Annotated in this window: 95 protein-coding genes, 1 tRNA gene, 4 pseudogenes and 2 CRISPR repeat arrays (2 of these 102 only partly in view); of the genes and pseudogenes, 45 read left to right on the top strand and 55 right to left on the bottom strand. The window is 72.3% G+C overall.

From position 1 onward, the window contains the following. The 4 genes from ACZ6A9_RS20380 to ACZ6A9_RS20395 all read right to left on the bottom strand — a co-directional run. Positions 1–372 carry the beginning of a Cys-Gln thioester bond-forming surface protein gene (locus ACZ6A9_RS20380; protein ID WP_468987420.1) on the bottom strand. 1,044 nt of this gene lie to the left of the window's left edge, so the window shows 372 of its 1,416 coding nt (coding positions 1–372); it begins with the start codon at positions 370–372; its stop codon lies beyond the left edge, outside the window. Positions 373–627: 255 nt separating this feature from the next. Continuing rightward, on the bottom strand, positions 628–1,107 hold the full coding sequence (locus ACZ6A9_RS20385) for a single-stranded DNA-binding protein (RefSeq protein ID WP_468987421.1): 480 nt from the start codon (positions 1,105–1,107) through the stop codon (positions 628–630). 301 nt (positions 1,108–1,408) lie between these two features. After that, positions 1,409–3,262, bottom strand: coding sequence for a YfjP family GTPase (locus ACZ6A9_RS20390; protein ID WP_468987422.1), 1,854 nt, complete (start codon positions 3,260–3,262; stop codon positions 1,409–1,411). A gap of 3 nt (positions 3,263–3,265) precedes the next feature. Beyond that, the gene (locus ACZ6A9_RS20395) at positions 3,266–4,876 is read right to left on the bottom strand and encodes a dynamin family protein (protein WP_468987423.1); all 1,611 of its coding nucleotides are present in this window, start codon (positions 4,874–4,876) and stop codon (positions 3,266–3,268) included. A gap of 321 nt (positions 4,877–5,197) precedes the next feature. Between ACZ6A9_RS20395 and ACZ6A9_RS20400 the strand changes: the two genes are divergently transcribed. Beyond that, positions 5,198–5,273, top strand: a tRNA-Arg gene (locus ACZ6A9_RS20400). A 171-nt stretch (positions 5,274–5,444) separates the two neighbouring features. Here the strand turns inward: ACZ6A9_RS20400 and ACZ6A9_RS20405 are convergent. Further along, positions 5,445–6,053: a hypothetical protein gene (locus tag ACZ6A9_RS20405; RefSeq protein WP_468987425.1), complete on the bottom strand. Its 609-nt coding sequence runs from the start codon at positions 6,051–6,053 to the stop codon at positions 5,445–5,447. Positions 6,054–6,125: 72 nt separating this feature from the next. Between ACZ6A9_RS20405 and ACZ6A9_RS20410 the strand changes: the two genes are divergently transcribed. Continuing rightward, positions 6,126–6,518, top strand: coding sequence for a helix-turn-helix domain-containing protein (locus tag ACZ6A9_RS20410; protein ID WP_468987427.1), 393 nt, complete (start codon positions 6,126–6,128; stop codon positions 6,516–6,518). 75 nt (positions 6,519–6,593) lie between these two features. Continuing rightward, positions 6,594–7,004 (top strand): VOC family protein, encoded by a 411-nt coding sequence (locus ACZ6A9_RS20415; RefSeq protein ID WP_468987429.1) that lies wholly within the window; start codon positions 6,594–6,596, stop codon positions 7,002–7,004. A gap of 141 nt (positions 7,005–7,145) precedes the next feature. Here the strand turns inward: ACZ6A9_RS20415 and ACZ6A9_RS20420 are convergent, their stop codons facing one another. Then, a complete protein-coding gene (locus ACZ6A9_RS20420; RefSeq protein ID WP_468987803.1) occupies positions 7,146–7,913 on the bottom strand; it encodes a hypothetical protein in 768 nt (255 codons plus the stop codon). 445 nt (positions 7,914–8,358) lie between these two features. Here ACZ6A9_RS20420 and ACZ6A9_RS20425 point away from each other — a divergent pair, with 445 nt between their 5' ends. Beyond that, positions 8,359–9,336 (top strand): alpha/beta fold hydrolase, encoded by a 978-nt coding sequence (locus ACZ6A9_RS20425; protein ID WP_468987431.1) that lies wholly within the window; start codon positions 8,359–8,361, stop codon positions 9,334–9,336. An 81-nt stretch (positions 9,337–9,417) separates the two neighbouring features. Here the strand turns inward: ACZ6A9_RS20425 and ACZ6A9_RS20430 are convergent, their stop codons facing one another. From ACZ6A9_RS20430 to ACZ6A9_RS20445, 4 genes are all read right to left on the bottom strand, one after another. Beyond that, entirely contained in the window at positions 9,418–9,693 is a 276-nt protein-coding gene (locus tag ACZ6A9_RS20430) for a hypothetical protein (protein WP_468987432.1), read from the bottom strand. A 149-nt stretch (positions 9,694–9,842) separates the two neighbouring features. Then, positions 9,843–10,112: a hypothetical protein gene (locus tag ACZ6A9_RS20435; protein ID WP_468987434.1), complete on the bottom strand. Its 270-nt coding sequence runs from the start codon at positions 10,110–10,112 to the stop codon at positions 9,843–9,845. A 159-nt stretch (positions 10,113–10,271) separates the two neighbouring features. Then, positions 10,272–10,535: a hypothetical protein gene (locus tag ACZ6A9_RS20440; RefSeq protein ID WP_468987436.1), complete on the bottom strand. Its 264-nt coding sequence runs from the start codon at positions 10,533–10,535 to the stop codon at positions 10,272–10,274. A 152-nt stretch (positions 10,536–10,687) separates the two neighbouring features. Beyond that, positions 10,688–10,963 (bottom strand): hypothetical protein, encoded by a 276-nt coding sequence (locus tag ACZ6A9_RS20445; RefSeq protein ID WP_468987437.1) that lies wholly within the window; start codon positions 10,961–10,963, stop codon positions 10,688–10,690. A gap of 318 nt (positions 10,964–11,281) precedes the next feature. On the opposite strand from ACZ6A9_RS20445, the gene ACZ6A9_RS20450 reads away from it, so the two are divergent. Continuing rightward, positions 11,282–11,521: a chaplin gene (locus ACZ6A9_RS20450; RefSeq protein WP_468987438.1), complete on the top strand. Its 240-nt coding sequence runs from the start codon at positions 11,282–11,284 to the stop codon at positions 11,519–11,521. A 171-nt stretch (positions 11,522–11,692) separates the two neighbouring features. Here ACZ6A9_RS20450 and ACZ6A9_RS20455 read toward each other — a convergent pair whose 3' ends face one another. Together ACZ6A9_RS20455 and ACZ6A9_RS20460 are read right to left on the bottom strand one after the other, a co-directional pair. After that, a complete protein-coding gene (locus ACZ6A9_RS20455; RefSeq protein WP_468987439.1) occupies positions 11,693–11,965 on the bottom strand; it encodes a hypothetical protein in 273 nt (90 codons plus the stop codon). Between the two features lie 158 nt (positions 11,966–12,123). Then, entirely contained in the window at positions 12,124–12,927 is an 804-nt protein-coding gene (locus ACZ6A9_RS20460; RefSeq protein ID WP_468987440.1) for a hypothetical protein, read from the bottom strand. Positions 12,928–13,248: 321 nt separating this feature from the next. Here ACZ6A9_RS20460 and ACZ6A9_RS20465 point away from each other — a divergent pair, with 321 nt between their 5' ends. The 8 genes from ACZ6A9_RS20465 to ACZ6A9_RS20500 all read left to right on the top strand — a co-directional run bounded on the left by ACZ6A9_RS20465 (position 13,249) and on the right by ACZ6A9_RS20500 (position 22,713). Then, the gene (locus tag ACZ6A9_RS20465) at positions 13,249–14,334 is read left to right on the top strand and encodes a DUF3344 domain-containing protein (RefSeq protein ID WP_468987441.1); all 1,086 of its coding nucleotides are present in this window, start codon (positions 13,249–13,251) and stop codon (positions 14,332–14,334) included. A 62-nt stretch (positions 14,335–14,396) separates the two neighbouring features. After that, positions 14,397–15,623 carry a glycosyltransferase gene (locus ACZ6A9_RS20470; protein WP_468987442.1) on the top strand — a complete coding sequence of 409 codons (1,227 nt, stop codon included), beginning with the start codon at positions 14,397–14,399 and terminating at the stop codon, positions 15,621–15,623. After that, entirely contained in the window at positions 15,620–17,047 is a 1,428-nt protein-coding gene (locus ACZ6A9_RS20475) for an exopolysaccharide biosynthesis polyprenyl glycosylphosphotransferase (RefSeq protein WP_468987444.1), read from the top strand. The genes ACZ6A9_RS20470 and ACZ6A9_RS20475 overlap by 4 nt, the downstream gene beginning before the upstream one ends. Positions 17,048–17,053: 6 nt before the next feature. Then, positions 17,054–18,397 carry an O-antigen ligase family protein gene (locus ACZ6A9_RS20480; protein ID WP_468987445.1) on the top strand — a complete coding sequence of 448 codons (1,344 nt, stop codon included), beginning with the start codon at positions 17,054–17,056 and terminating at the stop codon, positions 18,395–18,397. Beyond that, positions 18,394–20,163, top strand: coding sequence for a murein biosynthesis integral membrane protein MurJ (murJ, locus tag ACZ6A9_RS20485; RefSeq protein WP_468987446.1), 1,770 nt, complete (start codon positions 18,394–18,396; stop codon positions 20,161–20,163). Before ACZ6A9_RS20480 ends, murJ begins: the two co-directional genes overlap by 4 nt. Further along, on the top strand, positions 20,147–20,911 hold the full coding sequence (locus ACZ6A9_RS20490) for a polysaccharide deacetylase family protein (protein WP_468987447.1): 765 nt from the start codon (positions 20,147–20,149) through the stop codon (positions 20,909–20,911). The genes murJ and ACZ6A9_RS20490 overlap by 17 nt, the downstream gene beginning before the upstream one ends. Next, on the top strand, positions 20,911–22,047 hold the full coding sequence (locus tag ACZ6A9_RS20495) for a glycosyltransferase (RefSeq protein ID WP_468987449.1): 1,137 nt from the start codon (positions 20,911–20,913) through the stop codon (positions 22,045–22,047). Before ACZ6A9_RS20490 ends, ACZ6A9_RS20495 begins: the two co-directional genes overlap by 1 nt. A 15-nt stretch (positions 22,048–22,062) precedes the next feature. Further along, positions 22,063–22,713 (top strand): YveK family protein, encoded by a 651-nt coding sequence (locus ACZ6A9_RS20500; RefSeq protein ID WP_468987450.1) that lies wholly within the window; start codon positions 22,063–22,065, stop codon positions 22,711–22,713. Positions 22,714–22,769: 56 nt separating this feature from the next. Here the strand turns inward: ACZ6A9_RS20500 and ACZ6A9_RS20505 are convergent, their stop codons facing one another. After that, complete coding sequence (locus ACZ6A9_RS20505; RefSeq protein WP_468987452.1) at positions 22,770–24,092, bottom strand: glycoside hydrolase family 26 protein; 1,323 nt, start codon at positions 24,090–24,092, stop codon at positions 22,770–22,772. 169 nt (positions 24,093–24,261) lie between these two features. On the opposite strand from ACZ6A9_RS20505, the gene ACZ6A9_RS20510 reads away from it, so the two are divergent. Continuing rightward, a complete protein-coding gene (locus ACZ6A9_RS20510) occupies positions 24,262–25,530 on the top strand; it encodes a carboxylate--amine ligase (protein ID WP_468987453.1) in 1,269 nt (422 codons plus the stop codon). Positions 25,531–25,532: 2 nt separating this feature from the next. Next, a complete protein-coding gene (locus ACZ6A9_RS20515; RefSeq protein ID WP_468987805.1) occupies positions 25,533–26,798 on the top strand; it encodes an NAD(P)-binding domain-containing protein in 1,266 nt (421 codons plus the stop codon). A 103-nt stretch (positions 26,799–26,901) separates the two neighbouring features. On the opposite strand, the gene ACZ6A9_RS20520 is transcribed toward ACZ6A9_RS20515, so the two are convergent. From ACZ6A9_RS20520 to ACZ6A9_RS20530, 3 genes are all read right to left on the bottom strand, one after another. Next, the gene (locus tag ACZ6A9_RS20520) at positions 26,902–27,843 is read right to left on the bottom strand and encodes a chaplin (RefSeq protein ID WP_468987455.1); all 942 of its coding nucleotides are present in this window, start codon (positions 27,841–27,843) and stop codon (positions 26,902–26,904) included. A 173-nt stretch (positions 27,844–28,016) separates the two neighbouring features. Next, entirely contained in the window at positions 28,017–28,919 is a 903-nt protein-coding gene (locus ACZ6A9_RS20525; RefSeq protein WP_468987457.1) for an ABC transporter permease, read from the bottom strand. Next, entirely contained in the window at positions 28,916–31,573 is a 2,658-nt protein-coding gene (locus ACZ6A9_RS20530; RefSeq protein ID WP_468987458.1) for an alpha/beta fold hydrolase, read from the bottom strand. Before ACZ6A9_RS20530 ends, ACZ6A9_RS20525 begins: the two co-directional genes overlap by 4 nt. Before the next feature lie 342 nt (positions 31,574–31,915). Between ACZ6A9_RS20530 and ACZ6A9_RS20535 the strand changes: the two genes are divergently transcribed. From ACZ6A9_RS20535 to ACZ6A9_RS20545, 3 genes are all read left to right on the top strand, one after another. Then, positions 31,916–34,189, top strand: a complete 2,274-nt coding sequence (locus tag ACZ6A9_RS20535) for an MMPL family transporter (protein ID WP_468987459.1) — start codon at positions 31,916–31,918, stop codon at positions 34,187–34,189. After that, the gene (locus tag ACZ6A9_RS20540; protein WP_468987461.1) at positions 34,182–35,501 is read left to right on the top strand and encodes a sensor histidine kinase; all 1,320 of its coding nucleotides are present in this window, start codon (positions 34,182–34,184) and stop codon (positions 35,499–35,501) included. The genes ACZ6A9_RS20535 and ACZ6A9_RS20540 overlap by 8 nt, the downstream gene beginning before the upstream one ends. A 151-nt stretch (positions 35,502–35,652) precedes the next feature. Further along, positions 35,653–36,345 (top strand): response regulator transcription factor, encoded by a 693-nt coding sequence (locus tag ACZ6A9_RS20545; RefSeq protein WP_468987462.1) that lies wholly within the window; start codon positions 35,653–35,655, stop codon positions 36,343–36,345. 183 nt (positions 36,346–36,528) lie between these two features. Here ACZ6A9_RS20545 and ACZ6A9_RS20550 read toward each other — a convergent pair whose 3' ends face one another. Together ACZ6A9_RS20550 and ACZ6A9_RS20555 are read right to left on the bottom strand one after the other, a co-directional pair. Further along, on the bottom strand, positions 36,529–37,740 hold the full coding sequence (locus ACZ6A9_RS20550; RefSeq protein ID WP_468987463.1) for an FAD-dependent monooxygenase: 1,212 nt from the start codon (positions 37,738–37,740) through the stop codon (positions 36,529–36,531). Next, positions 37,737–39,179 carry an MFS transporter gene (locus ACZ6A9_RS20555; protein ID WP_468987464.1) on the bottom strand — a complete coding sequence of 481 codons (1,443 nt, stop codon included), beginning with the start codon at positions 39,177–39,179 and terminating at the stop codon, positions 37,737–37,739. Before ACZ6A9_RS20555 ends, ACZ6A9_RS20550 begins: the two co-directional genes overlap by 4 nt. 516 nt (positions 39,180–39,695) lie before the next feature. Here ACZ6A9_RS20555 and ACZ6A9_RS20560 point away from each other — a divergent pair. Next, a complete protein-coding gene (locus ACZ6A9_RS20560) occupies positions 39,696–39,995 on the top strand; it encodes an NIPSNAP family protein (RefSeq protein WP_468987465.1) in 300 nt (99 codons plus the stop codon). On the opposite strand, the gene ACZ6A9_RS20565 is transcribed toward ACZ6A9_RS20560, so the two are convergent. The 11 genes from ACZ6A9_RS20565 to ACZ6A9_RS20615 all read right to left on the bottom strand — a co-directional run bounded on the left by ACZ6A9_RS20565 (position 39,996) and on the right by ACZ6A9_RS20615 (position 58,531). After that, positions 39,996–43,535, bottom strand: a complete 3,540-nt coding sequence (locus ACZ6A9_RS20565; RefSeq protein WP_468987466.1) for an nSTAND1 domain-containing NTPase — start codon at positions 43,533–43,535, stop codon at positions 39,996–39,998. 247 nt (positions 43,536–43,782) lie between these two features. Next, a CRISPR array of direct repeats spans positions 43,783–45,459; the repeat unit is 29 nt; unit sequence CGGAACACCCCCGCGTCGGCGGGGAGGAC. Positions 45,460–45,476: 17 nt separating this feature from the next. Continuing rightward, positions 45,477–45,794, bottom strand: a complete 318-nt coding sequence (cas2e, locus tag ACZ6A9_RS20570) for a type I-E CRISPR-associated endoribonuclease Cas2e (RefSeq protein ID WP_468987467.1) — start codon at positions 45,792–45,794, stop codon at positions 45,477–45,479. Then, positions 45,794–46,741 (bottom strand): type I-E CRISPR-associated endonuclease Cas1e, encoded by a 948-nt coding sequence (cas1e, locus tag ACZ6A9_RS20575; protein WP_468987807.1) that lies wholly within the window; start codon positions 46,739–46,741, stop codon positions 45,794–45,796. The genes cas2e and cas1e overlap by 1 nt, the downstream gene beginning before the upstream one ends. A gap of 56 nt (positions 46,742–46,797) precedes the next feature. Next, the gene (cas6e, locus tag ACZ6A9_RS20580; RefSeq protein ID WP_468987469.1) at positions 46,798–47,448 is read right to left on the bottom strand and encodes a type I-E CRISPR-associated protein Cas6/Cse3/CasE; all 651 of its coding nucleotides are present in this window, start codon (positions 47,446–47,448) and stop codon (positions 46,798–46,800) included. Next, entirely contained in the window at positions 47,445–48,245 is an 801-nt protein-coding gene (gene cas5e / locus ACZ6A9_RS20585) for a type I-E CRISPR-associated protein Cas5/CasD (RefSeq protein WP_468987470.1), read from the bottom strand. The genes cas6e and cas5e overlap by 4 nt, the downstream gene beginning before the upstream one ends. Beyond that, positions 48,242–49,369: a type I-E CRISPR-associated protein Cas7/Cse4/CasC gene (cas7e, locus tag ACZ6A9_RS20590; RefSeq protein WP_468987471.1), complete on the bottom strand. Its 1,128-nt coding sequence runs from the start codon at positions 49,367–49,369 to the stop codon at positions 48,242–48,244. Before cas7e ends, cas5e begins: the two co-directional genes overlap by 4 nt. Continuing rightward, the gene (gene casB / locus ACZ6A9_RS20595) at positions 49,366–49,920 is read right to left on the bottom strand and encodes a type I-E CRISPR-associated protein Cse2/CasB (protein ID WP_468987472.1); all 555 of its coding nucleotides are present in this window, start codon (positions 49,918–49,920) and stop codon (positions 49,366–49,368) included. Before casB ends, cas7e begins: the two co-directional genes overlap by 4 nt. Positions 49,921–50,099: 179 nt before the next feature. Further along, on the bottom strand, positions 50,100–51,695 hold the full coding sequence (casA, locus tag ACZ6A9_RS20600) for a type I-E CRISPR-associated protein Cse1/CasA (protein WP_468987474.1): 1,596 nt from the start codon (positions 51,693–51,695) through the stop codon (positions 50,100–50,102). A 602-nt stretch (positions 51,696–52,297) separates the two neighbouring features. Then, positions 52,298–55,144 carry a CRISPR-associated helicase Cas3' gene (cas3, locus tag ACZ6A9_RS20605; protein ID WP_468987476.1) on the bottom strand — a complete coding sequence of 949 codons (2,847 nt, stop codon included), beginning with the start codon at positions 55,142–55,144 and terminating at the stop codon, positions 52,298–52,300. Between the two features lie 170 nt (positions 55,145–55,314). Further along, a CRISPR array of direct repeats spans positions 55,315–57,417; the repeat unit is 29 nt; unit sequence GTCCTCCCCGCCGACGCGGGGGTGTTCCG. 71 nt (positions 57,418–57,488) lie between these two features. Then, positions 57,489–57,704, bottom strand: a complete 216-nt coding sequence (locus tag ACZ6A9_RS20610; RefSeq protein WP_468987478.1) for a DUF397 domain-containing protein — start codon at positions 57,702–57,704, stop codon at positions 57,489–57,491. Then, complete coding sequence (locus ACZ6A9_RS20615; protein ID WP_468987479.1) at positions 57,701–58,531, bottom strand: helix-turn-helix domain-containing protein; 831 nt, start codon at positions 58,529–58,531, stop codon at positions 57,701–57,703. The genes ACZ6A9_RS20610 and ACZ6A9_RS20615 overlap by 4 nt, the downstream gene beginning before the upstream one ends. 107 nt (positions 58,532–58,638) lie before the next feature. Here ACZ6A9_RS20615 and ACZ6A9_RS20620 point away from each other — a divergent pair, with 107 nt between their 5' ends. Further along, the gene (locus ACZ6A9_RS20620; RefSeq protein ID WP_468987481.1) at positions 58,639–58,896 is read left to right on the top strand and encodes a hypothetical protein; all 258 of its coding nucleotides are present in this window, start codon (positions 58,639–58,641) and stop codon (positions 58,894–58,896) included. A 486-nt stretch (positions 58,897–59,382) separates the two neighbouring features. Here ACZ6A9_RS20620 and mmsA read toward each other — a convergent pair whose 3' ends face one another. Both mmsA and ACZ6A9_RS20630 read right to left on the bottom strand, forming a co-directional pair. Continuing rightward, positions 59,383–60,885 (bottom strand): CoA-acylating methylmalonate-semialdehyde dehydrogenase, encoded by a 1,503-nt coding sequence (gene mmsA, locus ACZ6A9_RS20625; protein ID WP_468987482.1) that lies wholly within the window; start codon positions 60,883–60,885, stop codon positions 59,383–59,385. A 206-nt stretch (positions 60,886–61,091) separates the two neighbouring features. Then, a pseudogene (locus ACZ6A9_RS20630) lies at positions 61,092–61,187 on the bottom strand (5-deoxy-glucuronate isomerase); the annotation flags it as partial. 650 nt (positions 61,188–61,837) lie between these two features. On the opposite strand from ACZ6A9_RS20630, the gene ACZ6A9_RS20635 reads away from it, so the two are divergent. Next, positions 61,838–62,038 carry a helix-turn-helix transcriptional regulator gene (locus ACZ6A9_RS20635; RefSeq protein WP_468987483.1) on the top strand — a complete coding sequence of 67 codons (201 nt, stop codon included), beginning with the start codon at positions 61,838–61,840 and terminating at the stop codon, positions 62,036–62,038. A gap of 107 nt (positions 62,039–62,145) precedes the next feature. Here ACZ6A9_RS20635 and ACZ6A9_RS20640 read toward each other — a convergent pair whose 3' ends face one another. Then, complete coding sequence (locus tag ACZ6A9_RS20640) at positions 62,146–63,189, bottom strand: zinc-dependent alcohol dehydrogenase family protein (protein WP_468987484.1); 1,044 nt, start codon at positions 63,187–63,189, stop codon at positions 62,146–62,148. Positions 63,190–63,399: 210 nt separating this feature from the next. Here ACZ6A9_RS20640 and ACZ6A9_RS20645 point away from each other — a divergent pair, with 210 nt between their 5' ends. Further along, entirely contained in the window at positions 63,400–63,639 is a 240-nt protein-coding gene (locus ACZ6A9_RS20645; RefSeq protein ID WP_184760528.1) for a heavy-metal-associated domain-containing protein, read from the top strand. A gap of 117 nt (positions 63,640–63,756) precedes the next feature. Then, positions 63,757–66,054 carry a heavy metal translocating P-type ATPase gene (locus ACZ6A9_RS20650; RefSeq protein WP_468987485.1) on the top strand — a complete coding sequence of 766 codons (2,298 nt, stop codon included), beginning with the start codon at positions 63,757–63,759 and terminating at the stop codon, positions 66,052–66,054. Positions 66,055–66,669: 615 nt separating this feature from the next. Here ACZ6A9_RS20650 and ACZ6A9_RS20655 read toward each other — a convergent pair. The 4 genes from ACZ6A9_RS20655 to ACZ6A9_RS20670 all read right to left on the bottom strand — a co-directional run bounded on the left by ACZ6A9_RS20655 (position 66,670) and on the right by ACZ6A9_RS20670 (position 71,841). Continuing rightward, positions 66,670–67,959 carry a citrate synthase gene (locus tag ACZ6A9_RS20655; protein ID WP_468987486.1) on the bottom strand — a complete coding sequence of 430 codons (1,290 nt, stop codon included), beginning with the start codon at positions 67,957–67,959 and terminating at the stop codon, positions 66,670–66,672. A 178-nt stretch (positions 67,960–68,137) separates the two neighbouring features. Continuing rightward, the gene (gene recD2, locus ACZ6A9_RS20660; RefSeq protein ID WP_468987487.1) at positions 68,138–70,465 is read right to left on the bottom strand and encodes an SF1B family DNA helicase RecD2; all 2,328 of its coding nucleotides are present in this window, start codon (positions 70,463–70,465) and stop codon (positions 68,138–68,140) included. Positions 70,466–70,510: 45 nt separating this feature from the next. Further along, positions 70,511–71,497, bottom strand: coding sequence for a DUF1648 domain-containing protein (locus ACZ6A9_RS20665; RefSeq protein ID WP_468987489.1), 987 nt, complete (start codon positions 71,495–71,497; stop codon positions 70,511–70,513). Continuing rightward, positions 71,494–71,841 (bottom strand): GntR family transcriptional regulator, encoded by a 348-nt coding sequence (locus ACZ6A9_RS20670; RefSeq protein WP_468987490.1) that lies wholly within the window; start codon positions 71,839–71,841, stop codon positions 71,494–71,496. The genes ACZ6A9_RS20665 and ACZ6A9_RS20670 overlap by 4 nt, the downstream gene beginning before the upstream one ends. Positions 71,842–72,014: 173 nt before the next feature. Here ACZ6A9_RS20670 and ACZ6A9_RS20675 point away from each other — a divergent pair, with 173 nt between their 5' ends. After that, positions 72,015–72,656 carry a hypothetical protein gene (locus tag ACZ6A9_RS20675; protein WP_468987491.1) on the top strand — a complete coding sequence of 214 codons (642 nt, stop codon included), beginning with the start codon at positions 72,015–72,017 and terminating at the stop codon, positions 72,654–72,656. Here the strand turns inward: ACZ6A9_RS20675 and ACZ6A9_RS20680 are convergent. The 3 genes from ACZ6A9_RS20680 to ACZ6A9_RS20690 are packed head-to-tail and all read right to left on the bottom strand — an operon-like array spanning position 72,610 to position 73,765. Then, positions 72,610–72,798 (bottom strand): DUF397 domain-containing protein, encoded by a 189-nt coding sequence (locus tag ACZ6A9_RS20680; protein WP_468987808.1) that lies wholly within the window; start codon positions 72,796–72,798, stop codon positions 72,610–72,612. The two genes, ACZ6A9_RS20675 and ACZ6A9_RS20680, sit on opposite strands and share 47 nt — an antisense overlap. An 8-nt stretch (positions 72,799–72,806) precedes the next feature. After that, positions 72,807–73,004, bottom strand: coding sequence for a DUF397 domain-containing protein (locus ACZ6A9_RS20685; protein ID WP_468987492.1), 198 nt, complete (start codon positions 73,002–73,004; stop codon positions 72,807–72,809). Between the two features lie 8 nt (positions 73,005–73,012). Further along, positions 73,013–73,765 (bottom strand): DUF5753 domain-containing protein, encoded by a 753-nt coding sequence (locus ACZ6A9_RS20690; protein ID WP_468987493.1) that lies wholly within the window; start codon positions 73,763–73,765, stop codon positions 73,013–73,015. Between ACZ6A9_RS20690 and ACZ6A9_RS20695 the strand changes: the two are divergent. Together ACZ6A9_RS20695 and ACZ6A9_RS20700 are read left to right on the top strand one after the other, a co-directional pair. Next, positions 73,764–74,173: pseudogene (locus tag ACZ6A9_RS20695) on the top strand (ATP-binding protein). The gene ACZ6A9_RS20690 and the pseudogene ACZ6A9_RS20695 overlap by 2 nt on opposite strands. Before the next feature lie 58 nt (positions 74,174–74,231). Continuing rightward, a complete protein-coding gene (locus ACZ6A9_RS20700; protein WP_468987494.1) occupies positions 74,232–75,587 on the top strand; it encodes an ankyrin repeat domain-containing protein in 1,356 nt (451 codons plus the stop codon). A gap of 433 nt (positions 75,588–76,020) precedes the next feature. Here the strand turns inward: ACZ6A9_RS20700 and ACZ6A9_RS20705 are convergent, their stop codons facing one another. Next, positions 76,021–76,935, bottom strand: a complete 915-nt coding sequence (locus ACZ6A9_RS20705) for an RNA polymerase sigma-70 factor (protein ID WP_468987495.1) — start codon at positions 76,933–76,935, stop codon at positions 76,021–76,023. Between the two features lie 192 nt (positions 76,936–77,127). On the opposite strand from ACZ6A9_RS20705, the gene ACZ6A9_RS20710 reads away from it, so the two are divergent. Beyond that, complete coding sequence (locus tag ACZ6A9_RS20710) at positions 77,128–77,613, top strand: carboxymuconolactone decarboxylase family protein (RefSeq protein ID WP_468987496.1); 486 nt, start codon at positions 77,128–77,130, stop codon at positions 77,611–77,613. Positions 77,614–78,077: 464 nt separating this feature from the next. Here the strand turns inward: ACZ6A9_RS20710 and ACZ6A9_RS20715 are convergent, their stop codons facing one another. Together ACZ6A9_RS20715 and ACZ6A9_RS20720 are read right to left on the bottom strand one after the other, a co-directional pair. Then, the gene (locus tag ACZ6A9_RS20715) at positions 78,078–78,416 is read right to left on the bottom strand and encodes an XRE family transcriptional regulator (RefSeq protein WP_030818657.1); all 339 of its coding nucleotides are present in this window, start codon (positions 78,414–78,416) and stop codon (positions 78,078–78,080) included. After that, on the bottom strand, positions 78,413–78,799 hold the full coding sequence (locus ACZ6A9_RS20720; protein ID WP_468987810.1) for a type II toxin-antitoxin system RelE/ParE family toxin: 387 nt from the start codon (positions 78,797–78,799) through the stop codon (positions 78,413–78,415). Before ACZ6A9_RS20720 ends, ACZ6A9_RS20715 begins: the two co-directional genes overlap by 4 nt. A 350-nt stretch (positions 78,800–79,149) precedes the next feature. Here ACZ6A9_RS20720 and ACZ6A9_RS20725 point away from each other — a divergent pair, with 350 nt between their 5' ends. The 5 genes from ACZ6A9_RS20725 to rbsD all read left to right on the top strand — a co-directional run bounded on the left by ACZ6A9_RS20725 (position 79,150) and on the right by rbsD (position 85,093). Next, on the top strand, positions 79,150–80,193 hold the full coding sequence (locus ACZ6A9_RS20725; protein WP_468987497.1) for a LacI family DNA-binding transcriptional regulator: 1,044 nt from the start codon (positions 79,150–79,152) through the stop codon (positions 80,191–80,193). Then, a complete protein-coding gene (locus tag ACZ6A9_RS20730) occupies positions 80,190–81,731 on the top strand; it encodes a sugar ABC transporter ATP-binding protein (protein ID WP_468987498.1) in 1,542 nt (513 codons plus the stop codon). The genes ACZ6A9_RS20725 and ACZ6A9_RS20730 overlap by 4 nt, the downstream gene beginning before the upstream one ends. Further along, positions 81,721–83,679: an ABC transporter permease/substrate-binding protein gene (locus ACZ6A9_RS20735; protein ID WP_468987499.1), complete on the top strand. Its 1,959-nt coding sequence runs from the start codon at positions 81,721–81,723 to the stop codon at positions 83,677–83,679. Before ACZ6A9_RS20730 ends, ACZ6A9_RS20735 begins: the two co-directional genes overlap by 11 nt. A gap of 122 nt (positions 83,680–83,801) precedes the next feature. Further along, on the top strand, positions 83,802–84,707 hold the full coding sequence (locus ACZ6A9_RS20740) for a ribokinase (RefSeq protein WP_468987500.1): 906 nt from the start codon (positions 83,802–83,804) through the stop codon (positions 84,705–84,707). Further along, entirely contained in the window at positions 84,704–85,093 is a 390-nt protein-coding gene (gene rbsD / locus ACZ6A9_RS20745; protein ID WP_468987502.1) for a D-ribose pyranase, read from the top strand. Before ACZ6A9_RS20740 ends, rbsD begins: the two co-directional genes overlap by 4 nt. 210 nt (positions 85,094–85,303) lie before the next feature. Here the strand turns inward: rbsD and ACZ6A9_RS20750 are convergent, their stop codons facing one another. From ACZ6A9_RS20750 to ACZ6A9_RS20760, 3 genes are read right to left on the bottom strand one after another with little or no spacing between them, the layout of a single operon-like run. Beyond that, positions 85,304–86,101, bottom strand: a complete 798-nt coding sequence (locus ACZ6A9_RS20750; RefSeq protein ID WP_468987812.1) for a sugar phosphate isomerase/epimerase family protein — start codon at positions 86,099–86,101, stop codon at positions 85,304–85,306. A 35-nt stretch (positions 86,102–86,136) separates the two neighbouring features. Continuing rightward, positions 86,137–87,291 carry a dihydrodipicolinate synthase family protein gene (locus ACZ6A9_RS20755; RefSeq protein ID WP_468987504.1) on the bottom strand — a complete coding sequence of 385 codons (1,155 nt, stop codon included), beginning with the start codon at positions 87,289–87,291 and terminating at the stop codon, positions 86,137–86,139. Further along, entirely contained in the window at positions 87,288–88,445 is a 1,158-nt protein-coding gene (locus ACZ6A9_RS20760; protein ID WP_468987506.1) for a Gfo/Idh/MocA family protein, read from the bottom strand. Before ACZ6A9_RS20760 ends, ACZ6A9_RS20755 begins: the two co-directional genes overlap by 4 nt. Before the next feature lie 249 nt (positions 88,446–88,694). Here ACZ6A9_RS20760 and ACZ6A9_RS20765 point away from each other — a divergent pair, with 249 nt between their 5' ends. Both ACZ6A9_RS20765 and ACZ6A9_RS20770 read left to right on the top strand, forming a co-directional pair. Next, positions 88,695–89,741, top strand: coding sequence for a LacI family DNA-binding transcriptional regulator (locus tag ACZ6A9_RS20765; RefSeq protein ID WP_468987508.1), 1,047 nt, complete (start codon positions 88,695–88,697; stop codon positions 89,739–89,741). Between the two features lie 389 nt (positions 89,742–90,130). Continuing rightward, positions 90,131–90,928, top strand: coding sequence for a sugar phosphate isomerase/epimerase family protein (locus tag ACZ6A9_RS20770; protein ID WP_468987509.1), 798 nt, complete (start codon positions 90,131–90,133; stop codon positions 90,926–90,928). Between the two features lie 60 nt (positions 90,929–90,988). Here the strand turns inward: ACZ6A9_RS20770 and ACZ6A9_RS20775 are convergent, their stop codons facing one another. Beyond that, positions 90,989–91,753 (bottom strand): LysR family substrate-binding domain-containing protein, encoded by a 765-nt coding sequence (locus ACZ6A9_RS20775; RefSeq protein WP_468987510.1) that lies wholly within the window; start codon positions 91,751–91,753, stop codon positions 90,989–90,991. Between the two features lie 5 nt (positions 91,754–91,758). Between ACZ6A9_RS20775 and ACZ6A9_RS20780 the strand changes: the two are divergent. Next, positions 91,759–92,007 (top strand): annotated as a pseudogene (locus ACZ6A9_RS20780) (cupin domain-containing protein); the annotation flags it as partial. Positions 92,008–92,067: 60 nt separating this feature from the next. On the opposite strand, the gene ACZ6A9_RS20785 reads toward ACZ6A9_RS20780, so the two are convergent. After that, complete coding sequence (locus ACZ6A9_RS20785; RefSeq protein WP_468987512.1) at positions 92,068–92,997, bottom strand: EamA family transporter; 930 nt, start codon at positions 92,995–92,997, stop codon at positions 92,068–92,070. A 145-nt stretch (positions 92,998–93,142) separates the two neighbouring features. Here ACZ6A9_RS20785 and ACZ6A9_RS20790 point away from each other — a divergent pair, with 145 nt between their 5' ends. The 4 genes from ACZ6A9_RS20790 to ACZ6A9_RS20805 all read left to right on the top strand — a co-directional run bounded on the left by ACZ6A9_RS20790 (position 93,143) and on the right by ACZ6A9_RS20805 (position 97,202). Then, complete coding sequence (locus ACZ6A9_RS20790; protein WP_468987513.1) at positions 93,143–94,060, top strand: LysR family transcriptional regulator; 918 nt, start codon at positions 93,143–93,145, stop codon at positions 94,058–94,060. 319 nt (positions 94,061–94,379) lie between these two features. Beyond that, on the top strand, positions 94,380–96,215 hold the full coding sequence (locus ACZ6A9_RS20795; protein WP_468987514.1) for a glycoside hydrolase family 3 protein: 1,836 nt from the start codon (positions 94,380–94,382) through the stop codon (positions 96,213–96,215). A gap of 52 nt (positions 96,216–96,267) precedes the next feature. Continuing rightward, entirely contained in the window at positions 96,268–96,414 is a 147-nt protein-coding gene (locus tag ACZ6A9_RS20800) for a hypothetical protein (RefSeq protein ID WP_468987515.1), read from the top strand. A 167-nt stretch (positions 96,415–96,581) separates the two neighbouring features. Then, a complete protein-coding gene (locus ACZ6A9_RS20805; protein ID WP_468987516.1) occupies positions 96,582–97,202 on the top strand; it encodes a hypothetical protein in 621 nt (206 codons plus the stop codon). 13 nt (positions 97,203–97,215) lie between these two features. Here ACZ6A9_RS20805 and ACZ6A9_RS20810 read toward each other — a convergent pair whose 3' ends face one another. The 3 genes from ACZ6A9_RS20810 to ACZ6A9_RS20820 all read right to left on the bottom strand — a co-directional run bounded on the left by ACZ6A9_RS20810 (position 97,216) and on the right by ACZ6A9_RS20820 (position 102,933). Continuing rightward, positions 97,216–98,649 carry a S28 family serine protease gene (locus ACZ6A9_RS20810; protein WP_468987517.1) on the bottom strand — a complete coding sequence of 478 codons (1,434 nt, stop codon included), beginning with the start codon at positions 98,647–98,649 and terminating at the stop codon, positions 97,216–97,218. A 96-nt stretch (positions 98,650–98,745) separates the two neighbouring features. After that, complete coding sequence (locus tag ACZ6A9_RS20815; protein ID WP_468987519.1) at positions 98,746–99,132, bottom strand: hypothetical protein; 387 nt, start codon at positions 99,130–99,132, stop codon at positions 98,746–98,748. A gap of 93 nt (positions 99,133–99,225) precedes the next feature. Beyond that, positions 99,226–102,933: an ABC transporter ATP-binding protein gene (locus ACZ6A9_RS20820; protein ID WP_468987520.1), complete on the bottom strand. Its 3,708-nt coding sequence runs from the start codon at positions 102,931–102,933 to the stop codon at positions 99,226–99,228. 214 nt (positions 102,934–103,147) lie between these two features. Between ACZ6A9_RS20820 and ACZ6A9_RS20825 the strand changes: the two genes are divergently transcribed. From ACZ6A9_RS20825 to ACZ6A9_RS20835, 3 genes are all read left to right on the top strand, one after another. Continuing rightward, the gene (locus ACZ6A9_RS20825; RefSeq protein ID WP_468987521.1) at positions 103,148–103,972 is read left to right on the top strand and encodes an endonuclease I family protein; all 825 of its coding nucleotides are present in this window, start codon (positions 103,148–103,150) and stop codon (positions 103,970–103,972) included. A 209-nt stretch (positions 103,973–104,181) separates the two neighbouring features. Further along, positions 104,182–104,538 carry a peptidase inhibitor family I36 protein gene (locus tag ACZ6A9_RS20830; RefSeq protein ID WP_355926433.1) on the top strand — a complete coding sequence of 119 codons (357 nt, stop codon included), beginning with the start codon at positions 104,182–104,184 and terminating at the stop codon, positions 104,536–104,538. 537 nt (positions 104,539–105,075) lie between these two features. Next, positions 105,076–105,579: an MmyB family transcriptional regulator gene (locus ACZ6A9_RS20835; protein ID WP_468987522.1), complete on the top strand. Its 504-nt coding sequence runs from the start codon at positions 105,076–105,078 to the stop codon at positions 105,577–105,579. On the opposite strand, the pseudogene ACZ6A9_RS20840 reads toward ACZ6A9_RS20835, so the two are convergent. Beyond that, positions 105,547–105,783 (bottom strand): annotated as a pseudogene (locus ACZ6A9_RS20840) (hypothetical protein); the annotation flags it as partial. The gene ACZ6A9_RS20835 and the pseudogene ACZ6A9_RS20840 overlap by 33 nt on opposite strands. A gap of 298 nt (positions 105,784–106,081) precedes the next feature. Between ACZ6A9_RS20840 and ACZ6A9_RS20845 the strand changes: the two are divergent. Beyond that, a complete protein-coding gene (locus tag ACZ6A9_RS20845; protein WP_468987524.1) occupies positions 106,082–106,681 on the top strand; it encodes a TetR/AcrR family transcriptional regulator in 600 nt (199 codons plus the stop codon). 247 nt (positions 106,682–106,928) lie between these two features. Here ACZ6A9_RS20845 and ACZ6A9_RS20850 read toward each other — a convergent pair whose 3' ends face one another. Both ACZ6A9_RS20850 and speB read right to left on the bottom strand, forming a co-directional pair. Then, entirely contained in the window at positions 106,929–108,629 is a 1,701-nt protein-coding gene (locus ACZ6A9_RS20850) for a thiamine pyrophosphate-binding protein (RefSeq protein ID WP_468987526.1), read from the bottom strand. Further along, positions 108,626–109,594, bottom strand: a complete 969-nt coding sequence (speB, locus tag ACZ6A9_RS20855) for an agmatinase (protein WP_468987528.1) — start codon at positions 109,592–109,594, stop codon at positions 108,626–108,628. The genes ACZ6A9_RS20850 and speB overlap by 4 nt, the downstream gene beginning before the upstream one ends. A 157-nt stretch (positions 109,595–109,751) precedes the next feature. Between speB and ACZ6A9_RS20860 the strand changes: the two genes are divergently transcribed. Then, positions 109,752–111,245 carry a PucR family transcriptional regulator gene (locus tag ACZ6A9_RS20860; RefSeq protein ID WP_468987813.1) on the top strand — a complete coding sequence of 498 codons (1,494 nt, stop codon included), beginning with the start codon at positions 109,752–109,754 and terminating at the stop codon, positions 111,243–111,245. Positions 111,246–111,355: 110 nt separating this feature from the next. Continuing rightward, positions 111,356–112,144, top strand: coding sequence for a phosphatase (locus ACZ6A9_RS20865; RefSeq protein WP_468987529.1), 789 nt, complete (start codon positions 111,356–111,358; stop codon positions 112,142–112,144). Here the strand turns inward: ACZ6A9_RS20865 and ACZ6A9_RS20870 are convergent. Both ACZ6A9_RS20870 and tesB read right to left on the bottom strand, forming a co-directional pair. After that, positions 112,080–112,532, bottom strand: a complete 453-nt coding sequence (locus tag ACZ6A9_RS20870; RefSeq protein ID WP_468987530.1) for a hypothetical protein — start codon at positions 112,530–112,532, stop codon at positions 112,080–112,082. The two genes, ACZ6A9_RS20865 and ACZ6A9_RS20870, sit on opposite strands and share 65 nt — an antisense overlap. Before the next feature lie 61 nt (positions 112,533–112,593). Beyond that, positions 112,594–113,114, bottom strand: the 3' portion of a protein-coding gene (gene tesB / locus ACZ6A9_RS20875) for an acyl-CoA thioesterase II (protein WP_468987531.1). Its footprint extends 355 nt past the window's final position; only the last 521 of its 876 coding nucleotides appear in the window; its start codon lies off the right edge, out of view; its stop codon occupies positions 112,594–112,596.

Here is a 113,114-nt window from a genome sequence, read left to right on the forward strand (position 1 = left end):
GTCCTCGTTGACGCCCAGCGACGTGCCGCTCCAGGCGGTCTCGTGGTACTTGGCGTCCTTCTGGGTCGGGGTGTGGACGTCGACGCAGTACGTGTGCAGCGTGCCGCCGCCCTCGACGGACATCTCGAACAGCCCCGCCGACACCTGCGTGTCGCCGGAGGCGCCGCGTATGACGGCGGCGCCGTACGTCTTGAGCCCGCCTATGGTCGCCGCGGCTCCGCTGTGTCCCGGTGCTGTTCCGCCGGCGTCGGCGGTCGCCGTTCCGGCACCGGCCAGCACGGTGGCGGCGACCAGTCCGGACACCAGCGTTCCCGCGGCGAGGCGGGCCGACCCACGTCCGCGCGAGGTCCACGCGGAGAACGAAACAGACACCTAATTCCCTTCCGAGCGGGACCCCATCGGCGCGGGGGGACGGTCCCACCAGCAGAATCACCGGCCCCGTGAGCACCCGGAGCCGTCCCGGCATCCTAAGGAGACGACGGACAGCGCTTGCCGGTGATCACGCCGGAGGAGGGATCCGACTCGGAATCGTTATCGCCGGAGCCCTCACGGGTGGGCTTGTCGACATGTCACCCGGGCTGGTTTGGGTGCGCATCCGTCGATAAGACTCGGTTCGCCCGACTGACGTCACGTCATGACAGCCTGCCGCGGGGGAGGTTGTTGCGAGGTCGTCCCAGTCGGCTGCGAAGTCTGCTGTGAGCTTTCCCAGTTGGGCTCGGGTCGCTCCGTCGGGGTCGGCTGTTCCGGGCGCGGCACGCGGCGGAAGGCGGTGGTGCCCCGGGCGAGGTCGTGGCCGATCGCCACCGCGTCGATGTCCGCCGACATCCAACCCTGCTGCCCCTCCCGCGTCTCCGTGCGCACCTTCAGCCGGCCCTGGACGATCACCGGCTCGCCCACCGACAGGGACGCCGCGGCGTTCGTGGCGAGCTGGCGGTTGGCCCAGACCGTGAAGAAGTTGGTGTGTCCGTCCGCCCAGGCGCCCTTCTCCCGGTCCCAGTACCGGGAGGTGACCGCCACCCGGAACCTGGCCGCCGGGCCGGAGGCCGTCTCCCGGTACACCGGCCGTGTCGCCACGTTCCCGACCACGCACACCATCGTCTCGTTCATCGCGTCCGCCTTCCCTCGCCCGCGTCCGCCGGCCGTCACACCGGCGCCGGGCGGATACGCGTACGGGCCCGTCCCGTACGGCTGCCGTCTGGCGCGGCGGCCGCGGACCGTGCCGCGATCGCCGTGCAACCAGACTGCCGCCGTCGGGCCGGGCCCGCCGAGCGCTGTGGACGACCTCCGGCCTGTGGACATCTCCGTCACCCACAGGAGGGACTGCGCGCCACCGGCTGGTGGACGCGGTCGAGCCGGATCCACCGGCCGGAGAATTCGGCTCGGCCCCGACACCCGCCCGGAGAATGCCTCAGCCCGTCCGGGCCACCGTCCCGGTGACCCGCCCGTACTGCTCGCGTACCTCCCGGTAGCGCAGGAGTTCCGCCGCCACCGGGTCCAGGACGCGGGCCCGTCCACAGCCCGCGGCCGCCTCCCGCAGGCGTCTCTCCGCCTCCAGGCCGTACCGCCGGGCGGGCCCCCGGGCGGCCAGGCGGCAGCTCCACTCGATGAGCGGCCCGCCGACGATACCGATCACCATCAGCAGCACCGGCACCCCCAGGTTCGGCGCCATGACCCCGACGATCTGTGCCAGCAGCCACAGTCCGCCCACGAACTGAAGGGCCGTCATCGACACCTGGGCGAGCACGGCCACCGGCCACCATCCGGGCCGCGGCGGCCTCCCCGGGGGCAGTCCGGCGCGAACGGCGAGCTCGTCCAGCGCCTCGGGCAGTCCCTGGGATCCGCGTACGGCCGCCTCCCGCACCGCCTGCGCCCACGGCGCCGGCAGTCCGGCCGAGGCCCGGTCGGCGACCGTGCGCACCGCCTGCTCCACACGCTGCCGGGCGGTGACCTCTTCGTCGGGCTGCCCGCGCAGGGTGGCCCGGCCGGTGGTCGGCTCGCCCCGTTCCTGGCACCAGCGCCACAGCCGCAGCCAGGGCGTGCCGCAGGCACGGTTGGCGTTGCGCAGCCAGGCGCGTTCGGCCGCCTCGCCCGCCGCGGTGGCACCCACCGCGTCCGCGAGCCGGTCGGAGAACTCCTCGCGCGCCTCCTCGCTCAGCCCGGTGCGGCGACGGGTCGCGTACACGGGCCACAGCCGGGCCGCCGCGATGTCCACGTCCGCGGAGATCCGGCGGGCCGGGGCCCCGCGTTCGGCGACGAACCGGCCGAGCGCCTCCCGCAGATCGCCGACCCCCTCACCGGTGAGCGCGGACAGGGCGAGCACCGACGTGCCGGGTTCGCCGTACTCGCCGAGGGCGATGCCGTCCTCGTCGAGGAGGCGCCGCAGGTCGTCCAGGACCTGCTCGGCGGCCTCCCCGGGCAGCCGGTCGATCTGGTTGAGGACGACGAACATGACCTCCGCGTGGGCCGCCATGGGCCGCAGGTAGCGCTCGTGGAGCATGGCGTCGGCGTACTTCTCCGGGTCGACGACCCAGATGACCGCGTCGACCAGCCCCAGCACGCGGTCGACCTGCTCCCGGTGCTGCACGGCCGCCGAGTCGTGGTCGGGCAGGTCGACCAGGACGAGCCCGCGCAGCCGGTCGTCCGCGTCCGCCGTCGCCGGGAAGGGGCGCCGTCGGAGCCGGGGCGGGATGCCGAGGCGTTCGATGAGGCCGGCCGCGCCGTCGCTCCAGCTGCACGCGATGGGCGCGGCGGTGGTCGGCCGCCGTACACCGGTCTCGGAGATGGGCACCCCGGCCAGCGCGTTGAACAGCTGTGACTTGCCGCTCCCGGTGGCGCCGGCGAGGGCGACGACGGTGTGCCGGCCGGAGAGTCCGCGCCGTGCGGCGGCCTCGTCGAGGACCCGGCCCGCCTGGGCGAGGGTGCGGTTGTCGACCCGGGTGCGGGAGAGCCCCACGAGTTCGCGCAGCGCCTCCAGCCGCGCCCCGAGCTGCGGGCCGTAGGTCAGCGGGGTCACCTTCTGCGGTGTGGACGCCCTCGGTTCCGTCACCCGGCGCTGCTCCTCCCCCTCGCTCCCGTTCACCCGCCGCGCGATCAGCCCGTCGTCCCAGGGGCTGCCGGCGTCCGCCCGGGGCGCCCCCTCGTCGTGGCGGCCGGAACGCCCGAGGTGCTCGGATCCCTCGGATCCCCCGGATCTCCCGGCGTACTCGGAGGGCTCAGGGGGTTCGGGGTGCTCGGTGTGGTCCTGGTCAGTGACGGCGGTCACCGGTCACCTCTCCTTCTGCAGTACGGACAACGCGGCGATGAGTTCGGGCTGGGGTTCCGCGTGCACCTCGAGCGTGTCGAGCGGGGCGAGCCGGCGTTCGCGTTCGGTCCCCATGACCCGGTCCACGTGCTGGACGAGGAGCCGCCCGCCGCGGTCGCGCAGCCGCAGCGCGCCGTGCGCGCCGATCCGCTCGGCGAGTCCTTCCCCCGCGGTCCTGGCCCGGCGGCCGCCCAGCAGCACGGTCGCGACGAGCGCGGCGACCAGCTCGGGATCGGGTGCGACGCCCCGGTCGAGTTCGCGCACCTCGTCCTCGGCGAACTCCTCCAGTTCGCGCCGCCAGCGCCGTACGGCCAGTCCGATCCGGTGTTCGGCGCTCTCCGGAGCTCCGTCGCGGGCGGCGAGTTCGGGGGCGTCCGCGGCGGGTTCGCGCCGCCAGGCGTCGTCCACGCGTTCGTCGGCGGCTGCGACGGCGCACAGCAGCAGCGCACCGAGGCTCTCCACCAGGGTGTCGAGGAGTTCGCCCGGTGTGCAGTCGAGGGGGAAGGCGCGCCACCGCTTGAGCGCGTCCCCGGCGAGTACGGCTCCGGCCTGGAGCCGGCCCCGCACGCGCGAGTGCTCGCTGTCGTACGCGCCCTCGATGGCGGTGGTGAGCCGCAGCGCGGCGGCGTACTGGGCGGCGGCGGCTCCGGCGAGTTCGGGCAGGCGCGCGTTGAGGGAGTCCAGGACGCCGTGGGCCGTGCGGGCCATGACGTGCTGGCGCGCGGCGGGGTCCAGCGTCTGGTGCACGAGCCAGGTGCGCAGGGCGGCCACGGCGGTGGCGGGCAGCAGTCCGCCGCCCCACGCCGACTCGGGCAGCTCGGGCACGGTGAAGCGCGGCACGTGGCCGAGTCCGGCCTTGGTCAGCAGGGCGCCGTACTGCCGCGACACCTCGGAGACGACCTGGTGGGGGACCCGGTCCAGCACGGTCACGAGGCTGACGTCGTACTCCTTGGCGGTGCGCAGCATGTGCCAGGGGACGGCGTCGGCGTAGCGGGCGGCGGTGGTGACCATGATCCAGATGTCCGCGGCGTTGATGAGTTCGGCGGCCAGGACGCGGTTGTCGGACACCAGGGAGTCGATGTCGGGGGCGTCGAGGAGGGCGAGGCCGGGCGGCAGGGTGTCGGCGGTCTCGACGCGCAGGACGCGCGCCGGGTTCTCTCCGGGCAGGAGCAGGTCGTCCGCCGGGTCCTGGTGGTGGGGCACCCAGACGCGCGTGAGGTCGGGCAGCACCCGCATTCCGCTGAACCAGTGGTGATCCTCCGGATGGCAGACAAGCACCGGTGTCCGTGTCGTCGGCCGCAGTACGCCCGCCTCGCTGACCCGCCGGCCGACGAGGGAGTTCACCAGGGTGGACTTCCCGGCCCCGGTGGATCCTCCGACGACGGCCAGCAGGGGCGCTTCGGGATCTCTCAGCCGGGGCACCAGATAGTCGTCGAGCTGGGCGAGGAGTTCGTCGCGGTTGGCACGCGCGCGGGCAGCCCCGGCCAGGGGCAGCGGGAAGCGTGCGGCGGCGACACGGTCGCGCAGGGCGGAGAGTGCGTCGAGCAGCTGAGGCCGTACGTCCAAGGTCACCACATGCGAAGAATGCCCAATTTTAGGGGAATTCTGAAGCATATGAGCATGTCTGCGTGCCGACTGACCACAAGGGGTCGGAAGGGGCGACTGCGCCGCGGACACAGTCCAGGCATAACGAGTGCACAACACCCGATGCGCGAGGGGCCAAAATCCGTGCACGATTCGTACCTGCCTGCGATTATCAGGACCGCTTCACCTGACCTCCACATCGAGCCACGGAGGCGAGGCGACAGGGGCAAGGATGCGGGAGCCCTATCCTTGTCTCCGGCAACGTCGGAAACACGCCCGCCGAGGGCACCATGACGACAGGCCGCCACACCGGCCCCCGTAGCTCAGTGGATAGAGCAGGCGCCTTCTAAGCGCTTGGCCGCAGGTTCGAGTCCTGCCGGGGGCGCCACCCGCTACCAGCAAGAACGCCCCAGGGGGGATCTCCTCTCCAGGGCGTTTCGTGCCTCTGACGGCAGCGGTCCCGTCTCCTCGACGGCCGGCAGGCCCCCGGCAAGGGCTCTCGACGCGCATGCGACACCTGGCGCAGGCGGACTACTGCCGCGCCTTCCGTCGAGGCGAACTACTCGCTCAGCCCCACGACGCACCACCCTCGCTGAACTGCTGCGGTCAGGACGTGCCCCCACTGCGTCAGGAGGTCCACGAACGCGTCGAAGTCATGGACCCAGCCATCGGGGACCGCGGCATGCTCAGTGAAGGGCCCTCGCATCCGGTCGAGGTGAGGGAGTGCTCGATCCCAGGTCGCGGCCAGCTCCCGCACGCCTTCCGGTGACCGTGCGAGCAGCACGCCGTAGCCGTCCTCACCGAAGAAGGCCGTGTCGGTGTGCTGGGCCTCGCCGTCCGGTCCGTCCCAGAAGAGCCCGCGAAGCAACGCATCCCATTCGGCTCGCAGCAAGGGGTCCACATGGCCGCGAACGCGTTCCCACCGCTGCCCGGCCCAGAAGTGCGCTTTGAAGGAGCCGAGGGTGTGCAGGAACTCGTACACGGCGAAGAATGAGCCGTCCGGTCCCTGCGGCCACGCCCATCCTTCCCCGCCCGTCAGCGCTTCGTGGTCCCACAGTCCCGTCTCGTCGGCGTACCAGGCGTTCCTCAGCCGCGGCAGCCGCTCCCGCGGCGGAACCTGCACCAGCCATGAACGGTCGGCGATCATCACGGTGATGTCGAGCCCCATGACGGGGAGAGTAGAGGTTCCGAAGGACCGGCCCTTCTGGGCCTGTCCGGGAGGCCATGATGAGATGGCGCTGTGAGCCGCGCCGCAGAAGAGACCAATCGCCGTATGCTCCGGGCGCGTGACGTGATGGACCGCGACTACGCGCAGCCGCTGGACGTCCCCGCCCTGGCCCGCGTCGCCCATGTGTCACCGGCTCACTTCACGCGTACCTTCCGGGCGACGTTCGGCGAGACACCTCACCGCTACCTGCAGCGTCGCCGTGTGGAACGGGCGATGTTCCTGCTGCGGGAGACCGACCACAGCGTGACGGACATCAGTTTCGAGGTGGGTTTCACCAGCCCGGGCACCTTCAGCCGCACGTTCCGCGACATCGTCGGCCGGGCGCCGCGGACCTACCGCAAGGAGGCAGTCGCCGCGGGCGTGCCGACGTGCTTCACGATGGCGTGGACCCGACCGTATGCCTGACCCTCCAGCAAGATGCCTGGTCGCTGAGCAGATTTGGATAAGTTTTCGTTCTGGCTGATCGTTAGTGTCAGTGTCATGTTCAACGCCATCACGCAGTCACAGATATACGTCCTCGACCAGGACGAGGCCATTGACTTCTACGTCGGCACGCTCGGCCTGGAGATCACCGCAGACGTCGACATGGGTTTCATGCGCTGGCTGACGGTCAGCGTGCCGGGTCACCCCGAGCGGCAGATCCTTCTGGAGAAGCCGGGTGCGCCGGCGATGTCGGAGGAGACCGCGGAGCAGGTGCGCGAGCTGGTGACCAAGGGAGCCATGGGCGGCTGGCTGGTCCTCACCACGGACGACTGCCGCAAGACCTACGAGACGCTGCGCGAGAAGGGGGTGGAGTTCACCGAGGAACCCACCGAACGTCCGTACGGCATCGACTGCGGTCTGCGTGACCCCTTCGGCAACCGCATCCGCTTCACCCAGCCGAAGGCCTGAAGCACTCCGGCGCTTCGACATCCACGAGTTCCGCGTCGGCTGAGAGGCCGCGAACGTACCTTCGTCCTGTGCCCATGAGCCAGGGCGAAGGCACGAGGGGGGTCATCAGCCGAAGGCCCCGGCCGTGACGGCACGCGGCCGTCAGTAGCGGTAGCCGGGCCAGTGCGGATCCGTCCAGCGGTCCTCGCCGGTGAGTCCGAGCAGCCGTACACGGTGCCGCAGATCCGGCGCCGCGCCCGACTCGCGGAGCCGCACCGCGGCGTGGCCGAGGAGCCAGGCGACCAGTTCGGCGCGCATCTCCTCCTCGTCGTGCTCGTACCAGTCGACGCTCCACGGCAGGCCGTCTCCCAGGAGCTCGTACGTCCATTCCGCGACCGCCTCGGCGAGACGGCGGTCGCTGAGGTACCCGGCCTGCTGCTCCCAGTCGGCGAGCCAGGGACCGAGCGTCCCGGACGCCTCGGCGCACAGGGCGAAGACCTGGTGTGCCGGGACGGCCGCCTCGGGATCGGTGAGGCTCTGCTCCCACCAGGCGCGCAGGAACGCGCGTACCGGCTCCGCTTGCTCGTCGGGCCACTGCTGCCAGCGGCCGCGGGCGAAGGAGTGTCCGGCCTCCTCCAGTCCGAACAGCGGCTCCGCGCGACCGGCGACCAGGACCCTGGCGAACTGCGGCAGGATGCGGCGCAGCACGGCCGCGTGATCGGTCCAGTCGATGGCCTGCCAGGTCCGGCGCAGGAGGTCCGGCTCCAGTTCCACGTCCGGCGTCTTCAGGAGGGAGAGCTCCTCCGGGCTGCCCCAGTGGCAGTCGCAGTTGTGCTCGTCCGGATGTGCGGTCATGCCGCGGAAGGTGACGGACAGGTTGTCCAGGGCGGCATCGAGACGGCGGCGCGCGGGATGGTCGGCGATCTTCATGATGTACCCGGCTTCGAGGACTCCGTACGGCTTCCGCCGGCCGAAGATCGCCACCTTACTCGGTGGGGCGGGCCGGCACCGGCCTTCCTGGGACGAGGTGCGGACCGCGGTGAGCCAACAGCGGTGAACCCGGGGTGCCAAGCTCGGGACCGGCTTCAACGGTGCTGTGCGCAGACGCACTTGGGTGCGCCGGCATGACTGGGGCCACCACACCAGGCCGCGGGGCCGGGCTCCGCGAGCGGGCGGGAACCCGTGACCTTCGCGAGCAAGGCGACGCCCAACGCCCCACCTCCCCACGGCTCGTGATCACGGACTGCGACGCAGGACGCCGTCGACCGATGACATCGTGACCGGATCGCCCATGTTCGAGTGATTGCGCTCTAAATGGGCGATTCCTGGTAATCATGGAGCGGTTCTCGTCGTTGTGCCTTTCCCGGAGCCGCTCATGCGCACTGCCGTCATCGCCGCCCAGGACCCGCCCCGCACGGGGCGCTCCGGGCCTCTCCCCCCAGCACCGGCTGCACAGGTGGAGGAACGAGGGCTCGCCTTCGGGGGGTTCGCGTACACCTGCCGGATCGTCCGCCAGGGGAACCCGAGGACCGCTCCGCTGCTGCTGCTCGGGGGCTCGTCGCAGGATCGGTACTCCTGGCAGAGTCACGAGAAGTGGCTGGCGCCGCTGTGCACGCTGATCACCGTGGACCTTCCGGGTTACGGCAGTTCGGACTTCCTCCCGGCGGGCTACGACATCGACTTTCTGGCCGACGCGGTCCAGCACATGCTGACGGAGATCGGCGCGCCGGAGGTGAACCTGTTCGGCGGCTGCTTCGGTGAGGTCGTCGGCCTCCGCTTCGCGCAGCGCCACCCACAGTCCGTGCGCCGCATCATCTTCGCGGCCGCGGCGATCCGGCTTCCCGAGCTCTACGAGGAGGCGGTGCCGCGGCTGTCGCGGACCCTGGAGCGGGGCGACATCGCACAGGCCGCCGACGGGCTGGTACGGCTGTTCATGTCCGACCCGGAGGCCGGCACAGTACGCAGGCACGCGGCGGTGGCCCGACTGCTCCAGCGCCAGTTCGTGAACCAGACGCCGGACGAGGTACGCAAGGCGGTCGAGCACAACACCCGGCTGGTGACGCACGGCTGCTACCGGCCGCTGCCCGTCCCCGCCGTGCCGTCGCTCGTGTTCACCGGGGAGTACGACACCCTGTGCACCCCGCAGATGGGCCGCGAGCTCGCCGCGACGATGCCGGGGTCGCTGTTCACCACGGTCAAGGAGGCGGATCACCTGGTGACGGTCGAGCGCAGGGAGGAGTCGGCGGACCTGATCGCCCGCTTCTGCACCGACCGGCCCGTCGAGGGCCTGCCGTACTGCACCCCCGTGGAATCACCGGCAGCCGAACTCGCCGGCGTCGCACCGGGCCGATGACCGCCACAGGAGAGTGGCCGGAACCCGGTAACGGGTTCCGGCCACTCTCCTGTCTCACGGGAGGTTCCACCGTACGGATCGTCAGGACTTCTCGCCCGGGACGGTGAAGCTGCTCGTGCAGGACACGTCGTCCCCGCCGGAACAGGACTGCGTCGAGTCATTGACGACGCGCATCCTTCCGTACTCGTCCGAGGTGACCTCGTACTCGCTCACCTGTGCGCAGGTCACGGTGCCCTTGCTGTCCTTGACGCAGCCACTGGGGTCCTCGGCGCCGACGGCCTGGACGGCGCCGGCGCCGATCAGGGCGAAGCCTGCCAGGGTTCCCGCCAGTGCTGCGATCTTCTTCGACGTGAACATCTACCTGTTTCCTTGACGGTCGGCCCCGTAACCGAAGGACGGAGCCGTTGTGTTGCCTGTACCGGTCGCCCCGGTCAACGAACGCGGCAGGCCCGGGGCTCGAACACCTGCTTCGAGCCCCGGGACCTGCCCAGATCACCTAGCGGTGATCACTTGCCGCCGATGCTGAAGCCCGTGGCGCACTCCACCGCGTTGGTGTCGTTGGCCTCGTTGTTGGTGATGCCCAGGATGGAGACACCGATGTTGAGGTCCTCGATGTTGATGAGCCCCTTGGTGGAGTTGTCCTGGGCGCAGGTGGTGCTCTGCTTGTTGTTCAGCTCCGCCTCCGGCTCGTCTCCGGCGTGGCTGACACCGGCACCGAGGAAGCCGACACTGCCGAGCATGGCCATCACGACAGCGGCCTTCTGGTACTTGCGCATTACTTCTCCTTCATTTCGACACGGTCTGCAGTGACCGCATCACTGACAGTCGCAAATCTAGGCGACGTTTTGCGGCAGTTGTTAGGTGAAACGCCGTTTCGCGCCTTATTCCTGGAAAGGTTCACCATGCTGTGCCGGTGGAGATGTCGGGTCTTCCCGTCAGCCCTCGACACTGTTCACGCAGGAGAGCCGGGGCGCCGAACTGGAGCAGGCCAGAGTCGAATCGTTGACGACGCGAACTTTCCCGTTCCGGTCGGCCGGGAGCTGATAGTGCCTCACCTGCTCGCAGCGGATGGAGCCCTTGCCGTCCTTGACGCAGTCACCCGGACCCTCGGCACCGACGGCCTGGACGGACCCGAAACCGATCAGGGCGAAGCCGCCCAGGACTCCCGCCACCGCTGCGGCCTTCTTCGACTTGAACATCCACCTGTTCCCTTGACAGTCGCCCCGCCGCTGAGCGGCGAAGCCGTTTCACAACGTCCGGACCGGTCGGACCGGCCGCTTCAGCCGGGCGGGCCCGGGTCCCGGGCATGCGGCTCCGAGCCCCGAGGCCCACCCGGATCACTTGACAGTGATCAGTGGTTGCCGCCGATGCTGAAGCCGGTGGCGCAGGCCACGGAGTTGGCGTCGTTGGCCTCGTTGTTGGTGAAGCCGAGCAGCGCGCTGATGCCCACGTTGACGTCCGAGACGTTGACCAGGCCCTTGGTCGAGTTGTCCTGGCTGCACTGCGTGGCCTGCTTGTTGTTCAGCTCGAACTCGGGCTTGTCACCAGCGTGGCTGACACCGGCACCGAGGAAGCCGACACTGCCGAGCATGGCCATGACGACAGCGGCCTTCTGGTACTTGCGCATTACCTCTCCGTTTCTCGAGTGGACCCGGCCCGTCACGGGCCGGTCACTGACAGGCGTTAACGTAAGCGACACTCGACCCTTTTGCAGCGCAAAACGCCCACTTGCGTATTTTTCTTGTGAAGATGCAGGTCAGAGGGTTTTTTGCTTGCATCAGACGGACTAATGGGTGCGCGCGTCGTGAGCATCCTTCTCCACAAAGGCGGACCAAAGAGTGATCCCGTGACATACCCCGTGACTCGGACCGGTGTCCCGCGTTGAGCGGGGAGTGCGGCCGCTCGTCATGCTGCCGCGTTAACCAGACCAGTTAAGGAGAACGTGATGTCTCGCATCGCGAAGGCGGCCACCCTCGCTCTCGGCACGGGCGCCGTGGTGCTCGGCGGCGCCGGCATGGCCTCGGCCCACTCCGGCGCCGAGGGTGCGGCGGTCCACTCGCCCGGCGTCGTGTCGGGCAATGTCGTGCAGGTCCCGATCCACATCCCGGTCAACGTGTGCGGCAACACCGTCAACGGGATCGGCGCCCTGAACCCGGCCGTCGGCAACGTGTGCGTGAACCGCTGACGCCAGCAGGACTTACGGCTACGGACATCCGTCGTCATCACACCGAGAGCCCCGGCAGCCCCACGCGCCGGGGCTCTTCCCTTGCACGGACGGAAAATGAAGCCCGCTGACGGCGCAAAAGACTCGGCCCCCGGTGGAGAACCGGGGGCCGAATGCCGTGGGGCGGGCTGTTCAGGCGTGCAGCCCCACATCGCCGTGCACCGGCTTGGCCTCGTTCACGACGGCCGCTGCTTCCTTCGCGGTGCCGAACAGCGACTTCTCACCGGTGTCGACGAGCGAGTCCGAGTCGTTGAGCGGCATGAGCTCGAAGGGGACCGCGGTACGCAGGCCGGTGTCGAGGCCGGTGGACGCCAGGTCCGTGGAGTCCGCGGCGTGCGCGGGCGCGGCGACAGCGGCGGCGATCAGGGACCCGGCGAGGACGGCGGCAGCCTTCAGGGACTTCATCGTGTTCCTTTCTTCGGCACCGCGTGGCGCCGGAGATGATTTCTGTCGCCCTGCACAACGATTCCCGGCCGGAGCGGAAACCGGGACATCGAAGATTGCCAAGTCCTCATATGAGATCCAAGAAAGACTGACGGACTGAATACCGCTCCGCGCGGGGTTCAGGAACCCGGCAACAGCAGGAGTGAGGTGAGCGCCGGGACCGTGGCGGGGGTGGTGGACGCCGACGGGGCCGCCTCGGCGGGTGCGGGAAGGATGGACACCTCCGGATCGGCGCCGGTCAGCGCGTCGACGAGCTCGTCCAGCCGGTCCAACAGGTCGTCGGCCGCCGCCAGCTCCTGATCCGTGACGTCCATGGCGTCCTCCTCGGCCTCCGTGGCGTCCTCCTCGGCCGTGGTCGAGTCCTCCTGGGCCGTCTCCGTGGACTCCTGCTCGGTGGTCAGGGCGTCGGTCTCGGGCAGGAGCAGGTCCAGGACGCCGTCGAGGGCCTCCCGTACGGCGTCGAGGGTGTCGTCCACGAGGTCGGTGGTGCCGGCCTGCGGCAGGAGCACGCCCGTCGACGGGACTGTTGCGGCAGGTGTGAGGGCCGGGGTGGTGGCCGGGGTCGTCGAGGACGTGGCCGTGGTGGTGGTCACCGTCGTCACGGTGAGCGAGGTCGACGGGTCGTCGTCGTCCGCCGCCGCGGCCACGGCGGCCCTCGCGGCCTCACCCAGCGCCCTCGCACGGTCGGGCGGCAGCTGGCCGTCCTCGGACTCGATCACGGCCCTCACCAGGGCTACGACGGGGGCGAGTTCAGTCGTGTGCGCGTCGGCCCGGTCGAGCTGTGCGAGCAGCGCGGCGGCCGTCACCGCCCGGTCGGGACCGGGGAGCGAGTCGGCCGCCATGGCGGCAGGGCCGGTGGTCCCGGCCAGGAGGGCGGCGCACAGGGCGCCGAGTGCGATGCGCCGTGCCGGCAGAGCGCGCATGGAGATTCCTTTCGCGGGGCTTCGGATCTTGAGCTCACCGTGAGAGGACCCGGGGCACCCCGCGACCGGTGGTGCTCCTTTCGGTGGTCCGCCCTTCACTCTCCTGCGCGTTCCGGCAGGTGAGGCAGTGCGCCGGGCTGTTCGGGGTGCACACCTGGCTTCACGATTCCAACACACTTGCCACCCTTAGCCGAGTTTCAGCGAATTTGTCCGTTTGATGACTAGAGTTGCGATCCTCCGAAGCACCCTCATGGGCGGACCGCATCGCACTCGTTCCCCTTGCCTGCCGCCGCCACCTGTTCCGAAAGGCTCTCGACGGTCATGCGCCAATCCCTGGGTCAGCTGCTTCGCCATGCCACGGTGGGCGTCCTCGCCTGCGCCGCGCTCTGGGCGCCCTGCGGCCCCGCGGTCTCCGCGCCGCTCGCGCCCGCGCCGGAGGCCGAGGGCGTCGCCTTCGGCGAGCGCTACCGGGCCCTCCAGCACGGCAACATCGTGCGCGCGGCCAACTCCTCCGCCACCTGCCGTCCGCAGGCGTCCTCGTGCCGCGACGTCCAGGGCGGCGCGCACGCGGTGAACGGCGACTTCGACATGAGCTACATCGACGTCGACAAGGACCCGAACACCTACAACTCCTCCCGCGCGGAGATCCGGCTGCCCGCCGGCTCCCGGGTGACGTACGCCCGCCTGTACTGGGGCGGCAACCTGCTCGTCGGTGAGCAGAAGCCGGCCGCGGACAACGAGCGGGTGCTGGTCGCCGAGCCCGGCGGCGACTACAAGGAAGTGCTCGCGGACACGGTCGTGGGTCACCGCGTGGCCGACGGCGCGGATGCCTTCCAGGCCTCCGCGGACGTGACCCGGCTGGTCCGGGACAGCGAGCCGGGCCTCTACACGGTCGCGCAGCTCAACGTGGCCGGCGGCAGGTCCGCGGCCGGCGCCTGGGGCGGCTGGACGCTGGTGGTGGCGTACGAGAACGCGGCGGAGCCGCTGCGGCACCTCAGCATCTGGGACGGGTTCGCGCCGCTGGGCTCCCGCGAGGGCGCCGCGTTCCCGCTGGGGAACATGCCGTTCCCGGCCGGCGCCGGTGGCCGGGTGGGCATGGTCGCGTACAACGGCGACCGCGGCACCACCGGCGACTCCCTCGTCCTCACCTCGGGCGACACCACCACGGCGTTCGGCGACGGCGCCAACCCGGTCGACGACGTGCTGAACTCCACCGTCTCCGACCCCCGGGGCACGGCACCCGCGCGGGTGCCGGCGTACACCAACACCCTCGGCTACGACTCGGACGTGTTCGCCCTCGGAGAGGGTCTGCCGAACGCCGGTGACCGGGCCACCTTCCGGCTCACGTCCCAGCGTGACGCCGCGTGGGCGGGCGTGCTCTTCGCCGCTGTCGACGCCCGCCGGTGAGTGCGCCGTCCTCCGTCCCGCCCACCTGCGTCTGTGAGGAAACCGTACTCACGGACCTGTCAGTGCCCGGACGCCGACCCCGGGTCCTGCACCTCACCCAGCCCGTGGAGGGCGGGGTCGCCCGGGTCGTGACGGACCTGGTCCGGGCCCAGGTGGCGGACGGTCTCGACGTCACCGCGATCTGCCCCGACAGCGCGCTCAGCGGCCACCTGCGGTCACTGGGCGCGCGGGTGCGGCACTGGCAGGCGACCCGGTCGCCGGGGCCCTCGCTCGCGCGGGAGGTGCGGCACCTGGCCCGGCTGCTCGACGACGTGCGCCCCGATCTGCTGCACGCGCACTCGGCGAAGGCAGGGCTCGCCGGGCGGCTCGCGGTGCGCGGGCGCATCCCCACCGTGTTCCAGCCGCACGCCTGGTCGTTCGAGGCGGTGGACGGCCCCACCGCCGCCCTGGCCCTGCGCTGGGAGCGGTGGGCGGCCCGCTGGGCCTCGCGGGTGGTGTGCGTGAGCGACGCGGAACGCGCCACCGGTGTGCGCGCCGGGATCACCGGCCGGTGGGCCGTCATCCCCAACGGCATCGACCCCGAGCGCTTCCGCCCGGCCCCGGCGACCGCCGTACGGGCCGGGCTCGCGCCGTTGGCCGGGCTGGGCGGGCGGGCGCCGCTCGCCGTGTGCGTGGGGCGGCTGTGCCGGCAGAAGGGGCAGGACGTCCTGCTGCGCGCCTGGAACGCCGTGCTGCGCCAGGTGCCCGACGCCCGTCTCGTCCTGGTGGGCGACGGCCCGGACCGGGAGCGGCTGCGCGCGGCCGCCCCCGAGTCGGTGCTGTTCGCGGGGGCCGTCGCGGACGCCTCCCCCTGGTACCAGGCCGCCGACCTCGTCGTCCTGCCGTCCCGCTGGGAGGGCATGGCGCTGGCCCCGCTGGAGGCGATGGCCTGCGGGCGGCCCGTGGTGGTCACGGACGTCGACGGCGCCCGCGAGAGCCTTCCGCGCTCCTTCGCCGCCCCGTGCGTGGTGCCGCCGGAGGACCCGGGAGCCCTGGCGGAAGCGGTCGGCGCGCTGCTGCTCGACCCGCCGCTGCGCACCTCCCTCGGCGACCGGGGGCGCCGTCATGTGCTGTCCCTCCACGACGTGCGGCACACCGCGAGGGCGGTCGCCGACGTCTACCGCGATCTCCTCGGCGCCCGGCCCGCCGCGGCATGGGAGCGCCCGTACGGGGTGGCCGGGGGCGCCGAGGCCGACCGGACGACACAGCGCGTCGAGCCCTTCGAGCACAGGGAGTCCATCCACTCGTGACCGCCGAACGCACCGTGCCCTCCCCCGGCGTACCGCCGCGGGAGCACGGATCCCCGCCTGTCTCCGTCGTGCCGCCGCGCGGCTCCGACCACGGCTACCGGCCGCCCGCCCCGCGGCCGCCCGCACGGCCCGTCTCCCCTGTCCCGCTGTTCCTCGCGGACGGCGCCGCCGCCGTGCTCGCCGCGGGTCTCCTCGCCGCCGCGCGACCGCACCCCGCGCTCGTCGCGCTGCTGGTCGCGGCGTCGCTGCTGCTGCGTCCGCGCGGCGGACCGCCGTCCCTGCCGGGGCTGCTGGACGAACTGCCCGCCGTGTGCGCGCGTACGGCGGTCGTCTGGGCGTCCGTCGCGGCGCTGTGGGCGGCGTACCGGCCGGAGCAGGCGCTGTCCGCCGGCACCGTGCTGGCGGGGCTCGCGGCTCAGGTGGCGGCGGGCTGTGTGCTGCGTGCGGCGGTGCACGGGCGGCGGCGTGCGGCGTTGCTGCGGCACCCGCGCGCCGCGCTCGTCATCGGTCCCCCGGCGACCGCGCAGCGCGTGGCCGCCGCCGTGCTGCGCCACCGGCGGTGCGGGGTGCGGCCGGTGGGGATCGTCGCCGGGCAGGCGGACGGCGGCGAGGGCCTGCCGGTGCTGCGCACGGACGAGGAGGTCGAGCGCGCGGTCATCCAGAACGGGGTGCGCGCGGTGCTCGCCGTCCATCCGTCGGTACGGGCCGAACAGGGGCCGCTGCTGCGGTCGCTGGCCGCGTCGGGGTGCGTGGTGTGGGAGGTCGACGCCGACGCGGCGCCGTACCCGGTGCGGGAGCGGCTGGCCGGGTTCTCCTGCCGGCGGCTGGACTTCGCCCCGGAGCGCGGGGGCGGCTTCGGCAAGCGGCTGCTGGACGTCCTGGTGTCGGGGACGCTGTTGCTGCTGGTCAGCCCGCTGCTGCTGGTGTGCGCGGTGACGCTGCGGCTCGCGGACGGACCGGGCGTGGTGTTCCGGCAGGAGCGCATCGGCCGGGACGGCAAGCCGTTCACGCTGCTGAAGTTCCGTACCCATCGCCCGGTCGACGAGCACGAGTCGGCGACGCGGTGGAGCGTGGCCAACGAGAACGAGATGCGCTGGTTCTGCCGGATGCTGCGGCGGACCTCGCTGGACGAGCTGCTCCAGTTGTGGAACGTGCTGCGCGGCGACATGAGCCTCGTCGGCCCGCGCCCCGAACGGCCCTTCTTCGTGGCCCAGTTCAGCCAGACCTATCCCGGTTACGCGGCCCGGCACCGGATGCGTACCGGCATCACCGGGCTGGCGCAGATCCACGGGCTGCGGGGCGACACCTCCATCGAGGACCGCTGCCGGTTCGACAACGCCTACATCGACGACTGGTCGCTGTGGCAGGACGTCTGCATCCTGCTGCGCACCGCGTCCACGCTGGTCCGTCCGACGGGGAGCTGACGACAGGTGGTCCACGTCCTCGTACCCCGCCCGCTCCGGGCCGCCTCGCTCGGTCCGGTGCTGCCGCTGGTGGCGGTGGTCGCCCTGCTGGCGCTGCCGTCGACGGGGGACGGCGCGGGGCCCGCCGACGTGATGTCCGCGTTGGTGGTGGGGTACTGCGTGATCCGTCTGCTGCGGGAGCGGCGGCGTCCGCTGCCGCCCCGCGCGGCGGTGCTGCTGGGGCTGCCCGTGGTGGGGCTGGCGCTCGCCGCCATGGGGGCGGGCTCGGCGGCGGCGGGGATCGGCGGCATGGGCCGCTACCTGCAGGTCTTCGTGCTGGTCCCGGCGGTCGTGCTGGTGCTGCTCCGGGGCCGGGCCGACTTCCGGGTGCTGGCCTGGTCGTTCGTGGGGCTCGCGCTGTGGCAGGGGGCGGTGGGCGTGCACCAGTACGTGACCGGCACCGGTGCCTCCTACCAGGGCGAGACCGTACGGGCCGTCGGCACCTTCGGGGCGCAGGACGTGATGGGCATGGCGACGGCGGTGTCGCTGGGCCTGGTCTGCGCGGCCGGGCTCGCGCTGGGCCACGCGCCGCGGTGGCAGCGGGCGGCGGCCGCCGGGTGCGCGCTGGCGCTGGTGCTGCCGCTGGCGCTGTCCTTCAGCCGGGGCGCCTGGATCGCGACCGCGCTGACGTGTTCCGTGCAGCTGGTGCTGGCGGGGCTGCGGCGCGCGCTGAAGGTGGGGGCCGCCGTGGCCGCCTCGGGGGTGATCCTCATGGGCGGGTTCGGGGTCGGTACGGCGATGCTCTCGGAGCGGATCGGCAGCATCACGCAGGTCGCCGACGCCCCGGACCAGTCCGTCATCGACCGGTACACCCTGTGGGCGGCGGCCACCAGCATGTGGCGCGAGGAGCCGCTGACCGGCGTGGGGCTGAAGAACTTCCCCGAGTACCGGGACGGGCACGCGACCCTGGCCCTGTCCTCGGGCAGTGACATCGAGGGCGCGGGCGAGACCTACCACAAGCAGGCGTTGCTCTCGCCGCACAACATGTATCTGCTGGTGCTGAGCGAGCAGGGCCTGGTCGGGGTGGTGACGCTCGCCGGGAGCTGGCTCGCGCTGCTGGTGTGCGCGGTGCGCGGGCTGTTGCGGGTGCGCCGCCGGGGCCCCGGCCTGGACTGCGGCCTGGTCGCCTGCGGCCTGCTGCTCTGGCAGCTGACCGACTACGTGTACGGCGACATCGGCGGTCCCTCGACGGTGCTGACCGGTGTGGCCCTGGGGCTGACGGCGTGGTGGGGGCTGGCCCGCGACGAACGCCCGGGCACCGCCTGCCCGGACGAGGTCCCCGGGCGGGTCGAGGAGGCCGTGGCGCGATGACGGCACTGCACTCCCGGCGGACCGGCCCCGGCGACAGCCTCACGGCGGACGGACGCCCGGCGGGCGCACCCGGCCCGGGCGTGCCCCGTCCCCCCGCGGCGGGCGCGCGTACGGTCGGTGAACCGGGGGCGCGCCCGGCCGGGGCGGGTGACGGTGACGAGGCGAAGGGTGGCGCGTCCCGGGGTTTCCTCGCGCGGGCCGCGCTGGTCACGGCGGTGCTGTCCATCGCCGGGTCGCTGCTCGGGCTGGTCCGGGACCAGTCGCTGGCGCGGCTGTTCGGGGCCGGGAGCGACACGGACGCGTTCCTCGTCGCGTGGACCGTGCCGGAGATCGGCGCGACGCTGCTGATCGAGGACGGGCTGGCGATCGCGCTCATCCCCGCGTTCAGCCTGGCGCTGGCGCGGCGGGCCCGGGGGGTTCCCGGTGATCCGGTCCGCGAGCTGGTCAGGGCCACGCTGCCCCGGCTGTGCCTGGCCTTCGCCGCGGTGGCCGCGCTGACCGCCGCCGGGGCCCCACACCTGGTCCGGGTGCTGGCGCCGGGGCTGCCCGATCCGGGCCTGGCCGTCGACTGCACCCGGCTCACCGCGATCAGTCTGCTGGCGTTCGGGCTCGCCGGGTACTGCAGCGCCGTCCTGCGGGCGCACCGCCGCTTCTCCGCGCCGGCGGCGATCTACGTCGCCTACAACACGGGCATCGTCGCGATGATGTTCCTGCTGGGCGGGGCGTGGGGGGTGCGTGCCGCCGCGGTCGGGGTCGCGGTGGGCGGCGCTCTGATGGTGGTCGTGCAACTGCCGTCGCTGTCGCGGCAACTGGCCTCCCGCACGCCGCGGCCCGCGACCGCCGCCGCGACCGGCCCGGCCGACGGGGAACGGCCGGTGCGGCTCGCCCTGATCGCCGCGGTGCTGCTGTTCGCGCTGTGCCGCCAGTCGCAGGTCCTCGTCGAACGCTTCCTGGCCTCCTCCCTGCCCGCCGGCGCCATCTCGCACCTGAACTACGCGCAGAAGGTCGCCCAGATCCCGATGACGCTGTCGCTGATGGTGTGCACCGTCACCTTCCCGGTGGTGGCGCGCGCCCTCGCGGACGGCGACACCGAGCGGGCCCGGGCCCGGGTGGAGCGGGACCTGGTGCTGGCCTCCTGTGTGGTGCTGCTGGGCATGTGCGCGGTGATCGCCTGCGCCCCGCAGATGATCGAACTGCTTTTCCAGCGGGGCGCGTTCACCGGGTCCGACACCGCCGCGACGGCGGACGTGATGCGTGTGTACGCCCTGGGGCTGCTCGGCCAGACCCTGGTGGGCGCCCTCGTCCGCTGCTACTTCTCGGCGGGCCGCCCGCGCTGGTACCCGGTCGGTGTGATGGCGGCGGGCATCGTCGTGACGTCGCTCGCCGGGGCCCTGGGCGTGGGCCGCTGGGGTGTGGCGGGGATCGCCGCCGCCAACGCCGCCGGCATCACCGTCACGGCGGTGCTGATGCTGGCGGGCCTGCGCACCGCCCGCCGCGGGGCCGCCACCGGCGTCTCGGTCGGGGTGCGCAGGGTCCTGACCGAGCTGAGCCGGCCCCTCCTCGCCTCCGCCCTCGCCGTCGCCGCCGGGTCGTGGGCCGCCGGCCGGTTCGCGTCGCCGGTGGCGTCGCTCGCGGCCGGCTGTCTCGCCGTGACCGCCGTCTTCGTCCCGCTCGTCCTGTCCGTCCTCGGCACCCGGGGCCCCGCATCCGCGCTGCGCTCCGTACGCACCGTCACACGAAAGCTGACACATGGCCGCTTCCGTTGATTCCCTCGACGCCGGCAGGCGACCGGACCCCCGCTCCGGGGCCGTCCCCTGGGTGGCGATGTACCACTCGGTGGGCGACTGCTCGGACGACCCCTACCGCATCACCGTCACGCCCGAGCGGCTGGAGCGGCAGCTTGCGTGGCTGCGCCGGCGCGGGCTGCGCGGGGTGTCCGTCGCCGAGCTGCTCGCCGCGCGGGCCCGGGGCGAGGGGCGGGGCCTGGTCGGTCTCACCTTCGACGACGGGTACACCGACTTCCTCACCACCGCGCTGCCGCTGCTGCGGCGCTTCCACTGCGGCGCCACCCTGTTCGTCCTGCCGGGACGGCTCGGCGGGGACAACGAGTGGGACCCGCTCGGCCCGCGCAAGCCGCTGCTGACCGCGGACGGCATCCGGCGCGTCGCCGAGGAGGGCGTGGAGATCGGCTCGCACGGCCTGACCCACGTCGACCTCACCCGCGCGGACGACGCCACCCTCACCGCCGAGGTCGCCGGGAGCCGCGCCCGTCTCGAGGAGCTGACCGGCGCCCCGGCCGCGGGCTTCTGCTACCCGTACGGCACGGTCGACGCCCGCGCGGTCGAGGCCGTACGGAAGGCGGGCTACGCCTACGCCTGCGCCATCGATCCCGGCCCGCTGACCGGGCCGCACGCCCTGCCGCGCGCGCACGTGGGGCAGGACGACACGGCGCTGCGCCTGCACCTCAAGCTGAAGCTGCACCGGCTGCGCCGGCGTGCGGTGGTGGGCGTGTGATGCGGGCGCTGCACATCATCACCGGTCTGGGGGTCGGCGGGGCCGAGCTGCAGCTGCGGCTGCTGCTGCGTCACCTGCCCGTCGAGTGCGACGTGGTGACGCTCACCAACCCGGGCCCGGTCGCGGAGGGGCTCGGCGCGGACGGGGTCCGCGTCGTGCACCTGGGGATGGCCGGCAACCGCGACCTGGCCGCCCTGCCCCGCCTGGTGCGGGTGATCCGCTCCGGCGGCTACGACCTGGTCCACACCCACCTGTACCGGGCCTGTGTCTACGGCCGGCTCGCGGCCCGGGTCGCCGGGGTCCGCGCGGTCGTGGCCACCGAACACTCCCTGGGCGACTCGCAGATGGAGGGGCGGCGGCTGACGGCCGGGGTGCGGGCGCTGTACCTGGCGAGCGAGCGGCTCGGCTCGGCGACGGTCGCCGTCTCCCCGACGGTGGCCGACCGGCTGAAGCGCTGGGGCGTGCCCGCCCCGCGTATCGAGGTCGTCCCCAACGGCATCGACGTGGACCGCTTCCGCTTCGATCCGGAGCGCCGTGAGCGCACCCGGCGGCGCCTCGGTCTGCCGGAGGGCGCCTTCGTGATCGGCGGCGTGGGCCGGCTCGCCCGCGGCAAGCGGTTCGACGTCCTCGTCGAGGCGCTGGCCCTGCTGCCGGAGGACCACTGGCTGCTGCTGGTGGGCGGCGGCCCCGAGGAGCACCTGCTGCGCCGCACGGCCCGTGAGGCCCAGGTGGCCGGGCGGGTGCTGTTCACCGGTGAGCGCCCCGGACTTCCCGACGGCTCCCCGGGGCCCGATCTGCCGTCGCTCACCTCGGCGATGGACCTGTTCGCCTCGCCGTCCGCGGAGGAGGCCTTCGGGCTCGCCGCCGTGGAGGCGCTGGCGTCGGGACTGCCGGTGCTCTACGCGTCCTGCCCGGCGATCGAGGACCTGCCGCCCGCGGCGTCCGCGGGTGCCCGGCGGGTGCGCGGCGGCCCGGACGCGTACGCCCGCGCGATCGCGGAGGTCCGCGCGGCGGGCCTCGCCCCGCGCACGGCCGGCCGGGCCGCGCGCCACTACAGCATCACCCGCAGCACCGCCCGCCTCATGGACGTGTACCGGGCAGCCGTGTCCGGCTCGTCGCCGTCCCCCGTACGTTAAGGGAGCAAGCCCGTCATGACCGACAACCCGACCCGTCGGCGCCTTCCGTCGCTGGACCGCGTCAAGCAGCTGCCGGCCTGGTCCGCGCTGGTGGCAGGCACGTTCCTCGGCGGACTGTGCGGCGGCGCGTACGGCCTGCTCACGCCCCCGTCGTACACGGCCACCAGTTATGTCGTCGCCGTGCCGGCGAAGGGGGCGACGCCGGACGCCGCCCGCGGCTTCGCCCAGGCCTACGGGCGGGTCGCGACCCAGCTCGCGGTGCTCGGCGACGCGCAGGTGTGGGCGGGGGTGCCGGTCGGGACGCTGCGGGACAGTGTGCGCACGGCGACCTCGCCGGACGCGCCGATGGTGTCCGTGACGGCCACCTCGGAGCGGTCCGAGGAGGCCGTCGACATGGCGAACGCGGTCTCGCGTGCGCTGACCCGGCACGCGGAGGACACCGAGGGCAGCACCCAGGTGCGGCTGGTGCAGTTCTCGCGCGCCGTGAAGCCGGGCGGTCCGGCGACCGCGTCGACGGCGCTCACCACGCTGGTGGGGGCGAGCGCGGGCGGACTGCTGGGCGGACTGGCCCTGCTCGCGCGGCCGAGGCGGGGCGGCCGGCACGACGGCCCGGCGCCCGCCGCCTCGGTGCCGGGCCCGGCCGCCGCCGCCGACGTGCCGCGGTGACGGTGGTGCTGCGGGCCGGGACGGCCCGCGTCCCCTCGGCCCCGGCACGGTCCGCCCTAGCGGTCGCGCGACCACCAGTCGAAGCGGACGCAGAGCCTCCCGCCGAGCCAGTACTCCACCAGGCCGCCCAGGTCCAGCGGCGAGCAGGTGCCGGGGGGCAGTTCCCCGGGCGGCGCGGACGGTGCCGGGGTGGCGTCGGGGCCGGCGTCGTGGGTGCGTCCCTGGAGCACGCTTCTGTAGACGCGGGACGATTCGGGATTGTCGTCGCACTGCCACACCCCGTGCGGGCAGTAGTCGGTCACCGTGTTGTAGAGCGGCCGGTGTTCATCCATCCAGGCGAGCATGCGCCGCATGTACTCGGGATTGTCGCCGTTGCGGAAGAGTCCCCATTCCGGGTAGGAAATGGGCTTGCCGTGCGCCTTGGCGAAATCGACGTGCGCCTGCAGTCCGTAGGGTTCCTTCACCTGTTCGTCGAAGGACATCCCGGTCGGCTGGTCGTAGGAATCCATTCCGATGATGTCGACGGTGTCGTCCCCGGGGTAGCACTCCGTCCAGGGGACGGCGTCCCGGCCGCGGCTCGGGGTGAAGTCGAACCTGAATTTCTGCCCGGGCACCGCGCGCATGGTCGCGACGATGCGGTTCCAGTACTTCTTCCACGCCTGCGGGTCGGGTCCGCACCGGTGGGTGTAGGTGACGCCGTTCATCTCCCAGCCGAGCACCAGGACGGTGTCCGGCACCTTCAGGTCGACGAGCCGCTCGGCGAGGGCACGGAAGTGGTGGTCGAACTCACCGGCGGCGCCCCGTCGCAGCAGCCGGCGGACGTCCTCGTCGGAGACGCCCTCCTCGTTGCGTTCCTGCAGGGGCACGTTGAGGACGAGCATCCGGTCGTCGTCGGCGTTGCGCCAGCGCGCCCACGACTCCAGGAACCGGATGTCGCCCTCGATGTCGCTCCAGCGGTTGCCGGGCAGGTAGGTGTGGCCGACGCGCAGCTCCGCGCCGCCCAGCCAGCGGCTGAGCTGCTCCATGCGGGCCACGCCGCGTTCGTCGGAGGCGAGGAAGGCGCCGAAGGCCGGTACACCGCCGCCCTGCGGCGGGGCGGACGTCGGGGCCGGCGTCGGCGGGTGGAGCACCGGCATACCCGGGATCTCGGGGAACTCGGGGATCCGCGGAATCTCCGGGACGGAGATGCCGGGCGTGGGGATGGTGGGCGTCGGGACGGCCCGCGCGGCGGGCTCCGTCGGTCCCGGCGGTGCGGGGCGGGAGCCGTCGGCCCGCACCGCCCCCGCCGCGGGGCCGGCCGCCAGGGCGGCCGACACGACGAGCGCCGCCGCGCCCACGGCCATGGTGCGGGCCCGGACCCGCCTGTGCTTGTGGGCCATTGGCTGCTCCTCTTCTCGCTCTCGTCAGCCTGCTGCCTGATGTCTCGCTGTTGACGAACAGTCATATGAAGTCAGTCATAAGAAATCAGACGCTGCCACTGCCACTGCGGCTTTCGAGTGCCGCGATACCCCGTGCGGGTGAGCTGGTGCCAGAGGAAAGTGAGAATGCGTGTCAATGCTTGACACCGGAGTTCCCGCCGTAGTTCTGCGGACCGACCGGAATCCCTTTCACCACGGAACGCTGGGCGCCGTACGGTCGCTCGGGCGGGCCGGTGTGGACGTGCACGTCGTCGCCGACTGCGCGGGAAGTCCCGTGGGGCGCTCGCGCTACGTCCGCCGCATCCATCCCCCGCCGTCACCGGGGGCGTCCGCGGACGAGATCCTCGCCGTGCTGCGCCGGGTGGCCGGGCAGGTGGCGCGTCCGGCCGTGCTGATCCCGATGGACGACGCGACCGCGATCGCCGCGGCCCGCCTGCGCGAGGACCTCGCGCCGTCCTACCTGCTGCCCGAGATGCCCGCCACGCTGCCCGAACGGGTCGCCGACAAGGCCCGGCTGGCCGCCGTGTGTGCCCTTGCCGGCATCCCGCACCCCACGACGCTCGTCCCGGACAGCCCCGGCGCCGCGGCCGACGACGCGCGGCGGCTCGGCTTCCCGCTGGTCGCGAAGTGGAGCCGGCCCTGGCTGCTCCCGCCCGGCAGCGGACTGCGCAGCACCCTGCTGGTGCACTCCGAGCGGCAGGCCCGGGAACTGCACGCGCGCACCGCCGAGGCGGGCAGCCCGCTGCTGCTCCAGGCGTATCTGCCGCCGGGCGAGGACCGGGACTGGTTCTTCCACGGCTACGCCGACGGTACGGGGCTCGTCCGCGCGGGCGGCCCCGGCCGCAAGCGGCTGTCCTGGCCGCGGGGCGCGGGACTGACCGCGGTCGGCCACTGGACGCCCAACGCCGAGGTGGTCGCGCTCGCCGAACGCGTCACCGACGCGCTCGGCTACCGCGGTGTCCTCGACCTCGACTTCCGCCGCTGCGGCTCGACCGGCCGCTACCACCTCCTCGACTTCAACCCGCGCCCCGGCGCCCAGTTCCGGCTGTTCGCGGACAGCGCGGGCGTGGATGTCGTACGCGCCCTGCACCTGGACCTGACGGGCCGTCCGCTTCCGGAGGGGGATCCGGTGGCCGGGCGGGCGTTCGTGGTGGAGAACTACGCGCCGTTCGCCGCGCTGCGCACCGCGCCCGGCGGGCGCGAGCTGGCCTGGTACGCCCGGGACGACCGCGCTCCGGGATGGGCGATGTGGGGCCTGTGGGCCCGCCATGTGTCCGGCCGGCTGCGGCAGCGGCTGGGCCCGGCGGCCCCGGTGCCGGCACCGCGCCCGGCCACGACGGCCCCGGGATCCCCGGCCCCTTCGACCTCCCTGACCGACAACGAGAAAGCGAGCAGCTGATGATGTACGACCTTCTGGTGGTGGGTGCGGGTCCCTACGGTCTGTCGATCGCGTCCCACGCGGAGGCCGCCGGACTGAACCTGCGCGTGTTCGGCCGGCCCATGGCGTCCTGGCGGGACCACATGCCCGGCGGCATGTTCCTGAAGTCGGAGCCGTGGGCGTCCAACCTGTCCGACCCGGCCGGGCGGTGGACGCTGGAGGCGTACTGCGCCGAGCAGGGCATGACGGCGCGTCACGCGGAGCCGATCCCGGTGGAGGCGTTCGCCTCGTACGGCCTGTGGTTCGCCCGCAACGCCGGGCCGGCGGTGGACGAGCGCATGATCGCGCGGGTGGCGTACGGAGCCGACGGCTTCACGGTCGTCACCGAGGACGGGGAGACGCTGGGGGCGCGGACGGTGGCGCTGGCGGTGGGGGTGATGCCGTTCATCGAGGTGCCGGCGGCCCTGCGCGGACTGCACCCCACGCTGGTGACGCACAGCAGCCACCACAGCGACCTGGGCCACTTCCAGGGCAAGGACGTCACGGTGATCGGCGGCGGCCAGGCGGCGCTGGAGACGGCGGCGCTCCTCGCCGAACAGGGCACGCGGGTACGGGTGCTGGCGCGGGCGGAGCGGCTGCGGTGGAACGACGTGCCGCCCCCGCTGGAGCGTTCCCGGTGGCAGTCGGCCCGCTCGCCGCACAGCGGGCTGGGTCCGGGCTGGCGGAACTGGTTCTACTCCGAGCGCCCGGGCCTGTTCCGGCGGCTGCCGGAGGCGACCCGTGCCCGGATCGCGGCCACGGCGCTGGGTCCCGCGGGCGCCTGGTGGGTGCGGGACCGGGTGGAGCGGGCGGTGGACCTGCTGCCCGGCCACGAGGTGACGGCGGCCGCCGCGGTGCCGGGCGGGCTGCGGCTGGACCTGACCGACCACCGGGGTGCCCGGCGCAGCCTGGAGACCGAGCACGTCATCGCCGCCACCGGGTTCAAGGCGTACCGTGACCGGCTCGGACTGCTCTCCACCGAACTGCGCGGCTCGATGGCGGCGCTGCCCGACGGCTCGCCGGCGGTCGGCCACGGCTTCGAGTCCTCGCACCCGGGTCTGTTCCTGGCCGGTCTCGTGACCGCGTCCGGGTTCGGTCCGGCGATGCGTTTCGTGCACGGTGCGACGTACACGGCGTCGACGCTGGTCCAGGGGGTGCGCCGGCGGCTCGGTTCGACGCCGGTGCGCGGCACGGTCCCCGTCCCGGGCAGCGGCAGCCGCAGCGCCGCGCCGTCGCCGGTGCGCGGCTGACGGCAGGGCACGACGAAGCGTCCCCCGGACCGGGAGGTTCGGGGGACGCTTCGCAGGGAGGGTGCGGGTACCGGCCGGGGCGGGTCCGGAACCCGGTGCGCGGCTAGCGGCGGGCGCCGACGCGGCTGCGGCGGTAGAGCATCGCCCCGCCCGTGAGCAGCGCGGCGCCGGCGGCCGAGGCGGCCAGCATGCCGTCGCTGCCGGTCTCCGCCAGGTGCGGCGGGTTGCCGTGGACCTCCTCGGCCGGCGGCTCCTCGTCCCGCGTCGGAGGCGTCTTCACCTTGGCGGGAGGCTCGGGCGTCTCCTTGTCCTTCTCCTTTTCCTTCTCCTTCTCGTGACCCGTCTCGTTGACGCAGGTGTTGTCGCTCGCGTCGTTGAACAGGCCCACGAGGTTGACGCTGTTGCCGCAGGCGTTCAGCGACAGGTCGACGGGCGCCTGGATCACGTTGCCGGAGAGCACGCCGGGCGAGCCCTTGGCGGCGCCCACGGCGTGCGCGCCACCGGACTCGTGGTGCGAGGTGCCGGCCTCGTGGTGCGAGGTGCCGGATCCGTCGTACGAGGACTCCTGGTGGGCGGGGTCCGTCGAACGGTCCGCGGACTTCTTGGAGTGGTCGCCGCCGGAGGTGTTGGCACAGGTGTTGTCGTACGCGCTGTTGCCCGCGCCGACGCCGGTCACGGTGTTGCCGCACACGTTGACCGGGGCGTGGACCGGTGCCTGCACGTTGTTGCCGGAGGCCACGCCGGGCGAGCCCTTGGTGCCGCCCACGGCGTGCGCGCCGTCACCGTGCTTGCCGCCCTCGGACGTGTTGACGCACGTGTTGTCGGACGCCTCGTTGAACGCGCCGATCCCCGTGACGGTGTTGCCGCACGCGTTGACGGGCACGTGGACCGGTGCCTGCACGTTGTTCCCGGACAGCACACCGGGAGAATCCTCGGCACCGCCCCCCGCGAACGAGTCGGCGAGGGCGGGGGTTCCGTACAGGGACAGAATGCCCGTGGCGGTGGCGGCCGCCGCGAACACTCCCCTGCTCAGGGTCTGTCGCAATGTGGTTGTCTTCCTGCTTGGAGAATCGGGAGCGGCCACGCGTTCTGGCCCTCCGCTGCCGCATGGCCTACTCCTTCATCAACCGGCTCGCACGGAATCGGTTGCGCAGGTTCACCCGGTTGGCCCGCGCGACGGGCGCGCGGGCCGGGGTCAGGACACCACGTCCCGCCTCGTCACGACACGACGTCCTTGCGCACGAAGCCGCGGAAGGCCAGCGCGAACAGCACGAGCGCGTACGTCACGGACACCGCCGCGCCCTGGATCATGCCGGACCACTCCGGGCTGGGCCGGACGGCGTCGGCCCAGGCGAACTGCCAGTGCGCGGGCAGGAAGTGACGCCAGTCGCCGAGCGCGGTGACGGCGTCCAGCACATTGCCGACGATGGTCAGGCCCACGGCTCCGCCGACGGCGCCCAGCGGGGCGTCGGTGCGGGTGGACAGCCAGAACGCCAGGGCGGCGGTGACCAGTTGCGACACGAACAGGTACGCCACGACGATCACGAGCCGCTGTGCCGCGGTGCCCGGGTCGAGCGCCCCGCCGGTGGGGATCCGCAGTGGGCCCCAGCCGTAGGCGACGCTGCCGACGGCGAGCGCGACGACCGGCAGCAGCACCATCGCGGCGAGGCTCAGCCCCAGTCCGACGATCAGCTTGGACCACAGCAGCCGCATCCGGGGCACGGGCGCGGCGAGCAGGTAGCGCAGGGAGGACCAGCCGGCCTCCGAGGCGACGGTGTCCCCGCAGAACAGGGCGACGGGGATGACCAGCAGGAAGCCCGCCGACACGAACAGGTTCACGGCGGCGAAGTTGGCGCCGGACGCGGTGGCCGTGTCCATCAGGTTCACCCGGCCGCCGGGCCGGTCCGGTTCGCCGCCGATGGCGAAGGCGACCACCAGCACGAACGGCAGGAGGGCGAGGACCGCGCCCATGACGTAGGTGCGGCGGCGCTTGAGCTGGCGGGCCAGCTCCACCCGCAGGGGCAGGGTGCGGCCCGCGCGGTAGCCGTCGGCGGCCTCGGCGGGGCGGGCGGCCGTCCCTGCCGGCCCGGCGGGTTCGTTCCGCTCGGTGAGCGTGCTCATGCGGAACCTCCGATCAGGGTGAGGAAGGCGTCCTCGAGGCGGCGGTGCGGGCCGACCGACGCCACGGGCACGTCCATCCGGACCAGTTCGGCGATCAGGCGCGGGGCGGTGCCGTCGGCGCCGAGCCGGACCAGCAGTCCTTCGTCGGTGCGGACGGCCGAGGCGACGCCGGGCAGCGCGGCGATCTTCTCGGCGACCGGCTCCTCCACAGGTGTGACGGTGCCGACCAGCAGGGTGTCGCCGGAGCCGACGATCTCCTGCACCGGGCCCGCCTGCACGAGCCGTCCGCGGTCCATGACCACGAGGTGGGTGCAGGACTGCTCGACCTCCGACAGCAGGTGGCTGGAGACGATCACCGTGCGTCCGGCGGCCGCGTACCGGATCATCACCTCGCGCATCTCGCGGATCTGTGGCGGGTCGAGGCCGTTGGTCGGTTCGTCGAGGATGAGCAGGTCGGGCAGGCCCAGCATGGCCTGGGCGATGGCGAGGCGCTGGCGCATGCCCTGGGAGTAGGTGCGTACCGCGCGGGCGAGCGCGTCCCCGAGGCCGGCGATCTCCAGGGCCTCGTCCAGGCGGGCGTCCTGCGGCGGGCGGCCGGTGGCCCGCCAGTACAGCTCCAGGTTCTCCCGGCCGGACAGGTGCGGCAGGAAGCCGGCGCCCTCGACGAAGGCGCCGACCCGGGAGAGGACCGGGGCGCCGGGGCGGATGGCGTGGCCGAAGACGCGGATCTCACCGTCGTCGGGCCCGATGAGGCCCATGAGCATGCGCAGGGTGGTCGTCTTGCCGGCGCCGTTCGGGCCGAGCAGTCCGAGGACCTGGCCCTTCTCGACGCGGAACGACAGCTCCCGCACGGCGTACCGGTCGAAGGAGCGGGCGTACCGCTTGCTCAGGCCGGTGATCTGCAGGGGCACGTCGGCGAGTGCGGGGTCGGGCGCCGGGGCGGTGGTGCGGCGGCGGCCGGTCAGCAGCAGGCCGAGGGCGATCAGCGCGCCGGCGGCCGGCAGCCACACCACCCACGCGGGCAGCGGCGCGGCGGCGGTGGTCACGCCGGGCGCGGTGGGCACGGTGAGGTCGCTCTTCAGGGAGACGGTGTACGTCGCCGGGGCGGCCGGGGTGGCGTAGCCGAGGTCGGTGGAGGCGAGGACCAGGCGCAGCCGGTGGCCGTCCTCGACCTCGTGGTCGACGGCGGGCAGGGTGAGCGTCACGTCCTTGCCGGCCCTGGCGTCCTCGACGCGGACGGGGGCGACGAGCTGCGAGGGCAGCACCTGCTGCCGTCCGTCCGGGCCGACGTCGTACACCTTCGCGAAGAGGACGGCGTCGTCGCTGGTGGACCGCACGCGCACGGTGACGGTCGGTGAGCCGGTGATCCGCAGGTCGCCGCCGACCGGGGCGGACTCGAAGCGGGCGTGCTGGCCGGGGAAGTCGAGGGAGATGCCGATGCCGAGCGAGGACAGCTGGGCGAGTCCGCCGGAGCCGCCGAGGCCGGGCAGGGCGGAGACGGCGGGCGGGCCTCCGCCGGCCGGGTTGGCGAAGCTCTGCTCGTCGCGTCCGGTGAGCGGGAGGGAGCGGCCGCCGCTGCCGAGGCCCGGGTAGCGGTCGGCGCTCGCGCCGTTCAGCACGGCCTGTCCGTCGGTGGAGTCGACGCCCCCGGTGCGGGTGACGCGGAAGGCGGGGCCGGTGTCGGCGCCCTGGTCGTCCTTCAGGTAGCGGTCGAACCAGGCGTTCACGCGCTGTCGCACCCGTGCGGTCTCCGGGTCGCCGCCGTCGTGTCCGCCGGCGATCCAGTCGACGCCCACGGGGGCGCCGTTGGCGCGGATCGCCTGTGCGGCGGCGTCGGCCTGGCCGAGCGGGAAGAGGGAGTCCGACTGGCCCTGCAGGAGGAGGGTGGGCACGTCGATGCGGTCGGCGACGGCGGACGGGGAGCGCGCCTCGAGGAGCGCGCGTGCCTCGGCGTCCGGGACGCCGGACTCGGCGACCCGCTCATACATCTCGCACAGCGCCGGCTCGAACTTCTCGCAGCCGCCGCCGGAGTTGACGAAGATGCCCGCCCACAGCCTCTTGAACACCCCGCCGGGGAACAGTGCGTCGGCGAGGTCGAAGTAGGTGATGGCGGGGGCGATGGCGTCGACCCGGCCGTCGTGCCCGGCGGTGAGCAGGGCGATGGCGCCGCCGTAGGAAGCGCCGGCCATTCCGACGCGCGGGTCGCCGTCCTTGTCGAGCCGCACCTCGGGCCGGCCGGCGAGCCAGTCGATCAGCCGGGAGACGTCGGCGACCTCGCCCTCGGGGTCGTTCAGCCCGATCTTCCCGGTGGACCTGCCGAAGCTGCGGGCGGACCAGGTGAGGACCGCGTACCCGTCGCGGGCGAGTTCCTCGGCCTGCTGCCGCACGTCCTCCTTGCTGCCGCCGAAACCGTGTCCGAGCAGGACGGCCGGGCGGCGTCCTTCGGGTCCGGCGGTGAAGTACGAGGTGTCGATGCGCACCCCGCCCTCCATGTCCATGACCCGGTCGGCGCGGCGGACCGGGGGTGCGTCGTCCGAGGCGACGGCGGTCCAGGTGCCGGCACCGGCGAGCACGACGACGGCGGCCGCGGCGGCGGCCGTCCGTCGCGGCCGCCGTGACCGCAGCCACCGCGCTCCGGGCAGTCGAAGATCCATGCGTCAACCGTACGGGGTCCACCTGTCACCGGGCTGTCGACCGCAGACCGAGCCGGGCGCCCTCCCAGCGGCGTACGGGACCGGCGCCGCGTACCGCGTTCGTGGTACGCGGACGCGGGTGGGAAGCCCGGGAGGGCCGGGTCCGTACAGCTCAGGTCGCCACTCCCCGGCCGGGCCGGCCCGTAGTGCGGAGGCACCAGGACGGGCGGGCGGCTGGTCCGGGAGCACCAGGCCAGGACGGCTGCCAAGGACGATGCCCGCCGGGACGCCGGCGGGAAGTGTGGAAGGCGCGCGGGATCCCGCGCATTCCTCCTGTGCAGTGGTGTCTGGAGTGATCGGCAAGTGGCGACTTTTCTGTACCGGGCCGGACGGTGGGCCTTCCGGCGGCGCCGACTCGTGGGCGGTCTGTGGCTGGGGATCCTGGTGCTGGCCATCGCCGCCGCCGCCATGGCGCCGGCCGGGGAGGAGGAGGAACTCTCCATGCCCGGCACCGAGTCGCAGAAGGCGTTCGACCTGCTGGACGAGCGGTTCCCGCAGGGCAACTCCCAGGGTGCCGAGGCCCGCCTGGTGTTCCGGGCCCCGGACGGGCAGCGGGTGACGGCGAAGGAGAACAGGGCGGCCGTCGAGGAGACGCTCGGCTCGCTGGACCGGGGCCGCCAGGTCGCGTCGGCCACCGACCCCTACGAGACCGGTGCCGTCAGCGAGGACGGCACCATCGCCTACTCCACGGTCACCTACACCGTGGGCGTCGTCGACCTGACCGATGCGACACGGAGCGCCCTCGAGGACGCCGCGGACCGGGGCCGGAACCTGGGGCTGACCGTCGAGACCGGCGGCTCGGCCCTGGACGCGGAAGAGGCACCGGGCGGTACGACGGAGATCATCGGCATCGCGGTGGCCGCGGTGGTGCTGGTCCTGGCCCTGGGATCGCTGGTCGCGGCCGGACTGTCGCTGCTGACCGCCTTCCTCGGGGTCGGCATCGCCTTCGGCCTGGTCTCCGCACTGGCCGTTCCGCTGGGCCTGACCTCGACCGTCGCCATCCTGGCGCTGATGCTGGGACTGGCGGTCGGCATCGACTACGCCCTCTTCATCACCTCCCGCTACCGTGACGAACGCGCCGGGGGCAGCGAGCCGGAGGAGGCCGCCGGACGGGCGGTGGGCACGGCCGGGTCCGCCGTCGTCTTCGCCGGCGCGACCGTCTTCATCGCTCTGGTCGGCCTGGGCGTCGTCGGGATCCCCGAGCTCACCAGGATGGGCATGGGCGGCGCGGGCGCCGTGGCCCTCGCCGTACTCGTCGCCCTCACGCTGGTCCCCGCGCTGTTCGGGTTCTTCGGCCGGCGGGTCCTTCCCCGCGCCGTCCGCAGGGCCGGCCGGCCGGGAAGCGCGCGCACCCGCGGGGCGCACACCCATGGGGCGCCCGCCGCGGCCGGCCGGGCCGGACTCGGCACCCGCTGGGCCCGGTTCGTCCTGCGCCGGCCGGTGGCCGTGCTGCTGGTCGCCGGACTCGGGCTCGGAGCAGTGGCCGTACCGGTACTGAGCCTCGAACTCGGCCTGCCCGGGGACGAGTCCAAGTCGGTGGAGACCACCCAGCGCCGCGCCTACGACCTGCTGTCGGAAGGCTTCGGCCCCGGATTCAACGGCCCGCTGACCGTGGTGGTGGACCTGTCGGAGTCCGCGGACGCCCGGGCCGCCGCGGACTCGGTCGTCAGGACCGTGGAGAGCGTGGACGGGGTGGCGTCGGTCGGTGAGCCGCTCCTCAGCGAGAGCGGGGACACAGCCGTCCTCACCGCCGTACCGGAGACCGCGCCGAACAGCGGCGAGACCAGGGACCTGGTGCACGCGCTCCGGGGCACGGCCCCGGACATCGAGGCCGAGACGGGCGCCGGCGTCCTGGTGACCGGCTCGACCGCGATGAACATCGACATCTCCGAGGCCATGTCCGACGCCCTCATCCCCTATCTGATCGTGGTCATCGGCCTGGCGGTGCTCCTGCTGACGGTGGTCTTCCGCTCGGTCCTGGTCCCGGTCAAGGCGGCACTGGGCTTCCTGCTGTCGGTGGGTGCCGCCTTCGGCGTCCTCGTCGCCGTCTTCCAGTGGGGCTGGGCGGCGGACCTGCTCGGTATCGAGCAGACCGGACCGGTCATGTCGCTGATGCCCCTTCTCGTCATCGGCATCGTGTTCGGCCTCGCCATGGACTACGAGGTCTTCCTCCTGACCCGGATGCGGGAGTCCTACGTCCACGGCGCGTCCCCCGGCGAGGCGATCGTCAGCGGTTTCCGGCACAGCGGACGGGTGGTGGCCGCGGCGGCGATCATCATGATCAGCGTGTTCGCCGGATTCGTCGGGATGACCAGCCCGACCATCCAGACGATGGGCGTCGGCCTGGCCGCCGCCGTCGCCTTCGACGCCTTCGCGGTCCGGATGGCGATCGTGCCCGCGGTCCTGGCACTGCTCGGCCACCGGGCCTGGTGGCTGCCCCGTACCCTGGACCGCGTGCTGCCGAACGTGGACATCGAGGGCGAGGCACTGAGCAAGGCCGTCCCGGCCTCCGCGACCGTGCCGGACACGACCGTGCCGGACCCGGCCGTGCGGCGGCTCCCCGTGGCCCGTGACTGAGCAAGCCGTGAAACCCGGGGGCGACCACGCGCGACCACGCCGCGCGTGGCTGCGGGAGGCGGTGATCACGGCGACGGCGTTCACGCTCTGCCTGTTCGGCGGGGCCGTGCGGGTCGACGACACCCTGTCGGCGCCGCCCGCCGCCGCCTACGCCATCGCCGTGACGTCCTGTGCCGTGCTGCCGGCGCGGCACCGGGCACCCCTGGCCACCCTGGCGGCCACCACCGCGATCGGCGTGCTGGCACCGCTCCTGAACCTCCTGCTCACCCCGCTCGTCGTGGCCCCCGCCCTGATCAGCGCCTACTCCTACTCGCTCGCCGCGCGCACCGAAAGCCGCGCGGCGGGCGCGGTGCTGTTCGCGTCCGTGGCACTGGCCGCCTCCACCTCCCTGTCCGGGGACTTCTCCTGGAAGGACGCGAGCAGGATGGGGGTGATGGCGCTGTCCCCGCCGGTGGCCGGCGTACTCGGTTACTCGGTGCGGAACCGACGGGCCTACCTGGCGGCCGTGGAGGAACGGGCCCGGCGGGCCGAGGAGAGCATGGACAGCGAGGCACGCCGGCGGGTCTCCGAGGAGCGGGTGCGCATCGCCCGGGAACTGCACGACCTCGTGGCCCACCAGATCACCCTGGCCAACGCACAGGCCACGGTCGCCGCCCACCTCTTCGACACCCGCCCGGAACAGACCCGCAAGAGCCTCAAGGAGCTCGTCGAGACCACCTCGGACGCGCTCGACGACCTGCGGGCCACGGTCGGTCTGCTGCGTCAGACCGGGGACGCGGCCACGCCCGCCGAACCGGCACCCGCGCTCTCCCGGCTCCCCACGCTCCTCGCGTCCTTGCGCCGCGCGGGCCTGGAGGTGTCGGTGCACCAGGAGGGCACGGCCAGACCCCTGGCGCCGGGGGTGGACCTCACCGCCTACCGCATCGTCCAGGAGGCCCTGACCAACGTGACCAAACACGCCGGCACCGGTGAGGCCCGGGTGCGCCTCGTCTGGGCCCGCGACCATGTGACCCTCACCGTCACCGATGACGGGCAGGGCACCCGTACGGCGCCGGCCGCGTCCCCATGGCCCCGGGTGCTCAAGGCGCAGGACCGGCCGCCCGGTTACGGACTGATCGGCATGCGTGAACGCGCCACCGCGGTCGGGGGCCTCCTCTCCGCCGGCCCACGCCCGGAGGGCGGCTTCCTCGTCTCCGTCCGGCTGCCCCTCCCGTCCGCCAAGGACACGACACGGGGAACCGGCCACGCGGCGGCCACCGAGGGGGCGGACGGCTCACGGCGCGACGGACGGAGCGATGAACGGACGGAGTGAGGACGGACAGAGTGACGGAGTGACGGACGGACGGAGTGGCGGAGTGGCGGAGTGGCGGACGGACGGAGTGGCGGAGTGGCGGAGTGGCGGACGGACGGAGTGGCGGAGTGGCGGACGGGCGAACGGGCGACAGCGAGGCCGGGGGCACACCATGACGTACCGGGTCCTCCTCGCCGACGACCAGGCCCTGCTGCGCGGCGCCTTCAGGATGCTCCTCGACAGCGCCGACGACATCACCGTGGTCGGCGAGGCCGCCGACGGCAGGGAGGCGGTGAGACTCGCCCGGCAACTGCGCCCGGACGTGGTGGTCATGGACATCCGCATGCCCGAGGTGGACGGCCTCACCGCCACGGCGCAGATCTGCGCCGACCCGGAACTGCGGGCCAGCCGCATCCTGATCCTCACCACGTACGAGACCGACGAGTACGTCGCCCAGGCGCTGCGCGCGGGAGCCGGCGGCTTCATCGGCAAGGGCATCGGCGCCGAGGAACTGCTGGACGCCGTACGGACGATCGCCGACGGCGACACCCTGCTGTCCCCCACCGCCACCCGCTCCCTGGTGGCCCGCTTCCTGGCCACGCCGGAGCCGGCCCCGTCGTACCGCTCCGAACAGCTCGCCGCGCTCACCCCGCGCGAACGCGAGATGGTGGCCGCGGTCGCGACCGGCCTGTCCAACCAGGAGATCGCCGAGCGGATGTTCCTCAGCCCCTTCACCGTCCGCGCCCACGTACAGCGCGCCATGACGAAGCTGGAGGCCCGCGACCGGGCGCAACTCGTCGTCATCGCCTACCGGACGGGCCTGGCCCGGGCCACCCCCGAAGGCGGCGCGGATCGTCGGTCATAGGGCCGGTATCGGAGTCCCGCCGGGCCCTCAAGTGACCGGCCGTGCACACCCGTCGCCGCCCGGCGCGAGCCCACGGGCGCCGGGCGGCGATGTGACGACGGGCCGCGGAACGACACTCGGGACGGCGCGGCCCGCGGGAGGCTCCCGCGGGCCGCGCCGTCCCACCGCGCTACCCGCACCGGGTCACGGAATCGGGGGAACCGGGGGAAACGGGGGCAGCGTGAGGGCCGAGTGGGCCGGTCGTGCTGTCGCCGCGGAGGGCATGGTGACCAGGCTCCGCAGCCTCGTGTCGCGTTGTTCCAGGGCCCGCGCCGTGGTGGGGAAGAGGGTGGCCGCACCGTTGTCGACCAGTGCCTGGTTCAGTTCGACGAACTCGCGGACGCCGCGTTCGTAGGCGGCGAAGGCCGCCGTGTGGTCCCGGTTCGCGGCCAGGGCGCCGGCGAGCACGTGGGCACCGGCCAGCGCGAGGCTCGACCCCTGCCCGGTCAGGAACGAGGGTGCGTAGGCGGCGTCGCCGACGAGTGCGACGCGGCCGCTGGACCAGTGGGGCATGCGGATCTGGCCGACCGTGTCGAAGAACAGGTCGTCCGCGTCGCGCAGGGCACTGACCATCCGGGGGATCTTCCACCCCGCGCCCGCGAAGGCCGTGGCGAGCAGGTCCCGTTGGGCGTCGGGGTTGCGGAGGACGTCGGACGGCGGTTCGGGCCGGTGGACGTTCAGGAACGCGTGCAGTTCGCTGTCGTCCCCGACGGCGTAGAGGGCCCCGGCCTTCCCCGGGGTGTTCCACAGCACGATCTCCCGGGAGAGCCCGAGGGTGTTCGGCATGGTGAAGACGGCGAAGCAGTACCCGAGGTAGTGGTGGAACCGTTCCTCGGGGCCGAACAGGGCCCTGCGGGTGGCCGAGTGCATGCCGTCGGCGCCGATCACCAGGTCGAAGGTGCGCCGCCGCCCGCTGCGGAAGGCGACGTCGACCCCCTGCCCGGACTGGTCGAGGGTGTCGATGGAGTCGCCGAACAGGAACTCCACGTCGTCGCGGACCGTCGTGTGGAGGATCTCGGCCAGGTCCCCGCGTCGCACCTCGAGGTCCTGTTCATCAGCCCCGCCCGCAACGGCACCCGGGGAGAGCGAGGCCACTTCACCCCCGTCGGCGTCGAGGAAGGTGACGCGACGCGAGTCGACGTGCGCGTCCCGCAGGCGCGGCAGAATCCCCATCCGCCGGACCACCTCCAGCGCGGTACCGCGGATGTCGATCGGGTAACCACCGCCGCGCAGTGCGTCCGCCTTCTCCACCACGGTGACCGCGCATCCGGCCCGGTGCAGCCAGTACGCCAGCGCGGGTCCGGCGATGCTGGCCCCGGAGACCAGGACCGTGCGCTGCAGACCGCTGGATGTCATACCCGGACTCCTTCTTCCGTCGTACGGACTTTCGCCGTGCGGGCTTTCGCCGTACGGACGAACAGCAGTGACAGCGCGGCGACGAGTCCGGAGACGACGAACCCCGTGACGAAGGCCGATTCGGCAGGCAGGCCCGCCACAGGCCCGATCCCGGCGTCGAGGATCGCGCCGGCGACCTGGGCGCCCAGCGCGACACCGATCACGCGGGTGACCACGAGCAGGCTGGTGGTGATGCCGATGTCCTCGGTCCCGATGGCGGTGGCCGTACCGGCGAGCAGCGCCGTCGTGCCCGCTCCCGCGGCGAACGCGGTCAGCACCTTGGCGAGGACGAGTTGCCAGTGCGCGGTGTGCAGCGACGCCAGGGCGGTCATGGTGGCCGCCGTGACGACGGCGGCCACGACGACCACGGCACGCGGGCCGAAACGCCGCGCCGCGATCCCGCCGACCGAATCGCTCAGCACCCCGGCGACGGCGCCGGGCAGCAGGAGCAGTCCGATGTCGGTGGTACTGGCTCCGAAGCCGTACCCGTCGGCCGGCGCCGCGAGCATCTGCGGGAGGAGCAGGAGCACCATCCCGGAACTGACGCTGATGACGAACGTGAGCGCACAGGCCCTCCAGACCGCGGACTTCGCCAGCATGCGCAGATCGACCATCGGCGAGACCACCCGGCGCTCGACCATGACCCACCCGGTCGCGAGACCGGCCACGGCCACCGCGACGGCACCGGCCGCGAGCGGCGGCATGCCGTCGTCCCTCGTCACCGTCACGAGCCCGAGCATGAACACGAGCAGCGTGCCGCTCAGCAGGACCGTGCCGGGCCAGTCGATCCGGTGGTCCGACTCGACCGGCGGATCATGCGGCACCAGCCGGGCCACGGCCGCCGTCGCCACCACGACCGCGATCGTCGGCAGTCCGAACATCCACTGCCAGGACAGCCCTTCCGCGATCGGCCCGGCGAACAGCATGCCCACCATGCTGCCGCCCGTGAACAGCGCGATGACCAGCCCGATCACCGTCTGCGACTCCCCTGCCGCGAGGTGCTTGCGCACCAGGATGAAGGAGAGGGGCAGCGCGCCCACCATGACGCCCTGCACCACCTGGCCGAACAACAGCACCGGCAGGCTCGGCGCCAGAGCGGCCGTCAGACCGCCCGCCGAGACCACGGCCATCAGCCGGACCAGCACCCGCTTCCCGCCGTAGCGGTCGCCGAGCTTGCCCGCGACGGGCGTGACGACCGCGCCGGTGACGAGGAGCGCGTTGCCGATCAGGGCCCCTTCGGCGGCACTGACCCCCAACTCACGTTGCAGCAGCGGCAGCGCGGGCTCCACCACCGACTGCAGGGTGCCGAGGGCGAGCGCCAGGACGCCGAGGGCACCGATCGCCGGCCATCCGATACGGACCGGCGGGCCCACGGCTTCGGGTACGGACGTCACGCTCACCGGCGCTCACCCACCGGACCGAACGCCGTCCGCGAGACGGTACCGGGTAAGGAGAGCCACGGACCGCCCACGAACGGACGCCGCCGACGGCCCCACCGCCCGGTCCGACAAGGGAAAACAACCACCCACTGATCACTCACTGATCGCTCCAGACACCACGGGAGATGAGGAATGCGCGGGATCCCGCGCGCCTCCCACACTCCCCGCCGGCGCCCCGGCGGGCATCGTCCCCCGCAGCCGTCCCGCCCTGGTGCCCCCGCACCAGCCACTCCCCCGCCCTGGTGCCCCCGCACTACGAGCCGACCCGGCCGGGGCCGCGCCTGCCGGGGAGCACCGTGACCCGAGCCGCACGACGTCGATCACGCGAGAACGATCGCGGGCGGGCTGCGCGCACGCCCCGCGGACCCGCGGACCCGCGGACCCACGGAGAGGAAGTTCTCCCGGACAGACCGCCCCGACGGACACCGACCTGCCTAGGCTGTGCCACAACGGCCGAACGCCAGGAGGATGTTCACCATGCCCGGAACCACGCAGCTGCGTACGTACACCGTCCGTGACGGCCTGCTCGACGAGTGGGTCGAGCGCTGGAGGCGCGAGATCGTGCCGCTGCGGCTGAAGCTGGGCTTCACCCTCGGCGGGGCATGGGTGGACCGGGAGCGCAACCAGTTCGTGTGGCTTATCTCCTACGACGGTCCCGAGACCTTCCAGGAACGCAACGCACTGTACTGGTCGTCACCCGAGCGCAAGGCGATGGACCTGAACCCGGACGACTACCTAGTCCACACCGACGACCGCACGGTCGAGCAAGTCCATTGATCACACACCGTCGAGCGGCAGCATGTGGTGCCGCCGTTCCTCCTCCGTGAGCGTGCGGAAGACACGCCCTCGCGCGACCGCCTCCAGCCGGTCGTAGTCGGGCTCCGCCGGCCACACCCGGGCCGTCCCGTCGGCGGACCCGGTCAGCAGCCGTGTACCGTCACGCGACCACGCCACCGAGGTCACCTTGCCCTGGTGGACTCCGACGACACCGACCTCCTCGAAGGTGGCCGCGGACCACACCCGTACGGTGCGGTCGTCGGACCCGGTGGCGACGTACCTGCCGTCGGGCGACCAGGCGACGGCACGGACCCGCCCCTCGTGCCCCTCCAGGGTGTCGATACGGCGTCCCGTGGCCGCGTCCCACACGGCGGCCGTCCAGTCGCCCGAGGCCGTGGCGATCCGTTCCTCGTCCGGGGACCAGGCCGCGTCCTCCACATAGTTCTCGTGTCCGCGCAGGACGGTGAGCTGTCGGCTGTCGCGGGTGTCCCACAGTCGGCAGGTCCGGTCGTCGGAACAGCTGGCGAGCAACCGCCCGCTCGGCGACCAGGCCACGCGGCCCACCCAGTCCTGGTGTTCGGTGAGTTTCATCAGCTCGGTCCCGTCCTGCGACGACAGGACGCGTACGGCGCCGTCGTGCCCACCGGTCGCGATCCGTCGACCGTCCGGGGACCAGGCACATCCTTCGACGACCTCGCCGCGCCGTTCGAAAAGGGTGCGCCCCGTCCCGTCCGCGACCCGGAGCAACCCGTCGTTGGTGCCGAGAGCGAGCCGGTCGCCGTGCGGCGAGCAGGCCACACTCCACACACGGTCCTCCACCGTCATCACAGGCCCGGCGGGAGCGCCTGTCGTCGCATCCCACATGCGCACGCTGCCGTCGTCCGAGGCCGTGGCAACGCGGCTGTCGTCGCCGGACCACGCGGCCTGGTTCACCGGGCCGTCGTGCCCGTCGACGAGGGTGGCCTCCGCGCCACGGGGACGCAGGTCCCACACCATTCCGGTGCCGTCGGTCGAGCCGGTGGCGAGTTGTGTGCCGGTAGGGGACCAGGTCACTCCCCATACGGTGTCGGTGTGTCCACGCAGCACCGCCACCACCTTCGCGTCGTCGGCGTCGACGATGCGTACGGTCCGGTCGGAGGACGCGGAGGCGAGCATCCGGCCGTCCGGTGACCAGGCCAGGTTCCACACGTAGTCGGTGTGCCCGCGCAGCAGCAGTCGGAGCTCACCCGTTTCCGCGTCCCAGACGCGGGCGGTGTGGTCACCGGAGCCGGTCGCGATGCGGGTCCCGTCCGGGGACCAGGCGACGCCTTCGACGAAATCCGTGTGCCCGGCCAGGGTCACGGTGGCCGTCCCCGTGGCACGGTCCCACACGATCACCGTCTGATCGTGTGACGCGGAGGCGAGACGGTTGCTGTCCGGCGACCAGGCAACACCCCAGACGTCGTCGTCGTGCCCGCGCAGTTCGTGCACGAACCTGCCCGTCCGCGCCTCCCAGACACGTACCACCCGGTCCTTGAACGTGGCGGCGATGTACGCCCCGTCGGGCGACCAGGCCACCTGCCTGCCGATGTCCCCGGCCCCGGTCAGCAGCCGTACGGGCTCGCCGGAGACGGCGTCCCAGACCCGTACGACGCGGTCCCGGCCGGCAGTGGCGACCTGGGCTGAGTCGGGTGACCAGGTGACGGACTCGACCATCGCGCCATCGGAGGGCAGGACGAGCACGGGCCGCCCCGACCCGGCGTCGTAGATCCGGGCCGTACCGTCCCGGGACGCCGTTGCCAGCAGCCGCCCGTCGGGCGACCACGCGATGTCGCGAACCGTGTCGGTGTGCCCGTCGAGCCGGGTGCGCGGATGACTGGCGGCCAGCGCCGTCATCAGGCCCCGCCTCGCCGAAGGCGTCGGCGTGCACTCACCGAGCGCGGCCAGTGACAGCAGCAGGGCGCGCTCGGGCTCGGTCTCCGCGCTGCCGAGCACTTGCAGGCCGATACCGTCGGAGACGCGGCTCAGAAAGGCGAGATCCCGGCGCTGTGAAGCCTCGACGAGCCCTCGGGCGGGCGCCGACGTCTGCCCGGCCTCGTCCAGGGCTTCGAGCCAGCGCTGGGCCACGGTGAGCCGCTCGCCGGTGAGGAGGTAGTCCGGGCTGCGTCCGGACCGTTCCCAGTCCTCGGCCCACCGCTCCAGCTCGGCGCGCTCCCGCAGCCGCTCGGCCCGCGCCTCGACCTCCTGCCGCAGCGGCGCCCACTGCCGGAACAAGGCCTCGTGCGTCACCTGCGCGTACGGCTCCTGACCGGTGGCCGCGCCCTCACGTACGTCGGACCGCAGCAGCCGGGCGTCGATGAACGCGTCCACCACCTGTCGCTCCCGGTCGGTGAGGTCCGACAACGGCACGTGGCGGCGGGCGACCTCCTGCCCCTCCACGGTGACGAACTTCAGCAGCACGCGGAGGACGAAGTCGATGGTGTCGCCCGTACCGAGACCGGCCACGGTGTTGTCGGCCTGGCGCGCCAACGCGCCCGGTACACCACCGAGTCGCTGGTACAGGTCCTCGGTGACCGTCCCGCCGGGGCCGGACGCGAAGTACAGCTCCTGGAGAAGGTAGGCGAGCAGCGGGAGAGCGTCGTCGGCGCCCGTCTCGCTCACGATGGTGTCGACCACGCCGGGTGCGAAGGAGAGGCCCACCAGAGCACCGGGCGCCTCCACCACCTCGGCGAGCTGCGCCCGGCCCAGAGTCCCGATGGCGATGGGGTGCTGGAAGAGTTCGGCGTGCCCGGTGCCGAGAAGTCTTCCCAGAAGATCGACGCGGAGCGTGGCCAGTACCCGGACCGAGGGATCGTGCTCCAGGCAGGCGCGCAGAGAATCGAGGAAGTGGGCCCGTTCTCGCTCGCCCCCAAGGGTGACGAGTTCCTCGAACTGGTCGATGACGAGAAGCGTCCGCCGGAACCGCCCGCCGCGCAGCCGGGCCAGCTCGGCCCGCAGGCCCTCCGGCCCTTGGCGCAGTCGCCGCAGCACGGCACCGGCCGTTTCCCGCTCTCCGGCGGCGGCCGCGAGGGACACGGCCAGGGCCCCCAGAGGATTCGGGCCGGGTGAGAAGGGCGGGACGACAGTCCAGCGGCGCTCTCGCAGCCGGGGCAGCACCCCGGCCCGCACGAGCGAGGACTTCCCACTGCCGGACGCCCCGGCCAGCAGAAGGAACCGGTCGGCGGGACGCGTCGCGGTGGCGTGCAGCCTGCGCGTCAACTCGGCGGCCTGCGCCTCCCGGCCGAAGTAGACGGCCGCCTCGTCCTCGTCGTACGCGTCCAGTCCCGGATACGGCACCCGGTCACGTGGCCAGTCGGCCTGCGGCGGCGCGGGATTCTCCAGCCGGTACACCACGACCTGCCCGACCACCATGGCCACCACCAGCAGCCCGATCGCCGGGACCGAGAACCGCTGGATGACTTCGAGCACCCACGGTGCATCGTCCGTGCTGGTGGCGTAGTTGGTGGTGATGCCGAGTAAGCAGGCGACCAGCACCAGCATGACCTGGAGCAGCACCTGCATCCGGTTCCTCATCCGACACCACTCACGACCATGTCAACGCCCACCGGCACGCCCTGCCCCCGATCCCCCGGCCTCAAGAACCGGTACCTAGCTCTCCCGGCCCTCACATGGACAGGAGAGCCCGCGACCATCCTCCGTGGCAGCAGGAGCACGATCAACGGTGCAGGCCGGATCCGGCCACAACGCAGGAACACCCCGCGTCGGCGAGGAGGACTACGGCACGGCGGACTCGGGTGTACCGCTCGATCGGAACACCCCCGCGTCGGCGGGGAGGACCGGGTTCAGCCGCAGATCCGCACGGTTGTCAGCGGAACACCCCCGCGTCGGCGGGGAGGACGCCTGAGCCCGGTGCTCCTGCGCCTGGTGCCACGGAGCACCCCCGCGTCGGCGGGGAGGGCTTCTCCCACATGGCGCGGGTGATGCTGATGGACGGAACACCCCCGCGTCGGCGGGGAGGACGCGGCGTCCGGCCCATTGTCGTACGGGAACCGCGGAACACCCCCGCGTCGGCGGGGAGGACGGCGTGAAGGTCGGCGCCGCCATGTCCTCTTCCGGAACACCCCCGCGTCGGCGGGGAGGACCAGGACCTGCTCCTGCCCGTGGGCCGGCACGACGGAACACCCCCGCGTCGGCGGGGAGGACGGAGGACGCGATCTGATGGCCCAGGGCTGGCGCGGAACACCCCCGCGTCGGCGGGGAGGACGTGCGGGCGGTCCGTACGGCGGCGCGCGCGGACGGAACACCCCCGCGTCGGCGGGGAGGACTACAGGAGGACGGCCAACGGCAGCGGGGGAGGGCGGAACACCCCCGCGTCGGCGGGGAGGACTCGTCGAGCGCGTTGATGTCCTCCTTGGCGTTCGGAACACCCCCGCGTCGGCGGGGAGGACCGCCAGCGCCCGCCAGGCGTCCTCACCGATGACGGAACACCCCCGCGTCGGCGGGGAGGACTTGGTCCGCTTGCGGCCCCTCCCCTTCTTCGGCGGAACACCCCCGCGTCGGCGGGGAGGACTATGCCATCCCGCCGCTGATGCGGTTCGGGCGCGGAACACCCCCGCGTCGGCGGGGAGGACGCCTGGTCGACGTCGTCCCGGTTGTCGGCGAGCGGAACACCCCCGCGTCGGCGGGGAGGACCTCGATGGCGGACTGCTGGACGGTGACCCGCTCGGAACACCCCCGCGTCGGCGGGGAGGACCCGGTCATCACGTCCCGGTGCGACGACGACAGCGGAACACCCCCGCGTCGGCGGGGAGGACAGGCGCCCGGCGGGGGTGAGAATGCGGGCGTCCGGAACACCCCCGCGTCGGCGGGGAGGACTCGGCACACTTTGCCGTCATCGTCGCGGGCATCGGAACACCCCCGCGTCGGCGGGGAGGACGGGTGGGAGCAGCGGATCCGGGTGCGGGAGATCGGAACACCCCCGCGTCGGCGGGGAGGACTGCCGCAACGAGGTGTTGGCGAAGCGCGCGTTCGGAACACCCCCGCGTCGGCGGGGAGGACGCGGCCCTGCAGGCGTCGTCGATGGGCTCGCGCGGAACACCCCCGCGTCGGCGGGGAGGACGAGCGGGGCCAGCAGTCACCCACCCTCGACACCGGAACACCCCCGCGTCGGCGGGGAGGACGGTGCCGCAGAGGCCGCAGGTGTTCACGTGCGCGGAACACCCCCGCGTCGGCGGGGAGGACGTGACGTTGCTGGCGACCGAGGTGTCTGCCGGCGGAACACCCCCGCGTCGGCGGGGAGGACATGATCTGCGCGGCCGTGTCGAGCTCCCGCACCGGAACACCCCCGCGTCGGCGGGGAGGACATCAGGTCGACGATGCGGCCCACGAGCCGCGCCGGAACACCCCCGCGTCGGCGGGGAGGACGCGGTGGCCTTCCTCGCGGGCGACATCGATGGCGGAACACCCCCGCGTCGGCGGGGAGGACCCTTTTTGACCTGCGACTTAAGAGGGGCTTTGCGTTTCCTTTGCTTTGGGGGCGGCGGTCATGCGGATCAGGGTAAGGCCGTCGAAGTCGATGGGGACTCTACGGCGGGTTCCTGCGGTGCGGATCGCGTAACCCTGTTCCGTAGCGGCGGGGTGGATGAGAACGGCAGCGCCGTTGCCCACGACTTCGGTAACGGCGCGCCAGAGTTCGTCGCGGACGCGGGCCGAGACACTGCCGACGAAAATGCCGGGGACCACTTCGCTGGTCCACCGGCTGAGGGCGCCGCGCAGATGGTCGGGGACCGCGGTCGTGGCGATGACGACCATGGCGGGCATCAGTCGTCTCCTTTGGCGTAGTTGACGCCTGCCGGGAGGACTCCGGCCTTCGGGTCCCAGAGGTGGACCATCCGCACATCGCGCCGTTCGGAGCGTTCGTCTTCCATGTCGTCATCGGCTGTGGGGGTGCGGGGTGGGGTCAGCAGGGACTGGAGGTCGTCCACGATGCGGGGCAGGAGGCGCAGCAGCCGGAGGTCTTCGCGGAAGCGGCGGCGGGCTTCCTGCTCGGGGTTGTCGGAGTTGTGGAGGGCGAAGGCGAGGGGGAGTGTGATGTCGGCTTTGTAGAGGTCGGCGATGTCGTAAACGAAGGCGTGCTGGGTGCCGGCATGGACGTAGCCCAGTGCCGGGGAGAGCCCGAGGGCGAGCAGGGCCGCGTGGACGACGCCGTACAGGCAGGTGTTGGCTGCTGACAGGGCGAGGTTGACGGGGTCCTGGGTGTCCCACTGGTCCGGGCGGTAGTTGCGCCGGAAGCGTCCGATGCCGTGCTGCTGCGCAAGGATCTTGTAGAAGGCCTTCATGCGCTGGCCTTCCATGCCCCGGAGTTGGTCCAGGGTGACGGGTTCCGGTACGTCGGCGTCTTTGAAGCGCATCCGGTACATGCGGACGGCGATGTCGAGGCGCTGTGCCGGGTCGGCCCATGTCGCGACCTGCTGTTCGAGCCAGTGGGTGGTGAGGGAGTCGGGGAGGATGCCCGCGTAGGCGCGGATGCCGCCCGCTCCGACGCAGACGACGCTGGTGCCATGGCGGGCGAGTGTCGTCAGGGCGGGGGTGGTGATGGATACCCCCGGGCCGAGGAGGAGGCAGGACAGGGCTGCTGTGGGGACGTAGACGAGGTCGGTGTGGTGTTCGTCGGTCTGGATCTGCGCGCACACTCCGGTGTCGTCCTGCACCACGCGGACCATGTCCAGGTAGAGGAAGGACAGGGAGTCCGCGACGCGGGGGAGCATGGCCAGGGTGGGGACGGCGAGGCGTCTGCGTGCGTCGCCGCCCCGTCGTGGCGCACTCACGTGGTTCTCGCGGGTGCGAGACTGAGCAGTCCGGCACCGTACGGTTTGCCGCGTCCGATGCCGTGGACGACGGCGGCACGAACCGCGTCGGGGTCGGTGACGGTGGCGGTGCCGTCGTAGCGGAGCAGGCTGTGCCGCATGCGGGGGGCGTCCCGGCCTCGGGGACGTACCGGTTCCAGGGTGGTGGGGGTCAGGACGTGGAGGTCGAGGCCGGCTTCGGTGGCCCGGCGCAGCCACCACTGGTCGGCGTCGGCGCCGGAGAGTGGCACGATCCGACCGCGCTTCCCCTTCTCCTCCAGGGTGAGCCGCTCTCGTTTGACGGGGTTGAGGACGATGCGGAAGCGGACACCGAGTCCCTTGCGCAGAGCAGTGAACATCGGGGCGAGGCTCTTGACCTCGGCCTGCCCGTATCCGGTGGGCAGGCGTGCCGGGTCGAGCACGGTGGCCTGGACGAGAAGGGTGCTGGAGGTGTCCGTCTCGTCCAGGCGGTACAGCAGTCCGGCCCGTTGGCGGGGCGCGTCGCCGAGGCCGTCGGGGACCATCCGCATCACGGTTCGGTGCAGCTGGGTGGCATCGCGCAGGTCCCGCTGCACGTCACGGCTGTGCGGGTTGAGGCGGATGCGGGCGATCACCGGGTGGTCGTTCATGCGCTTTCCTCGTGGTGAGCGGCGTAGTCGATGAGGCGCTGCGTCAGGGTGTCCTGTGGGCCTGCGAGGGAGCGGGGCACCGGGACCCGGCTGCGGTGGAGGCGGCGGCCGGTGTGGCTGCGGCCGTGTTGGGCGAAGGTCGTCGGAACGTCGTTCACTTCGATGACGTCGACCGGTACGGGTTCTGCGGGATCACCCGTGGACGGTGGCTGCTCCGAGAGGAAGTCCACGGTGATCGTCCCGGTTGTCCGGCTGTCGCCGTCCTCCGCTCGTGGTGCGGTGCGGCTGAGCGGCACCCGGCTGCGGAGTTCCTCCTCCGGATCGTCGACGTGGCGGCGCAGGAGGAACGGCTCGTCGGGGACGCAGGAGCGGCGGCCCAGGTAGGGAGCCCAGTGCGGGCGGCTCAGGGCGTCCGCCAGGCGCTCGACGGTCGTGTCGTCGGCTGTCATGACGGCGACGACGAACACCGCGTCGGACAGGTAGTGGCGGCGGGTGATGACGGCGGCGCCCTTGTTGCTGCCGCCGCTGGTGGCGGCAGTCCGGTTCTTGGGGAACCCGCCGCCGACTGTGTGGTAGTCGACCAGCCGGATGCCCGGCCGGTCCACGCGTACGGTGAACCGCAGGTCCCGGTAGCGGTCCAGGCCTCCCGCGTCGCGGCCGATGCCCTCCGCCGCGGCGAACATCCCGATCAGTGCGGAGCGGGTCGGGAAGGATGCCGTGTCCCTCACCGCGGTGAACGCGGACCGTTCGCCATAGGACTGCAGAGGACCGGCCAGGCGCAGCAGCAGCCCGCTCACTGCCGGCCCTCCACGTCCGGCACCGCGGCTTCGACGGCGGCGTCGATCAACTGCTCGAAAGCGTCGTGAGCCGTGCCGAGCCCGCTGTACTTCTCCTCGGGGTCGATGACGGTGTGGCCGTGGAAGCGCCGGTTGCGGTTGCCGGTGAGGCGGTTGAGGTTGCGGGCGTAGGTGTCGAGGGCCTGGCGGGAGGGCTGGGAGAAGCCGCCGTGCCGGTCGCCGGTGACGGGGGTCTCGAAAGCCGCGGCCAGGGAGAGGGGCCGGTGTTCCCGCACGGCAAGGTAGGCCAGGTCGGGGACGGTGTGCGGGGCGGTGCTGTTTTTCTTGGCCTGCGGGAGGGAGAGCAGGAAGTGCTCGGCGAAGGAGCCGAGCACGGTCCGGGTGGCTTTGGCGTCGCCTTCCAGGTTCTTCAGCAGGTCGGCCACGTTGACGGTCGCGTACCGGTAGAAGACACCGGCGCTGAACTCGGCGGTGTCCAGGTGGCCGCTGCCGGTCTCGGCCTCGCCCAGCCAGTCGTCGACGGCGGTGAAATAGTCGCGCTGCGGCTCCGCGGCGTGTGTGGTGAACGCGTGGGCGACCTGGGCCGCCCCGTCCACATTGGCGTCGGGAAGTTCGGCGAGCATGCGGCCCAGGAGGCTGATGGAGGCGGTGCGGCTCTTGAGGATCTTCTCGATCCGCTCGGGCGGCAGTACCTGGCCCGGCTTCTTCTTGCCCTGGGCCGCCTCCAGATCCTGGCGGTACTCGGCACACACGGTGGCCAGTTCGTCGATGGCCACCTCCGGCAGGAACAGCAGCACCGATGTGTGACCGGCCGACTCGACGCCGATGCCCTTCTTCCCCGCGCTCGCGGCGACCTGCTCTCCGGCGAACGCGGCCAGCTCGGTGGGCCAGCCGGTCCCCTCAAGAGCACGCCGTACCTTGGCCGGTACCAGCCGGGTGCGGGCGGCCTTTTCCCCGAGGTCCTGCTCGACGCCGAGCCGGATGACCCGCTTCCAGGACTGGCTGGAAACCCGGATGCGGGAGGCATTGCCGTAGCGCACGTGTTTGGGGGAGCCGAGGTCGTCGCGGTTGAGGTTGGCGGCGGGCACCGACTGCAGGGCGCTCAGGTCCAGGTAGAGGGTCATCGGTCGTTCTCCTCGGCAAGATCGGCGGAGTCATCGGGTGAGGCGGGGCCGGGTGCGCCGACCACGGTGCGGAAGTAGCTCTCGAGCCAGCGGGTGGCGATGCGGTCACGGCTGTGGTTCCACCGGGCGAGGTCCTCCAGGAGAACCGCCCAGTCGACCGTGATGCCGCCGCCCAGGAGCTGGCGGACGAGGGCGGGCAGGCTCGGGTGGACGGCGTCGCTGCTCTGCCGGGCCATCAGGTGGAGGGCGCTTTCGGCGGAGTTCTCCTTGAGGACGCCCTTGGCGACGGCCTGCCCGAGCGAGGCGCCCAGGTTGGGGCGTTCGTACCAGGAGACGGATGCGCTCCCCTCGGGTGCGATGTCACGCGCCGAGCGGGGGCGTGCGGCGATCAGCGAGGCCACCGCGTAGTACGCCCGCCGGATGTCGGCGTGATGCTGGTCGTCATGGTCGCGCAGCCAGGGCACCAGGTAGCGGTGCATGTGGTTGCACCGCTCCACCGGCAGTCCGAGACCGCGTCGCAGTGCGGCACGGGCCTGCGTGGAATCGCACACGTGATGGATGTAGGCGACGAACCGGTCCGATACGCGGACGGTCGAAGGATTCGGCGGGTCAGACACCGCCGACACGGAGTCGGTCATGAGACGTCCCTGATGCGGGGAAGGGTGAGGTGAGGTGAGATGCGGTGGCGAAAGGCCGCCAACGGGTGGCGGCGGGAGCGGGCCAAGCAGATTCAGCCGGATGCGGTCGGCTGCAGGAGTGCGAGCAGGAGACTTCGGGCGCGGTGACGGGCGCGCGCCACTCTGATGTCCGCACGGCCGGTCTGGCCGATGGCCTCGTCGAGGGCGGCAAGGGCGGCGTCGACGAACGGTCTGTCGACCCGGTCGGTGGTACGGCCGGACTCGGTGAGCTGCCAGAACCGCTGCTCCGCGGCCGGCCAGTAGCGGGTCATCGCAGCCGAGGCCCACGGGCCGGGCTTACGGGCATCCAGCTTGATCTTGGCCTTGGGCGAGGGGTCGACGTTGGAGTCGGTGGCGATCTTCCAGGCGATCCTCGCGGCGAAGTCCAGCCGGTCACCGGTCTTTTCCGCAGCGGTGTGGCAGTGCTTGACGTGGTAGGCCATCTCCGCATCGTTCTCCTCCTGCCATTGCAGGACCTGCGGACTCGTCGCCCGGAACCAGACACTGTCCTTCTGCTGGCCGTCCTGGTCGAAACCGTAGGCACGCACTCGCAGAAGGGGCAGCAGCGGCCTGGGCAGGTGTTCGAGAGCCGGAGGGCGCCGGGCGTCCTGTCTGTCGTCCTTCAGCAGCAGGGAGTCGAGGTCTCGCCACAGGGCCCTCGCGCCGTCGGCCTCCCGCGGCCAGAACTCCCCGTCCTTACGGCGGTCGAGGATCTGGTACGGATCACGCACCTTGTGCGGCGGCTCGTGCGTCGACCAGGTGAGGTAGGCGTCGGTCACCGTCCGGCCGTCCTCGGACGGCACGAGCAGCGCGGCATGCCGGAACCGGCCGGTCAGCATCCGGCCCGGCCAGGTGACCGGCGGCAAGGGCTCCAGGGGCGCGTTGAGGTCGGTCTCCCACGGGCAGACGTCCTCCGTCTCCCAGTCGGCCTCGGCCTGAGGGCTCGGCACAGCCAGGACCAGCGTGGTGAAGAGGTCGGGTCCCCACGGGAAGTACGAGATGGACTTCCGCAACGGGGCCGCGTCACCGCTGCCCGCCCGCTCGCCGGTGATCCGACGGGGCGTGCACTGTCCGGACGGCCCGTAGTACAACTGCGCGATCAGATGCCAGGCAGCCTCGGCAGCCGGTACCGGTACGGGTACGGTGTCGGTGAAGTGCCCGAACAGCACCGCCCCGTTGACTCCTGTAGGGCGGCCCATCACGAGTTTGTTCACCCCGGACGGGTTCGGCGCGCCCTTCGCGTCCACGCACTCCGCGCGCAGGCGCGGATCTTGGAGGAACGGCCGCTCGGGATGGAACAGGTCGAATCGGCCCACCAGGTCCTCCCGGCCGAAGTAGGCGTCCACCGCCCGCGGGTCGAACCGGCCGGCCTTCAGGACACGGTCTCGCAGGCCGAACCAGTCGTCGATGTCCTCGGCGACATCCGGGTCGTCGAGCCGTTCCCCGCCGTCGGTGGCGATCCTCGCCGCGATCGGCGCCAGGATCCGTAACAAGCCCGCTGCCGCCGGCGGCAGCGGGACCTCCAGATCCTCGATCTCATGCGCCCGCTCGAACAGCTCGTACAAACCCACGCGCACCGACTCCCCCGTCAGTAGACGCACGGGAATCCACGGCTCATCCCGTAGGTCGAATCCCCCACTCACGGCCATCCCCTCCAACGTCTGCGCTCCCCGTGACACATCAGCACGTCAAACCCCCCATTGGCCCTGCTTCGAGCGCCCCGATATTGAAGCAGCCACCACTGACAACCAATCCCCTTCCGCCAGAAGCAGCACCAGTAGAGCACTTACGCAAAGGTCGTGCACTCACTTCCTGAAGGTTGAAGACCCGGGAGGGTCTAGGGAGGGTCCTAGGAAGCGAAGATCGACTTGCCCGCGATGCCTTTGGCAAGCTACAACGGTCGCCAACACGCCAACTCTGTCTCGGAATTAACCGTATTAACGCGAGGAGAACTATGCAGTCGGACCTCTCCACCCCCTGGACTGCTGTAGCACCTTGGGGGCTTGTAGTGGCCGTCATTGTGATCGTGATCGGCATGCGTCCGGACCCGGCAACAGTCGGATCATGCAGCGCCTTGCTACTGGGGGCCGCTGAGGCATACCGACGCCTCTCCCGGTAACCTCCACGGGCATAGCTCTCGACGATTTTCGAGGGCCGCTCCCCGCTGAAGCGGGGGTGTTTCAGTTGAGGAGCAGGGAGGCTGTCTCAGCTCTGCGCCTTCCCCGCCGACGTGGGGGTGTCAGACACTCGGTCACTTACGTGCAAGCCCGAGATCCTCATCCAGCCACAGTTCCTTACCTTCGACCTTTATAGCCTGCGTTTTCCCGCCCCTTACGGGCTGGCGAAGGACACACAGCTCTACAAGCATCGGATGCTCCGTCCACGAGTCCGGCGGGGCGAGACTGCCGGGATCCACGTCCTTGAACCAGTCGGAGCGGACCGGGATCGTCCGGCGCATCACCTCTCGCACGGACGAGACCGGCACTTTGCCGCCTGCCATGGCTCGGGGAAGCGGCTGTTCACCCTCCGGATCCAGTGTCACCCGGCCGTCCTCCTGGGCGTAGGCGCACAGCAGCCGCACCGAGTCGGCGCCGAGCCTGGTGGACACCTCCCACTCGTCCTCTTCCCCTGGCAGGTTGTGCAGGTCATGCAGCGCGGAAACGCTTCGCGCACGCGGGACGGCGAGAAGGCCCGCCATGCTGCGTTCCGCCATCTCCTTGCCCGTGTGCTCCGTCCACGCCTTCGCCTCGCCACCGCCCGGGTTGTTCCAGTCGAAGTCCTCACCATCCCCGTGAACGGCTTCGACCAGGCCTTGTACGTCACCGGGAACGGAGACGGTCCCGCCCTCGATACCGGCGAGGGTCCGGGAGGTGGTGGCGAGAAGGTGCTCGGAATACACCTCCCCCCACTGTCGCGGTGACCTCCCGCCTCCCGCGATCGGGTCGAGCACCACAAGACGCGGCCCACTCGCCCAAGCGGGGCGCCCGCGTCCGTCGGGGTAGCCGTGCCGGACCCAGTGGTTCTCGTGCCGCCAGCACCGTCCGGCCCGCTGCAACAACAGTGCCAGCGGCGCCAGATCACTGATGACGATGTCGGCGTCGAGGTCCAGCGACTGCTCGACGACCTGCGTGGCCACGACGATACGTCGCAGCGGGCGCGGGCCCTCACGGCCCAGCCCCTCGGTGACCTCCCGTGTGCGGGCCTCCCGCACGTCCCCGGGAAAGCGGGCGTGCAGCAACTGCACGTTTCCACCCTGATCGTGGGAGCGCCCGTCGAACCGTTCAAGGAGCCGCGCATAGGTGTCCTGCGCGTCTCCCACCGTGTTGCACACCACCAGGGCGGTACCGCCCTCGCCCCTGCCCACCGGTTCCAGAAGCCGTTCGATCACTGTCAACCGGTCCTGGGCGTCACCGTCCGAACCGTGAACCACCGGCTCCACCACTACACCGAGTTCCATGCTGCGCGCACGCGCCTGCTCCTGCCGCCGGGCGCACGAGATCTGTGTCTCCCGGCCGCTCTCGCCGTCCACATACAGCCAGCCGGGGTAGGGCACCGGGAACGTCCGCCCCTTCAGGGCGCCGGTCTTGTGGCCTGCACCCTTCAAGTACTCCTTGATCAGCCGGTTGCCGACCGACGCCGGCAACGTCGCCGACAGGAGGACGACCGGCACGCCGTACGCCCCGAGCCAGTTCAGCAACCTTCCCAGCAGCACCTGCATGTACGGGTCATAGGCGTGAGCCTCGTCCACGATGAACGTTTTCCCCGACAGTGCCAGCAGCCGCAGCGCGTTGTGCCGCACCGGCAGTACCGCCATCAGGGCCTGGTCGATCGTGCCGACCGCGAACTGCGCGAGCAACGGCCGTTTGGGCCCACGCAGCCACCGCTGCGGCCGCATGTCGGACTCGGCCCGCCGACGCCCCTCCCCGACCTCGTCACCATCACAGGTCAGCACACTCTGTGTGTCCAAGTCCTCATCGGAATAGGCACCGTTCAACCAAGCCATGCTGTGGACCAGCGTCAGCCCGGCGCCCTCACCGGACTGACGCGACAACGCCTTCGCGACCCGCCCGTGCATCTGGTCGCTGGTGGCCATCGTCGGCAGCAGAAAGGCGTACCCCTGCGTGCCGAAAGCCTCGGACAGAATCCGCTCGGCCTCCAGCGCCGTCTCGCTCTTCCCGTCCCCCGGAGCCGCGGTGACGAGGAAGATGCCCCCACGCCGCCCACCGTCCACCGCTTCCCGCAGCTCATCCATCACGGACCGCTGCAACGGGTTCGGCTCACCCCGAATGCCGTAGGCCTCAGCGAACCCCTTGCGTTGCAGCTCCACCCGGGCCAGCCCAGCCTCGGCCAGCAGACGGGGAGCGTCCTGCCGGGAACGCTCAAAGTGATCCGCCAACACGGGTTCGATCCGCCGCTGCCGTCCCCGGAGGTAGTCCTCCTGACTGACCAACCAGTCGGCGAGAATGACCACCCCCGTCACCAACACCGCGGCCGACGCCTTGAACTCCCCCGGAGCCACTGGTTCCCCCAGCAACTCGTGCACCACGGCGGCATGCGCAACCCGCTGCCGCGCCCAGGCATCCCCGCCGAGAAACGCCGGAGCGACACTGTCCTCGGCGCGGTGGAAACGTCCGTGGTGACCGCCGATGACCTCGGCCAGCCGCTCAGCGACCCGCACCTCACCGTCAGCGGCGAAGCCCAGCTCCACCAACACCTCCGTCGCGCTCTGCAGTCCGGCGACGTCATGCCCGAACCGCCCCGCGCTCATCCGCCGGCGGTCACCGCCCAGTTCGGCACTGAGGTACTGACTCCCGTGCGAGGAGCAGAACTGGAATCCCGACACCTTGCCGATGTCATGCAGTCCGGCACACAGTCCCACAACTGCCCTGGCCCGCTCCATGGCGCCCGCCAGCCCCATGCCGTCAGCGATCCGAACACGCTGGTTCTCGGCCAGATAGACATCCCACAGGTGCACAGCCATCGCGGCAGCATCCAGCAGATGCCGAATCAGCGGATACGGCGGCAACCCCGGATCCAGACCTCGCGACTTCCCCCACACCGCCTCATCCGGCGCCTGCCGCTTCCGCACCGCCTTCACCCCCACTCCAGCGGGGACCACACCCCGTGCTGAAGCCGACAGCCAACCACCTTCCGCCTACGCACCGCAGTGGTTCAGCCCAGATAGGGTGACGACATGCAGCCCAGCCTCAAGGCGACACCCAAGGCAAAGAACGAGCAAAGCCCTTCCTGAGCACCAGGTCAGAAAGGGTCCTCCCCGCCGACGCGGGGGTGTTCCGTCGCTCCCCTCACCTCGGCGATGCCGCAGGGCGTCCTCCCCGCCGACGCGGGGGTGTTCCGGCAGGCGACGACGAACGCCCCGGGCTCTCGGAGTCCTCCCCGCCGACGCGGGGGTGTTCCGCAGGAGTCGGCGAAACAGACCGGCAGCTGGGTGTCCTCCCCGCCGACGCGGGGGTGTTCCGATCTCGCCGACATTGCCGGCGACTTCCATCAGGTCCTCCCCGCCGACGCGGGGGTGTTCCGCCGAACGGCTCGCCGTCCTGGCGTCCGGACCCGTCCTCCCCGCCGACGCGGGGGTGTTCCGCACCAGCGCAAGCGCACGCTCACCGCGCGGGCGTCCTCCCCGCCGACGCGGGGGTGTTCCGCACGGCTCCGGGGCCAGGCAGTTGGCGGCCGTGTCCTCCCCGCCGACGCGGGGGTGTTCCGCGGTCAATCCCGTACGACGCGGAGTACCTGTGGTCCTCCCCGCCGACGCTGGGGTGTTCCGCCGCTCAACTGGGTGCATCCACATCGAGGCGGGTCCTCCCCGCCGACGCGGGGGTGTTCCGCTCGACGTCCGTCTCAGCGACACGGGTGTCGAGTCCTCCCCGCCGACGCGGGGGTGTTCCGGACCCCAGGGACCCCAGCCGCCGCTCGGCGACGTCCTCCCCGCCGACGCGGGGGTGTTCCGCCGTCCTGTCCTATGTCTGGGCCATCGGCGGTGTCCTCCCCGCCGACGCGGGGGTGTTCCGCCATGGACCAGGCGAAGGGCGAGCCGGCCCCGGTCCTCCCCGCCGACGCGGGGGTGTTCCGCGTCCTGATGAGTGGTCTGCAACCGAGTGCGCGTCCTCCCCGCCGACGCGGGGGTGTTCCGGGGTAGATCCCGCCGGCCTGGCTGGTCGGCCCGTCCTCCCCGCCGACGCGGGGGTGTTCCGACGCCGGACAAGACGGCGAAGCTGCGCGGCGAGTCCTCCCCGCCGACGCGGGGGTGTTCCGGTGATCGCGCTGGCCGGTCCGGTGATCTCCCAGTCCTCCCCGCCGACGCGGGGGTGTTCCGCCGGACCCGACCGCTTCGAGCTGATCGCCCTCGTCCTCCCCGCCGACGCGGGGGTGTTCCGTCTCCTGCGATGGCCCCGACGAGCACACCGACGTCCTCCCCGCCGACGCGGGGGTGTTCCGGCGGCCTTGGCGCCGGTCTTCGGCGGCAACCCGTCCTCCCCGCCGACGCGGGGGTGTTCCGGAATGCGCGCCACCCTCATGTCCAAGGTGGCCGTCCTCCCCGCCGACGCGGGGGTGTTCCGACGCACCTTGCGCTCCAGCTCCTGGCGCGGTCGTCCTCCCCGCCGACGCGGGGGTGTTCCACGCTTCGATAGAGGGGTCCGGGGGCCGGTTCAGTCCTCCCCGCCGACGCGGGGGTGTTCCGCTCGTCGAACAGCTCGTCCTCCGTCATGCCGCGTCCTCCCCGCCGACGCGGGGGTGTTCCGCGCGTGGTCAAGGTCGTCGAGCAGGGTCCGACGTCCTCCCCGCCGACGCGGGGGTGTTCCGCCCCTCGACGAGGAACTCGTCAAGCGCCTCACGTCCTCCCCGCCGACGCGGGGGTGTTCCGCACCACCGGACCCCACCGGACCCATGGGGATGGTCCTCCCCGCCGACGCGGGGGTGTTCCGGGGGCGTTCACATCCCTATGGGTTCACGGGTTGTCCTCCCCGCCGACGCGGGGGTGTTCCGCTGATGGGCGTCACCTACCAGTCCGTCCGAGAGTCCTCCCCGCCGACGCGGGGGTGTTCCGGTGCTCGCGAACCTGCGGGAAGAGGGAGTGGTGTCCTCCCCGCCGACGCGGGGGTGTTCCGCGGGGGACGGCGCGGCCGGGGTGCCGGTCCAGGTCCTCCCCGCCGACGCGGGGGTGTTCCGTCGACGCCGCGGTCCGCTGGGCGGCGTGGGGGGTCCTCCCCGCCGACGCGGGGGTGTTCCGGAACACCGCCCGACCGGACGCCTCCGGATCGGTTCCTCCCCGCCGACGCGAGGGTGTTCCGGCGAGCGGCAGCCACGCCCCAGACAGCTGGACGTCCTCCCCGCCGACGCGAGGGTGTTCCGCATGGAGGAATCCCAGCAGGCACCTGCCTTCCCCACCTGGACAAGCGATTTCGCAGATTGGAACTGGCAGATCAAGCAGTTTGGCTATCAATGTCGTTAAAAGTTCGGAGGAAGGCCGTCCAGGTGGCGGGAGGGAAGTGGAGGACGGGGCCGTCCGGGATCTTGCTGTCGCGGACCGGGACAACGGCGGGGAGGCCGGCGGCGACCTCTACGCAGTTCCCGTCGCCTCCTTCGCTGTAGCTCGACTTGCGCCAGGTCACAAGGGCGAGATCGGGGTTGCGGTTCATGATGGGTGCTCCTCCACAACACGCTCAATGAACGCCACCGACTCTGATGGCGACAGCGCCAAGTCTCTTACCTGATCGTAGGCCAGGCGATACTTCTGGAGGTCCTCCGCTTCGTCCAACAACTCCCCCGCCGCGTTGCCTTCGAGGTAGACGACTCCACCTCCGTCCGCCTGCCAGAGCAAGGAGAGGGAGCCGTAGCCCTTGAGAGAGTGGAACCCTGCTGCCAGCGGGAGCACTTGAAGAGTGATGAAGGGCTGCTCGGCGGAGAAGCGGAGATGGGCCAACTGGTCCGCCCAGACCTTCCGGTCGGCAACCGGGCAGCGCAGCACCGACTCGTCGAGGATCACGCGGATGTTCGGCGGTGGCTTGCGGTGGAGCAGGTCCTGTCGACCGACACGAGCGGCGACCTGCTCCTCCAGGTCCTCCTCGTTGCGCCCTGGCCACAAGGACAACACAGCTCTGGCGTACGCCTCTGTCTGGAGCAGGCCGGGGATCGTCAGCATGTATTTGTGCATGATGGTGGCAGTGGCCTCGTACCGCATGAACATCTTGTAGCCGTCCTTGAACACCTCCATCCGCGCCAGCTTCCACAGCCGTACCAACAAGTCACCGGTCTCGTAGTACGCGTCCAGGTCCTCCATGACCGGGCGTTTGGAGATGCGTTCGGCGGCTTCCAGGCGGTACAGGTAGCTCTTGTCGTAGTTGGTGTCGTCGGCGAGTTGGCTCAGGGACTTGCCCGCCTTCTCGCGGAGGTAGCGCAGGGTGCTGCCGAGCGCGCCCCGTGCGGAGTCCTCGGTGGTGGTCTGCTGCTCCGGCCGTACGGTCATCGGCTCCGCTCCTGGCTCCCTCGTCCCGCCTCCGCTGCCGTGTGGAGTGGCAACGCGTCGGCCCTGGTCACGTCACCGCGCTCGGCGTGACGCTTTGAGTGCAGCACGTGACCGACGACCGGAGCAGGCGAATGACGGACAAGGAACTCGAAGCGGTGATGGACGGAATCACACGGGCGGAGGCCGTACGGGAGGAGTTGGGGGTGGCGCTGGCCGGTGTCGGGGTCACACTGCCCTCGTTGGCGCTGGACGTGCCCATGGTCGCGGTGTGCCATGCGGAGCCGCTCGTCGACCTCGGGCGGTGCAACCTCGCGACCGCCCGCAAGCTCGCGGCCGTACTGCGGGCTGCCGCAGCGGCCCGGTGAGCGAGGGGGTGGAGCCGCTCACGGATGAGGAGCGGCTGTTGATGTCGCGGGTACTGGCCGGTCTGAGGGACGGGCCGGTGCCCGACGGTGAGCGGCAGGGGCCTGGTGATCAGACGTCGCCATCGACCGGGCGGATGCTGAGCATGCGGTTGCGGGAGCTCAATCGGTGGAGCAGTCGGCAGGGTGGGCTGCGGTGATCCGGCGGGCATCGGACGTGGACTGGTTCGCGCCGCCGCGCGGTACGGATGACATTCCGCGCGGGGCGCTGGTGGAGGATCCGGATTCGGGGCGGATCGGGGTGCTCCAGGACGTCACCCCGTACGTGCCTCCCTGGCGAGGGGATCAGCGGCCATGTCCGACCGCGTTCGTACGGCCGGTGGGCGGAGGACGGGAGTGGACCGTACCGCCGGAGAGGTTGCGGGTGGTCGGCCGGGACCGTGGAGGTGAAAACGGTCCCGGCCGGGTGGGGTGAGTGGTGGGCGTGACTCAGTGGTTGCGGGGGAAGCCCAGGTCGACGCCGGTGGGGGCGTCGGCCGGGTCGGGCCAGCGGGTGGTGACGACCTTGCCGCGGGTGTAGAAGTGCGTGCCGTCGTTGCCGTAGATGTGGTGGTCGCCGAAGAGGGAGTCCTTCCAGCCGCCGAAGGAGTGGTAGCCGACGGGGACCGGGATGGGGACGTTCACGCCGACCATGCCGGCCTCGACCTCCAGCTGGAAGCGGCGGGCGGCGCCGCCGTCCCGGGTGAAGATCGCGGTGCCGTTGCCGAAGGGGGAGGCGTTGATGAGGTCGAGGGCCTCCTCGTAGGTCTCGGCGCGCAGGACGCACAGGACGGGGCCGAAGATCTCGTCCTGGTAGGCCTTGGCGGACGTCGGCACCTTGTCGAGGAGGGAGATGCCGATCCAGTGGCCGTTCTCGTGGCCGTCGACGGTGTAGCCGGTGCCGTCCAGGACGACCTCGGCGCCCTCGTCGGCCGCTCCGGCGACGTAGGAGGCGACCTTGTCGCGGTGGGCCTTGGTGATCAGGGGGCCCATCTCGGAGGCGGGGTCGCTGCCGGGGCCGATCTTGATCTTCTCGGCGCGCTCGCGGATCTTCTCCACGAGCGTGTCGCCGATCGCGCCGACGGCGACGACCGCGGAGATCGCCATGCAGCGCTCGCCGGCCGAGCCGTAGGCGGCGGAGACGGCCGCGTCGGCGGCCGCGTCGAGGTCGGCGTCGGGCAGCACCAGCATGTGGTTCTTGGCGCCGCCGAGGGCCTGGACGCGCTTGCCGTTCGCGGAGGCGGTGGTGTGGATGTAGCGGGCGATCGGGGTGGAGCCGACGAAGGAGACGGCCTTGACGTCGGGGTGCTCCAGGAGGCGGTCGACGGCCACCTTGTCGCCGTGGACGACGTTGAACACGCCGTCGGGCAGTCCGGCCTCCGCCAGCAGTTCGGCGAGGCGGACCGAGGCGGACGGGTCCTTCTCGGAGGGCTTCAGCACGAAGGTGTTGCCGCAGGCGATGGCGAGGGGGAACATCCACATCGGCACCATGGCCGGGAAGTTGAACGGGGTGATGCCGGCGACCACGCCGAGCGGCTGGCGGATCGAGGACACGTCGACGCGGCTGGCGACCTGCGTGGACAGTTCGCCCTTGAGCTGCACGCTGATCCCGCAGGCCAGGTCGACGATCTCCAGGCCGCGGGCGACCTCGCCGAGGGCGTCGGAGTGGACCTTGCCGTGCTCGGCGGTGATCAGTTCGGCGATCTCGTCACGGTGGGCGTCGAGCAGCGCGCGGAACCTGAACAGGATCGAGGTGCGGGCGGCCAGTGAGGACTGTCCCCAGCTGAGGTACGCCTCCTTGGCGGCGGCGACCGCGGCGTCGACCTCCTCGACGGAGGCGAACGCGACCCGCGTGGTGACCTCGCCGGTCGCCGGGTCGGTGACCGGACCGTGGTTCCCCGAGGCGCCTTCGACGGTCTTGCCGCCGATCCAGTGGTTGACGATCTTGGTCATGACCGAGAACTCCTTCGCAGAGGGCGGCGTCGGGTGGGGACGTGCCGTTGGTGCAGCGCGTACAACTGGTCCTGCTCGTGCGTCCCGGTCGCGGACGGGTGTGCCGCGGGCCGGGCCATGTCCTCATCCCACCAGGTCCCAGGCCCCGGGCGGGCCCGACACAGTGTCGGCCGTTCGGGTCCGCGAGTGGACACATGGGAGCGGGGCGGAACCTCCGGCGCGGGGCCACAGCGGGCGGGGAGTCGTCGCTCGCGGCTCGCTCCTGCCAAAGCGAGGCGGCCTCCCGCGCCGGAGGCGATCGGTGGGGTGCCGGGGGCGGCACCCGGGGGGACGTACGGTTCGGCTGGGGCGTGCGTCGCGGCGGGGGTGTGCGTCGCCGCGGGGGTGTGCGGCCCGGCGGGGGCGTGCGTCGCGGCGGGGATGTGCGGCCCGGTCACGGGAGGCACGCCGATCGGCCCCGGGGTGATCGGGTCGTACGCCATCGCGGTCGTCCCTTCGTACGGCTCGTCGGCACACACGGCCTCACGGCCGGTCGGGCTCCACGGCTTGTCCGGCTCTCTTCCGGCCCTCCAGGGTTTCTAGCCCGGCCTCGAAGCCCTGTCAATGTTTTGTCCGGACATTCGGACGAGAAGTGGGCGGGTGTGGTGCCGGCGGCTCACCCACCGGTCCCGGCGGGGCGGGCGCTCGATCTCACGCCGGGCCGCGGAAGTCAATGCGCCCCGCCGGTGAGCCGGGGTGCGCCCGTGCGACACTCCTGTCACAAAAGCTCCGGCGCGGTCACGGGCGTCACACGGAGGCGGACCTTCCGTCACACCCGGCGCACAGCCCCTGCCCTGTCTTCGGCCGGCCTCGTTCACCGGGCACAACGCATGCCTGATCACCAGCGTGCACCCGGCTCCCCCTGACGGCCGCCCCCGGCCGCCTCCGTGGTGCGCGCGGGGAGGTGCCTTTCATGACCGACCGACGACTGTGGTCCTACAAGGACATCGCGGCCCACATCAAGGTGCAGCCGGACACGGTGCGTTCCTATCGCAAGCACGGACTGCTGCCCCCGCCCGACCACGTGGAGAGCGGCAAGCCGTACTGGTACGCCGACACCGTCCGCGCCTGGGTCGCCCGCCGCCCGGGCAACCGGGGCCGCAGAGACGGCTGACCCGGGAAAAAACCGACTGTGCCCCACCCTCCCGGTGGGGCACAGTCGCGTTCCCCGGGCTTCGCCGTCGGCCTACGGCAGCACCGCCCCGGGAGCGGGCGGCGCGCTCAGCTCCACGGCTCGATGACGGTCACTCCGGCGCCCGGGGCCGTTCCCATGGCCGCGAGGGCCGAGGGGGCGGCGTCCAGGCCGATCGTGGAGGTCACCAGGAGGTCGGGGCGGAGGACTCCGGCGCGGACCAGTTCCAGCATCGGCGGATAGGTGTGCGCGGCCATGCCGTGGCTGCCGAGGAGTTGGAGTTCCAGGGCGATGGCGCGGGCCATGGGGACGGGTGTGGTGCCCGTCGGTGAGGGCAGCAGGCCGACCTGGACGTGGCGGCCCCGGCGGCGCAGCCCGTTCACGGAGGCGGCGCAGGTGGCGGGTGCGCCGAGGGCGTCGAGGGAGAGGTGGGCGCCGCCGCCGGTGAGGTCGCGGACCGCTTCGGCCGGATCCGGTACCGCCGACGCGTCCACGCACTCCGCCGCGCCGAACCGCCGCGCCAGCTCCAGCGCCCCCGGCGAGACGTCGACGGCGACGACGCGGGCGCCCGCGGCCGCCGCGATCATCACCGCCGACAGGCCGACCCCGCCGCAGCCGTGCACGGCGACCCACTCCCCCGCCGCCACCCGGCCCTGCTGCACCACCGCCCGGTAGGCGGTGGCGAAACGGCAGCCGAGCGAGGCGGCGGTGGCGTACGACATGCCGTCGGGGACCGCGACGAGGTTCACGTCCGCGTGGTCCAGGGCCACGTAGTGGGCGAAGGAGCCCCAGTGGGTGAAGCCGGGCTGGGTCTGCCGTGCGCACACCTGCTGGTCGCCGGCCGCGCAGGCCGGGCAGGAGCCGCAGGCGCAGACGAACGGCACGGTGACCCGGTCCCCCGGGCGCCAGCCGGTGACGCGGGCGCCGACCGCTTCGACGACTCCGGCGAGTTCGTGGCCCGGGACGTGCGGGAGCGCGATGTCCGGGTCGTGGCCCTGCCAGCCGTGCCAGTCGCTGCGGCACACACCGGTGGCCTCGACGCGGACCACGACCCCGTGCTCCGCGGGCTCCGGGTCCGCGACCTCCCGTACCCCGGCCGGTTCCCCGTACCGCTCGAACACCACCGCGCGCATGGCCCGACCCGCCTTCCGATGACCGTGACTTCCGGCGGAACGGTATCCCCGGGCGGCACGTACGGTCGGGTGGGGTGCGGGAACGCGCTCTCGCCGTCCCGTCCGGACCGTCGTGGATTTATACCCCCTAGGGGTATAGTCTGAAAGCAGTGGCCCCCCGGGGCCCCTCCAGTCAGCCCCACCCCCTACGTCCCGACGAGGAGTACCGACATGACCTCCCAGACCGACACCCAGGGTTCCGTCACCACCGTCTACAAGGTGAGCGGGATGAGCTGCGGGCACTGCGAGGGTGCCGTCTCCGGCGAGATCTCCGAGATCCCCGGCGTCAGCTCGGTGACGGCCGTCGCCTCCTCCGGCGAGGTGACCGTGGTCTCCGCGGCCCCGCTCGACGAGGCGGCCGTACGCGCGGCCGTCGACGAGGCCGGCTTCGAGCTGGCCGGCACGGCCTGAACCCCCTGAAGGAAGCCCGGACGGCGTGAACCGGGCCGTACCGGCCACCCGTACCGCGTGGCCCCCGGCCCGGCCCGCCGCCGGCACCCGGATCCCGGACGTCCCTGGAGCACGGACATGACCAGCACCACCGCCCCCGAGGCGCAGGCCGCCCAGCAGCCGGCGGCCTCGGAGGTCGAGCTGCTCATCGGCGGGATGACCTGCGCCTCCTGCGCGGCCCGCGTCGAGAAGAAGCTCAACCGCATGGACGGCGTCACCGCCACGGTGAACTACGCGACGGAGAAGGCGCGCATCACCTACCCGCCGGGCGTGGAGGTCGCCGACCTGATCACCACGGTGGTGCGCACCGGTTACACCGCCGAGGAACCCGCGCCCGCGCGGGAGGCCGACGACGGCAGCACGGCGGCGCAGGCCGACCCGGAGCTCGCCGCCCTGCGCCGCCGCCTGACCGTCTCCGCGTTCCTCGCCCTGCCCGTCGTGCTGCTGGCGATGATCCCGTCGCTGCAGTTCGACCACTGGCAGTGGCTCTCCCTCACCCTGGCCGCGCCCGTGGTGGTGTGGGGCGCCGCCCCCTTCCACCGGGCCGCCTGGACCAACCTCCGGCACGGCGCGGCGACCATGGACACGCTGGTCTCGGTGGGCACGCTCGCCGCGTTCGGCTGGTCGCTGTGGGCGTTGTTCCTCGGTGACGCGGGCACGCCCGGCATGCGCCACCCGTTCGAGCTGACCGTCTCCCGGACCGACGGCACCTCCATGATCTACCTGGAGGTCGCGGCGGGCGTCACCACGTTCATCCTGCTCGGCCGCTATCTGGAGGCCCGCTCCAAGCGCCGCGCGGGAGCGGCCCTGCGGGCGCTGATGGAGCTGGGCGCCAAGGACGTGACCGTGCTGCGCGAGGGCGGGGAGGTGCGGATAGCGGCGGAGCGGCTCGCCGTGGGCGACCGGTTCGTCGTGCGGCCCGGGGAGAAGATCGCCACGGACGGCACGGTCCTGGAGGGTTCCTCCGCCGTGGACGCGTCCATGCTGACCGGCGAGTCCGTCCCGGTGGACGTCACGGTCGGCGACTCGGTCACCGGCGCCACGGTCAACGCGGGCGGCCGGCTCGTCGTCGAGGCCACCCGGATCGGCTCCGACACGCAGCTCGCGCGGATGGCGAAGCTGGTGGAGGAGGCGCAGAACGGCAAGGCGCAGGTGCAGCGCCTCGCCGACCGGATCTCCGGCGTCTTCGTGCCCGTGGTGCTGCTGATCGCGGCCGGCACCTTCGGGCTGTGGCTCGGCTCCACCGGTGACACGGTCGCCGCGTTCACCGCGGCCGTCGCCGTCCTGATCATCGCCTGCCCCTGCGCGCTCGGCCTCGCCACACCGACCGCGCTGATGGTCGGCACGGGGCGTGGCGCGCAGCTCGGCATCCTCATCAAGGGCCCGGAGGTGCTGGAGTCCACCCGCCGCGTCGACACCGTCGTGCTGGACAAGACCGGCACCGTCACCACCGGACGGATGTCCCTCCAGGAGGTGTACGTCGCCGAGGGCGAGGACGAGCGGCTGCTGCTGCGGCTCGCGGGCGCCCTGGAGCACGCCTCCGAGCACCCCGTCGCGCGGGCGATCGCCGCCGGGGCCGAGATGGGGGTCCCCCCGCTCGAGCGAAGCCGAGGGTGGGGGAGCGCCGGTGCGCTGCCCGGCGTCGAGCGCTTCGAGAACGTCCCGGGCAGGGGCGTACGCGGGCGGGTGGAGGGCCGCGAGGTGGCCGTGGGGCGGTTTCCGGAGTTCGTCGCCGGGGAGCTGCCGCCGGAGCTGGCCCGGGCGAAGGAGGAGGCGGAGCGTGCGGGACGGACGGCCGTGGTGGCCGGCTGGGACGGGGTGGCACGCGGCGTCCTCGCGGTCGCCGACACCGTGAAGGAGACCAGCGCCGAGGCGGTGCGCGAGCTGCGGGCGCTCGGGCTCACGCCGGTGCTGCTGACCGGCGACAACCGGGCCGTGGCCGAGGCGGTCGCGAGGGCCGTGGGCATCGACCGGGTGATCGCCGAGGTGCTGCCCGAGGACAAGGCGGAGGCCGTACGGCGGTTGCAGGGTGAGGGGCACAGCGTCGCCATGGTCGGCGACGGCGTCAACGACGCGGCCGCGCTGGCTGTCGCCGATCTGGGTCTCGCCCTGGGCACCGGCACGGACGCGGCGATCGAGGCCGGCGACCTGACGCTGGTCCGCGGCGACCTGCGGGTGGCGGCGGACGCGATACGGCTGTCCCGCCGGACGCTGTCCACCATCAAGGGCAATCTCGTCTGGGCCTTCGGCTACAACGTGGCCGCGCTGCCGCTCGCCGCGGCGGGGCTGCTGAATCCGATGATCGCCGGTGCCGCCATGGCCTTCTCCTCGGTGTTCGTGGTGACGAACAGCCTGCGGCTCCGGGCGTTTCATTGAGGTCTCAAGTTGGGCCCACCCTCTGGAGTCCGGTAAGACCCTCACATAAGCTCTTCACACGGCTCGCGCATCTTCCTTACGCTTGAGCCCCGTGACTGGTTTGCGGGCTCATGCGCAGCTTGGGGAGATACGCAAGAGACGCAGATCACAGTGATCTGAACGTAACCATCGAAGGGGTTCGAAGGTCTAAGTTGGCGATGTCGGCCAGCGTCTTGGGGGGCGCGAACCGGCATCTGGGGATGTCTTGGGGGACTTTCCCAGAGATTGCGTTGCCGGGGCACGTACCCGTGGGGAGCTTTGAGCGGCCCTCCCGAATGTGCGCTGTCCCGGCAGACCGCACACCGACGAGTGCGACGGGTTCAGGTCCGTCCGCGCTCACACAGCGATTCAGGCGCTGTTCTCACAGACGCCCGGCCGGATCCCGTGGGGGGAATCCGCACCGGGACATGGGAAGGCGCCCTGGTACGCCGGCCCGTGGGGGGACCGGCGGCCGGGGCGCCTTTTCCACTTCTTCTTCCCTGCGACGTCCTCCATGCGAAGCGCCCCGCACGCGCGCAGGCCCCGCACACGGTCGACGTGTGCGGGGCCCGACGCAGCGTTGGGGAGCGGTGCGGCTCAGCGCTCCTCGACGGGGACGAAGTCGCGCTCGACGACGCCCGTGTAGATCTGGCGCGGCCGGCCGATCCGGGAACCCGGCTCCTTGATCATCTCGTGCCACTGGGCGATCCAGCCCGGCAGGCGGCCGAGGGCGAACAGGACCGTGAACATCTCGGTCGGGAAGCCCATGGCCCGGTAGATCAGGCCCGTGTAGAAGTCGACGTTCGGGTAGAGGCTGCGCGAGACGAAGTAGTCGTCGGAGAGCGCGTGCTCCTCCAGCTTCAGGGCGATGTCCAGCAGCTCGTCGGACTTGCCGAGGGCGGAGAGCACGTCGTGCGCGGCAGCCTTGATGATCTTGGCGCGCGGGTCGAAGTTCTTGTAGACCCGGTGGCCGAAGCCCATCAGGCGGACGCCGTCCTCCTTGTTCTTCACCTTGCGGATGAAGGAGTCGACGTCACCGCCGGCGTCGCGGATGCCTTCCAGCATCTCCAGCACCGACTGGTTGGCGCCGCCGTGCAGCGGGCCCCACAGGGCGGAGATGCCGGCGGAGATCGAGGCGAACATGTTCGCCTGCGAGGAGCCGACCAGGCGCACGGTGGAGGTCGAGCAGTTCTGCTCGTGGTCCGCGTGCAGGATGAGCAGCTTGTCCAGGGCGGCCACGACGACCGGGTCGAGCTCGTAGTCCTGCGCGGGGACCGAGAAGGTCATGCGCAGGAAGTTCTCGACGTAGCCGAGGTCGTTGCGCGGGTAGACGAACGGGTGGCCGACCGACTTCTTGTACGCGTACGCCGCGATCGTCGGGAGCTTGGCCAGCAGGCGGATGGTGGAGAGGTTGCGCTGCTGCTCGTCGAAGGGGTTGTGGCTGTCCTGGTAGAAGGTGGACAGCGCCGAGACGACCGACGACAGCATGGCCATCGGGTGGGCGTCGCGGGGGAAGCCCCGGTAGAAGTTCTTGACGTCCTCGTGCAGCAGGGTGTGCTGCGTGATGTCGTTCTGGAACGAGGTGAGCTGGTCGACCGTCGGCAGCTCGCCGTTGATCAGCAGATAGGCGACCTCCAGGAAGGTGGAGCGCTCCGCCAGCTGCTCGATCGGGTAGCCGCGGTACCGGAGGATGCCGGCCTCGCCGTCGAGATAGGTGACACCGGACTTGTAGGCCGCGGTGTTGCCGTAGCCGCTGTCCAGCGTCACCAGTCCGGTCTGGGCGCGGAGCTTTCCGATGTCGAAGCCCTTGTCACCGACGGTGCTGTCGATCACCGGGTAGGTGTACTCGCTGCCGTCGTACCGCAGTACTACAGAGTTGTCGCTCACGTCTTCCCTCACCGACGTTGTGCCTCATCTTCGAGGTGCCCTGACTGTCTCTACCATCCCCCACTCGGCTCAGGAGAGTGCACTCGGGGTCGACCATCGGGCCTATTGGCGGCACTGAGTGCCGTCAACTTGCCCATCCTGCCCCTTGCGTTGCGCAGGGGGAAGGGCTCTGTGACCTTCACGACTCATTTGATCGATCATTTTTTGGTGACGGTCGCTCACCGGGGCGATTCGTCCCGTCCGAGAGGTCTCTCGCACCGGTGAGGCGGAAGTCGAGGGCGGTGCACCGGCGGCCCGCGGAGACCGTCCGCACCGCCTGTCCGATCGCCTTGCGTGAGCCGACCAGGACCACCAGCCGCTTGGCCCGGGTGACCGCCGTGTAGAGCAGGTTGCGCTGGAGCATCATCCAGGCTCCCGTGGTCACCGGGATGACGACGGCCGGGTACTCGCTGCCCTGGGAACGGTGGATGGTCACGGCGTAGGCGTGTGCCAGTTCGTCCAGCTCGTCGAAGTCGTAGGGGACCTCCTCGTCCTCGTCGGTCAGCACCGTCAGGCGCTGGTCGACCGGGTCGAGCGAGGTGACCACGCCCACGGTGCCGTTGAAGACTCCGTTCTCCCCCTTCTCGTAATTGTTGCGGATCTGGGTCACCTTGTCGCCGACGCGGAAGACCCGCCCGCCGAACCGCTTCTCGGCGAGGTCGGGGCGGCCGGGGGTGACGGCCTGCTGGAGCAGCCCGTTGAGGGTGCCGGCACCGGCCGGTCCCCGGTGCATGGGCGCGAGGACCTGCACGTCACGGCGCGGGTCGAGGCCGAACTTCGCCGGGATGCGGCGGGCCGCGACGTCCACGGTGAGCCGGCCCGCCTCCTCGGTGTCGTCCTCGACGAAGAGGAAGAAGTCCCGCATGCCGTCGGTGAGGGGGTGCTGCCCGGCGTTGATCCGGTGCGCGTTGGTCACCACGCCGGACTGCTGGGCCTGGCGGAAGACCCGGGTGAGCCGGACGGCGGGGACGGGGCTGTCGGCCGCGAGGAGGTCCCGGAGCACCTCGCCCGCCCCGACGCTGGGGAGCTGGTCGACGTCGCCGACGAAGAGGAGGTGGGCGCCCGGGGGCACCGCCTTGACCAGCTTGTTCGCGAGCAGCAGGTCCAGCATGGACGCCTCGTCGACCACCACCAGGTCGGCGTCGAGCGGGCGGTCCCGGTCGTAGGCGGCGTCACCGCCGGGCTTCAGCTCCAGCAGGCGGTGGACGGTGGAAGCATCGGCACCGGTCAGTTCGGCGAGCCGCTTGGCGGCCCGGCCGGTGGGTGCGGCGAGGACGACCTTGGCCTTCTTGGCGCGGGCCAGCTCCACGATGGAGCGCACGGTGAACGACTTGCCGCAGCCCGGCCCGCCGGTCAGCACGGCGACCTTCTCCGTCAGCGCCAGCTTGACGGCGGCCTCCTGCTCGGGGGCGAGGTCGGTGCCGGTACGGCCGGTGAGCCAGCGGAGCGCCTTGTCCCAGGCCACGTCCCGGAACGCCGGCATCCGGTCCTCGTCGGTCCGCAGCAGCCGCCGCAGCTGGGCGGCGAGGGCGACCTCCGCGCGGTGGAAGGGGACGAGGTAGACGGCGGTGACGGGGTCGCCGCCCTCCGGGTCCGGCACCTTCTCCCGTACGACGCCGGGGTCCTCCCCCTCCTCGGGCTCCGCGGCGAGCTCGGCGAGGCACTCGATGACCAGTCCGGTGTCCACCTGGAGCAGCTTCACCGCGTCGGCGATCAGCCTCTCCTCGGGGAGGTAGCAGTGCCCCTGGTCGGTGGCCTGCGACAGCGCGTACTGGAGTCCGGCCTTCACCCGCTCGGGGCTGTCGTGCGGGATGCCGACGGACTGGGCGATCCGGTCGGCGGTGAGGAAGCCGATGCCCCAGACGTCGGCGGCGAGCCGGTACGGCTGGTTCTTCACGACGGAGATCGAGGCGTCACCGTACTTCTTGTAGATGCGCACGGCGATGGAGGTGGACACCTCGACGGTCTGGAGGAACAGCATCACCTCCTTGATCGCCTTCTGTTCCTCCCAGGCGTCGGCGATCTTCTTGGTCCGCTTGGGCCCGAGCCCCGGCACCTCGATCAGGCGTTTCGGCTCCTCCTCGATGATCGTGAGGGTGTCGACGCCGAAGTGCTGGGTGATCCGGTCGGCGAAGACCGGCCCGATGCCCTTGACCAGGCCGGAGCCGAGATAGCGCCGGATGCCCTGGACGGTGGCGGGCAGCACGGTCGTGTAGTTCTCCACGTGGAACTGCTTGCCGTATTGCGGGTGCGACCCCCAGCGCCCCTCCATCCGCAGCGACTCCCCCACCTGCGCGCCGAGCAGCGCACCGACGACGGTGAGCAGGTCACCGGCGCCCCTGCCGGTGTCGACCCGGGCGACGGTGTAGCCGTTCTCCTCGTTGGCGTACGTGATGCGCTCCAGCACGCCTTCGAGCGTGGCGAGCTTGCGCTGCTCGCCGGGGGCCGTGGGTGACGGGTTGGGCATGATCCGACGGTACCGGTGGGGTGTGACAGGGGGGCCGGGACCGGCTCATCGCTTCGAACGCCGGGCGATGAGGGAGTTCAGCAGGGCGGCTCCGCGTTCGGCGTCGTCGACGCTCACGGCGAAGTCCTTGCCCTTGGCGGTACGGATCACCAGACATTCGCCGCCGCGCAGCATCACCGTGGTGCCCAGCCCGTTCAGCCGGTACCCCCAGCCGCCGACCTGGGCGGCGGTGCGCGTCTCGACGCGGGCGGAGGCGATGCTCCCGGCCGCCCACCGCCGTGCCGGCCAGCCCAGCGGACCGAAGGTGACGTCGAGCCCCTTCTCGCTCACCCGGGCCTGCACCGACGCGCAGCCGAGCACCAGCACCGTGGCGAGGGCGAGAGGCCCGGCCAGCAGCGCGGCCTCCGACCCCGTCAGGCCGCCCACCGCCGTGACCGTCGCCGCCACGGAGACGACGCCGGTCACGGCAGCCATGAGATGGAGCCAGGGATTGGAGGTCCGGGACAGCCAGACGAACCGCTGCCCCTCCGGTATCTCCATCGTCGGTCCGGCCGGCGGCGGCACCGTGACCCGGGCCCGGTGGCCGGCCCACAGGGCCGCCGCGCCCACGGCGACCGCCGCCGCCAGGGTCACGACCACCCAGCCCGTCACCGAACCGGCCTCACGCCAGTCGGCGTTGTCCAGGTTCGCCCGCACGATGGACGCCTGGGCGCCGAGCAGCGTCACACCGCCGAACCCGAGTGTCGCGCCGGCCCACCCGGGCGCCGCCCCGGCGGCACTGCCGCGCGCCCGCCACAGGATCAGCACGACGACCGCCGCCATCCCCAGCCAGATCAACCCCGGGACGAACGTCGCGGCCCAGAACGACATGGAGGAGTCCGGCCCACCCGACGCGTCCCAGTGGGTCGCCAGCCGATCCGGCAGCCGGTCCCTGGCGGCCAGCGGCAGAGCCACCAGCACCCCCAGGACTCCGACGACCCAGCCGCCGGCTCCCCACACCGCAGCACTCCTGCGTCCTGTTCGGTCGGTCACGGGATCCCCCTGATCATGTCGATGACGTCGTCCTTGCCGTATCCGAGGCGCGCCGCGTCAGCCACGACCTCGCGTACGCGGTCCAGCAGGGCCGAGCGCTCGTCCGCGCCCTGGGCCACGGTCACGCCCCGCCCCCGCCGGAACTCCAGCAACCCCTCGTCGCGCAGCGCCCGGAGGCCGCGCAGCACCGTGTTGACGTTCACGCCCAGTGCCTGGGAGAGGTCCCGCGCCGGGGGCAGCCTGTCGCCCGGCGCACATTCGCCTTCAGCGATGGCACGCCGGATCGCGCCCGCCACCTGCTCGTGCAGGGGGCGGTGATCCGCAACGTTCAGTCTCAGCAGCATGGTGCTAATGACAATAGCACCATGGTCGTTCCTTGAGGTGGCCCCAGCGCGCCTCAGCACCCCTCGGTCCGCTCATGTCACCCGCGCACGCCCTCGCAAAAAAAGCGGCAGCCACGCAGGTCGGACCATGAGACAGTGCACGTCGGCCGACAAGGGCCGACAGAGGGAGGGCCATGGGCCTGATCTACAGCTACGAGATCCAGCTGCCGCCCCGGAACATCGCCAGGGCGCTGACCCGCGTGGCCGAACTGGCCCCGCCGCACCGCGACGTGCCGCCCCTGGAGGTCACGTTGCCGGGCGGCGAGCGGGTGGTGCTCCCCTTCACGTCCGGCCTCAAGAGCGAGCCGGTCGACTGCTCCACCGGCGGCACGTTCGAGCTCAGGACCTCACTCATGTTCGGCATCGACGACGTGGTGCGCACCTATCTGGAGGCGCGTGGCGGCGGGGTCGAGGAGAACGGGCGCGTCCAGATCGGGTACGTCTACGCGACCGTCCGCTTCGCGTCGCTCGTGCACCCCGGTTACGCGTCGATCGAGTTCTGGGCGGCGGCCTCGGCGATGAGCCGTCTGTTCGCGGCGTCGGCGAGTGTCAGGCAACTGTTCACCGACCTGACCGCCGCGAGCGGTGGAGTGTGCTGCCTGTTCGACACCGGCGACGGCGGGCCCGAGGAAGTGTGCTGGCTCAACGGTGAGGCGACCTGGGAGATGATCGGCGGCTCCCGCTTCCCGGACGTTGAGGCGCTGGTGGCGACGTGGCCGGACCCGGACGTCACGGCTTCCCCGCGGGTGCCTTCAGCGCCGCGAGGAATTGGGTGAAGGCGGCGGTGGGGAAGGTGAGGGTGGCCCGGGCGGGGGCCTTGGAGTCGCGGACGGCTGTGTGGGTGCGTGAGGTGGCGATCTCCACGCAGTTGTTGCCGTCGCCCTCGCCCGAGTGGGACGACTTGAGCCAGTTGTCCATGGTGTGCCTCACAGCCTTCCGGCCGTCTCCTTGACCGCTCGTACGAAAGCGCCGAAGGCATCGGTAGGGAAGGCGAGTGTTCCGTTCGCGGGAGCCTTGGAGTCTCGTATGGCCACGAGCGTGCGGGAGTGCGCGATCTCAAGACACGAGTTGCCGTCACCGGGGCCGGAGTAGGAGGACTTTCGCCAGACGCGGGGAGCTCCCATGGGGTGCCTCACAACTCCTTCGTCAACCTGTGGATGAAGTCACGTGACCGCACCGGGTCCAGCGACACAGCCTCCACTTTTCGGAAGAGTGTGCGAAACGCACCGAGTTGCGCCTCCGCGTCCATGAACGCGGTACCGACAGGTGTGTCACGTACCACGGTGTCAAGCTTCGGGACCGCGCCACCTGCGTACACCATGGCACTCGCGGCTCCTGCGAACCCTTCGAGGTCGAAGGGGATCACGCGCACGGTGATGCGGTCCTCCTCGGACACCTCAAGAAGGCGAAAGAGCTGCGCTCGCGAGGCAGCACGGTCTCCCACCATGATCCGAAGTGCCGCTTCGTGAATGACCGCCTCGTACGAAGTGGGCTCGGGACTTTCAAGGATTACCTTGCGCTGCATGCGGTGCTGGACACGTACCTCAAGCTCTCGTGCGGGCAGCTCGGGGACCCGGTAGGCGAAGACGGAGCGAGCGTAATCCTCTGTCTGGATCGGGCCGGGGATGTACAGGAACTGGACCTCCTGCAGAAACGTGGCGTGATGTTCCAACTCCGCGAGGTCGAGAAAGGGAGTGGGCAGCAGGGAGCGGTACTCCTCCCACCATCCGCGTGTCCGGTCGGTCGCCATCTCCACCAAGGCATCCACCAACTCGACGTCCGTACAGACGTAGCGGGACGCGAGACGGCGCAACCGTTCTTCACTCACTCCCGAAAGTCCGGGCCCCGATCCCCGACTCCCCTCACGTACAACGGAGTTCCGCATGTCCGGGAACGAACCGTGGGAGTGCTCGCTGTACATCCCCAACGACCTCCGCGCCGTCACCGTCAGCCGCCGCACCCTGCGTCTCATCCTGACCATGCACGGGCTGATCCGCATCGTCGACGTCGCCGGACTCCTCGCCACGGAGCTGGTCTCCAACGCCGTACGGCACACCAAGGGCCCCGCCGGCCTGCGCGTGCACTGGTCGCCGCCGGGGACGTTGCGGATCGGGGCGTGGGACGCGGACCCCCAGCCCCGGAGCCGCCGCGTCCGTTGGCAGGGGACACCGAGTCGGAGGACGGACGGGGCCTGGCGCTGGTGCGGGCCTGCGCCGACGTCTGGGGGTGGCAGCCGCTGTTCCGGCAGGGCAGTCCGGGCACGTACGTGTGGTGCGAGCTGTCGGCGGCCTGACGGGCTGCCGCAACAAATGGCTTGTCCGTACGCGGCTTCCCACGCATGCTCGACCCTCGTGAACGGGGATGAAGTCGACCGGCGGCTCGTGGCGGCGGTGCGGGCCGGGGATGTCGAAGCGGTGCGGGCGTTGCTGGACGAGGACGCCGACCCGAACGCACTGTACGGCGACGGGCTGCCGGTGCTGTGCGCGGCCGTCGCGGCGTTCGATTCCGCCGTCGCCGATGTACTGGTCGAGGGCGGGGCCGACCCCGACCGGGTCCTGCCCGACGGGACGACACCGCTGTGGCGTGCCGTCGACGGCGGCTCACCGGCCGTCTTCACCGCCGTACTCGGCGACGAGCCCCGGCTGCGGCTGCCCGAGGAGACCCGCGAGCGGCTGCTCGCCCTGGCCCGCAGCTGGTACGAGACGGGCGTGGCCGAGGAGTTGCGGCGCCGTACGGGCGCGTCGGGGCCGGTGCGTACGGTTCGCCTGCCGGATGACCCCTACGAGTACCACCGGATCGACCAGGTCTCACTCGGCGGCCTGGTCGCGCGGACCGGGCACGGCGGCATCCTGACCGCCCTGGAGTGGGCCTTCCGCGTCCTGACCCCCGTGGACGACCTGATCGCCCGGGCCGCCGACCAGCCGGACGAGCAGCACGCCACCTGGTGGGAGGTGCTGTCGGTCCTCCTGGAGCGCCCCAGCTTCGAGACCTGGCAGGCCGTGGTGGCCCACCGTCACCACCCCGACCCGGCGCACCGCCGTTTCGTGGCGGAGTACCTGCGCGTAAGGGGAGTCCTCGTGTACGACTCCCCGTACGCGCGGCAGGAGGGTGACTTCCTGACCGCCTGGGCGGTGGAGGAGACGGATGTCGACATGCTCCTGAAGGTGCTGGAAGCCTTCGCCGAGTACGAGCACCCCGGTACGGAGGACATCGGTCTGCGCTACGCCTGCCACCCCGACGTCCGGGTACGCAGGCAGGTGCCCGAGCTCTTCTGCCCCTGGGGCGCTTCCCTGACGCCCCCGGCCAGGGACGGGCTGCTCGCCCTCATCCGTGACCCGGACGCCAGGGTGCGGCTGCTCGCCTCCCGGGTGGCCGTCCACGACGAGGCCCTGCTCCCCCCCGCCGTGCAGGCGCTGCTCGCCCTGGCCGACGGCCCGGACGCCGGGCTGCGGGGTCAGGCAGCGGCGATCCTGGCCTCCTGCCCCGACCACTCGCCCGCGGTCGCCGACGCCCTGTTCGCGCTGCTCGACGAGGACGACCGACTCGCCCGCCTGGAGGCCGCCTACGGGCTCGCCCTGCGCGACGACCCGCGCACCGCCGAGGCGTACCGGCGGATCAAGCACCTCGACATCGGCACCCCCGACGACCACCGGTGGAGCAAGGTGTGGGACTGGCAGTACGACAGGGAACGAGCAGCCACCGAGTGACACGGGCGCGGGTGGTTCATGCCGCCGCCATCCCGCAGCCGGCAGCCGGCAGCACCCTACGCCGCCTGCTGCGACGCCCTTCTCCGAGGACCACGAGGACGACCAATTGCGCGGTCGCCCAGGAATTGCTCGCTCTCCAGAAAAAGAGAGGCACTTCGGCCGACGATGTTCATCTTCCGCTCATCCGAGCACGCACCTTACGCTTCTCCGTCGAATGCTCACGCTTTCGAAGAGACGAGGGGCCGACCATCGGCGGCTCTTCGTCCCGCCCGACGAAGCAGCCCGGTCGCGTACGCGGAACGTGCCGCCACCTCCGCATCGGCACGATGCGGAAGCGACCGAGGGCGCTGACGGAAGGCCCGCCGCAGCCCGCCCGTCGCACCACCGCCGCCTGCGGCCCGACCCCGCGACAGGTGGCGCCGGAGGGCCGCCCTCAGCGGTGCAGGACCGTGCGCCGGTGCATGCGCGTCAGCTTCTCCGGGTTGCGCACGGCGTAGAGGCCGGTGATGAGGCCGTCGTCGAAGCGTGCCGCCATCACGGTGTCGAGTGCGCCGTCGAGCCGGACGAGCAGGCCCGGGAAGCCGTTGACCTGCACCGGTTCCATCGAGACCGCGGCGGGCTGCTTGACCAGGCCGCCGAGCATGAGGCGGGCCACCTTGCCGGCCCCCCTGACCGGCCGCGGGACGGCCTGCTTGATGCCGCCGCCGTCGCCCAGCAGGACGACGTCCGGCGCGAGGATGTCGAGCAGTCCCTGGAGGTCGCCCGTCTCGACGGCCCGCTGGAACGCGGCGAGCGCGTCGTGGGTCTCGGTCCGGGAGACCGCCCCGCGCGGCCTGCGCGCCGCGACGTGGGCGCGGGCCCGGTGGGCGGTCTGGCGGACCGCGGCCGGGCTCTTGCCGACGGCGTCGGCGATCTCGTCGTAGCCGAGGTCGAACACCTCACGCAGCACGAACACGGCCCGCTCGGTCGGCGTGAGCGTCTCCATGACGAGCATCATCGCCATGGAGACGCTGTCCGCCAGCTCGACGTCCTCGGCCACGTCGGGGGTGGTCAGCAGCGGCTCGGGCAGCCAGGAGCCGACATAGGACTCCCTGCGGCGGCCGAGCGTCCGCAGCCGGGTCAGGGCCTGCCGGGTCGTGATCCGCACGAGGTACGCGCGCCGGTCCCGCACCTCGGAGAGGTCGACGCCCGCCCACCGCAGCCAGGTCTCCTGGAGGACGTCCTCCGCGTCCGCCGCCGAACCGAGCATCTCGTAGGCGACGGTGAAGAGGAGGTTGCGGTGGGATACGAAAGCCTCGGTGGCGGGGCCGCCGTGCCCGTCGTGCCCGTGCTCGCCGTGGTCGCTCATCGCTCCGACTCCGTCCATCCGTCCGCCTCCGACCGTGTCACGCGCACAGGACGCCGGCCACCGTCGTCCTGTGACATCCACCGGCGGTAACCCACGTCACAGCGGCGCCCCGTCACACGAGCCGGACGGCCGGCATCTCGTGTTCGTCAGTACGTCAGTTCGCCGGTAGGGCGTCGACAGTGAGGACGAGTCATGGACATCCGGTTCAACCTGTTCGAGAACGAGATCGGCATCAAGCTCGCCAAGCGCTTCGCGGGCCTCGCGCAGGTGGTGCAGCAGTCGCCGCTGCCGAAGTCCACGCAGGAGCTGGTCGCGCTGCGCGCCAGCCAGATCAACGGCTGCGGTCACTGCATCGACATGCACGTCAAGGAGGCGGCGGCCGCCGGTGAGAGCGCGATCCGCCTGCACCTGGTCGCCGCGTGGCGCGAATCCACCGTGTTCACCGAGGCCGAACAGGCCGCGCTGGCGCTCGCCGAGGAAGGCACCCGGCTCGCCGACGCCCACCAGGGCGTGTCCGACGAGACCTGGGCCCTGGTGCGCAAGCACTACGACGACGACCAGGTCGCCGCCCTGGTCGCCGTGGTCGCCCTGATCAACGCGGCCAACCGGCTCGCCGTGATCCTGCACCAGCCGGGCGGATCCTACGAGGCAGGCATGTTCGCCGCCGCGATGAACTGAGCCGGGCCGACGCGGGGCCGGGGCCCCGGCCCCGCGCCATGGCCGGGCACAGGGCCACCCCTGGGCACAGGCCCACGCCCCCGGGGACCGACCGCGCCCCGGGCACAGGCCGTGCGTCCGTTCCACGGTCGCCTCCCGGGCACCTCGGCGGCGCCTTCGTGGATGCCCACCGCTGATGCGAGCTGTGGCGCCGGCAGTACGACCAGGAGCACCCGGCCGCCGAGTGGTCGGCCCCGGACGACTCATGTCCCGTGCGGCCACGAGGCTGCACCACAAGCGCGCCGGTGCCACGTCCGACGAGGGCAAAGTTCATTTGTTCATCCAGGTCAGCGCCCGGACCGGCCTCAATGATCGCAGCTTCCCAAGCTGAGAGCGCGAGTTCGGTTCTCGTCACCTGCTCCATGAAGAAGGCACGGGTTCGGCGACCTGGGCCTTGCTGATTGACGAGCGCTTTGGCGCGTGCCTCAGGCGACGGTGTACTCCGCGTCGCCGAAGTCTGCGACTACTCGCAAGCGGCCGCCGAGCGCTTCCACGTAGGCCCGGAGAGTCGCGACCTCCGCGCGATCCAGCTCACCGTGCTCGATCGCGGAGACCCGAGGTGCTGAGACCCCCATCGACGCGGCCACTTGGCGCTGAGTCAACGCTTGTTCACGCCTGACCTCCGCGAGCTTGTGAGCACGCACTTCGGCGGTCAACCGGTCCATGGCCGCTTGCTTCTCCTGAGGCGACCGCACCGGCAGCCCCGATGCCGCGCGCCGCTCGCGCGCCCTGCGCTTGGTCTCCTCCCAGCCCACGGTGCTCATTCGTACTCCCTGGTTTCGAGATCAGCCAGATGTGCCTGGTATCGCTCTTCGGCAAGCGGAATGTTGATGTCGTACCAGCGCTGCCAGTTTCCGGCTTTCTCGCCGGCCACCAGCAGGACTGCCCGGCGCACCGGATCGAAGGCGAAGAGGATGCGGATCTCACTACTCCCGGACGATCCCGGCCTCAACTCTTTGAGGTGATGGTTCTCAGCACCCTTGATCCGATCCACCAGCGGACGACCGAGCGTCGGGCCCGTTGCCGCCAACATGTCGATGGCGTCTTCTACCTGTTCGGAGCTGTCCCAGTCCTCTTCGGCCAGCGCCTCGAACCATGCCGCGACCTCCCCGACGAGAACCACTTCCGATTGAGCCACGGCCACAATGTTAATGCAAGCGTTAACCTCGCCCCGACGTCCGGCCCAACCCTCGCAGAGGTCAGCGCTCCTGGCCGGGCGGCACGGTGAAGAGCTTCTTGGGCAGGGGCGACGCCAGTTCCGCCGCCCCCGGCACTCCCCCTTCGTCCCTACCGGCGATGGGATCCAGTCTCCGCCCCGACTGACGCCCCGCCCACGCGAGCCGCTCCCCGCACACCCGCAGGCAACCCCGGCCCGAAAGGACCCGTGCCACCCACCGGTCACGATTCGATTTCGGCCACCGTCCACCCCCTTGCTTCCCGCCGTGTAATCGATTCCAATCCTCCGTGTAATCGATTCCACGAGGAGGTGGAACGGCGATGGCGAGCATCAAGGACGTCGCCGCCGAGGCGGGAGTGTCCGTCGCCACGGTGTCGCGGGTGCTGAACCTGCACCCGTCGGTCAGCGAGGACGCCCGCCGGCGCGTCACGGCCGCCGTCGAGCGGCTGGGGTACCGGCCGAACGCCGTCGCCCGGTCCCTGCGCACCGACCAGACCCGCACGCTCGGGCTGGTCATCAGCGACGTGATGAACCCGTACTTCACCGAGCTGGCCCGCTCCGTCGAGGAGGAGGCCCGCGCGCTCGGCTACAGCGTGATCATCGGCAACGCCGACGAGCGGCCCGACCTCCAGGACCACCACGTCACCACGCTGCTCGACCGGCGCATCGACGGGCTGCTGGTCTCCCCCACCGACGGCGGGTCGCCCGGCATGCTGGGCGCCGCCCGCGCCGGGACGCCCATGGTGTTCGTCGACCGCTGGATCCCCGGCGTCGACGTGCCCGTCGTCCGCTCGGACGGACGCGACGCCGTACGGGACCTGGTCGCGCACCTGTACGGGCTCGGACACCGGCGGCTGGCGATCATCGCGGGGCCCGCCGCCACCACCACCGGCCGGGAGCGCGTGGACGCCTTCCGGGCGGCGCTCGGCGCGTACGGGCTCGGCCTCCCCGACGCCTACACCGGCCAGGGCGACTTCCAGGCCGACAGCGGCCGCCGGGTCACCGAGGGCTTCCTCGACCTGGCCGAACCGCCCGAGGCCGTGTTCGCCGCCGACAACCTGATGGCGCTCGGCGCCCTGGACGCCGTCCGCGCGCGCGGACTGCGCGTCCCCGACGACATCGCGCTGGCCGCGTTCGACGACATCCCCTGGTTCGTGCACACCGATCCGCCGGTCACCGCCATCGCCCAGCCGACCCGGGAGCTGGGGCGGGCCGCCGTGCGCGCCCTGGTCGACCGGATCGAGGGACGGCCCGGTGAGTCCGTCACCCTCCCCGCCCGGCTCGTCGTGCGCCGCTCGTGCGGCGAGCCGGTCTCCCCCGAACCCCCACAGTCCCCCTCCCCCGTACGAAGGAGTACGCCGTGAGCAGCCGCAGTCCGGACGAGTTGCTGCGCATCGAGGGCATCCGCAAGACCTTCCCCGGCGTGGTCGCGCTCGACAGCGTCGACTTCGACCTGCGCCGGGGCGAGGTGCACGTGCTCCTCGGTGAGAACGGCGCGGGCAAGAGCACGCTGATCAAGATGCTCTCCGGCGCCTACACGCCCGACGCCGGGCGGATCGTGGTCGGCGGTGAGGAGGTGCGCGTCCACGGCGCGCAGGACTCCGAACGGCTCGGCATCGCCACCATCTACCAGGAGTTCAACCTGGTCCCCGACCTGACGGTCGCCGAGAACATCTTCCTCGGACGGCAGCCGCGCCGGTTCGGGATGATCGACCGGAAGAAGATGGAGGCCGACGCCGAGGTGCTGCTCGAGCGCGTCGGGGTGAAGGTCTCCCCGCGGGCACGGGTACGGGAACTCGGCATCGCGCGACTCCAGATGGTCGAGATCGCCAAGGCGCTCAGCCTCGACGCGCGGGTGCTCATCATGGACGAGCCGACCGCCGTGCTGACCACCGAGGAGGTCGAGAAGCTGTTCGCGATCGTGCGGCGGCTGCGCGCGGACGGCGTCGGGATCGTCTTCATCACCCACCACCTGGAGGAGATCGCCGCCCTCGGCGACCGGGTCACCGTCATCCGGGACGGCCGGAGCGTCGGGCAGGTGCCCGCCTCCACGCCCGAGGACGAGCTCGTACGGCTCATGGTCGGGCGGTCCATCGAGCAGCAGTACCCGCGGGAGCGGGGCGACGCCGGTGACGCGCTCCTCAAGGTCGAGGGGCTGACCCGCGACGGTGTCTTCCACGACGTGAGCTTCGAGGTGCGGGCCGGTGAGGTCGTCGGCATCGCGGGGCTCGTCGGAGCCGGGCGGACGGAGGTCGTACGGGCCGTGTTCGGGGCCGACCCGTACGACGCCGGGACGGTGCACGTCGCGGGGTCCCCGCTGCGCCGGCACGACGTGAACGCCGCGATGACGGCCGGGATCGGCCTGGTGCCGGAGGACCGCAAGGGGCAGGGGCTGGTGCTCGACGCCTCCGTCGAGGAGAACCTCGGCCTGGTCACCCTGCGGTCCACGTCCCGCGCGGGACTCGTCGACCTCAAGGGGCAGCACGAGGCGGCGGAGCGCATCGCCGGGCAGCTCGGCGTGCGGATGGCCGGTCTCGGCCAGCACGTGCGGACGCTGTCCGGCGGCAACCAGCAGAAGGTCGTCATCGGCAAGTGGCTGCTGGCCGACACCAAGGTGCTGATCCTCGACGAGCCGACGCGCGGCATCGACGTCGGCGCGAAGGTCGAGATCTACCAGCTGATCAACGAACTGACGGCCGCCGGTGCCGCCGTGCTCATGATCTCCAGCGATCTGCCGGAGGTCCTGGGCATGAGCGACCGGGTCGTCGTCATGGCGCAGGGGCGCGTCGCGGGCGAACTCCCCGCCGAACGCGCCACCCAGGACGCCGTGATGGCCCTCGCCGTCAGCACCCCTCACAGCAGCAACAGCAGCAACGGAACGGAGGCCGACCGTGGCCACTGACACGCTCAAGAGCAAGCCGGGCGCGCAGGGCGGCGCCACGGGCGGCCTGCGCCGCCTGCTCCTCGACAACGGCGCGCTGACCGCGCTGATCGTCCTCGTGATCGCCATGTCGGCGCTGTCCGGGGACTTCCTGACCGCCGACAACCTCCTCAACGTCGGCGTGCAGGCCGCCGTGACCGCGATCCTCGCCTTCGGCGTCACCTTCGTGATCGTCTCGGCCGGCATCGACCTGTCGGTCGGCTCGGTCGCCGCGCTGTCGGCGACCGTACTGGCGTGGAGTGCGACCGAGGCCGGGATGCCGGTCGTGCTGGCCGTGCTGTTCGCCGTCGCGACGGGCATCGTCTGCGGCCTGGTGAACGGTTTCCTCGTCTCGTACGGGAAGCTGCCGTCGTTCATCGCGACGCTCGCGATGCTGTCGGTGGCGCGCGGTCTGTCGCTGGTCATCTCGCAGGGCTCGCCCATCGCCTTCCCCGACTCCGTCTCCCACCTCGGCGACACGCTCGGCGGCTGGCTGCCGGTGCCGGTGCTCGTGATGATCGTGATGGGGCTGCTGACCGCCTTCGTCCTCGGCCGGACCTACATCGGCCGCTCCATGTACGCCATCGGCGGCAACGAGGAGGCCGCCCGGCTGTCCGGGCTGCGGGTGAAGCGGCAGAAGCTCGCGATCTACGCCTTCTCCGGCCTGTTCGCCGCCGCCGCGGGCATCGTGCTCGCCTCCCGCCTGTCCTCCGCGCAGCCGCAGGCCGCGCAGGGCTACGAACTGGACGCCATCGCCGCCGTCGTCATCGGCGGCGCCTCCCTCGCGGGCGGCACCGGCAAGGCGTCCGGCACCCTGATCGGCGCGCTGATCCTCGCGGTGCTGCGCAACGGGCTCAACCTGCTGTCCGTCTCCGCGTTCTGGCAGCAGGTCGTCATCGGCGTGGTCATCGCGCTGGCCGTCCTCTTCGACACGCTGCGCCGCAAGGCGGGCGCGACCACCCCGGCGGCCGGGACGTCCGGGGGCGGGAACCGGGGCAAGCAGGCACTCACCTATCTGATCGCCGCCGTCGTCGCCGTCGCGGTCGTGGGCGCCACCTCGCTGCTGCACAACGGGTCCTCGGCCGGCACGACGCAGAAGATCGGGCTGTCGCTGTCCACGCTCAACAACCCGTTCTTCGTGCAGATCCGTGACGGTGCCGAGGAGGAGGCGAAGAAGCTGGGCTTGGACCTCACGGTCACCGACGCGCAGAACGACGCCTCCCAGCAGGCCAACCAGCTGCAGAACTTCACCAGCGGCTCGCTCTCCTCCGTCATCGTCAACCCGGTGGACTCCGACGCCGCCGGCCCCGCGGTGCGCGGCGCGAACAAGGCCGGCATCCCCGTCATCGCCGTCGACCGCGGCGTCAACAAGGCGGACGTGGCCGCGCTGGTCGCCTCCGACAACGTCGAGGGCGGCGCGCTGGGCGCCAAGGCGCTCGCCGAGAAGCTCGGCGGCAAGGGCACCATCGTCATCCTCCAGGGCCAGGCCGGCACCTCCGCCAGCCGGGAGCGCGGGGCGGGCTTCGCCCAGGGGCTGAAGGAGTACCCGGGCATCAAGGTCGTCGCCAAGCAGCCCGCGGACTTCGACCGCACCAAGGGCCTGGACGTGATGACGAACCTGCTCCAGGCGCACCCCGACATCAACGGCGTGTTCGCCGAGAACGACGAGATGGCGCTCGGCGCGATCAAGGCGCTCGGCTCCAAGGCCGGCACGTCGGTGCAGGTCGTCGGCTTCGACGGCACGCCCGACGGGCTGAAGGCGGTCGAGGCGGGCTCGCTGTACGCCTCCGTGGCGCAGCAGCCGAAGGAACTGGGCCGGATCGCGGTGCGGAACGCGTTGCGCGCGGCGGACGGCGAAAAGGTGGAGAACATGGTGAAGGTTCCGGTGAAGGTGGTCACGAAGGAGAACGTGGCCGGCTTCGAGGGCTGACGCCGGACGCGCTGACGCGGCGACGCGCGGAGGCGTGAACGCGGCGACGCGCGGACGCAGGGACGAAAGGGGCGGGCGGTCACGTCGACCGTCCGCCCCGCACTCGGATCGGGGAGCGATTCATGTACGACTACGACCTCCTGGTCGTCGGATCGGCCAACGCCGACCTGGTGATCGGTGTGGAACGCCGGCCGGGCGCCGGGGAGACGGTGCTCGGCTCCGACCTGGCCGTCCACCCGGGCGGCAAGGGAGCGAATCAGGCGGTCGCCGCCGCCCGCCTCGGTGCCCGTACGGCCCTGCTGGCGCGGGTCGGCGACGACGGGCACGGCCGGCTGCTGCTGGACTCGCAGCGGGCGGCGGGGGTGGACACGGTGGGTGTGCTGGTGGGCGGGGCGCCGACCGGGGTCGCGCTGATCACCGTGGACCCGTCGGGGGACAACAGCATCGTCGTCTCCCCGGGGGCGAACGGGCGGCTGACGCCCGCCGACGTGCGGGCGGCCGCGAGCCTCTTCCACGCCTCCCGGGTGGTGTCCACCCAGTTGGAGATCCCGCTGGAGACGGTCGGGGAGGTGGTGCGGAGCCTGGCGCCGGGCAGCCGCTTCGTCCTGAACCCGTCCCCGCCGCAGCCCCTGTCGGCGGAGGTGCTGGCGGCTTGCGACCCGCTGATCGTCAACGAGCACGAGGCGAAGGTCATCCTGGGTGACGCCGGCGGCATCAGCGACGAACCGGAGGACTGGGCGCGGCTGCTGCTGGCGAAGGGCCCGCGCTCGGTGGTGGTGACGCTGGGCGGCGAGGGCGCGCTGGTCGCCTCCGCGGAGGGCGTCGCCCGGGTGCCGTCGGTCACGGTGCACGCCGTGGACACCACCGGTGCGGGTGACGCGTTCACCGCCGCGCTGGCCTGGCGTCTCGGTGCGGGCGAGTCACTGGCCGAGGCGGCGGCGTACGCCGCCCGGGTGGGGGCGGCGACGGTCACCAAGGAGGGCGCGCAGGTGTCGTTCCCGACGGCCGAGGAGGTCGCCGCCCTGTGAAGAAGCACGGAATCCTGAACCGCGGGCTCTCCGGCGCCCTGGCCGCACTGGGGCACGGGGACGGGGTGCTGGTGTGCGACGTCGGCATGCCGATACCCGACGGGCCGCGGGTGGTGGACCTGGCCTTCCGGGCGGGGGTGCCGTCCTTCGCCGAGGTGCTGGAAGGGCTGCTCGACGAGCTGGTGGTGGAGGGCGCTACGGCGGCCACCGAGGTGCGGGGCGCCAATCCGGCGGCGGCGGAACTGCTGTCCGGCCACTTCCCCGCCCTCGCCCTGGTCCCGCACGAGCGGCTGAAGGAGCTGAGCGCCGGCGCACGGCTCGTCGTCCGCACCGGCGAGGCACGGCCGTACGCGAACGTCCTGCTGCGCTGCGGCGTGTTCTTCTGACGCCTGCGCCGGCCCCCGGCGGGCGCCGGCCGGACAGACTTCGAGGGGGCCCGGTCCGTGGACCGGGCCCCCTCGGTTCCCTCCCCCTGTCAGAACCTCTCAAGCCCCCCGGGTCCCCTCCCAGAGGTCCTGACGCGACGTTCGACCCGCGAGGTGGGGGGAGGGTTGCACGGTCCGCGGAAAATCCTCCGACCGGCTTCCCGGCAGGTGTCACCCCGTGTGTTCCACGAACCGTGCCGCCGTCTCCGCCAGGACCTCGCGGCCGTCCCGCGCCCACAGGACGTCGTTGAACAGTTCGACCTCGATGGGCCCGGTGTAGCCGGCCGCCTCGACGTGGCCCTGCCACTCGCGCATGTCGATCGCGCCGTCGCCGATCTGGCCGCGGCCGTTGAGGACGCCCTCGGGCAGCGGGGTGGTCCAGTCGGCGAGCTGGAAGGTGTGGATGCGGCCCTGGGCGCCCGCGCGGGCGATCTGCGCGGGCGCGGTGTCGTCCCACCAGATGTGGTACGTGTCGACGGTGACGCCGACCTGGTGGGCGGGGAAGCGTTCGGCGAGGTCGAGGGCCTGGGCGAGGGTGGAGACCACGCAGCGGTCGGAGGCGAACATGGGGTGCAGCGGTTCGATGGCCAGCCGCACCCCGTGTTCCTCGGCGTAGGGGCCGAGTTCGGCGAGCGCGTCCGCGATGCGTTCCCGGGCGCCGCGCAGGTCCCTGGAGCCGGTCGGGAGTCCGCCGGAGACCAGGACGAGGGTGTCGGTGCCGAGGGTGGCGGCCTCGTCGACGGCGCGGCGGTTGTCGGCCAGGGCGGCGGCCCGCTCGGCCGGTCCGGTCGCGGTGAGGAAGCCGCCGCGGCACAGCGTCGTCACCGTGAGGCCCGCGTCCCGGACCAGTTTCGCGGCCGCGTCGAGCCCGTACTCCCGGACGGGCTCGCGCCACAGGCCGACGCCCGGCACCCCCAGGTCACGGCAGGCGTCGACGAGTTCCGGCAGCGAGAGCTGCCTGACCGTCATCTGGTTGATGCTGAAGCGGGCGAGGCCGGCGGCGGTCACGGGGTCACTCCGTACAGGTGCAGCAGGGTCCGCATGCGGTCCTCGGCGAGCTTGGGGTCGGGGAACAGGCCGAGGGTGTCGGCGAGTTCGTAGGCGCGGGCGAAGTGGGGCAGGGAGCGGGCCGACTGGAGGCCGCCGACCATCGTGAAGTGGCTCTGGTGACCGGCCAGCCAGGCGAGGAAGACCACGCCCGTCTTGTAGAAGCGGGTGGGGGCCTGGAAGAGGTGGCGGGAGAGTTCGACCGTGGGGTCGAGGAGGGCGCGGAAGCCGTCCGTGTCCCCGGTGTCGAGGACGCGGACCGCCTCGGCGGCGAGCGGGCCGAGCGGGTCGAAGATGCCGAGCAGGGCGTGGCTGAAGCCCTGCGCGTCGCCCGCGATCAGCTCGGGGTAGTGGAAGTCGTCGCCGGTGTAGCAGCGCACGCCCTTCGGGAGGCGGCGGCGCAGGTCGACCTCGCGCTGGGCGTCGAGGAGGGAGACCTTGATGCCGTCGACCTTGTCGGGGTGGGCGGCGATGACGTCCAGGAAGGTGTCGGTGGCCGCGTCGAGGTCGGCGGAGCCCCAGTAGCCCTCCAGCGCGGGGTCGAACATCGGGCCGAGCCAGTGCAGGATCACCGGTTCGGTGGTCTGGCGCAGGAGGTGGCCGTAGACGTCCAGGTAGTCGTCGGGGCCCTGGGCGGCCGCGGCGAGGGCGCGGGAGGCCATGAGGATGGCCTGGGCGCCGGACTCCTCGACGACGGCGAGCTGCTCCTCGTAGGCGGCGCGGACCTCGGCGAGGGTGCCCGCGGTGAGCTGGTCGGTGCCGACGCCGCAGGCGATGCGGCCGCCGGCCGCCTTCGCCTCGGCGGCGGAGCGGCGGATCAGCTCGGCCGCGCCCGCCCAGTCCAGGCCCATGCCGCGCTGGGCGGTGTCCATGGCCTCGGCGACGCCCAGGCCGTGCGACCACAGGTGGCGGCGGAAGGCGAGGGTGGCGTCCCAGTCGACGGCGGCCGGTGAGTCGGGGGACACGTCCGCGTACGGGTCGGCGACGACGTGCGCCGCCGAGAAGACCGTACGGGAGGTGAAAGCGCTTCCGGGGGCGACGGCCGTCCGGGGTTCGGCGCGGGGTTCGTAGGCGCGCAGGGTGCCGTCGGCGCCGGGCAGGTGGAGGGTCACAGCGCGATCTCCGGGACGTCGAGGCGGCGGCCCTCGGCGGAGGACTTCAGGCCCAGTTCGGCGAGCTGGACGCCGCGGGCGCCGGCCAGCAGGTCCCAGTGGTAGGGGGTGCCGGTGTAGACGTGCTTGAGGAACAGCTCCCACTGGGCCTTGAAGCCGTTGTCGAACTCGCCGTTGTCGGGGACCTCCTGCCACTGGTCGCGGAAGACCTCGGTGGCGGGGATGTCCGGGTTCCAGACCGGCTTGGGGGTGGCGGAGCGGTGCTGGACGCGGCAGTCGCGCAGGCCCGCGACGGCGGAGCCCTCGGTGCCGTCGACCTGGAACTCGACCAGTTCGTCGCGGTTGACGCGGACCGCCCAGGAGGAGTTGATCTGGGCGACGGCGCCGCCGTCGAGCTCGAAGACGCCGTAGGCGGCGTCGTCGGCGGTGGCGTCGTAGGGCTTGCCGTTCTCGTCCCAGCGCTGCGGGATGTGGGTGGCGGTGAGGGCCTGGACGGACTTCACCCGGCCGAACAGCTCGTGCAGGACGTACTCCCAGTGCGGGAACATGTCGACGACGATGCCGCCGCCGTCCTCGGCGCGGTAGTTCCAGGAGGGACGCTGGGCGTCCTGCCAGTCGCCCTCGAAGACCCAGTAGCCGAACTCGCCGCGCACGGACAGGATCCGGCCGAAGAAGCCACCGTCGATGAGGCGCTTCAGCTTGAGCAGGCCCGGGAGGAAGAGCTTGTCCTGCACGACGCCGTGCCTGATGCCGGCCGCGTTCGCGAGGCGGGCGAGTTCCAGGGCGCCGTCGAGGCCGGTGGCGGTGGGCTTCTCGGTGTAGACGTGCTTGCCGGCCGCGATCGCCTTCTTGAGGGCGTCCTCGCGGGCGGAGGTCACCTGGGCGTCGAAGTAGAGGTCGACGCTGTCGTCGGCGAGGACGGCGTCCAGGTCGGTGGAGACGTGGTCGGGGTCGAGGCCGTGGCGTTCGGCGAGCGCCTTCAGCGCGTGCTCGCGGCGGCCGACGAGGACCGGCTCCGGCCACAGCACGGTGCCGTCGCCGAGGTCGAGTCCGCCCTGCTCGCGCAGGGCCAGGATGGAGCGGACCAGGTGCTGGCGGTAGCCCATGCGCCCGGTCACACCGTTCATGGCGATTCGCACCGTCTTGCGTGTCACGTCGTTCCCTTCGTACGCGGTCCGCGCGCCGCGTACGCCCCACCCGTCACGCGGCGGGAGCCGTCGCGGGTCGGGTGACTGGTGAACGTCACAGCAAGCGCTTTCTATGTATGGAGAAGTTAGCCTCTGAACGGCGTCGCGGACAAGACCACCGTGCGGCCCGACTTGTTCGAGGGGGCGAACAAACGGGCGTGGCGCCGTAGGGTCTGCTCGGAACGACGACGAAGACGCGCGACCGGAGGACGAGACATGACGGTGACCCTGGCGGACGTGGCGGCGCGCGCCCAGGTCTCACCCGCGACGGTGTCGCGCGTGCTCAACGGGAACTACCCCGTGGCCGCGTCCACCCGCGAACGGGTGCTGAAGGCCGTGGACGAACTGGACTACGTGCTCAACGGACCCGCGAGCGCGCTCGCCGCCGCCACGTCCGACCTGGTCGGCATCCTGGTGAACGACATCGCCGACCCGTTCTTCGGGATCATGGCGAGCGCCATCCAGGGGGAGATCGGAGGGCCCGGCGGGCGCGCGGGCGGGGAGAGACTCGCGGTCGTGTGCAACACGGGGGGCTCGCCCGAGCGTGAACTGACCTACCTCACGCTGCTCCAGCGGCAGCGGGCGGCGGCGGTGGTGCTGACCGGCGGCGCGATCGAGGACGCGCCGCACAAGGCGGCGACCGACGCGAAGCTGCGGAAGCTGGCGGACGCCGGGACGCGGGTGGTGCTGTGCGGCCGGCCGCAGGCACCGGACACCGGGGCGGTCGCGCTGACCTTCGACAACCGGGGCGGCGGACAGGAACTCACCGAGCACCTCATCGGGTTGGGGCACCGGCGGCTCGGCTACATCGCCGGCCCGATGGAGCGGACGACGACCCGGCACCGGCTCGAAGGGCACCGGGCCGCGCTGGCCGCGCACGGGATCGAGGAGGACGCCCGGTGGACCGTGCACGGGCAGTACGACCGGCGCTCGGGATACGAGGCCACGCTCGAACTGCTGCGCCGTGACCCGTCGTTGACGGCCGTCGTCGCCGCGAACGACTCCGTCGCGCTGGGGGCGTGCGCGGCGCTGCGGGACTCCGGGCGGCGGATCCCGGACGACGTGTCGGTCGCCGGCTTCGACGATCTGCCGTTCAGCATCGACGTGGTGCCGGCGCTGACGACGGTCCGGCTGCCGCTGGCGGAGGCGGGGGCGCGGGCGGGGCGGATCGCCATGGGGCGGGAGGAGGCGCCGCCCGGGGGGATCGCGGTGGTGCGGGGGGAGTTGATGGTGCGGGGGTCCGCGGCGGGGCCGCGGGGGTGAACGGGCCGGCCCGGCGGGGACTGGTGTTCACCGCCGGGTGCGGGTGGGGTGTGGCCGGCCGCGCAGTTCCCCGCGCCCCTGAAGGGGGGCGGCCGGCGGCGCCCTCCGGGAACCGGGGCCTTTGCGGGGCTATGGCGGGCCGGTGGAGACAGTCGGGCGCGGCCCGTCCTCGGGCGGCGGTGACACGTCCGCTGTCGGGTGCGGGTGGGGTGTGGCTGGTCGCGCAGTTCCCCGCGCCCCTGAGGGGGTGACGGTTCTGCGGCGTCATCCGGGGACCGGGGACCTTTCGGGGCTGGGGGTGGTCGGGGGTTTCCCGTTCCTCGGAGGGGTGACGTGACGGAGTAACGAGGAGGAGTCGACCTGGCCGGTCGCGGGTAGTGTCCGAATGTATGAAGCTGGCGTTCTCCACCCTCGGTGTCCCCGGCCTGCCCCTCACCGACGTGCTGGGTCTCGCGACCGCGCACGGCTACCACGGTGTCGAGCTGCGCGCCCACGCGGAGGAACCCCTCCATCCCGGCCTCACTCCCGAGCAACGTGCCGATGTCGCCGCCGCGTTCAAGGCGGCCGGCGTCGAGGTCCTGGGCCTGGCGGGTGACGTCCGGGTCGCCGCGCCAGGTGAGGACGACGCCGTCGTCGGCGAGATCCGGGCCCTCCTCGACCTCGCCCGGGACATCGGCGCGCCCTTCGTCCGGGTCTTCCCCGGCGGCAGCGGGGAGAGCCCCGAGGAGGCGGACGCGACGGCCGCCCGGCGGCTGGGCACGGCCGCCGAGTACGCGGGCGACGTGGGCGTACGGATCCTGCTGGAGACCCACGACTCGCACCCCACCGGCGCCGACGCGATGCGGGTGCTGGGTCTGGTCGGGCACCGGCAGGTGGGCGCCCTGTGGGACGTGATGCACACCTGGCTCGGCGGCGAGCAGCCCGTGGAGAGCTTCGCGGCGCTCTCGCCCCACCTCGGCTACGTCCAGGTGAAGGACATCGCCTCCGCCGACGACACCACCCCGCTGCGGCTCGGCGCGGGGGTGCTGCCGCTGACGGACGTGGTGGAGGTGCTGTCCCGGCACAACTGGGACGGGTGGCTGTGCTGGGAGTACGAGAAGCGCTGGTACGCGGACGCGGAGGATCTCGGAGGGCTGCTCACGCCCGGGCGGGAGCATCTGGTGCGGCTGCTGAACGAGTCGGCGTGAGCGTGCGGGGGATGCCGGTCGTCTGCTGCCGCTGAGCAGCGGGGCGGCCCGCCCCTGCCCTCACCGCGGGTGCCGCGGTTCCGGCTCGTGGCCGTGGATCAGACGGTCGGCGGCCTCCACGAAGGAGCGGACGCGCGCGGTGCGGCCGTCGGCCGGCCGGACCAGGGCCCACTCGAGGGCCGGGGCGTCACTGATGGGGAGGTAGGCGATGTCGGGGCGCGGGTAGTAGCGGCGCGTGTGGGCGCCCGCGGGGAGGGTGCCCTGCCCGGCGCCGACGAGGGTGAGGGCCTCCTGGAACGTCTCCGCCGTCGGCCCCTCGGTGACGGCAGGGGCGTCGGCCCGGCGGAGCGGGAGGAGGGTCGTGTGCCCCGGGAGCCGCACCAGCGGGACGCGCGTCAGGTCTGCGGCGCGGACGCTCTCCCTGCGGGTGAAGGGGTGGCCCAGGGGGACCGCGAGCACGTGCGCCTCGCGTATCAGGACCGCACCGTGGGTCAGGTCGGGGTCGTCGACGGGCAGGGTCGTCAGTCCGAGGTCGCTCTCGCCCGCACGGATGCGCGGCAGCATCTGGTGGGCCTGCGTCTCCTGGATGCGCACCTCGCACTCGGGCGACTGCCCACGGAAGAGCTGTGCCACACCGGCCAGGAGCTGCGCGCCGGCGGCGCTGACGAAGGCGACGCGCAGCGCGCCGGTCAGGCCGCGTCCCGTCTCGATCGCGCGCTGGACCGCGGCTCCCACGTCGTCCCAGGCGGGCCGGAGCTCGTCGTGCAGCTGCTGCCCGACCGCGGTGAGGGAGACGTGACGGCTGGTGCGGTGGAACAGGGGCACGCCTCCTGGAGGCGGGCGACTTCCTGGCGGTGCCGCCGCACACCCCGCACGCCTTCGCCGCGGCGCCCGGCTGTGAGGCCGACGTGCTGTTCGTGTTCACGCCGGGCATGGGACGCTTCGACTACCTGCGCCTGCTGGGCCGGGTGATGCGCGGCGAGGCGGACGGCAAGGAGATCGCCGAGTCCGCGGAGCGGTTCGACAACCACTACGTCGACAGCCCCGTCTGGCGCTCCGCCCTGGAGTCGTCGGCGTGATCGGCCCCGGTGTCCCTGTGCGGCGCGCCCGTCCGTCGCGGGACCTCGCCGCCGCCGTGCTCACCCGCCGACCGGGGAGCCCTCGGAGCGCGTCGCCGCGGGCGGTACGGGTTCCGCGGCCGGCACCGCCGGCGGCCGGCGGAACGTCACCGACGCCAGGGCCACCCCGCCCACCAGCAGGGCCGCCGCCCACCACCGCAGCGGGGTCATGGACTCGCCCAGGAACAGGGCGGCCGAGGACATGCCGAACACCGGGACGAGGAGGGAGAAGGGTGCGACCGTGGACGCGGGGTGGCGGCGCAGCAGCCAGCCCCAGGCGCCGAAGCCGAAGACCGTGGCGCCCCAGGCGACGAAGAGGACCGTGCCCGCGCCCTGCCTGTCCAGGGAGCGCAGCGCGTCGAGGTCGGCCGACGGGCCCTCGACGAGCAGGGAGAGGGCGAGGAGGGGGAGGACCGGGACGGTGCTCACCCAGATCATGAAGTTCAGGGCGTCCGGGGGCGCCGCCTTGCGGGTGAGGATGTTGGAGACGCCCCAGCAGGCGGCCGCCGCGACGACCAGGGTGAAGCCGAGCAGCGGTCCGGAGGTGCCCTCGTCGACCGCCGCCACGCCGATCCCGGCCAGGGCCACCACCATGCCGGCCAGACGGATGCGGGAGGGGCGTTCACCGAGGAGCGCGAAGGCGAACAGGGCCGTGAACACCGCCTGGATCTGGAGCACCAGGGAGGACAGCCCGCCCGGCATCCCCGCGTTCATGCCGACGAAGAGCAGGCCGAACTTGGCCACCCCCAGCGCCAGTCCCACGCCCACGATCCACTTCCACGCCACCGTGGGCCGGCCCACGAGGAACACCGCGGGCAGGGCGGCGACGAGGAAGCGCAGCGCGGAGAAGAGCAGCGGCGGGAAGTGGTCGAGCCCGACCTCGATGACGGTGAAGTTCACTCCCCACACGGCGGTGACGAGGACGGCGAGCAGTACGTGGGCGGGTCGCATACGTCGAGGATCACCGCCCGGCACACTTCAGCACCAGCGACGATTCCTGCATGGTTGGATGAAGCACCGCTAACCGGTACGCCTCGGTGACCGGTGAAGTACCACTCGCCCGTAAAACACCGCCGACCGACGGGGAGCCGCCGTCATGCTCGACCTGCAGCGTCTGCGCGCCCTGCACGCAGTCTCGGTGCACGGCACGGTCGGTGCCGCCGCCGCGGCGCTCGGGTACACGTCCTCCGCCGTGTCCCAGCAGATCGCCAAACTGGAGCGGGAGACGCGGACGGTGCTGCTGGAGCGGGAGGGCCGGGGCGTACGGCTGACGGACGAGGCGCACCAGCTGGTGCGGGCCGCGCGGGAGCTGATCGCGATCGTGGAGCGGGCGGAGACCGAGCTGGAGGAGCGGCGCGGAGTGCCGGCCGGGCGGCTGACCGTCGCCGCGTTCGCGTCGGCGGCGCGCGGGCTGATGCCGGCCGTCCTCGCCGATCTGGCCCGCCGGCATCCGGCGCTCGACACCCGGCTGACCGAGATCGACCCCCACCTCTCCGTGGACCTGGTCGCCAAGGGCGCCGTGGACCTGGTGATCGCGCACGACTGGGACATCGCGCCGCTGCCCGCCCCGGCGGGGGTGGAGCAGACGGTCATCGGGGACGACCTGTGCGACCTGCTCGTCCCCGAGGGGCATCCGTTCGCGGGGCGCACGGGGGTGCGGCGGGAGGAGCTGGGCGGCGAGCGGTGGATCTGCCAGCCGCCGGGCCGGGTCTGCCACGAGTGGCTGGTGCGCACCCTGCGCGCGGCCGGGCACGAGCCGGAGATCGTCCACCAGGCGGACGAGAACCCCACCCTGGTCGCCCTGGTCGCGGCCGGGCTGGGCATCGCGCTGATCCCCCGGCTGGGACGCGGCCCGCTGCCCGCCGGGGTGGTGGAGGTGCCGCTCGACCCCATGCCCGTACGACGGCTCTACGCGCTGTGGCGCACGGGGGCGGCCCGCCGGCCGGCGATCGCGGAAACGGTCCGCACCCTGGGCGCGCACTGGCCGGCGGTCTCCGCCCACACGCCCCGCTGACCACCCCCCCCTCCCCCGTCCCGACTTCGGGGACCGGGGCCCCGGCAGGGAACCCGCCGCGGCCCGCGTCCGTCCCATCGGCGCGCTGCCGGACGCGTCCGACGCGGTGCGGTGCCGGCCCTCGCCGCCCCCGCGGTCGCCGGCCCACCCTCTCCACCGCACCACGCCCGGCAGCGCGCCGTCATCGGCGCGCCCCCTCCCGCCGCGCCGATGACGGCCCCTCACCGGTTGTTGCGCATTCCCTTGACTGGCAGAAACTTCCCGGATATTGGTGACCTCCTGGCAGTTTCCTTCAAGGATGTCTCCCAAAGGAGCGCACGTGCCCGACAGCAGCACGGGAAGCACCGCACGTCCGTCCAGACGTACCGTCCTCGCCGCGACGGCGGGCGTCACCACCGCCCTGGCGGCCGGGGGGACCGCCCACGCGGCCACCGGCGCCCCCCGCCACGACGACGACAAGCTGCGCGCCCTCATCTCCCGCATGACGCTGGAGGAGAAGGTCGGCCAGCTGTTCGTGATGCGGGTCTACGGCCACTCCGCCACCGACCCGGACCAGGCGGACATCGACGCCAACCTCGCGGAGATCGGCGTCCGCACGGCCGCCGAGCTGCTCGCCACGTACCGGGTCGGCGGCATCATCTACTTCGCCTGGGCGCACAACACCCGCGCCCCGCACCAGATCGCGGACCTGTCCAACGGCATCCAGAAGGCCTCCCTCGGCCTGCCGCGCGGCCTTCCCGTGCTGATCTCCACCGACCAGGAGCACGGCATCGTGGCCCGCGTCGGCGAGCCCGCGACCCTGTTCCCGGGGGCGATGGCCGTGGGAGCGGGCGGATCCCGCTCCGACGCGCGCAACCTGGGCCGGATCGCCGGCCGGGAGCTCCGCGCCCTGGGCATCCGGCAGAACTACTCCCCCGTGGCCGACGTGAACGTCAACCCGGCCAACCCCGTCATCGGCGTCCGCTCCTTCGGCTCCGACCCCGCGTCCGTCGCCGGGCTCGTCGCGGCCGAGGTCAAGGGCTACGAGTCGGCCGGAGTGGCCGCCACGGCCAAGCACTTCCCCGGGCACGGCGACACGGTCACCGACAGCCACGAGGCGCTGCCGTGGATCCACCACACCCGCGAGGAGTGGGAGGAGCTGGACGCGCCGCCGTTCCGTGCGGCGGTCGCCGCGGGCATCGACTCCCTCATGACCGCGCACATCGTCGTCCCCGCGCTCGACCCCTCCGAGGACCCGGCCACCCTCTCCCGTCCGATCCTGACCGGGATCCTCCGCGAGGAACTGGGCTACGACGGCGTCGTGGTGACCGACTCCCTCGGCATGGAGGGCGTCCGCACCAAGTACGGCGACGACCGGGTGCCGGTGCTGGCGCTCAAGGCCGGCGTGGACCAGCTGCTCAACCCGCCGTCCCTGGACGTCGCCTGGAACGCGGTCCTGCGGGCCGTGCGGGACGGCGAACTGACGGAGTCCCGGCTCGACGAATCGATCCTGCGCGTGCTGCGGCTGAAGGCCCGCCTGGGCCTGTTCGACGACCCGTACGTCAGCCACGCGGGCGTCGACCGCACCGTCGGCACCCGGTCGCACCTGGCCGCCGCCGACCGGATCGCCGAGCACGGCACCACCCTGCTGGTCAACGAGGGCGGTCTGCTGCCGCTGTCCCGGCGCCGGACGCCCAAGGTGCTGGTGGTCGGCGCCGACCCGGCCTCCCCGTCCGGCACCACGGGCCCGCCCACCGGGGTGCTCGCGGACGCCCTGACCGAGCTGGGCTTCACCGCCACCGCCCTGTCCACCGGCACGGCGCCCTCCGCGGCGACGATCGCCAGGGCCGTGGCGGCGGCGCAGGACGCGGACGCGGTGGTCGTGGGGACGTACAACGTCACTGCCTCCAGCAGCCAGAAGACGCTCGCCGAGCAGCTGCTGGCGACCGGGAAGCCGGTCGTCGCGGTGGCGATCCGCAACCCCTACGACGTGGCCCACCTGCCCGGCATGAAGGCGTTCCTGGCGTCGTACTCCTGGACCGACGTCGAACTCCGCGCGGCGGTCCGGGTGATCGCCGGCACGGTCCGCCCGCGCGGCAAGCTGCCGGTGCCGGTGCAGCGCGCGGACGACCCGGCGACGGTGCTCCACCCGGTCGGGTACGGGCTGACGTACTAGGAGCGGCCGACGGCACGTCACCCCCACGCCGGACGTGGGGGTGACGTGCCCCATGGAATGCCTGCCGCGCATCGCGACCTTCACCATGGAGTCGCTCCAATACGACTGGATGGACGGCGAGATCAGCTGGATGATCAGCCGCGACGACCTTCGCGCCGGCCGTTTTCCGACAAAGGCCGCGCTCCACCGGTTGGGCTGACACCGGCGGCTCGCGCACACGTTCCGCTCCTCCCCAGGGGGGCGTAGACCCCGGTACGTCACCCGCGCGGAGCGACCCACCCCATGTGGGCGAACAATTCCGCATGTCCGGCGTGTCCCGGGATCGACCGGTCAGACTGGACCGGTGGGTCTTCCAGGGGGATGACGATGCGCGTGAGCGGGTGGCGGACGCGGGCCGTGTGCGCCGTGACGGGTGCGGTGCTGCTCGCCGGGTGCCAGGAGGCACCCGACGGGGAGGGGGACCGCACGGCGGCCGTGGCGTCGCCCGTGCGGCCGACCGGCTACGGGGCGGTGTTCCTCGCGGTCGACGAGTGCAGTTCCTTCGGCCGGACCAGCTTCACCGAGATCTCCTGCGCCAGTGAACGGGCGGCGGCCCGGGTCGTCGCCCGCCACGACGGGACGGCGCGGGACGGGCCGCGCTGCCCGGCGACCACGGACTTCGTGCTGCACATCAGCGAACAGCGCCCCTCCTCCGACGAGGACGGCGACGGTGCGGTGCCGCAGGGCTACGCCTGCATGCGCCACCTCCAGCCGCCGCACCCCGGGGACCCCGGCGGCGGGGGCGGGCCGCGCACCATCGTCGGCGACTGCGTCCACGAGCTCGGCGACGGCAAGGTCCGCGAGACCGCCTGCGACGGCAGCGGCGAGGAGCAACCGGAGTTCGAGGTGACGAGGGCCGTGGCCACCCGGGCCGAGTGCCCGGCGTCCACGGCCCTCTACGTCCGGCTCGGCGGGACCACACCGGTGGGCTGCGCCCGCCCGGTGTAGTCCCGCACGGGACCTACGGGCGCAGCGTGCGCTGCCGCTCGACGTCCCGCTTGTCCAGCTTGGCGTCGAACGTCGCCAGCGGCTTCGCCGCCGCCGGGTTCTCCCGCACCGCCGCCGGGGCGACGCCCGCCCAGTCGAGGATGCGGGCCGTCGCGAACGCCTTCTCCCCGGCCACCAGACCGGCCACGTTCGCTCCGTGGTTCATGCCGGGCGCGGTGAACACGTAGGAGTCACGCGCGCCGTGTCCGACACGGAACGGCTCGGCGCCCCACGGGTCGTTCTCGCCGTACACGAACAGCATCTGCCGGGCGTTGTGGCGGACCCAGGTGTCGACGTCCCGCATGGCCGACGGCTCGAACCTCATGTCGATCGAGCGGGGCACGAAGTTGCGCGGCGGCTGGTAGCCGTAGCGGATGTACTTCTTCTCGATGTGCGGGAAGTGGATCGTCGGCGCGCCCAGCTGCGTACCCGCCTGGTAGTAGTACGGCGTGTACGGGCTCAGGCCCTGGTCCGTGTAGAACGAGAAGCCGGAGATCGTGTCGACCGAGGTCCAGATCTCCTCGTCGGTGGCGTTCTTCGCGTCCGCCGGGATGTCCTGGCAGTCGGCGACGGTGCTGTACTGCCAGAAGCCCCACACGTAGTCCAGGACGACGGCTTCGTAGGCCCGGTCCAGGCTGCCGATGGTGTCGAAGGTGTAGCCGTTCTCGGCGGCGACCGCCGCGTACTTCTCCTTCAGCGGCGCCCGGCGCACCAGCGCCTCGCGCTGCACGCCGTTCAGGCGGTCGCGGCACTCCTTGGTGCCGACGCCCGCGAAGAAGCGGTCGTAGGCGGAATCCTCCTTGTTCACCACGTCGTTGGGGGCGACGTAGGCGACCACGCCGTCCATGTCGCGCGGGTAGAAGCGCTCGTAGTAGGTGGCGGTCATGCCGCCCTTGGAGCCGCCGGTGGAGATCCAGTTCTCGCTGTAGATCTTCTTCAGCGCCGTGAAGATGCGGTGCTGGTCGCTGGCGGCCTGCCAGATGTCCAGCTTCGACCAGTCGGCCGGCTCGGGCCGGGACGGCGTGAAGAAGCGGTACTCCATGGAGACCTGGTTGCCGTCCACGATCTGCGTCGGCTCGGAGCGGCGCGGAGTCGTGGAGACGCTGTAGCCGCCGGTGTGGAAGACGGTCGGCCGCGCGGTGTCCTTGTGCAGCACGGTGATCCGCTGCTGGAACGTGCCCTTGGAGGGCCTGCGGTGGTCGACCGGCTGGGTGTAGTTGAGGACGAAGAAGCGGTACCCGGTGTACGGCTTCTCCTCGATCAGGCTCATGCCCGGAACGGAGAGCAGCCTCTCCTTGATGTCAGTGGTGCCGGTGGCCTCCGGCTCGGCGGCGGTGGCCGCCCCGGCCGTACTCAGTGTGCCTATGAGCACCGTGAGCGCCAGCAGCCATCTGAGCGCCTTGCGCATGCGCACTCCCCTGTGAGACAGATGTGCGCCGGAAGCTATCGGACCAACTCGTCACAGCAACAGGGGACATAGGGATATCCCTCGGTCGGCGCGGCGTCAGCAGAGGATCCAGCCGGAGCTGACGGAGCCCGCCCCGACGCTGCCCTTCACCCACACGCAGCGGCGGCCGGCGTGCACGGTCACCGGGCCCGCGTGGTACTTGAAGCGGCCCTCGTCGACGACCGGCCGGCCCCCGCGCGCCCGCACGCTCACCGACATCTTCCGCTTGACGCCCTGCTTCTTGGCGACGGTGACGGCACACACGTAGCCGCCCCGCTTGTAGACCTCCACGGACCCGGTCGTGAACGGCAGGGTGCGCACCTTGCGGCCCGGGCACTGCGCGGCGGCGTGCGCGTCACCCGGCGCGGCGACGGCGAGGAGCCCCGCGGTGGTCAACACCGCGAGGCCCGTCGCGAGGTGCCGGCGTATCGCTGAACTGCCCACGGTCGTCCTCCCGTACCGCGCCTTCCGCGCCAGGCGGCGTACGGGAGTACGGACGCGGGACGTAGGGCCGATGGTTGCTCGCGCGGCGGCCGTTCACGCCGGTGCCGGTACGTCCTGACCGACGAACGTCCGCCACAGCGCCGCGTACCTGCCGCCGAGGCGGAGCAGTTCCTCGTGGGTGCCGTCCTCCGCGACCCGGCCGTGGTCCATGACGATCACCCGGTCGGCGCGGGCCGCCGTGGTCAGGCGGTGGGCGACGACCAGGGTGGTGCGGCGCCCGGCCAGCCGGTCGGTCGCCTGGTTGACCTGCGCCTCGGTGGCGAGGTCCAGCGCGGCGGTGGCCTCGTCGAGCAGCAGGACGTCCGGGTCGACCAGTTCGGCGCGGGCCAGGGCGATCAGCTGGCGCTGTCCGGCGGAGAGGTTGCGGCCGCGCTCGGCGACCTGGTGCAGGTAGCCGCCCTCCAGTGTGGCGATCATCTCGTGCGCGCCGACCGCGCGGGCCGCCGCCTCCACCTCGGCGTCGGAGGCGTCCGGGCGGCCGTAGGCGATGGCGTCGCGGACGGTGCCGGGGAAGAGGTACGCCTCCTGCGGTACGACCCCGAGCCGGTGCCGGTAGGCGGTGAGGTCCAGGTCCCTGAGGTCCGTGCCGTCGGCGGTGACCCGCCCGCCCGTGGGGTCGTAGAACCGGGCGACCAGCTTCACCAGGGTGGACTTGCCCGCGCCGGTCTCGCCGACGAAGGCGACGGTCTGCCCGGCGGGGATGGTGAGGTCGATGCCGTCGAGCGCCTCCTCGCCGTCCCCGTACGCGAAGTGCACGTCCTCGAAGGCGATCTCGCCGCGCAGGGAGGTGACGGGGAGCGGCTTGTCGGCCTGGCGGGTGGAGGTGGGCTCCCGCAGCAGCTCCTGGATGCGGCCCAGCGAGACGGACGCCTGCTGGTAGCCGTCGAAGACCTGGGAGAGCTGCTGCACGGGCGCGAAGAACAGGTCGATGTACAGCAGGTACGCCACCAGCGAGCCGATCGCCAGCGTCCCGTCGTCGACCCGGCCCCCGCCGACGACGAGCACCGCCACGACGGCGAACGAGGACAGCAGCTGGACGAACGGGAAGTACACCGAGATCAGCCACTGGCCCCGTATGCGGGCGCTGCGGTAGTCGGCGCTGCGCTCGGCGAACCGCCGCCCGCCGTCCCGCTCGCGGCGGAACGCCTGCACGATCCGCAGCCCGGACATCGACTCCTGCAGATCGGCGTTGACTCCCGAGACCCGTTCACGGGCCAGTTCGTACGCCTTCACACTGGCCCGGCGGAAGAAGTACGTGCCGACGATCAGCGGGGGCAGGGTGGCGAAGACGACGAGGGCGAGCTCGATGTCGATGACCAGCAGGGCTCCCATGATGCCGAAGAAGGTGACCACGGAGACGAACGCCGTGACCAGGCCGGTCTGCAGGAACGTCGACAACGCGTCGACATCGGTCGTCATCCGGGTCGTGATCCGGCCGGTCAGCTCGCGCTCGTAGTAGTCCAGGCCGAGCCGCTGGAGCTGGGCGAAGATCTTCAGCCGCAGCGCGTAGAGGATGCGTTCGCCGGTGCGGCCGGTCATCCGGATCTCGCCGGTCTGCGCGGACCACTGGACGAGCACGGTGAGCAGGCCCAGCAGGGCGGCCGCCCAGACCGCGCCGAGGGCCGCCCGGGTGACGCCCTGGTCGATGCCGTGCCGGATCAGCACCGGCAGCAGCAGGCCCATGCCGGCGTCCACGGCGACCAGGGCCAGGCTGATGAGCAGGGGCGTGCGGAAGCCGCGCAGGAGGCGGCGCAGCCCGTAGGAGTCCTCGGGGCGCACCGCGCGGGCCTCGTCGACGTCGGGGACGTCGTCGGCCGGGGGCAGTGCCGCCACCTGGGCGAGGAGTTCCGGGGTGGCCGGGGCGCCGGCGAGGGCGGTGTCCCGGGGTTCGCGGTCGCCGGTCCACAGCCTGGGGGTGACGCCGCGCTCGGCGTCGAACTCGGCGTCGAGTTCCTCGCGGACGGAGGTGTCGTCCTCTTGCGGCCCGGCGGGCGGGGTGTGGCCCGGGGAGACGGCGCCCAGCTCGTCGGGGTCGGTGAGCAGACGGCGGTAGAGGGAGGAGCGGCGTTGGAGCTCCTCGTGGGTGCCGAGGTCGGCGAGCCGGCCGCCGTCGAGGACGGCGATGCGGTCGGCGAGGTTGAGGGTGGAGCGGCGGTGGGCGATCAGCAGCGTCGTACGGCCGCGCATGACGCTCTTGAGCGCCTCGTGGATCTCGTGCTCGACGCGGGCGTCCACGGCGGAGGTCGCGTCGTCCAGGATCAGCAGCCGGGGGTCGGTGAGGATCGCCCGGGCGAGGGCGACGCGCTGGCGCTGGCCGCCGGAGAGGGTCAGTCCGTGCTCGCCGACGGTGGTGTCGTAGCCGTCGGGGAGCTCGGCGATGAACCGGTCGGCCTGGGCGGCGCGGGCGGCGGCGGTGATCTGCTCGTCGGTGGCGTCGGGGCGGCCGTAGGCGATGTTGGCGCGGACGGTGTCGGAGAAGAGGAAGGAGTCCTCGGGGACCAGCCCGATCGCGGCGCGCAGCGACTCGGTGGTCAGTTCGCGCACGTCGTGGCCGCCGACGAGGACGGCGCCGTGGGTGACGTCGTAGAAGCGCGGCAGGAGCAGGGAGACGGTGGACTTGCCGGAGCCGGAGGCGCCGACGACGGCGAGGGTCTCGCCGGGGCGGATGTCGAAGGACAGGCCGTCCAGGACCGGCCGGTCGGGGTCGTAGCCGAAGGAGACGTCGTCGAACTCGACGGTCGCAGGGGCGTCGGCGGGCAGTTCCCTGGTGCCGTCGGTGAGGGACGGCTCGGTGTCGATCAGCTCCAGGACGCGTTCGGTGCCGGCCCGGGCCTGCTGGCCGACGGTGAGGACGACGGCGAGCATGCGGACCGGGCCGACGAGCTGGGCGAGGTAGGTGGAGAAGGCGACGAAGGTGCCCAGGGTGATGTGCCCGTCCACCGCGAGCCAGCCGCCGAGCGCCAGCATCACCACCTGGCCGAGCGCGGGCACGGCCTGGAGGGCGGGGGTGTAGCGGGAGTTCAGCCGGACGGTGCGCAGCCGTCCCGCGAACAGCCGCCGGCCGACCTCGCGCAGCTTGCCGGTCTCCTGCTCCTCCTGTCCGAAGCCCTTCACCACGCGCACGCCGCCGACCGCGCCGTCGACCACGCCGGCCACGGCGCCCGCCTGGGCCTGCGCGTACCAGGTGGAGGGGTGCAGCCGGGTGCGGCTGCGCCTGGCGATCCACCACAGGGCGGGGGCGACGGCGAGGGCGACGCCGGTGAGCGGCAGGGAGAGCCACGCCATGATGACCAGGGAGATCAGGAACAGCAGCAGGTTGCCGATGGTCATCGGCAGCATGAAGAGCAGGCCCTGGATCAGCTGGAGGTCGCTGGTGGCGCGTCCGACGACCTGCCCGGTGGACAGCTCGTCCTGGCGTCTGCCGTCGAGCCGGGTGATCGTGTCGTACATCTCGGTCCGCAGGTCGTGCTGGACGTCGAGGGCGAGCCGGCCGCCGTAGTAGCGGCGGACGTAGGTGAGGACGTAGACGACGAGCGCCGCGCCGATCAGCAGACCGGCCCAGGTCGCCATGGGCCTGGTCCCGTCGCCGATCACGTCGTCGATGATCACCTTGGTGATCAGCGGGACCAGCGCCATCACGGCCATGCCGCCGAGGGACGCCCCCAGGGCGAGGACCACGTCCCCCGGATGACGCCAGGCGTAGCCGGTCAGTCGCCGTGCCCATCCCCGTTGCGGTGTCACGCGGGTGCCCTCCGATCGTCCTGATCTGCCGCAAGGCACCAACGCGGCCGGCGGCGGATTTCATCCCTCCGCGACGTTCCGGGGAGCACGCGCCGAGTGTTGTGACAGGTTCTCGTCACGCAATCGCCACGTTCCCTCCACTCACCTGACCGCATGTGCATGTCACTCTCTCGGGTATCTCCCTTGTGCAACCCGCGTAGATCGGACACCCCACATGCTCGCGACACGCATACGCCCCCGACGCCGCACCGCGGTGGCGCTCGCCACGGCCGCCGTCCTCGCCGGCCTCACCACCCCCGCCCTGACCGCCGGCACGGCCACGGCCACCACCCCCGTGGCCACGGCGGCCACTTACGACGCCGCGTACTACGACGGCGCCGCCGGCAAGTCCGGCGAGGCCCTCAAGGACGCCCTCCACACGATCATCAGCGACCAGACCAAGCTGTCGTACTCGGCCGTCTGGAACGCCCTGAAGGTCACCGACCAGGACCCGAACAACAGCAACAACGTGATCCTGCTGTACTCGGGCATCTCCCGCAGCAAGTCCCTCAACGGCGGGGACACCGGCGACTGGAACCGCGAGCACGTGTGGGCCAAGTCCCACGGCGACTTCGGCACCTCCACCGGCCCCGGCACCGACATCCACCACCTGCGCCCCACGGACGTCCGGGTCAACTCGATCCGCGGCAACAAGGACTTCGACAACGGCGGCAGCGGCTTCACCGACAGCGGCGGCAGCCTCACCGACTCCGACTCCTTCGAGCCCCGCGACGCCGTCAAGGGCGACGTGGCCCGCATGATCTTCTACATGGCGGTCCGCTACGAGGGCGGCGACGGCTGGGCCGACCTGGAGGTCAACGGCCAGGTCAACAACGGCAGCAACCCCTACATGGGCAAGCTCTCCGTACTCAAGGCCTGGCACCAGGAGGACCCGCCGGACGCCTTCGAGCGGCGCCGCAACGACGTCATCCACGACTCCTACCAGCACAACCGCAACCCGTTCATCGACCACCCGGAGTGGGTCGAGTCGATCTGGTAGGCGCCGGGCGGGCGCCCCGGCTCCCTGCCCCCCGCGCGGACGGCGCCCACCGCCGGACGCGAGCACGCCGGCCACGCCCCCGGTTCGCTCCATCAGGTGGCATGGGCGACGATGCGGGCATATGGGGCGCGGTGTGCCCCGACCATGGAATCGCCCCGGCAGGTCGGCCGGGGCGATTCCCTGCGTCCACGACACCCCGCTGGAGAGCCGTGAAGACTCGTTCCTGGTCCCTCGCCGCCGCCCTCACCCTGACCGCGCTCCTGCTGCCCGCCCCGGCGGCGTCCGCCGCGCCCGCCGCGCCCCCGTCCTGCCCCGACGGATCGGTGTGCTTCTGGAGCAAGGAGGGCTTCGGCGGCGACTACTGGGAGTGGACCGCCCGCAGCGGCTACCGCGACATGCCGGCCGCTCTCCACGACCACGTCGGCTCCTTCGTCGCGAGCACCCGGGCCTGCTTCGTGAACTGGCAGCCGGTCGAAAAGCGGGACGTCTTCAACGGCGACTGGCGCTCCCGCTACCTCGGCGACTTCGGCGGCCGGATCGACGGGGTGGGCCCGGGCGGCTGCTGACCGGGCCGTACGCGCGCCCTTCACGGACGGCCTGCTGCCGGACAGGGGACCGCCCCTGTCCGCCCCCTGTCCGGCAGCAGTCCGGCAGCGGTCTCGCGCCGGACGAGGGCCGCCCGCCCGCCGTCCTCGCGCCGGACGGGAGCCGCCCGCCCGCCGCCCTCACGCCGGATAAGGCACCGCCTCGCGGGCCGTCCTCACGCCGGATAAGGCACCGCCTCGCGGGCCGAGCGCAGCGCCCCCGCCCACCAGGACAGCTGCTCCAGCAGCGTCTTGGCGTACTCCGGAGCCTGTGCGAGTCGAGCGGGGTGGCAGTCCTGCCAGGCCGAGCAGTACAGCGGGAAGGAGAGCCCGTCCCGGACGAATCGAGCAGGGCCGGGACCGCAACCCGTCGGTCGCCGTGCTGCACGCCCTCGGTGACGCGCTCGCCCTGAACACGGCGGAGCGCGAGCACCTGCGCTACCTCGCGAAGGCCACCGGCGACGAGTGCACCGCCCACCTCGGCCCCGAACCGGCGCGATTCGTGAGATCCGCCCGTCGGTGCCGGAGACCCTCCGCCTGCTGGAACCGGGCATCGTGGTGAGCAACCGGCTCGGCGACCTCCTCGCATGGACCGGCGCCCACGAGGCCGTCGCGGTCGGTACGGGGCTGCTGGAGAACGACGCCCCCCACCTCACCCGGTACGTCTTCACCGACGCGCGTGCGAAGACCTTCTTCACCGACTGGGAGTCCGTCGCCGACGAGCAGGCGTTCGACCTGTGGCGGGGACCGAGGGGGAGAACCCGGAGTGGCCGGCCACGGACCTCGCGCCCGCCGCCGGCCGAGTTCGCCCGGCGGCTGAACTCCCCCGTGGTGCCGCCGCACGGTGTAGTGCGGCTGGACCACCCGACCGGGGGTGCGCCCCGGCTGACCCGCGAGACACTCGAGTTCGCCTCGGACGCACAGCAGCTGCTCGTCCTGCTGCCCGCCGACGAGGAGACGGCCCTCGCCGTCGGCCGGCTGCGCGAGCGGTCACGTCACGGCAGGCTCCGGGCCATTTCGTGAGGCGGCCTGCTCAGGCCAGTTGCGCGGCGCGAACGTGAGCAGGACCGCGGGGAGGACGGCGACCGACGGGCCCGGGGCGGCCAGGACTTTCCAAGGGTCATGCTCCGGGGTCTCGGGGCTGGTGCGCGGGCCCGGGAGGCCGCAGGACTCCGCCCGGGCCATGTGGTCCGGTGCGGTCGGCTCCGTCGCCGTGGGCTCGCCGAAGGTGGGGCGCGGGGACCGTACGGAGCAGTCTCCTGACGGGGCAGTGTCCTGACGGATCAGGACATCGACGTCGCAGACGTGGTCCGGAAGTCCACCCCGTCGTCCGCCCTGGCATTCCCGTTCGGCCCGGAGGTGGTCTTCTCCGAGGCGGGGTGCGCGTCGTTCATCGCCGCCTTCCGTGACCCGTTCCCGCGGAATCCGTGAGCACAGCCGCCCCAACTGCCCGAATATCACTCATACGAGCGCCTAAGTGACATTCTTCGGCCGACTGCTCCCGGTTTTCGGCAAAGGTGCCTCCATGAGCCCGCACCCCGGCCCGAGCCCTCACAGCTCGGGACACGTGATCAACACCGTACGCACTCTGCTCCGCGCCGAGGGCCTGAACGTGCCCCTGTCCGCCATCGCCCGGAACTGCGGCACCACCCGCAACTTCCTGTACCGGAACTGGAGATCCGTCGGTGCGCTGCACCTGCACGCACTGCAGGCCGAACTCGCCGACGCCTTCGCCACGGCGGACCGTGCCTGCCCTGGTGACGGCACCGTCCCGGGCGTCATCACGCACCTGAAGGAGGTGGTCCGTACCGTGCGTCGCCACCCGACCACAGCTGCCATCGCCCGGTCGTCCCCCGCAGAGTTCGCGGCGGCACGCTCGGCGATCGACGGTCCGCTGGTGGGGATGGCGGTGGACCGGGTCAGCGATCTGCTCCACCCCCTCTGCCCGCACGGTGGAATCTGGGGTGACCGCGCCCTGGCATCCAGGCCCTGGAAGATCCTCTGGATCGCCCGCCCCGCCGCCCTCTGTCCCGAAGCCGTCGGCGACCGCCTCCGCGAAGACACCCTGGACAACGCCCTCGCCGAACTCCTCAGCGACCTGCTGGCACCCTGGGCGTCCGCGTGAGAACCTCGTAGCCCTTTGGCCCAGGAGCGACGAGGGGCAACCGCACCCGGCGAACAGCCGCTCCAGGGGGGCCTGTCCGTTGTGCGCAGGCTGACCGACCCGGAAGGGCAGCGGCTGCAGCAGACCGTGCGCCGGGGCAGCACCAGCACGGTGTGCTGTCGGCGGGCGGGTGCGCCCACGAGGCGCAGGTCGGGAGGAGGCCGGTAGGCCTTCGGCGAGCAGCGGGTCTCCGCGACCGGCGGGGGCGTCAGCCCGCGGTGGCCCGGTCCAGGTGGGTGGGGGCGAACATGCGCAGAAGGGCAGGAAGGACGACCACCGACGGGCCCCGGGTCGACAGGCTCTGTGTCAGGTCGTGCTCCAGGTTCTCGGGGCTGGTGCGCACGGCGGGGACGGCGAAGGACTCCGCCAGGGCCACGAAGTCCGGGCCGGTCAGGTCCGTCGCCGTGGCCTTTCCGAAGGCGTCGGTCATGTACTCGCGGAGGATGCCGTAGCCGCCGTCGTCGACGATCAGCCAGGTGACGTCCAGGTCGTGCTGGCGGGCGGTGGCAAGTTCAGCGATCGAGTAGAGGGCGCCGCCGTCGCCCGAGACGGCGAGGACCGGGCGGGTCGGGTCGGCGACCGCAGCGCCGAGGGCGGCCGGGAAGCCGTAGCCGAGGCCGCCGGCGCCCTGCGCGGAGTGCAGGTGGTTGGGCCCCATGGCGTCGAACGCGGACCAGGCCCAGTAGGTCAGGATCGTCATGTCCCAGAAGGACGGCGAGTCGGTGGGCAGGGCCCGGCGGACCGCCGTCAGCACCTGCTGTTCCAGGGTGAGGTCCTGGGCGGCGATGCGGGCGCGCACGCGGTCCAGCACCTCCCGCACACGCTCCGGGGCGCCCTGGTCCTCGCGCCGTTCCACCGTCTCCAGCAGCGCCTGGAGGGCGAGGCGGGCGTCGGCGTGGATGCCGAGGCCCGGGTGGTTGGACTCCAGCTTGCCGAGGTCTGCCTCGATCTGGATCACCCGGCCACGGGGCGTGAACGTGTGGTAGTTCGAGGAGAGTTCGCCGAGGCCGGAGCCGACGACGAGGAGGACGTCCGCGTCCTGGAGGAAGTCGGTGGTGTGGCGGTCCTCCAGCCAGGACTGGAGCGACAGCGGGTGCGTCCAGGGGAAGGCACCCTTGCCGCCGGGGGTGGTGACCACCGGGGCCTGGAGGCGCTCGGCGAGCTGTTTGAGCTTGCCGGAGGCGTCGGAGCGGACCACTCCCCCGCCCGCGACGATCGCCGGACGCTCGGCGTTGGCGAGCAGGTGCGCGGCGAGCGCCGTCAGCTCGGGGCGCGGCGGCAGCTCGTCCGGGGTGGCGTCCATCGCCGTCACCACCGGCAGGACCGTCTCCGCGAGAAGGACGTCCTGCGGGATCTCCACCCACACCGGCCCGTGCGGGACGGTCAGCGCCGACGTCCAGGCCTCCGTGATCGCGGAGGGGATCTGGGACGCCGTACGGACCGTGTACACGGACTTGACCACGCCGCGGAACGAGGCCGACTGGTCGGGGAGTTCGTGCAGGTGGCCGCGGCGTCCGCCGCCGAGGCCCGCCGTCGGGACCTGGCTGCAGATCGCCAGCACGGGAGCGGACGCCGCCGCCGCCTCCTGGAGCGCGGGCAGGGAGGTCAGCGCGCCCGGTCCGGTGGACAGCAGCAGCGGGGCGGCCTCGCCGGTGATCCGGCCGTAGGCGTCCGCCGCGAAGCCCGCGTTGTTCTCCATCCGCAGGCCGACGTAGCGCAGGCCGGAGCGGCGCAGGGCGTCGAACACGCCGAGGGCGTGCTGGCCGGGCAGACCGAAGACGGTGGTCGCGCCGAGCCCGGCCAGGGTCTCCACGACCAGGTCTCCGCCGGTGCGGCCCGGAGGCGGATTCAGGGCCGCCTCCGTCTGCGCGGCGGTCGGACGGAGCACCAGGTCGTGGTCGTGGGTCACTTCGCGCGGGCCTCTGCAATCTGGCGGGACATGATCGTGGTCAGCTCGTAGGCGGTGTGGGACGCGGCGACCGAGGTGATCTCCGCGTGATCGTACGCGGGCGCCACCTCGACGACATCCGCCGAGACCAGGTTGCAGGAGGCCAGTCCGCGCAGGATCTCCAGCAGCTCGCGGGAGGTCATGCCGCCGGCCTCGGGGGTGCCGGTGCCGGGGGCGTGGGCCGGGTCCAGGCAGTCGATGTCGATGGAGATGTACAGCGGACGGTCGCCGATGCGCTGGCGGAGCTGGTCGGCGACCTCGTCGGCGCCGCGCCGGTAGACGTCGGCGGAGGTGACGATGCCGAAGCCCATCTTCTCGTCGTCGGTGAGGTCCTGCTTGCCGTAGAGCGGGCCGCGCGTCCCGACGTGGGAGAGGGCGGAGGTGTCGAGGACGCCCTCCTCCACGGCCCGCCGGAACGGGGTGCCGTGGGTGTACTCGGCGCCGAAGTAGGTGTCCCAGGTGTCGAGGTGGGCGTCGAAGTGGAGCAGGGCCACGGGCCCGTGCTTCTTGGCGACGGAGCGCAGCAGCGGCAGGGCGATGGTGTGGTCGCCGCCGAGGGTCATCAGGCGGGCGCCGGTGCCGAGCAGGTCGTCGGCGGCGGCCTCGACGGTCTCCACGGCCTCGTTGATGTTGAACGGGTTCACGGCGATGTCGCCGCCGTCCGCGACCTGGGCGAGGGCGAAGGGGGAGGCGTCCTGCGCCGGATTGTAGGGGCGCAGCAGCCGGGACGCCTCGCGGATGGCGTTGCCGCCGAATCGGGCGCCCGGGCGGTAGGAGACGCCCGAGTCGAAGGGCACGCCGACGACGGCGACGTCCGCGCGGCCGACCTCGTCGAGGCGGGGCAGCCGGGCGAAGGTCGCGGGTCCGGCGTACCGCGGGACGCGGGAGGAGTCGACGGGGCCGCGGGGCGTCTCGCTGCTGCTCATGAGGGCATGCCTACTTTCCTGGTCTTCACCTTGCGCGCGTCCGCCCGGACGCGCGGGCCGCTGGTCTCTCCCGACCATAAGAGGGCGGAAAGCATCTGCGAAGTGTACGTTTCCTCCATTCCCGTCGCGAGGAGTGGAGGAAGTGTCCAGCATGCCGATGTCGGATCCCGTGGTTCCGCCCACGCCGCCGGTGCGGCTGGACGCCCTGCTGGCCCGCGAGGACCTCGGCCTGCGCCGGATCGCCGGACCGGACGGCCCGGGGATCGTCGTGCACTGGGCGCAGGCGTCGGAGATGGCCGACCCCTACCCGTACCTGCTGGGCGGGGAACTGCTGCTGTCGGCGGGCGTGCACATCCCCCAGGGGGCGGGCGCCGGATACTTCGACGCGTACGTCTCCCGGATCGTGGCGGCGGGCGGCGCCGCACTCGGTTTCGGTCTGGCGCCGGTCCACGAGAGGGTGCCGGCGGAGCTGGCCGAGGCCTGCGACATGCACGGGCTGCCGCTGCTGGAGGTGCCGCCCAGGACCACGTTCTCGGGGGTGGCGCGGGCGGTCTGGCAGCTGATGGCGCAGGCCCGCACGGCGGAGCTGCGCCGGGTCACCGAGGCCCAGCAGAGCCTCGCCACGGCGGCGGCCCGCCCCGAGCCGGTCCGCCCCGTGCTCGACCAACTGGCCCAGCGGACCGGCGGCTGGGCCGTCCTGTTCGGCCCGGACGCCACGGAACTCGCCACGTCGGGCCCACCCCCGGCCGCCGAGGCCAGGGAGTCCCTGACCCGCCTGGCCAAGGTCCTGCGCCCCACCCCGACGACCGGCCCCGCCCCTGCCACGGGCGGTCGCACCGCCCCCGCCTCCGCCAGCGACACGGTCACCGGCACCCACCTCGCCGCCTACGCCCTCGGCCCCGGACCCGGCTGCGTCCTGGGCGTGGCCTCGCCCCACCGGTCCCCCGGCGACCACACCATCGCCTCCGTCGCCGCCGTCCTCCTCTCCCTCCTCACCGGCACGCAGCACACCGCCACCGACGCACCCCGCTCCTCCGCCCTCGTACGCCTGCTGCTGGGCGCGACGCCCGAGGAGGTGGCGCCCCTGCTCGGCGCGGACCGCCGGCGCGTGGTGCACGCCCGGCCCGACGGACGACCGGCCCCGGACGCCCTCGCCGCCTCCGCCCTGGGCGCGGCACTGGGCTCCACGCTGGTGGACCCGTCCGGCGAGACCGTACGCGTCCTGGTTCCGGCCGATCACCCCGTGGACGCGGTCCCCGGCTGGACCCTCGGCGTCAGCGCGGCCGCCGACCCGCCCGACTGGCCCGCCGCCGGCACCCAGGCCGCCCGCGCCCTCGCCCGGGCCCGCGCCACCCGCGCCCCGCTGGTCCGGCACGGCGACCGCCCCGCCCTCACCGACCTCGTCCCGCCGGGTGACGCGGACGCCCACGCGCGGGCGCTGCTCGCGCCCATAGCGGCCGCCCCGGCCCTCACCGACACCCTGCGTACCTGGCTGTCCCTGCACGGCAGCTGGGACCGTACGGCGGTGGCGCTGTCCGTGCACCGCAACACCGTGCGGCAGCGCATCGCGCGCTGCGCGGCGCTGCTGGAGGCCGACCTGGACGATCCGGACGTGCGGATGGAGCTGTGGTTCGCGCTGCGCCGCAGCTGAGGCGGGCCGGGGACCTGAGTATCCGTACGGAGTCGTCTGAGTACGTGACGCACGTCCCAGCGGGCGATACGTCAGGGACGCCCACCATGCGCTGCTCCACAATGGGGGGCATGCCGATACCCGGGACACCCAGCCGCGCCGAACTCGTCGAACACCTGGTCGCCACCCGCATCGCGGGCGATGTCGCCACGCCGCGCGAGAACAACCTCTCCCACTACCGGAAGCTGGCGAACGGCGACCGCCACTACTGGCTCGGCCTGGAGCTCGGCGACCGCTGGACCGACGAGCAGGACGTGCTCGCGGTGATGGCGGAGCGGGTGGGCGTCAACGACGACCCGGAACACCGGTACGGGCAGGACACCATCGACCCGGAGCTGACCGTGTCCGGCCTGGAACGCATGGCCGGGAGGCTGCGCAAGGCGGCGGAGGGGCAGCAGCGGGTGCTGTTCGCCACCGGTCACCCGGGCGGGCTGCTCGACGTGCACCGCGCGACGGCCGCGGCGCTGCGGGCGGCCGGCTGCGAGATCGTGGTCATCCCGGACGGGCTGACCACGGACGAGGGCTATGTGATGCAGTTCGCGGACGTGGCGGTGCTGGAGCACGGTGCCACGCTGTGGCACACCCACTCCGGGGAGCCGATGAAGGCCATCCTCGGTGCCCTGGAGCGCGAGGGCCGCCCGCTGCCGGACCTGGTCGTCGCCGACCACGGCTGGGCGGGCGCCGCGGGTCAGTACGGCGTCGACTCCGTCGGCTACGCGGACTGCAACGACCCGGCGCTGTTCCTCGCCGAGGCCGAGGGCACCGTCCAGGTCACGGTCCCCCTCGACGACCACGTCACCAGCCCCCGCCACTACGACCCGATGACGGCGTACCTCCTGGCGGAGGCGGGCATCGCCTAGAGGGGATCAACTGGTCAGGGGTGTCGACGGCCCGGTCGAAGCAGGGCCAGCCGTCCAGCTCGACGTTCCGGCCGGGGCGCGGGTCCAGGGCCGGCGCCGCCGTCCGGAGCAGGCGCCGGGCGGCACCCGGCTCGTGGAGGTTGAGGTCGGCGCGGTCCGGGAGGCGCATCACGGTGCCCGCCTCGAAGTACGAGTGGGACACGATGCGGTGCGGGCCCGGGGCGAAGACCAGGGACAGCCGGCGCCCAGCGCCGCCGCGGTACCCCTCGGTGAAGAAGGACAGTGTCAGGCGGCAGTCGGCGTAGGCGGGCCGCACCCGCTGCCGGACGGCCCAGTGCCAGACGGTGTCGTCGACGACGAGGCGGCGGAGACGGCGGTGTTTCCTCACCGGGGCAGCGTAGAGCGGGGGACCGCCGCGGCCCCAGTGGTTTCCCGCCGCGCGGACCGGTTCAGTCCCCGCGCGGGACGCGGACCACGCCCTCCTGGATGACCGAGACCGCGAGCCGGCCGTCCTGGGTGTAGATGCGGCCCTGACCCAGTCCCCGGCCGCCGTGGGCCGAGGGGGACTGCTGGTCGTACAGCAGCCACTCGTCGGCGCGGAACGGGCGGTGGAACCACATCGCGTGGTCCAGGGACGCGCCGACGACGTCACCGACGGCCCAGCCGCCGCGCCCGTGGGCGAGCAGGATGGAGTCGAGGAGCGTCATGTCGGAGACGTACGTGGCGAGGACGACGTGCAGCAGCGGGTCGTCGCTGTCGAGCTTGCCGTTGGTGCGGAACCAGACCTGGGAGTGCGGTTCGCGCGGCTCGCCGAAGCGGCCGTAGGGCGGGTCGTCGACGTAGCGCAGGTCGACCGCCGAGCGGGCCCCGAGGTAGCGGTGCACGATCTCGGGGGCGAGATGCGGGTAGCCGCGCAGCCGCTCCTCGGAGGTCGGCAGGGTGTCGGGGTCCGGCGAGGGCGGCATCGGCG

Source organism: Streptomyces sp. NPDC041124 (assembly GCF_055592385.1).

What these genes read in the sequence shown, in the direction of transcription:
- ACZ6A9_RS20515 (WP_468987805.1), top strand. Translation starts at nt 25,533, where the DNA reads ATGTACGACCTTCTGGTGGTGGGTGCGGGTCCCTACGGTCTGTCGATC.
- ACZ6A9_RS20425 (WP_468987431.1), top strand. Translation starts at nt 8,359, where the DNA reads ATGCGCACTGCCGTCATCGCCGCCCAGGACCCGCCCCGCACGGGGCGC.
- ACZ6A9_RS20430 (WP_468987432.1), bottom strand. Translation starts at nt 9,693, where the DNA reads ATGTTCACGTCGAAGAAGATCGCAGCACTGGCGGGAACCCTGGCAGGC.
- ACZ6A9_RS20490 (WP_468987447.1), top strand. Translation starts at nt 20,147, where the DNA reads ATGGCCGCTTCCGTTGATTCCCTCGACGCCGGCAGGCGACCGGACCCC.
- ACZ6A9_RS20710 (WP_468987496.1), top strand. Translation starts at nt 77,128, where the DNA reads ATGGACATCCGGTTCAACCTGTTCGAGAACGAGATCGGCATCAAGCTC.
- ACZ6A9_RS20715 (WP_030818657.1), bottom strand. Translation starts at nt 78,416, where the DNA reads ATGAGCACCGTGGGCTGGGAGGAGACCAAGCGCAGGGCGCGCGAGCGG.
- ACZ6A9_RS20765 (WP_468987508.1), top strand. Translation starts at nt 88,695, where the DNA reads ATGACGGTGACCCTGGCGGACGTGGCGGCGCGCGCCCAGGTCTCACCC.
- ACZ6A9_RS20800 (WP_468987515.1), top strand. Translation starts at nt 96,268, where the DNA reads ATGGAATGCCTGCCGCGCATCGCGACCTTCACCATGGAGTCGCTCCAA.
- recD2 (WP_468987487.1), bottom strand. Translation starts at nt 70,465, where the DNA reads ATGCCCAACCCGTCACCCACGGCCCCCGGCGAGCAGCGCAAGCTCGCC.
- ACZ6A9_RS20455 (WP_468987439.1), bottom strand. Translation starts at nt 11,965, where the DNA reads ATGAAGTCCCTGAAGGCTGCCGCCGTCCTCGCCGGGTCCCTGATCGCC.
- ACZ6A9_RS20445 (WP_468987437.1), bottom strand. Translation starts at nt 10,963, where the DNA reads ATGCGCAAGTACCAGAAGGCCGCTGTCGTCATGGCCATGCTCGGCAGT.
- ACZ6A9_RS20545 (WP_468987462.1), top strand. Translation starts at nt 35,653, where the DNA reads ATGACGTACCGGGTCCTCCTCGCCGACGACCAGGCCCTGCTGCGCGGC.
- ACZ6A9_RS20690 (WP_468987493.1), bottom strand. Translation starts at nt 73,765, where the DNA reads ATGCGGAACTCCGTTGTACGTGAGGGGAGTCGGGGATCGGGGCCCGGA.
- ACZ6A9_RS20860 (WP_468987813.1), top strand. Translation starts at nt 109,752, where the DNA reads ATGTCGGATCCCGTGGTTCCGCCCACGCCGCCGGTGCGGCTGGACGCC.
- ACZ6A9_RS20790 (WP_468987513.1), top strand. Translation starts at nt 93,143, where the DNA reads ATGCTCGACCTGCAGCGTCTGCGCGCCCTGCACGCAGTCTCGGTGCAC.
- ACZ6A9_RS20825 (WP_468987521.1), top strand. Translation starts at nt 103,148, where the DNA reads ATGCTCGCGACACGCATACGCCCCCGACGCCGCACCGCGGTGGCGCTC.
- ACZ6A9_RS20740 (WP_468987500.1), top strand. Translation starts at nt 83,802, where the DNA reads ATGTACGACTACGACCTCCTGGTCGTCGGATCGGCCAACGCCGACCTG.
- casA (WP_468987474.1), bottom strand. Translation starts at nt 51,695, where the DNA reads ATGGCCGTGAGTGGGGGATTCGACCTACGGGATGAGCCGTGGATTCCC.
- ACZ6A9_RS20565 (WP_468987466.1), bottom strand. Translation starts at nt 43,535, where the DNA reads ATGCAGGTGCTGCTCCAGGTCATGCTGGTGCTGGTCGCCTGCTTACTC.
- ACZ6A9_RS20460 (WP_468987440.1), bottom strand. Translation starts at nt 12,927, where the DNA reads ATGCGCGCTCTGCCGGCACGGCGCATCGCACTCGGCGCCCTGTGCGCC.
- ACZ6A9_RS20770 (WP_468987509.1), top strand. Translation starts at nt 90,131, where the DNA reads ATGAAGCTGGCGTTCTCCACCCTCGGTGTCCCCGGCCTGCCCCTCACC.
- cas6e (WP_468987469.1), bottom strand. Translation starts at nt 47,448, where the DNA reads ATGAACGACCACCCGGTGATCGCCCGCATCCGCCTCAACCCGCACAGC.
- ACZ6A9_RS20450 (WP_468987438.1), top strand. Translation starts at nt 11,282, where the DNA reads ATGTCTCGCATCGCGAAGGCGGCCACCCTCGCTCTCGGCACGGGCGCC.
- ACZ6A9_RS20750 (WP_468987812.1), bottom strand. Translation starts at nt 86,101, where the DNA reads ATGACGGTCAGGCAGCTCTCGCTGCCGGAACTCGTCGACGCCTGCCGT.
- cas7e (WP_468987471.1), bottom strand. Translation starts at nt 49,369, where the DNA reads ATGACCCTCTACCTGGACCTGAGCGCCCTGCAGTCGGTGCCCGCCGCC.
- ACZ6A9_RS20680 (WP_468987808.1), bottom strand. Translation starts at nt 72,798, where the DNA reads ATGGACAACTGGCTCAAGTCGTCCCACTCGGGCGAGGGCGACGGCAAC.
- ACZ6A9_RS20465 (WP_468987441.1), top strand. Translation starts at nt 13,249, where the DNA reads ATGCGCCAATCCCTGGGTCAGCTGCTTCGCCATGCCACGGTGGGCGTC.
- cas1e (WP_468987807.1), bottom strand. Translation starts at nt 46,741, where the DNA reads ATGCTCCCCCGCGTCGCGGACTCCCTGTCCTTCCTCTACCTGGACATG.
- murJ (WP_468987446.1), top strand. Translation starts at nt 18,394, where the DNA reads ATGACGGCACTGCACTCCCGGCGGACCGGCCCCGGCGACAGCCTCACG.
- ACZ6A9_RS20405 (WP_468987425.1), bottom strand. Translation starts at nt 6,053, where the DNA reads ATGGGGCTCGACATCACCGTGATGATCGCCGACCGTTCATGGCTGGTG.
- ACZ6A9_RS20525 (WP_468987457.1), bottom strand. Translation starts at nt 28,919, where the DNA reads ATGAGCACGCTCACCGAGCGGAACGAACCCGCCGGGCCGGCAGGGACG.
- ACZ6A9_RS20495 (WP_468987449.1), top strand. Translation starts at nt 20,911, where the DNA reads ATGCGGGCGCTGCACATCATCACCGGTCTGGGGGTCGGCGGGGCCGAG.
- ACZ6A9_RS20670 (WP_468987490.1), bottom strand. Translation starts at nt 71,841, where the DNA reads ATGCTGCTGAGACTGAACGTTGCGGATCACCGCCCCCTGCACGAGCAG.
- ACZ6A9_RS20785 (WP_468987512.1), bottom strand. Translation starts at nt 92,997, where the DNA reads ATGCGACCCGCCCACGTACTGCTCGCCGTCCTCGTCACCGCCGTGTGG.
- ACZ6A9_RS20650 (WP_468987485.1), top strand. Translation starts at nt 63,757, where the DNA reads ATGACCAGCACCACCGCCCCCGAGGCGCAGGCCGCCCAGCAGCCGGCG.
- ACZ6A9_RS20435 (WP_468987434.1), bottom strand. Translation starts at nt 10,112, where the DNA reads ATGCGCAAGTACCAGAAGGCCGCTGTCGTGATGGCCATGCTCGGCAGT.
- ACZ6A9_RS20725 (WP_468987497.1), top strand. Translation starts at nt 79,150, where the DNA reads ATGGCGAGCATCAAGGACGTCGCCGCCGAGGCGGGAGTGTCCGTCGCC.
- ACZ6A9_RS20640 (WP_468987484.1), bottom strand. Translation starts at nt 63,189, where the DNA reads ATGCGCGCGGTGGTGTTCGAGCGGTACGGGGAACCGGCCGGGGTACGG.
- ACZ6A9_RS20610 (WP_468987478.1), bottom strand. Translation starts at nt 57,704, where the DNA reads ATGAACCGCAACCCCGATCTCGCCCTTGTGACCTGGCGCAAGTCGAGC.
- ACZ6A9_RS20530 (WP_468987458.1), bottom strand. Translation starts at nt 31,573, where the DNA reads ATGGATCTTCGACTGCCCGGAGCGCGGTGGCTGCGGTCACGGCGGCCG.
- ACZ6A9_RS20500 (WP_468987450.1), top strand. Translation starts at nt 22,063, where the DNA reads ATGACCGACAACCCGACCCGTCGGCGCCTTCCGTCGCTGGACCGCGTC.
- ACZ6A9_RS20845 (WP_468987524.1), top strand. Translation starts at nt 106,082, where the DNA reads ATGAGCCCGCACCCCGGCCCGAGCCCTCACAGCTCGGGACACGTGATC.
- mmsA (WP_468987482.1), bottom strand. Translation starts at nt 60,885, where the DNA reads ATGACCAAGATCGTCAACCACTGGATCGGCGGCAAGACCGTCGAAGGC.
- ACZ6A9_RS20420 (WP_468987803.1), bottom strand. Translation starts at nt 7,913, where the DNA reads ATGAAGATCGCCGACCATCCCGCGCGCCGCCGTCTCGATGCCGCCCTG.
- cas2e (WP_468987467.1), bottom strand. Translation starts at nt 45,794, where the DNA reads ATGCCCGCCATGGTCGTCATCGCCACGACCGCGGTCCCCGACCATCTG.
- ACZ6A9_RS20505 (WP_468987452.1), bottom strand. Translation starts at nt 24,092, where the DNA reads ATGGCCCACAAGCACAGGCGGGTCCGGGCCCGCACCATGGCCGTGGGC.
- ACZ6A9_RS20865 (WP_468987529.1), top strand. Translation starts at nt 111,356, where the DNA reads ATGCCGATACCCGGGACACCCAGCCGCGCCGAACTCGTCGAACACCTG.
- ACZ6A9_RS20635 (WP_468987483.1), top strand. Translation starts at nt 61,838, where the DNA reads ATGACCGACCGACGACTGTGGTCCTACAAGGACATCGCGGCCCACATC.
- ACZ6A9_RS20805 (WP_468987516.1), top strand. Translation starts at nt 96,582, where the DNA reads ATGCGCGTGAGCGGGTGGCGGACGCGGGCCGTGTGCGCCGTGACGGGT.
- ACZ6A9_RS20415 (WP_468987429.1), top strand. Translation starts at nt 6,594, where the DNA reads ATGTTCAACGCCATCACGCAGTCACAGATATACGTCCTCGACCAGGAC.
- ACZ6A9_RS20685 (WP_468987492.1), bottom strand. Translation starts at nt 73,004, where the DNA reads ATGGGAGCTCCCCGCGTCTGGCGAAAGTCCTCCTACTCCGGCCCCGGT.
- ACZ6A9_RS20705 (WP_468987495.1), bottom strand. Translation starts at nt 76,935, where the DNA reads ATGAGCGACCACGGCGAGCACGGGCACGACGGGCACGGCGGCCCCGCC.
- ACZ6A9_RS20615 (WP_468987479.1), bottom strand. Translation starts at nt 58,531, where the DNA reads ATGACCGTACGGCCGGAGCAGCAGACCACCACCGAGGACTCCGCACGG.
- ACZ6A9_RS20385 (WP_468987421.1), bottom strand. Translation starts at nt 1,107, where the DNA reads ATGAACGAGACGATGGTGTGCGTGGTCGGGAACGTGGCGACACGGCCG.
- ACZ6A9_RS20810 (WP_468987517.1), bottom strand. Translation starts at nt 98,649, where the DNA reads ATGCGCAAGGCGCTCAGATGGCTGCTGGCGCTCACGGTGCTCATAGGC.
- ACZ6A9_RS20550 (WP_468987463.1), bottom strand. Translation starts at nt 37,740, where the DNA reads ATGACATCCAGCGGTCTGCAGCGCACGGTCCTGGTCTCCGGGGCCAGC.
- ACZ6A9_RS20560 (WP_468987465.1), top strand. Translation starts at nt 39,696, where the DNA reads ATGCCCGGAACCACGCAGCTGCGTACGTACACCGTCCGTGACGGCCTG.
- speB (WP_468987528.1), bottom strand. Translation starts at nt 109,594, where the DNA reads ATGAGCAGCAGCGAGACGCCCCGCGGCCCCGTCGACTCCTCCCGCGTC.
- ACZ6A9_RS20440 (WP_468987436.1), bottom strand. Translation starts at nt 10,535, where the DNA reads ATGTTCAAGTCGAAGAAGGCCGCAGCGGTGGCGGGAGTCCTGGGCGGC.
- ACZ6A9_RS20675 (WP_468987491.1), top strand. Translation starts at nt 72,015, where the DNA reads ATGGGCCTGATCTACAGCTACGAGATCCAGCTGCCGCCCCGGAACATC.
- ACZ6A9_RS20645 (WP_184760528.1), top strand. Translation starts at nt 63,400, where the DNA reads ATGACCTCCCAGACCGACACCCAGGGTTCCGTCACCACCGTCTACAAG.